82 protein-coding genes and 5 pseudogenes are annotated in these 85,534 nt (G+C 57.8%); 45 read left to right on the top strand and 42 right to left on the bottom strand.

What is annotated here, in order from left to right:
• Positions 1 to 148: 148 nt before the first annotated feature.
• The 6 genes and pseudogenes from FHW37_RS34360 to FHW37_RS31580 form a co-directional block, all read left to right on the top strand.
• A pseudogene (locus FHW37_RS34360) lies at positions 149 to 436 on the top strand (exodeoxyribonuclease III); the annotation flags it as partial.
• A 192-nt stretch (positions 437 to 628) separates the two neighbouring features.
• Positions 629 to 1,495 (top strand): TIGR02587 family membrane protein, encoded by an 867-nt coding sequence (locus tag FHW37_RS31600; RefSeq protein WP_246691030.1) that lies wholly within the window; start codon positions 629 to 631, stop codon positions 1,493 to 1,495.
• Between the two features lie 6 nt (positions 1,496 to 1,501).
• Entirely contained in the window at positions 1,502 to 1,912 is a 411-nt protein-coding gene (locus FHW37_RS31595; protein ID WP_145643529.1) for a hypothetical protein, read from the top strand.
• Between the two features lie 1,268 nt (positions 1,913 to 3,180).
• Complete coding sequence (locus FHW37_RS34740; protein ID WP_145643528.1) at positions 3,181 to 3,387, top strand: DUF982 domain-containing protein; 207 nt, start codon at positions 3,181 to 3,183, stop codon at positions 3,385 to 3,387.
• Positions 3,388 to 3,924: 537 nt separating this feature from the next.
• A complete protein-coding gene (locus FHW37_RS31585; protein ID WP_145643527.1) occupies positions 3,925 to 4,575 on the top strand; it encodes an alpha/beta family hydrolase in 651 nt (216 codons plus the stop codon).
• Between the two features lie 114 nt (positions 4,576 to 4,689).
• Entirely contained in the window at positions 4,690 to 5,238 is a 549-nt protein-coding gene (locus FHW37_RS31580) for a 3'-5' exonuclease (RefSeq protein ID WP_145643526.1), read from the top strand.
• 128 nt (positions 5,239 to 5,366) lie between these two features.
• On the opposite strand, the gene FHW37_RS31575 is transcribed toward FHW37_RS31580, so the two are convergent.
• From FHW37_RS31575 to FHW37_RS31560, 4 genes are all read right to left on the bottom strand, one after another.
• Positions 5,367 to 6,326: a D-2-hydroxyacid dehydrogenase family protein gene (locus tag FHW37_RS31575; RefSeq protein ID WP_145643525.1), complete on the bottom strand. Its 960-nt coding sequence runs from the start codon at positions 6,324 to 6,326 to the stop codon at positions 5,367 to 5,369.
• Positions 6,327 to 6,340: 14 nt separating this feature from the next.
• A complete protein-coding gene (locus tag FHW37_RS31570) occupies positions 6,341 to 7,363 on the bottom strand; it encodes an NADP-dependent oxidoreductase (RefSeq protein ID WP_145643524.1) in 1,023 nt (340 codons plus the stop codon).
• A gap of 172 nt (positions 7,364 to 7,535) precedes the next feature.
• Entirely contained in the window at positions 7,536 to 8,534 is a 999-nt protein-coding gene (locus tag FHW37_RS31565) for an Lnb N-terminal periplasmic domain-containing protein (protein ID WP_432442915.1), read from the bottom strand.
• Between the two features lie 135 nt (positions 8,535 to 8,669).
• Positions 8,670 to 9,770 carry an alpha/beta hydrolase gene (locus FHW37_RS31560; RefSeq protein ID WP_145643522.1) on the bottom strand — a complete coding sequence of 367 codons (1,101 nt, stop codon included), beginning with the start codon at positions 9,768 to 9,770 and terminating at the stop codon, positions 8,670 to 8,672.
• A 271-nt stretch (positions 9,771 to 10,041) separates the two neighbouring features.
• Here FHW37_RS31560 and FHW37_RS31555 point away from each other — a divergent pair, with 271 nt between their 5' ends.
• A complete protein-coding gene (locus tag FHW37_RS31555; protein ID WP_246691028.1) occupies positions 10,042 to 10,197 on the top strand; it encodes a hypothetical protein in 156 nt (51 codons plus the stop codon).
• A 141-nt stretch (positions 10,198 to 10,338) separates the two neighbouring features.
• On the opposite strand, the gene FHW37_RS31550 is transcribed toward FHW37_RS31555, so the two are convergent.
• A complete protein-coding gene (locus tag FHW37_RS31550) occupies positions 10,339 to 10,719 on the bottom strand; it encodes a response regulator (protein WP_145643520.1) in 381 nt (126 codons plus the stop codon).
• Between the two features lie 466 nt (positions 10,720 to 11,185).
• Between FHW37_RS31550 and FHW37_RS31545 the strand changes: the two genes are divergently transcribed.
• The 4 genes from FHW37_RS31545 (at position 11,186) to FHW37_RS31530 (ending at position 16,512) form a co-directional block, all read left to right on the top strand.
• Positions 11,186 to 12,262, top strand: a complete 1,077-nt coding sequence (locus FHW37_RS31545) for a catalase family protein (protein WP_145643519.1) — start codon at positions 11,186 to 11,188, stop codon at positions 12,260 to 12,262.
• Between the two features lie 78 nt (positions 12,263 to 12,340).
• Positions 12,341 to 14,644: an FdhF/YdeP family oxidoreductase gene (locus FHW37_RS31540; protein WP_145643518.1), complete on the top strand. Its 2,304-nt coding sequence runs from the start codon at positions 12,341 to 12,343 to the stop codon at positions 14,642 to 14,644.
• Complete coding sequence (locus tag FHW37_RS31535; protein WP_145643517.1) at positions 14,641 to 15,909, top strand: cation:proton antiporter; 1,269 nt, start codon at positions 14,641 to 14,643, stop codon at positions 15,907 to 15,909. The genes FHW37_RS31540 and FHW37_RS31535 overlap by 4 nt, the downstream gene beginning before the upstream one ends.
• 147 nt (positions 15,910 to 16,056) lie before the next feature.
• On the top strand, positions 16,057 to 16,512 hold the full coding sequence (locus FHW37_RS31530) for a GNAT family N-acetyltransferase (RefSeq protein ID WP_246691027.1): 456 nt from the start codon (positions 16,057 to 16,059) through the stop codon (positions 16,510 to 16,512).
• Between the two features lie 133 nt (positions 16,513 to 16,645).
• Here FHW37_RS31530 and FHW37_RS31525 read toward each other — a convergent pair whose 3' ends face one another.
• The 3 genes and pseudogenes from FHW37_RS31525 to FHW37_RS33840 form a co-directional block, all read right to left on the bottom strand.
• A complete protein-coding gene (locus tag FHW37_RS31525) occupies positions 16,646 to 17,251 on the bottom strand; it encodes a general stress protein (protein WP_145643516.1) in 606 nt (201 codons plus the stop codon).
• Positions 17,252 to 17,282: 31 nt separating this feature from the next.
• Positions 17,283 to 17,594, bottom strand: coding sequence for a PepSY domain-containing protein (locus tag FHW37_RS31520; RefSeq protein WP_145643515.1), 312 nt, complete (start codon positions 17,592 to 17,594; stop codon positions 17,283 to 17,285).
• Positions 17,595 to 17,734: 140 nt separating this feature from the next.
• Positions 17,735 to 18,055: pseudogene (locus FHW37_RS33840) on the bottom strand (hypothetical protein).
• A 215-nt stretch (positions 18,056 to 18,270) separates the two neighbouring features.
• Here FHW37_RS33840 and FHW37_RS31515 point away from each other — a divergent pair.
• Positions 18,271 to 19,179: a Ku protein gene (locus tag FHW37_RS31515; protein ID WP_145643538.1), complete on the top strand. Its 909-nt coding sequence runs from the start codon at positions 18,271 to 18,273 to the stop codon at positions 19,177 to 19,179.
• A gap of 12 nt (positions 19,180 to 19,191) precedes the next feature.
• Positions 19,192 to 20,004, top strand: a complete 813-nt coding sequence (locus tag FHW37_RS31510) for a Ku protein (RefSeq protein ID WP_145643514.1) — start codon at positions 19,192 to 19,194, stop codon at positions 20,002 to 20,004.
• 49 nt (positions 20,005 to 20,053) lie between these two features.
• Here FHW37_RS31510 and ligD read toward each other — a convergent pair whose 3' ends face one another.
• Both ligD and FHW37_RS31500 read right to left on the bottom strand, forming a co-directional pair.
• Complete coding sequence (gene ligD / locus FHW37_RS31505) at positions 20,054 to 22,693, bottom strand: DNA ligase D (RefSeq protein ID WP_145643513.1); 2,640 nt, start codon at positions 22,691 to 22,693, stop codon at positions 20,054 to 20,056.
• Positions 22,694 to 22,701: 8 nt separating this feature from the next.
• The gene (locus FHW37_RS31500) at positions 22,702 to 22,989 is read right to left on the bottom strand and encodes a hypothetical protein (RefSeq protein ID WP_145643512.1); all 288 of its coding nucleotides are present in this window, start codon (positions 22,987 to 22,989) and stop codon (positions 22,702 to 22,704) included.
• Between the two features lie 130 nt (positions 22,990 to 23,119).
• Between FHW37_RS31500 and FHW37_RS31495 the strand changes: the two genes are divergently transcribed.
• The gene (locus tag FHW37_RS31495; protein ID WP_145643511.1) at positions 23,120 to 23,491 is read left to right on the top strand and encodes a hypothetical protein; all 372 of its coding nucleotides are present in this window, start codon (positions 23,120 to 23,122) and stop codon (positions 23,489 to 23,491) included.
• Between the two features lie 694 nt (positions 23,492 to 24,185).
• The gene (locus FHW37_RS31490) at positions 24,186 to 24,815 is read left to right on the top strand and encodes a hypothetical protein (RefSeq protein WP_145643537.1); all 630 of its coding nucleotides are present in this window, start codon (positions 24,186 to 24,188) and stop codon (positions 24,813 to 24,815) included.
• 368 nt (positions 24,816 to 25,183) lie between these two features.
• On the opposite strand, the gene FHW37_RS31485 is transcribed toward FHW37_RS31490, so the two are convergent.
• The 7 genes and pseudogenes from FHW37_RS31485 to FHW37_RS31455 form a co-directional block, all read right to left on the bottom strand.
• Complete coding sequence (locus FHW37_RS31485) at positions 25,184 to 26,707, bottom strand: diguanylate cyclase (protein WP_145643510.1); 1,524 nt, start codon at positions 26,705 to 26,707, stop codon at positions 25,184 to 25,186.
• Between the two features lie 1,158 nt (positions 26,708 to 27,865).
• A pseudogene (locus tag FHW37_RS31480) lies at positions 27,866 to 28,354 on the bottom strand (IS66 family transposase); the annotation flags it as partial.
• Between the two features lie 37 nt (positions 28,355 to 28,391).
• On the bottom strand, positions 28,392 to 28,622 hold the full coding sequence (locus tag FHW37_RS31475) for a hypothetical protein (protein ID WP_145643509.1): 231 nt from the start codon (positions 28,620 to 28,622) through the stop codon (positions 28,392 to 28,394).
• A 377-nt stretch (positions 28,623 to 28,999) separates the two neighbouring features.
• Entirely contained in the window at positions 29,000 to 29,242 is a 243-nt protein-coding gene (locus tag FHW37_RS31470; protein ID WP_145643508.1) for a hypothetical protein, read from the bottom strand.
• Between the two features lie 399 nt (positions 29,243 to 29,641).
• Positions 29,642 to 30,079: a BA14K family protein gene (locus tag FHW37_RS31465; protein WP_145643507.1), complete on the bottom strand. Its 438-nt coding sequence runs from the start codon at positions 30,077 to 30,079 to the stop codon at positions 29,642 to 29,644.
• Positions 30,080 to 30,276: 197 nt separating this feature from the next.
• Positions 30,277 to 30,456, bottom strand: coding sequence for a hypothetical protein (locus tag FHW37_RS31460; protein ID WP_145643506.1), 180 nt, complete (start codon positions 30,454 to 30,456; stop codon positions 30,277 to 30,279).
• Positions 30,453 to 30,641: a hypothetical protein gene (locus FHW37_RS31455; RefSeq protein WP_145643505.1), complete on the bottom strand. Its 189-nt coding sequence runs from the start codon at positions 30,639 to 30,641 to the stop codon at positions 30,453 to 30,455. Before FHW37_RS31455 ends, FHW37_RS31460 begins: the two co-directional genes overlap by 4 nt.
• Positions 30,642 to 30,816: 175 nt before the next feature.
• Here FHW37_RS31455 and FHW37_RS31450 point away from each other — a divergent pair, with 175 nt between their 5' ends.
• Positions 30,817 to 31,335: a hypothetical protein gene (locus FHW37_RS31450; protein ID WP_145643504.1), complete on the top strand. Its 519-nt coding sequence runs from the start codon at positions 30,817 to 30,819 to the stop codon at positions 31,333 to 31,335.
• A 233-nt stretch (positions 31,336 to 31,568) separates the two neighbouring features.
• On the opposite strand, the gene FHW37_RS33835 is transcribed toward FHW37_RS31450, so the two are convergent.
• Both FHW37_RS33835 and FHW37_RS31445 read right to left on the bottom strand, forming a co-directional pair.
• Positions 31,569 to 31,736, bottom strand: a complete 168-nt coding sequence (locus FHW37_RS33835) for a hypothetical protein (RefSeq protein ID WP_186458498.1) — start codon at positions 31,734 to 31,736, stop codon at positions 31,569 to 31,571.
• A 281-nt stretch (positions 31,737 to 32,017) separates the two neighbouring features.
• The gene (locus tag FHW37_RS31445) at positions 32,018 to 32,500 is read right to left on the bottom strand and encodes a pyridoxamine 5'-phosphate oxidase family protein (RefSeq protein ID WP_145643503.1); all 483 of its coding nucleotides are present in this window, start codon (positions 32,498 to 32,500) and stop codon (positions 32,018 to 32,020) included.
• Between the two features lie 136 nt (positions 32,501 to 32,636).
• On the opposite strand from FHW37_RS31445, the gene FHW37_RS31440 reads away from it, so the two are divergent.
• Entirely contained in the window at positions 32,637 to 33,080 is a 444-nt protein-coding gene (locus tag FHW37_RS31440) for a PPC domain-containing DNA-binding protein (RefSeq protein WP_145643502.1), read from the top strand.
• A gap of 13 nt (positions 33,081 to 33,093) precedes the next feature.
• On the top strand, positions 33,094 to 33,876 hold the full coding sequence (xth, locus tag FHW37_RS31435; protein ID WP_145643501.1) for an exodeoxyribonuclease III: 783 nt from the start codon (positions 33,094 to 33,096) through the stop codon (positions 33,874 to 33,876).
• A gap of 534 nt (positions 33,877 to 34,410) precedes the next feature.
• Here the strand turns inward: xth and FHW37_RS31430 are convergent.
• On the bottom strand, positions 34,411 to 34,758 hold the full coding sequence (locus FHW37_RS31430) for a hypothetical protein (RefSeq protein WP_145643500.1): 348 nt from the start codon (positions 34,756 to 34,758) through the stop codon (positions 34,411 to 34,413).
• The gene (locus FHW37_RS31425) at positions 34,758 to 35,207 is read right to left on the bottom strand and encodes a DUF3597 domain-containing protein (protein ID WP_145643499.1); all 450 of its coding nucleotides are present in this window, start codon (positions 35,205 to 35,207) and stop codon (positions 34,758 to 34,760) included. The genes FHW37_RS31430 and FHW37_RS31425 overlap by 1 nt, the downstream gene beginning before the upstream one ends.
• A gap of 265 nt (positions 35,208 to 35,472) precedes the next feature.
• Between FHW37_RS31425 and FHW37_RS31420 the strand changes: the two genes are divergently transcribed.
• On the top strand, positions 35,473 to 35,658 hold the full coding sequence (locus FHW37_RS31420) for a hypothetical protein (protein ID WP_145643498.1): 186 nt from the start codon (positions 35,473 to 35,475) through the stop codon (positions 35,656 to 35,658).
• Positions 35,659 to 36,448: 790 nt separating this feature from the next.
• On the opposite strand, the gene msrA is transcribed toward FHW37_RS31420, so the two are convergent.
• The gene (msrA, locus tag FHW37_RS31415) at positions 36,449 to 36,958 is read right to left on the bottom strand and encodes a peptide-methionine (S)-S-oxide reductase MsrA (protein WP_145643497.1); all 510 of its coding nucleotides are present in this window, start codon (positions 36,956 to 36,958) and stop codon (positions 36,449 to 36,451) included.
• 205 nt (positions 36,959 to 37,163) lie between these two features.
• On the opposite strand from msrA, the gene FHW37_RS31410 reads away from it, so the two are divergent.
• Both FHW37_RS31410 and FHW37_RS31405 read left to right on the top strand, forming a co-directional pair.
• Positions 37,164 to 37,601 carry a DUF2231 domain-containing protein gene (locus tag FHW37_RS31410; protein WP_145643496.1) on the top strand — a complete coding sequence of 146 codons (438 nt, stop codon included), beginning with the start codon at positions 37,164 to 37,166 and terminating at the stop codon, positions 37,599 to 37,601.
• Positions 37,601 to 39,178, top strand: coding sequence for a PQQ-dependent sugar dehydrogenase (locus FHW37_RS31405; RefSeq protein ID WP_145643495.1), 1,578 nt, complete (start codon positions 37,601 to 37,603; stop codon positions 39,176 to 39,178). Before FHW37_RS31410 ends, FHW37_RS31405 begins: the two co-directional genes overlap by 1 nt.
• Before the next feature lie 242 nt (positions 39,179 to 39,420).
• On the opposite strand, the gene FHW37_RS31400 is transcribed toward FHW37_RS31405, so the two are convergent.
• On the bottom strand, positions 39,421 to 40,308 hold the full coding sequence (locus tag FHW37_RS31400; protein WP_145643494.1) for a hypothetical protein: 888 nt from the start codon (positions 40,306 to 40,308) through the stop codon (positions 39,421 to 39,423).
• Between the two features lie 680 nt (positions 40,309 to 40,988).
• Here FHW37_RS31400 and FHW37_RS31395 point away from each other — a divergent pair.
• The 3 genes from FHW37_RS31395 to FHW37_RS31380 all read left to right on the top strand — a co-directional run bounded on the left by FHW37_RS31395 (position 40,989) and on the right by FHW37_RS31380 (position 42,940).
• Positions 40,989 to 41,204, top strand: coding sequence for a hypothetical protein (locus FHW37_RS31395; protein ID WP_246691026.1), 216 nt, complete (start codon positions 40,989 to 40,991; stop codon positions 41,202 to 41,204).
• A gap of 887 nt (positions 41,205 to 42,091) precedes the next feature.
• Positions 42,092 to 42,370 (top strand): hypothetical protein, encoded by a 279-nt coding sequence (locus tag FHW37_RS31385; protein WP_145643492.1) that lies wholly within the window; start codon positions 42,092 to 42,094, stop codon positions 42,368 to 42,370.
• Positions 42,371 to 42,634: 264 nt separating this feature from the next.
• Positions 42,635 to 42,940 carry an ArsR/SmtB family transcription factor gene (locus tag FHW37_RS31380; RefSeq protein WP_145643491.1) on the top strand — a complete coding sequence of 102 codons (306 nt, stop codon included), beginning with the start codon at positions 42,635 to 42,637 and terminating at the stop codon, positions 42,938 to 42,940.
• A 37-nt stretch (positions 42,941 to 42,977) separates the two neighbouring features.
• Here FHW37_RS31380 and FHW37_RS31375 read toward each other — a convergent pair whose 3' ends face one another.
• The 4 genes from FHW37_RS31375 to paoA all read right to left on the bottom strand — a co-directional run bounded on the left by FHW37_RS31375 (position 42,978) and on the right by paoA (position 47,417).
• Entirely contained in the window at positions 42,978 to 43,454 is a 477-nt protein-coding gene (locus FHW37_RS31375) for an MgtC/SapB family protein (RefSeq protein ID WP_145643490.1), read from the bottom strand.
• A gap of 169 nt (positions 43,455 to 43,623) precedes the next feature.
• On the bottom strand, positions 43,624 to 45,828 hold the full coding sequence (paoC, locus tag FHW37_RS31370; RefSeq protein ID WP_145643489.1) for an aldehyde oxidoreductase molybdenum-binding subunit PaoC: 2,205 nt from the start codon (positions 45,826 to 45,828) through the stop codon (positions 43,624 to 43,626).
• A 3-nt stretch (positions 45,829 to 45,831) separates the two neighbouring features.
• Positions 45,832 to 46,782, bottom strand: coding sequence for an FAD binding domain-containing protein (locus tag FHW37_RS31365; protein ID WP_145643488.1), 951 nt, complete (start codon positions 46,780 to 46,782; stop codon positions 45,832 to 45,834).
• Positions 46,779 to 47,417 (bottom strand): aldehyde dehydrogenase iron-sulfur subunit PaoA, encoded by a 639-nt coding sequence (gene paoA / locus FHW37_RS31360; protein WP_145643535.1) that lies wholly within the window; start codon positions 47,415 to 47,417, stop codon positions 46,779 to 46,781. Before paoA ends, FHW37_RS31365 begins: the two co-directional genes overlap by 4 nt.
• A 414-nt stretch (positions 47,418 to 47,831) precedes the next feature.
• Here paoA and FHW37_RS33830 point away from each other — a divergent pair, with 414 nt between their 5' ends.
• Positions 47,832 to 48,026: a hypothetical protein gene (locus FHW37_RS33830; RefSeq protein ID WP_186458496.1), complete on the top strand. Its 195-nt coding sequence runs from the start codon at positions 47,832 to 47,834 to the stop codon at positions 48,024 to 48,026.
• Positions 48,027 to 48,203: 177 nt separating this feature from the next.
• A complete protein-coding gene (locus FHW37_RS31355) occupies positions 48,204 to 49,910 on the top strand; it encodes a glycoside hydrolase family 13 protein (protein ID WP_145643487.1) in 1,707 nt (568 codons plus the stop codon).
• A gap of 20 nt (positions 49,911 to 49,930) precedes the next feature.
• On the opposite strand, the gene FHW37_RS31350 is transcribed toward FHW37_RS31355, so the two are convergent.
• The 3 genes from FHW37_RS31350 to FHW37_RS31340 form a co-directional block, all read right to left on the bottom strand.
• On the bottom strand, positions 49,931 to 51,592 hold the full coding sequence (locus FHW37_RS31350; protein ID WP_145643486.1) for an alpha-amylase family protein: 1,662 nt from the start codon (positions 51,590 to 51,592) through the stop codon (positions 49,931 to 49,933).
• 303 nt (positions 51,593 to 51,895) lie between these two features.
• Positions 51,896 to 54,322 (bottom strand): membrane-bound PQQ-dependent dehydrogenase, glucose/quinate/shikimate family, encoded by a 2,427-nt coding sequence (locus FHW37_RS31345; protein ID WP_246691033.1) that lies wholly within the window; start codon positions 54,320 to 54,322, stop codon positions 51,896 to 51,898.
• Between the two features lie 233 nt (positions 54,323 to 54,555).
• Positions 54,556 to 55,287, bottom strand: coding sequence for an alpha/beta fold hydrolase (locus tag FHW37_RS31340; protein WP_246691025.1), 732 nt, complete (start codon positions 55,285 to 55,287; stop codon positions 54,556 to 54,558).
• A gap of 414 nt (positions 55,288 to 55,701) precedes the next feature.
• On the opposite strand from FHW37_RS31340, the gene FHW37_RS31335 reads away from it, so the two are divergent.
• The 6 genes from FHW37_RS31335 to FHW37_RS31315 all read left to right on the top strand — a co-directional run bounded on the left by FHW37_RS31335 (position 55,702) and on the right by FHW37_RS31315 (position 60,343).
• Positions 55,702 to 56,544 (top strand): alpha/beta fold hydrolase, encoded by an 843-nt coding sequence (locus FHW37_RS31335; protein ID WP_432442914.1) that lies wholly within the window; start codon positions 55,702 to 55,704, stop codon positions 56,542 to 56,544.
• A 151-nt stretch (positions 56,545 to 56,695) separates the two neighbouring features.
• Positions 56,696 to 57,715: an MBL fold metallo-hydrolase gene (locus tag FHW37_RS31330; RefSeq protein ID WP_145643483.1), complete on the top strand. Its 1,020-nt coding sequence runs from the start codon at positions 56,696 to 56,698 to the stop codon at positions 57,713 to 57,715.
• 273 nt (positions 57,716 to 57,988) lie between these two features.
• On the top strand, positions 57,989 to 58,336 hold the full coding sequence (locus FHW37_RS34355; protein WP_246691024.1) for a hypothetical protein: 348 nt from the start codon (positions 57,989 to 57,991) through the stop codon (positions 58,334 to 58,336).
• Complete coding sequence (locus FHW37_RS34350) at positions 58,233 to 58,550, top strand: helix-turn-helix transcriptional regulator (RefSeq protein WP_348642857.1); 318 nt, start codon at positions 58,233 to 58,235, stop codon at positions 58,548 to 58,550. Before FHW37_RS34355 ends, FHW37_RS34350 begins: the two co-directional genes overlap by 104 nt.
• A 92-nt stretch (positions 58,551 to 58,642) precedes the next feature.
• Positions 58,643 to 59,854, top strand: a complete 1,212-nt coding sequence (locus FHW37_RS31320; RefSeq protein ID WP_186458495.1) for an MFS transporter — start codon at positions 58,643 to 58,645, stop codon at positions 59,852 to 59,854.
• Positions 59,855 to 59,896: 42 nt separating this feature from the next.
• Positions 59,897 to 60,343 carry a response regulator gene (locus FHW37_RS31315; RefSeq protein WP_145643481.1) on the top strand — a complete coding sequence of 149 codons (447 nt, stop codon included), beginning with the start codon at positions 59,897 to 59,899 and terminating at the stop codon, positions 60,341 to 60,343.
• A gap of 71 nt (positions 60,344 to 60,414) precedes the next feature.
• Here FHW37_RS31315 and FHW37_RS31310 read toward each other — a convergent pair whose 3' ends face one another.
• Both FHW37_RS31310 and FHW37_RS31305 read right to left on the bottom strand, forming a co-directional pair.
• Positions 60,415 to 61,629: a sensor histidine kinase gene (locus FHW37_RS31310; protein WP_145643480.1), complete on the bottom strand. Its 1,215-nt coding sequence runs from the start codon at positions 61,627 to 61,629 to the stop codon at positions 60,415 to 60,417.
• Positions 61,629 to 62,471 carry an alpha/beta fold hydrolase gene (locus tag FHW37_RS31305; protein ID WP_246691023.1) on the bottom strand — a complete coding sequence of 281 codons (843 nt, stop codon included), beginning with the start codon at positions 62,469 to 62,471 and terminating at the stop codon, positions 61,629 to 61,631. The genes FHW37_RS31310 and FHW37_RS31305 overlap by 1 nt, the downstream gene beginning before the upstream one ends.
• A 534-nt stretch (positions 62,472 to 63,005) precedes the next feature.
• On the opposite strand from FHW37_RS31305, the gene FHW37_RS31300 reads away from it, so the two are divergent.
• The 5 genes and pseudogenes from FHW37_RS31300 to FHW37_RS31285 all read left to right on the top strand — a co-directional run bounded on the left by FHW37_RS31300 (position 63,006) and on the right by FHW37_RS31285 (position 69,382).
• A complete protein-coding gene (locus FHW37_RS31300; protein ID WP_145643479.1) occupies positions 63,006 to 66,437 on the top strand; it encodes a response regulator in 3,432 nt (1,143 codons plus the stop codon).
• A complete protein-coding gene (locus FHW37_RS31295) occupies positions 66,434 to 67,267 on the top strand; it encodes a CheR family methyltransferase (RefSeq protein ID WP_210249354.1) in 834 nt (277 codons plus the stop codon). The genes FHW37_RS31300 and FHW37_RS31295 overlap by 4 nt, the downstream gene beginning before the upstream one ends.
• Positions 67,264 to 67,833 carry a chemotaxis protein CheB gene (locus FHW37_RS31290; protein ID WP_145643477.1) on the top strand — a complete coding sequence of 190 codons (570 nt, stop codon included), beginning with the start codon at positions 67,264 to 67,266 and terminating at the stop codon, positions 67,831 to 67,833. Before FHW37_RS31295 ends, FHW37_RS31290 begins: the two co-directional genes overlap by 4 nt.
• A gap of 1 nt (position 67,834) precedes the next feature.
• Positions 67,835 to 68,128: pseudogene (locus FHW37_RS34345) on the top strand (response regulator); the annotation flags it as partial.
• 66 nt (positions 68,129 to 68,194) lie between these two features.
• Positions 68,195 to 69,382, top strand: coding sequence for a hybrid sensor histidine kinase/response regulator (locus tag FHW37_RS31285; RefSeq protein WP_246691031.1), 1,188 nt, complete (start codon positions 68,195 to 68,197; stop codon positions 69,380 to 69,382).
• Positions 69,383 to 69,448: 66 nt separating this feature from the next.
• Here the strand turns inward: FHW37_RS31285 and FHW37_RS31280 are convergent.
• Positions 69,449 to 69,676: pseudogene (locus FHW37_RS31280) on the bottom strand (SDR family oxidoreductase); the annotation flags it as partial.
• A 527-nt stretch (positions 69,677 to 70,203) separates the two neighbouring features.
• Between FHW37_RS31280 and FHW37_RS31275 the strand changes: the two are divergent.
• Positions 70,204 to 71,259 carry a porin gene (locus FHW37_RS31275; protein WP_145643475.1) on the top strand — a complete coding sequence of 352 codons (1,056 nt, stop codon included), beginning with the start codon at positions 70,204 to 70,206 and terminating at the stop codon, positions 71,257 to 71,259.
• 87 nt (positions 71,260 to 71,346) lie between these two features.
• Here FHW37_RS31275 and FHW37_RS31270 read toward each other — a convergent pair whose 3' ends face one another.
• The gene (locus FHW37_RS31270) at positions 71,347 to 71,979 is read right to left on the bottom strand and encodes a TetR family transcriptional regulator (protein ID WP_145643474.1); all 633 of its coding nucleotides are present in this window, start codon (positions 71,977 to 71,979) and stop codon (positions 71,347 to 71,349) included.
• A 461-nt stretch (positions 71,980 to 72,440) separates the two neighbouring features.
• Positions 72,441 to 72,677, bottom strand: coding sequence for a DUF6894 family protein (locus FHW37_RS31265; protein ID WP_145643473.1), 237 nt, complete (start codon positions 72,675 to 72,677; stop codon positions 72,441 to 72,443).
• Between the two features lie 135 nt (positions 72,678 to 72,812).
• On the opposite strand from FHW37_RS31265, the gene FHW37_RS31260 reads away from it, so the two are divergent.
• Entirely contained in the window at positions 72,813 to 73,550 is a 738-nt protein-coding gene (locus FHW37_RS31260) for a Crp/Fnr family transcriptional regulator (protein WP_145643472.1), read from the top strand.
• Positions 73,551 to 73,889: 339 nt separating this feature from the next.
• On the opposite strand, the gene FHW37_RS34630 is transcribed toward FHW37_RS31260, so the two are convergent.
• A complete protein-coding gene (locus FHW37_RS34630; protein ID WP_348642856.1) occupies positions 73,890 to 74,186 on the bottom strand; it encodes a sigma factor-like helix-turn-helix DNA-binding protein in 297 nt (98 codons plus the stop codon).
• On the bottom strand, positions 74,117 to 74,377 hold the full coding sequence (locus FHW37_RS34625) for a sigma factor (RefSeq protein ID WP_348642855.1): 261 nt from the start codon (positions 74,375 to 74,377) through the stop codon (positions 74,117 to 74,119). The genes FHW37_RS34630 and FHW37_RS34625 overlap by 70 nt, the downstream gene beginning before the upstream one ends.
• Positions 74,378 to 74,570: 193 nt before the next feature.
• On the opposite strand from FHW37_RS34625, the gene FHW37_RS31250 reads away from it, so the two are divergent.
• Positions 74,571 to 75,071 (top strand): ferritin-like domain-containing protein, encoded by a 501-nt coding sequence (locus FHW37_RS31250; RefSeq protein ID WP_145643471.1) that lies wholly within the window; start codon positions 74,571 to 74,573, stop codon positions 75,069 to 75,071.
• Between the two features lie 185 nt (positions 75,072 to 75,256).
• Here FHW37_RS31250 and FHW37_RS31245 read toward each other — a convergent pair whose 3' ends face one another.
• The 3 genes from FHW37_RS31245 to FHW37_RS31235 are packed head-to-tail and all read right to left on the bottom strand — an operon-like array spanning position 75,257 to position 79,381.
• Positions 75,257 to 76,327, bottom strand: coding sequence for a lipocalin-like domain-containing protein (locus tag FHW37_RS31245; RefSeq protein WP_145643470.1), 1,071 nt, complete (start codon positions 76,325 to 76,327; stop codon positions 75,257 to 75,259).
• Positions 76,317 to 78,725 (bottom strand): ABC transporter permease, encoded by a 2,409-nt coding sequence (locus FHW37_RS31240; protein ID WP_145643469.1) that lies wholly within the window; start codon positions 78,723 to 78,725, stop codon positions 76,317 to 76,319. Before FHW37_RS31240 ends, FHW37_RS31245 begins: the two co-directional genes overlap by 11 nt.
• The gene (locus tag FHW37_RS31235; RefSeq protein WP_145643468.1) at positions 78,722 to 79,381 is read right to left on the bottom strand and encodes an ABC transporter ATP-binding protein; all 660 of its coding nucleotides are present in this window, start codon (positions 79,379 to 79,381) and stop codon (positions 78,722 to 78,724) included. Before FHW37_RS31235 ends, FHW37_RS31240 begins: the two co-directional genes overlap by 4 nt.
• 154 nt (positions 79,382 to 79,535) lie before the next feature.
• Between FHW37_RS31235 and dinB the strand changes: the two genes are divergently transcribed.
• The 3 genes from dinB to FHW37_RS31220 all read left to right on the top strand — a co-directional run bounded on the left by dinB (position 79,536) and on the right by FHW37_RS31220 (position 82,272).
• Positions 79,536 to 80,624 (top strand): DNA polymerase IV, encoded by a 1,089-nt coding sequence (gene dinB / locus FHW37_RS31230; RefSeq protein ID WP_145643532.1) that lies wholly within the window; start codon positions 79,536 to 79,538, stop codon positions 80,622 to 80,624.
• A complete protein-coding gene (locus tag FHW37_RS31225; protein WP_246691022.1) occupies positions 80,572 to 81,402 on the top strand; it encodes an exonuclease domain-containing protein in 831 nt (276 codons plus the stop codon). Before dinB ends, FHW37_RS31225 begins: the two co-directional genes overlap by 53 nt.
• Before the next feature lie 75 nt (positions 81,403 to 81,477).
• Complete coding sequence (locus tag FHW37_RS31220; RefSeq protein WP_145643467.1) at positions 81,478 to 82,272, top strand: potassium channel family protein; 795 nt, start codon at positions 81,478 to 81,480, stop codon at positions 82,270 to 82,272.
• 472 nt (positions 82,273 to 82,744) lie between these two features.
• Here FHW37_RS31220 and FHW37_RS31215 read toward each other — a convergent pair whose 3' ends face one another.
• Positions 82,745 to 83,887, bottom strand: coding sequence for a helix-turn-helix transcriptional regulator (locus FHW37_RS31215; RefSeq protein ID WP_145643466.1), 1,143 nt, complete (start codon positions 83,885 to 83,887; stop codon positions 82,745 to 82,747).
• A 180-nt stretch (positions 83,888 to 84,067) separates the two neighbouring features.
• Between FHW37_RS31215 and FHW37_RS31210 the strand changes: the two genes are divergently transcribed.
• A complete protein-coding gene (locus tag FHW37_RS31210; protein WP_246691021.1) occupies positions 84,068 to 84,628 on the top strand; it encodes a hypothetical protein in 561 nt (186 codons plus the stop codon).
• 41 nt (positions 84,629 to 84,669) lie between these two features.
• Positions 84,670 to 84,942, top strand: coding sequence for a DUF4242 domain-containing protein (locus FHW37_RS31205; protein ID WP_145643465.1), 273 nt, complete (start codon positions 84,670 to 84,672; stop codon positions 84,940 to 84,942).
• A gap of 244 nt (positions 84,943 to 85,186) precedes the next feature.
• Here the strand turns inward: FHW37_RS31205 and FHW37_RS31200 are convergent.
• Positions 85,187 to 85,534, bottom strand: a 348-nt coding sequence (locus FHW37_RS31200) for an MFS transporter (RefSeq protein WP_145643464.1), incomplete at its 5' end; no start/stop codon positions are given.

Genomic DNA, 85,534 nt, shown 5'->3' with positions numbered 1-85,534 from the left:
TGACCTGCATAATCCCGGTGGCACAACCAGCCAGCCATCGTGATCAAAGCCGGAAAACTCCAGCTTCCGGCGGTCCAAGGTTCGGTCTCAGTGCATTGATACGACGGACTCTACCAAAATCTGGAGGAAGTTCAGGGGCTCAGGTCACCTTTTTCGGCCGGACGTCCGCAAAGCCTATTCTGACCTGCTCGAACAAGGATGGACGGACGCCATTCGTCACCTTCATCCAACTAAGCGCGTCTACACGTTCTGGAAATATTGGCGGAACAGCTTTGAACGCGATGCCGGACTGCGTATTGATCATTTCCTCCTGTCGCCTGCCATAAAGCCCTGGCTGAGGTCTGCCCGTGTCCGATGGAAACCACGCAGTTGGCCAAATACAAGCGACCATGCGCCCATGCTGATGGAGCTGGAAATCCCAAACCAGAATGATTGAATGAGCGCTGACCCGATCACAGAGGGAGGCTGAACGAGGCCATGTCGATGCTGATATCCATGACAGCCCTTTTTTCAGCAGCGCTCGCTCTGCTCAACCCTAGCCGCGCGTCGGCTGCAAGCGCCCTGGTCCTCAACGGCGTAGCCTCTATTTATGGTTGGTGGGAATTTTTCGCATAGAGGGAAGGCGGCATTGGCTATCGCGACAACGCGCCGGGATTTCGACAAAAGCAAGTTTTTCGCAGGGATTGCGCGCGGTATCGCCGGTGCCCTCCTCTTCGCTCTGCCCATGCTCATGACAATGGAGATGTGGGAATTGGGCGTTTACATGGACCGCAGCCGTCTCCTGCTCCTGCTTCTCGTCAACATCCCTCTGTTGATAATCCTCTCTGACAGGGTCGGTTTCGAAGAGACGTCGACGTGGCGGCAAGCTATCCGCGATGCAAGCATTGCCTACGCCTTGGGTATCGTATCCAGCACACTCATCCTGGTCGCGATGGGGGTCATCAAGCAGGACCAGTCAGCGCACGAAATTATCGGTATGATCGCGCTCCAGGCCGTCCCTGCGAGTATCGGTGCGATGTTGGGTCGAAGCCAGCTCGGCGGGCAGTCGGATGATGATGACGACAAAGATGACGATGATGACGACCCTGTCCATGAACGTGAGACAAGTTACGCCGGGGAGCTGTTCTTGATGGCGGTCGGTGCTCTGTTCCTCAACCTCAACGTCGCGCCCACAGAGGAAATGATCCTGCTTTCATACAAAATGACACCTTGGCACGCCCTGATCATCATCGCCGCATCGCTGGCTGTGATGCACAGCTTCGTTTATGCCTTGTCTTTCAAGGGGAGCCATGATCTCGCTGAGGGTACACCGAGTTGGCATGCCTTCGTCCGCTTCACCCTGCCCGGTTATTTGATCGCCGGTTTGATCAGCGCCTATTGCCTATGGACGTTCCACAGGACCGATGACATCGGCTCGACCCAAATTCTGATGGCAGTTGTCATTCTGAGTTTCCCCGGTGCCATCGGCGCGGCGGCAGCTCGACTGATCCTGTGAGGCGCAATGACCAAAGTTTCCAACGATAAAAACATCGAAAACAGCGACCCACACTGGATCGAATGGATCACAGGTGCGGTCTCAGCGGGCATCGTTCTCGCCGTCATTGTCTGGATTGGAAAGGACGGGTTCGTTGACCAAGATGCGTCGCCGAACCTTGAAGGGATCGTTTTGCAGACGGAAGAGCGCAGTGATGGCTTTCAGGTGTTGTTTGAAATCAAGAATGGCTCCAGCGCGACTGCTTCTCAGGTGAAAGTTCGAGGCGAGATGATAGAGAAGCAGTCGGTGCTGGAGAGCGTCGAGACGGTGTTGGACTATGTCCCGGGGCACTCAAAAGCTGCTGGGGGCCTGATATTCCAACAGAACCCGGATGGGAAACAGGTGACGGTCAGAGCGACGGCTTTCGACGAGCCCTAGTCAGGCCATCATTGTGTCGAGCCTCTCCATCACAGCACCCAATCCCGGAAATCTGACGAAGCTCGTCCGAGCTCTCGATTGGGTTCGGGTCACACTGGTAAGACAAGGTTGCATTGACTTTTTTGCTCTCAGCAAAAGAGCTCCCCTACGGTTAGCCATGCAGTTACGAGCCGGGCCGAGCGATCATTCCGAAGCGCATCTTAACCAACAATATATCAGAAACGGCCTCCCATTGTTGACTATTGTTAAGTGAACGCTAATGTTCAGTCGAGTGTTTTGCGTTCGAAGGACGACCTGCAATGGTAACGATTGATTGGTGGGCATCGCCCAGAGGTTTGCGCGTGATATTCGTGTCGAGCGCAGCAATCGCCTCCGTAATTGACTATATTCTCCTGACGAACCTGCTTACCTAAAACCGATATCGTTCGCGGGCCTTGGCGGCTCGATTTTTTGACCACTCTCGCTTTAAAATTTCGATGCTGACAAGGCGATCTGAGGGGATATGAAATCGTCACGGTAATCCGAAGTAGCCGGCACATCACGGGAAATTCAGTTCCTGACAGACGACCAGCCCTTTGATCATGACGATGACTCAGTTATGGTAAGTTTAGACGAACCACTCGTTCAGAGGCGATCCTGTTGCCACTCACGGCCGGATCGTCTCGCTCTTTGGAAGTACCCCCGGTTCATCTGTCGATGATCGCTTCCTTTGATCAAGGCAGGCTGAATCATTACGAACAGCCTGCCTCTCGTCATGACTGCGACCGTACGCTATCGAACATTGAATGTTCGCCCGTTGATCCGTAAATTCTTTACGGCAATGTTTATCGACATGGGCGTTGCCGACAGCGCTGATTGTTCTCCATTAGCATCAGCCTCAGGCAGACGAGTGTTGACACAACACAACGCTCGTCTGCCTCGATCAGCCAGGCTGATCCCCCAGATGCCAATCCCGGTCACAACGTGCATCCCGAATGGGTTCGCCTTTAATACTTGCACCGATTTCGAATTTTCAGACACCTCCACCCGAAATTTAAGAGGTTAGGAGTACCTGCGTCAATTTTGAGTACGGCAGGCAAGGCTATAGTCATGGGAAAACCTATCGAAACGAACGAGGATCTATACTTCAGGTCGTTGCTTCCGTTAAAAATTCTCACATTACCCGCCCTCGTCGGGCCAAGGGAGGCATTGGCTTCCCTTAGACCTGCCAAATAACAGACACATTGCTCACGGATTGTTTCGATGTGTAAACGTTGGGAGAAAATTCGATGTCAAATGAATGGTCTGAGCCAGTCCGCCTGAATGACGATGGTCTCATTATCACGATTACGACGACCGCGCAGGCGCGAACATTCCTTCAACACGTGAAACAGAGCACACGATGGAGGGAAGCACATGCCAAGTGCTCTGCTGCGGCTGCCGGCCATCTTGATCACGACGAAGCACGACGGGCTTTTGTGCAAGCAGCACACTGACACCTCCGAGCATTTGCGAGCGCTGCAAACAAAAAGCGGAAATGGATCAATCGTCGGTAGACAACACCGGTATAAGAGTCGAACGCACCAGAGATCACCCGCCCTGCCTCGCTTCATCGGCGCGGCTTTCCCGACGGGAGTTCAGTGAGGCAGCGCGGGTGCGCAGGCCTCGGGGCTAATCAGGTCCTGTGCGAAACGGACGAAGCAGAGCTTGGGACGTTGCGACCGCCCACATAGGCCCACCGGGACCCATCTCGCAAAATAAGGATCGGCCTCAGCTATGGCGATGCCGTTCACTCCTATGTCCATTCAACTTGCCCAGGGCAAGAATCTTGTAATGGTACCGAGAGATTGGTTGCGCGGTTCATGCGGCGTCGCACTTCTCCAATGTACGGTTTGTTCGTGACCCTGCCGTCTGAATGCGCCAGCCGCAGCATGACGATCGATATGGGGCGGATCCCGAACTGCAGCATTTCCGAGACGGTGCTTTCACCTCGATAAATGGCTGTTCCTCTAGCGCGCTCGAAAGGAGAAACCATGTCGCACGCCTATCTTTCTGATGGCCCCGCCGACGCCATCATCACGATAGTTCTTGCCCACGGTGCCGGCGGTCCCATGGACACGCCCTGGATGGAGGAAATGTCGGCCAAGCTGGTCCACCACGGACTTCGCGTCGTGCGTTTCGAATTCGACTACATGCGCCAGCGCCGCTCCGGCGGAAAGCGTGCTCCCCCACCGCGTGCAGATCGCCTGACGCTGGAGTACCTCGCCTTTATGGATGAGCTCGCACCTATCGGCAGCGTGATCATCGGCGGCAAGTCGATGGGTGGCCGGGTCGCCAGCATGATCGCCGACGAGCTATTCGGCGCCGGGCGCATTTCCGGTCTTCTATGTCTCGGATACCCGTTCCATCCGATCGGGAAACCTGAACAGCTTCGCACCACCCATCTTTCCGATATGACGACTTCGACTTTGATCTGTCAGGGAACGCGAGATGCGTTCGGATCCCAAGAGGAGGCGGCACGTTACGAACTGTCGAAAGAAATCGAGCTCTTCTGGTTGGAGGACGGCGATCATGATTTCAAACCACGTAAAGGTGTCTCGGGTCAAACAGCGGATCAGCATCTGTCGTCAGTCGCCTTACGCGTCGCGATGTGGAGTAAAAAGCTGTCCCAGGCGGCACCCTAGAGATGCACGGAGCCTCCACGAAGAATCCCCCGTTCGCAAGACCGGGGCGCAGCTGTCGGCAAATCGAACTTACGGGTTGTGGCTAGGTTCGACCCGGCTCCCTAGATATCCAGCATGATGGTATTTCTCGATTTCGAAGCGTCCTCGCTTAGCAAGCACAGCTATCCGATCGAGATCGCATGGGTTTTTGAGGATGGCCGTTCGCGTTCGATGCTCATAAAGCCCAAACCTGGCTGGAGCGACTGGGCTGAAGGTGCAGAGCGTGTGCATGGCATATCGCGAGCCTTGCTGGAGGCGGATGGCATCGCCATCGACCAGATTGTCATGGAAATGCTGGAGGAGCTTTCCGGCAACGACCTGCTCGCAAGCTCGCCATCCTGGGACGGAAAGTGGCTCAGCGTTCTGCTTCGTGCCGGCGGCGTTCCCCGTCATGCACTGAGATTGAGAAAATCGGACGATGCTTTCGTGGAAGCTGCCGCGCAGATTCTCTCTGGATACGGAGCCGAAATTGATATCGCTGGGCTTGTCGAGCAGGTCATCAGCTCTTCAGAACCGGCGGCCCCGGTCCATCGTGCGCTTCCGGATGCCATACTGGAGTTGGAACGCCTGCACCTCGTGCGGCAGGCCGCCCAAGCACGTCTCGCTTCGTTGACGACCCGCTAGGCCTTAGACCGCCTTCCGTTTGCCTCGTGTCACGCCGTGCATGGAGCCCCCTCTAACCGATCATAGGCGAGAACGACAATTCGACCGTTTAATCGCGGGATAGCCGAATTAGGAAACCGACGGGCCTGTCAGGCAGGTGACGACAGCACACGAACCGGACGTCCATCCAACCAGGCGATCAAGTTTGCGACCGTGTCCCGGTAAAAGATCCGATAGGATTGTTCGGTTACGAACCCTATATGCGGGGTCGCGATCACATTCGGCAGCGATCGAAAGCGGTGATCCGATGGAAGTGGCTCGACATCGAATACATCCAGCGCGGCGCCCGCTAAGGCTTGCGCTTCGAGCGCAGCAATCAACGCCGCTTCGTCGACGAGCGGACCTCGGGAGGTATTCACGAGCCAGGCCGTCGACTTCATCATTGCCAATTCCCGCCGGCCGATGAGGCCTTTCGTCCGCTCGGACAAAACGAGATGCAGTGTCACCCAGTCGGCGTTGCGAAGAAGCGTCTCTTTTTCAACCCGCCTGACGCCCGCGGCCTGTGCCACGTCTTCGGTCAGGTTCTGGCTCCATGCGATCACATCCATGCCGAAGGCATGGCCAACCTTTGCGATCTGCCGGCCGATCCTGCCCAGGCCGATGATGCCAAGCGTGCTTCCGGAAAGATCGCGTCCGACCGTGGTCTGCCAGCCGCCATTGTCAAAGGAGGTCACTTCAGTCGGAATGTGGCGCGCGGCAGCAAGGATGAGCGCCCACGTAAGCTCCGGAGCACCCGAGCCGTTCGCACCCGTTGCCGACACCGTGATGCCGAGGTCATGCGCCGCCGAAAGGTCGATCGAGGCGTTGCGCGCTCCGGTCGTGGCGATAAAGCGCAGGTTCGGCAGGCGTTCGAGAATCCGTCTGGGCAGTGGCGTCCGTTCGCGCATGACGCAGATGGCGTCGAACGGCAGGAGGCGGGCGATCAGGCGCTCCTCGTCATCGACATGGTCGTTGAAGACCGTGATTTCCGCACGGCCATTCAATCGCACCCAGTCTGCGCTCTCCAGTGCGACGTTCTGATAATCATCGAGAACTGCAATCTTCTTCATGCTGGAACCTTTTGTCAGACGACGCCATCGACCTTGACGATGAGCTTGCCGAAATTTTTGCCATTCAGCATACCGATAAACGCCTCCGGGGCGCTCTCCAGTCCATCGACGATGTCCTCGCGGTACCTGATCTCGCCTGCCGCGACCCGTGGGCCGATTTCGTCGAGAAAGTCGTTGAAATGGTCGGCTGCAAATTCGCTCTGGATGAACCCTCGAACAAGAAGGCTCCGTCTCAGAATGGCGGACATCATCGCCGGAAGGCGGTCGGCGTCCGAAGTGTCATGACCATTGTATTGCGCCACGAGGCCGCAGACGGGAACACGCGCAAACTGGTTCAGGAGCGGAAACACCGCGTCCCAGACATGGCCTCCGACATTTTCGAAATAAATATCGATCCCATTCGGCGCGGCGGCATGCAGATCGCTGGCGAAATCCCTCGAGCGATGATCGACCACGGCGTCGAAGCCGAGTTCGTCCTTGACGAAGGCACATTTATCCGGCCCCCCGGCAATCCCGACGGCCCTCGCCCCGACAAGCTTTGCCAGCTGTCCGACCATCGAACCGACCGGTCCAGAGGCCGCTGCGACCGCGACCGTCTCACCTTTCTTGGGTTTGCCGATGAACTTGAGACCGCTCCATGCCGTGAAACCCGGCATGCCAAGTACGCCGACCGCGGTCGTGATCGGTGCGCCATGCGTCTCAACCTTCCGCATCATGTCGCCACTGATGACTGCGCCTGTACACCATCCCGTTCGCCCGCGGACGATATCGCCCGGCGCAAAATCATTATGCCTTGACCTGACCACCTCGCAGATCGTTTCGCCTTCCATGATGCCGTCGACCGGTACCGGCGCAGCGTAGGACTTGGCCTCGCTCATGCGTCCGCGCATATAGGGGTCGAGCGAAAGATAAAGGACACGGACTGTGACATCACCCTCCTCTGCCTCTTGCAGCTCGACATCCTCAATCCGGAAATTTTCAGGCGTTGGTTCTGCCAGCGGCCGGCTTGCCAGCACGATGCGTTTGATCGTCGTCATAAGGGGCGGTCCTCATTCGTTGTTTACAGATATGGCTAGACCCGAAGAAATTCGAGTGGCGCTCTCGAAGTGACGAAATGAAAAGTGCGTACCCGGATAGAACAAAATCCTGGATGAGATCAGCAATAATTTCCCCCAAAATCGCGGATGAGAGAAAACCCCTGCTTCTCCGTCACCTGTTCGACTGCGATGGAACGCCCACTCGAATCGCATCCGAGAAACCTTCCGCCAATCCAAATTCCCCTGCGCGGGCATCAATGTGAGCGGCCTCCCGCAAACGCGACATCGGCAGACCGGTATCCAGCACGCCTCGCGCATAGACGTAATTTGGAACATAGCCATTGACGTAGAGCCGCCAATCGAAAGGGATCACATCCCCAAGCGCCCGCATCATCGACACGACGGCTGTCGTGCAGTTGGTCGTAATCGAATTATACCACCGCGGCGCGGCAGCAAGTTCGTTTGCGTCCTGCACATAGGCCAGCAACAGATCTCTGCCCACGGGAGGCGGCAAATTGGTGCGGAACAGCTGAACATCCTCTCCTCTGATATTCGACCGGACACCAATCACGTCTCGTTCTTCAGCCGCGATGATCACCAAGGGGTTGCTCTTGAAGAGATCGGCAATCGGGGAAAAAGCGCCTCCCCGACGACGACGCACTTCCACTGACCAGGCCAGATATTGACCATCTTTGAAACCGAAGCTCAAAATCATGTGGGCGATGTAAGGGCCGGACCAGTAGGACATGAACAGATCGACCGAAGCGAGCTGCCCCAAGTCGTATTCGCGCGTCTTCCATCCTTCCGTGAAGTCCGTATTGGAACGCCATTCGAAATCCCGGACGCCGTCAAGCGTCAGCCGATCGCCGTCGATACGGCCGGTGACCTGCCTGGCAACGTCGGGCGACCAATCCGCAGTCGCGGGGGGCGCCAGCGTTGACCACCACACGACGACCGAGGCGATGGCCACAGCAAGGACCAGTGCCGCAACATATGAGCGCCGGCGTAAGGTTATCGTCAGACAAGCCAGGCAAAGGGCCGCATAGGCAACGCAGATGAATAGCTTGCCCGGATCGAACAGTGGCAAGCGATACCAAAGCGCCAAGGTCGCCCATAGGCCCGCGAGCAAGGCTGAGGCTGCCGAGGAAACGACAATCAGAGTTCTGGCAATATGTCGCACTGGTGCGGCTCGTCTCTTTCCTGGATGTCGTGCCCGGTGGTGGTGCCGCGCCACCGTGAGTGACATCGGCTTCGCGGGTTAGATCTAAACCGATTGGCGGCTTGCCCGCCCTTGTTGCGCCTGTCCTTATTGCGTCAGTGCCGCACCTGTCAGGCGGAAAGGCGAGGAAATGACATCGCCTACCCCGTTGAGGACGAGTGCTCCTGCACCCGCCACCGGTCCGGACTGGTTTTTATTCGCCCTCTGGAGCTGAGGGTATGCCGCTGCAAAGGATACGAAACGATCATGGTTCGTGCCGGTGATCGATTTGAGGGACGAGATGTCGATAATCTGCAGGTTGTCACTCTGTGCAAGTTCCTGCACCCTTGGATCGTTTACGTCGAGAGCGCCGGCCGCGGTTGAACCGCTCAGGCGTTGGGAAAAAGCAAGCACTTTGTCGTCCTTCGCCGCCAGCACCACGACTGGCTTCTTCATCCGGCCGATTGTCCTGATGTCTCGTTGAAAAAGGTCGATATCGATGTCAGGCGCTGCCAGCACAACCTGCTCGATCATGTCGAGCTCGCGTTGCCTGCCGGCGATCTTGAGCTGCCTGAGCGTCTCAAGCGTCAGCAAACCGCCCATGCTGTGCGCCAGGACTGTCGTCTTCACCCCACCGCGACCAAGCGCATCAAGGACTGACGCCAGATCATCGCGGGCAAAAGCGACCGCATCGCGATCCGCCACATAGCCTACGAGATCGCCCTGCGAAGGCCAGTCGAAAAGGATTGACGTCTGCGACTGACCGGCGTCGACGCTCATCTGCACCAGCCTATAGAGAGCTTCCTGATATGTGTAATTGTATCCATGGATGAACATTCCCACCCCTGGTGCAACCGGGGATCGGGGTCCTATCTGCTGCGCCAGCTGGACAAACTCGCCGCTTGTCAAATCTCTGCTTCTGATGACGGCAAACGACTTCGAGGCGTCTGGCTTGTCGGTCGGCCACTCGATGTCTGTCGGCTTGTGAGTGGGGGGCACAGAAACTGTCACCAGACGATAATGCAGGCGCGCCGATTTTCCGGCCGAGAATCCGAGACCTTTCGGATCAGGATCCCGGTCGGTGGCAACAAGAACCGTGATCTCCTTTGCTCCTTTGGCGGGAGCGACAACAAGGAGCGTCCCGGGCCCAGGCCGGGCACAGCCTGTGACCAGGCATGCGACAAACAGGAAGGCGAGTATGCGACACATCAGATCACCGGAGTGGTAGCGCGAAATGAGCTTCGACAGGGCAGCTCGTGACGCTCAATTAGGGGCCGTGACCTAAACGTGGATATGCTTCGGCATCAAAACATCTCGAACTCGCCAAAAACGATGTCGGGCGTGTCCGTATTGCTACAGCGATTTTCGATGGAGGATTGACGGCGTTTCTCGAACCGGTATTCGATGAGGCATGAACAGATTTTCAGAGACCGAAACCGTCGTTCTTGAGCGCCTTCATGCCCTCAAGGCAGCGCCAGAGATGTCGATCAATCTTCTCGACATCAGCACGCCGATGCATGCCGCGGGATTCAGCCATGATGAGATCATGGCGGTGATCGGCGCGTTCGAACAGGAAAAACTCCTCGCTTGCGTACCAGGCAATCGGTTGCTCATCCTGAAAGAGATCCCGGTCTGAAGGCCAATCCCCTCGAGTTTCGTTGATGCGCGCTCAAGATCTTGTGCCGGCAGAAAAGCATTATGCGTTTCGTTAAAAGGCCGTAGCCCCGTTTCCGAACCTGGCATCCTGTCTCAAATGGGCGCATTCAGCGACTTCGACTTAGCCGGCCAGTCGTCGTCCCTCGAGCGACGTCATCTCGTCCAGCATCGCCGAGATCGCGTCCATTCCATAAGGCTTGGGGATGAAAACTGCCTCGCCCGGCAATTCGTCGGGACGCGGCCGATGCCTGCCAGAGGCAATGATGACCGGCACGTCCATACGCTGGTCCGAGATCATGCGAGCGAGATCAAAGCCGCTCAAGCCACCTGGCATGTCAACGTCTGTTATCACGGCGTCGATCTTCCGCTGGCCAAGAACTGCGATCGCTTCCAGGACGTTTCCCGCCTCGACGATCTCATAACCCTCATCTTCCAGGGTGTCGGCGAGCACCATCCGGATGAGCAATTCATCTTCGACAATCAGAACTGTACGCTGGTACATGGCAGTCTCCGCTCCGTGTTCACGAGTTGAACTCGCTCGTCCAGAATTTGATCGCCCCTCGGGTAAGAGTATTTGCCGACATATTTAATAAAATACGAATAGACCGATGTCCTTCAGTTGGACGGGTGGACGAAACGGATATCTGAAGATCGAGTCTCGAACCGGCCGAGTGCGAGACGAGCCGGGATCCGATCCGGAGGGATTGTCTGGTGCGCGGGACTGAGTTTGATGCTGCGCCCTGGCGTCCCATCGCCCTGCACCACGAGCACTTACAGGAAGAGTGGTCAGGATCGCGAAGGATCTGGTTCGCCTTTTGAGGGGATTTGGCTGGCAAAGCTCCCCAAGGGTTGGGGACTTGCATGCCCATAATGATTGTAGTGACGGGTTTTTGTCGAAGGCGGGCGTTTGGAGGAACTTCTGCTGGCTTCGGAGCTTTAGATCTCTCCCACCAGCAAGGAAGAGCCCCATGCCGACCAATCCGCCAGTCCTTTACACCCCGCAGGTCGAAAGTTTCGAAAATGACGAGCAGGAGACGATCTGCGAACTGAACGAGACGTTCGATATCATTCTCAACAAGACGGCAAAGGACTATGGCCACGCGGTGCGTTCGGTCCATGCGAAGGCGCATGGCATTCTTGAGGGCACGATGACTGTCAAAGGCGGGCTGCCGCCGGAACTTGCGCAAGGCCTCTTTGCGAACCCCGGCACCTACAAGATCTATATGCGCATCTCGACGAATGCCGGCGACATCCTTCCGGATGCGATCTCACTCCCCCGCGGTATCGCGCTCAAGGTCGTCGACGTGCCAGGCGAACGTCTACCGGACGCGGCCGGCACCACCCAGGACTTCGTGATGGTCAACGGCCCGGTTTTCCAGGCAAAGAACGCAAAGAAATTCTTGGGTAGCCTCAAGATGCTTGCCAAGACGACCGGCCGTATGGAAAGCACCAAGGAAGTCCTGTCCAGTGTGCTTCAGGGCGTGAACACGGCGCTCGAAGCCGTTGGGGTGTCGAGTTCAACCGTGCAAGCCATGGGAGGCGCTCCCGATTCCGATCCGCTCGGCGAGACCTATTACAGTGTGACGCCGTTCAGGTATGGCGACTATATCGCCAAGTTCAGCATCCGACCCGTCTCGAAGGACCTGACTGAATTGACGGGTAAGGAAATCGACACGAAGGATCAGCCGGACGCGATCCGCGCGACAGTGCAGGCAGAGATGCAGCACCTGACCGGCGAATGGGAATTCTGCGTTCAGCTCTGTCGTGATCTCGACAAACAGCCGGTCGAGGATCCCACCGCGCAGTGGAAGGAAGAGGATGCGCCTTTCGTCGCGGTCGCCACGCTGCGGGCGGAACCCCAGGACAGCTGGTCGGAGGAGAATGTGCAGAAGGTTGATGAAGAGATGCGTTTCAGCATCTGGACCGGACTTGCTGCCCACAAGCCCCTGGGCAACATCAACCGCGCCCGCAAAGCGACCTACGAACATTCATCCAGTTTCCGCGCGGGCTTCAACAGGTGTCCGATCCACGAACCGGCCGCCTGACAACCGGCCGACCATGAACAGCGGCGCGCCAGGTGCGCCGCATGCTTCTTTGACGGAAAAATATTGAGGGCGAAGACCATGGCCGACCAAATCCCGAACCCAGAAGCCGAGGGTCCGTCCGGTGGCTGGGGATCACTGAAGGGCATTGCCAGTATCTACGGTGAAAGCTGGCCGACGCCTGCGGCTCTCGAGACGCTTTCTCGACAGAACAAGCCCGGCGGTTTCATGTGCGTGTCCTGCGCATGGCCGAAACCCGTCAACTATCATCCCTTCGAGTTTTGCGAGAATGGCGCCAAGGCCACCCTGTGGGACCTGACATCGCATCGCTGCACGCCGGATTTCTGGAACGGTCACACCGTGTCGGAACTTCGAGATTGGAAGGACCACGACCTGGAAAAGACCGGGCGGCTGACGCATCCGCTTCTCTATAATGCAGGCACCGACCGATATGTCGAGGTGACCTGGGATGAGGCCTTCGAGGGGATTGCCAAGGTTCTGAACAGCCTCGAAAAGGAGAGTGTCGTCTTCTACTCGTCCGGCCATGCTGGTCTCGAAGCGTCCTATCTCTACGCCCTGCTCGCCCGGCTCTTTGGTAATAACAACCTGCCGCAGAGTTCAAACATGTGTCACGAAACGACGTCTGTCGGCCTCATGAAGGTCATCGGCTCCCCGGTCGGCACCGTTGTCTGGGAGGACCTCGAAAAGGCCGACGCCTTCTTCTTCTTTGGGCAAAATCCCGGATCGAACAGCCCGCGCTTTCTTCACCCTTTGCAAGAGGCAAAGAAACGCGGTGCAAGGGTCGTAACCTTCAATCCCATCCTCGAACAAGGCCTGATATCCTTCGTCAATCCGCAAAATCCCATCGATATGCTGACGGGACGAGAGACGCAGATTTCAGACCAGTATCATCAGGTGAAGGCCGGCGGAGACATCGCGGCGATCCTCGGCATCTGCAAACATGTGATCGAGGTTGACGATCTGGCGATCGTCGAAGGGCGCGAGCGCGTTCTCGACGTCGCCTTCATCGAAGAACACACGACCGGCTTTGATACGTTCATCGATATGGTGCGGGCTACAGCATGGTCCGCTATCGAGCATGAGAGTGGCCTGTCGGAAGCGGACCTTCGGCGGTCCGGCGACGTTTATATCGGCGCGAAGAATGTCATCGGTGTCTACGGCATGGGCCTTACCCAGCATAGCCAGGGCGCTTTGAATGTGGCCATGGTGGTCAATCTCCTCATGCTGCGCGGCAATATCGGGCGTGAGGGAGCAGGCTGTTGTCCGGTACGCGGTCACTCGAACGTTCAGGGGCAGCGCACGGTCGGCATCGCAGAAAAGACCAAGCTCATCCCGATGGAGAAGCTGACCGAACTGTTCGACTTCGACCCGCCAACGAAGGACGGAACGACAATCGTCGATGCGGTCAAGGGACTGATGGATGGAAGCATCAAGGCCTTTATCAGCCTCGGCGGCAATCTCTTGCGGGCCGTTCCCGACCAGAAGGAGATGGAGCGGGTCTGGGCCGCGCAGGATCTTGCGGTGATGGTCTCCACGAAGCTCAACCGCAGCCATTTGTTTCCGGCAAGGACCGCCTATATCCTTCCTTGCCTGTCGCGGGCCGAGATCGACACTCAAGCGACCGGCAATCAGTCGGTGACGACGGAGGACAGCTTCTCGCATATCAGCGGAAGCGTCGGAAGGCGAACCCCGGCATCGAAGGCGTTGAAGAGCGAGCTTGCAATCGTCGCGGGCATCGCCAAGGCGACGCTGGCCCCTTCTCCGAAGCTGAAATGGGACGAATGGACCGGCGATTATGGTCTCGTCCGCGAGCTGATCGAATACAGCTACCCGAAGGACTTCAAGGACTACAATGCCCGCCTATTCCAGCCGGGCGGCTTCTACCGTGGCAACAGTGCACACGAGCGTGTCTGGAAGACGCCAGAGCATAAGGCCGTGTTCACGACGCCAGATCGGCTCAATTCGCTCTCCTTCGCAGATGCGGATGGTCGCTTCAGGTTGATGACGATCCGCTCCAACGACCAGTTCAACACGACGATCTATGGTTATTCCGATCGATTTCGCGGTATCGAAGGTACACGTGATGTCGTGCTGATGTGCGAGGCCGACATCCTCGCTGCTGGCCTCGTGGAGGGCGACAGCGTCACGCTGGTCAGCGATTTCGAGGATGGTACGCGTCGTGAACTCGCCGGCCTGACGGTGAGACGGCACGCACTTCCGAGCGGCACGATCGCCGGCTACTACCCTGAATGCAACATACTGAACGCTATTGACCATCATGACGAACTGTCCAAAACGCCCGCCTGCAAAGCTATCCCGGTTCGGCTTGAAGCGGCGGGCGCTTCAGAAAGCAGGGCGGGGTGAACAGCTACGTCATCACCCTTTTCATCTTTGGTGTGGTCGTCCTGCTGACAGCCTGGTTGCCGATGGCACTGCGGCGGCTGCCGCTTTCACTGCCGATCTGTTGCGTTGGCATCGGCATGCTGTTGGCATGGTCGCCCTTTACACCCCTGCCCCACATGAATCCTCTCCAGAATGGTGGAATCGCCGAGCACCTGACGGAGTTCGTCGTCATTGTGGCGTTGATGGGCGCTGGCCTCAAGATCGATCGGCCGTTGGGGTTGCGGCAATGGGCAACGACCTGGCGTCTGCTTGGGATTGCCATGCCGATATCCATCGGCATCATCGCCTTGCTCGGCTGGAGCCTTCTTGGTCTGGGCGCTGCTTCAGCCCTTCTTCTGGGGGCAGCCCTTGCGCCAACCGATCCGGTGCTTGCTTCCGACATCCAGGTCGGCCCGCCACAAACAGGAGAGGAAGATGACATCCGCTTCGCTCTGACGTCAGAGGCTGGCCTCAACGACGGCCTCAGCTTTCCGTTCGTCCTGGCAGCAATTGCGATTGCCAACAAGGGTAACGATATTTCAGGCTGGATTGGACACTGGTTTTTCGTCGACGTGGCATGGAAACTGGTGGCAGGCGTCGGGATGGGATGGATTGTCGGTCAGATACTGGGCTATCTGACGTTCAAGGTTCCGCAGGTCGGCCGTATCGCCCGCACGGGAGACGGGCTGGCGGCGCTTGGTTTCACCTGCATCGCCTATGGGGCGACTGAACTCGTCCATGGGTACGGCTTCGTGGCTGTGTTCGTCACGGCCCTGACATTACGCAGCGTCGAGCGGGAAAGCGCCTATCACGGGCAGCTTCATGACTTTGGAGAGCAGATCGAGCGGCTGTTGACCATGGTTCTGCTTGTCTGCTTCGGATCTGTCCTTGCGGAAGGTACATTGCTTGCCCATGCCGATTGGCGCATCATTGCCGTGGCGATCATCGTGCTTGCCATTATCCGTCCACTTGCCGCCTGGACGAGTCTCATCGGCTGTCCTCGCCCGCAGGCGGAAAAGATCATCGTATCGGTCTTCGGCATTCGCGGTATCGGTTCCATCTACTATCTCGCCTACGCCTCCACTCGGGCAACCTTCGAGTCAGCCGAGGTCGTCTGGTCAACCGTGTTCATCATCATCCTGATGTCCATCATTCTGCATGGTATTGCGGTCACGCCGGTCATGCGATGGATCGACCGTGAGCGCGATGTCGATGCCACACGACCCCGCGTTGCAGCACGTCGATAGATCAAACCTCCCGCTTTCCGGATATGCCCCCTCGGCACTGGCTTTTCGAGGTCGAGATTGCATATCATCGGTTTTCCCGAGCTTCCGATATTGGTCGGCTTGCTTGGGCGATCAAAGGGAAAACGGATGCGGACGAGGACAGCAACCATGGCAGACGCGCTTGCAATGAGCGCAATGCTCGATCAGCTGGTCATGGCCGGAAGACGGACGGCTCGATCCGATGCTTTGTTCGTCAAGGACCACTATATCGACCACCCGGCCGGGATCTTATGCACTCTTGCCGAAGATGACGCAGGACGCCTGCTGGGCTTTCAATCACTGATCCGGTCGACAGAAGGCAATCCTTATGGGACCCCAACCGGCTGGGGAATAATCGGAACCCATGTATCGCCAAATGCTGCGCGATCGGGCATTGGGACAGGGCTGTTTGAGGTGACCCGCCGCGCTGCGCTCGATGCGGGCCTCGCGAAAATCGAGGCCTATATCGCAACCGACAACGCCGTCGCTCTCGCATATTACGAAAAAATGGGTTTCAAAACCTATCGGCGGACCGAGACCTCCGAGTGCAAGTGCTGGTCGGCGGGCGACGCCACCGGTGCGTAACAAGCCGCATCAGGTTTTCACATCTGGTCCGCAGGCCGATCCAGCATCCGGCCCGTAGCCCCCACATCCCCGGTAGGCGTAAAAAAGCCCCGCAGAGACTGCGAGGCGTATTTCTGGCTGCAACCGGAGCAGATCAAAGACGATACTGATCGCGTTCTGCAGCGATCTGTTCAGCGGTGTAAGGATCTGCCGTTTCGTCGAAACGGGTCCAGCCCTGTTCGGCATAGCTGGCACGACGGGCCGTGATGTCGACACGCGGCGAATTGCTGAGGATTGTTTCGGCAGATGCAAGATGGTCCTCTTCGACGCGCGCCGTCACGACAGAGCCGCCACGGCGAATGCTTTCCGCGTAGAAATTCGCGTCTTCCTCGGGCACGCCGGATTCGACCATAGCGCCAACGATCCCGCCGACCGCACCACCTGCAACCGCGCCCGCAACTGCACCAGCCGCCGTGGCGGCAAGCCAGCCGGCAGCGACAACCGGGCCAACGCCCGGAATGGCGAGCATGCCGAGTCCGGCAAGCAGGCCGCCTGCGCCGCCGGCAAGAGCGCCGATACCGGCGCCGGTACCGGCGCCTTCGCCTGCCCGGTTCCCCTGCCCTTCGACGTCCACATCACCATTCGCCTTGTTGGTAACGATGCTGATATCGTCAGACGACACGCCCGCGTCTTCAAGAGCTTTCACGGCCCTCTTCGCATCGTCGTAGCTGTCATAAAGTCCTGTGATCGTGGTCTTCATGGGAATTCCTCCGTTATCGTTTTTATATGTGTTACTTGGCAAGCGTCACATTACCCTGGAAGTCGAGGGAAACGTCGCCGGGCTTGCCATCCTTGGAAGCGGTGGCGCGCCACACGCCCTGATCGTCGAGCTTCAATCCGGCCACGTCCTTGTAGCCTGCCTCTTCGATGCGGGATTTCGCCTGAGCTTCGGTGAAACTGTTCTTGCCCGCCACCGGCGCCCCGGGATTGTGCTCGGTGTTGACCGCAGGCGTGGTCTGGGATGTGCTCGGAGTTCCGCTCTGGGCAAATGCTGCCGACGCGGCGAGGAACAGTCCGGCGGAAAGGATTGCTATTTTCTTCATTGGTGTTTCCTCCTGTTGGGTGAAACGGAAACACGCGGAAAACCTAGAAGTTCCAATGATTTATTTATGAGGGGCCGTGTTGCAATGCCCGCCTTTTGCACTATGGTGGCGACGTGCCATAGTCCGGAAGGTCGAAATCGTCACCACCAGATACGAACAGCTTGGTGGCAAGCTGTTTGATGCCGGGCGTATCGACGACGCGCAAAACTGCGCGCTGCACGGCGCCCCCCAGCATCGTCTGCGACTGCGTCACCGGCAAGCGGTGCGTCTTCGCGAATGATATCGTGATGCGCGGTGTCGTCACCCTAGGCTTTTGAGCCAGTCGTGTTCTCAAATTCGACCGAACGGATGAAAACGTCTGGCCTCGAAATCTTGAGCTGCTTCACGAGATGCTCGACCGCGAGGTCTGCTGCTTCACGCGTTTCGAAATTGGCGCGGATCGTGATGGTGCTGCCTGCCATAAATGGATCTCCTGCATGTGCGATCAGACCGAAACTCGCAACGCGTGCCATCGTTGCGTTTTTTTGGCTTTCGTTCTAGCCGGGCAGACGTTGCGGGAGGCTCCGTCTGCCAAATTTCGGTTCAACGCCTCCAAATCTTTGGAATTTGATTCGCTTCGAGCCGGAACGAATCGCCGCGCCGGATCTTGAATCGTGTCTCAGGGATCGGGAGGAAGCTGATGGCAGCGCATCGTGCACAGTGGAAAGGCGTCCTGAAGGTGGGCGAAGTGAGCTGCGGCGTAGCACTCCATACCGCTGCCTCGACCTCGGACCGGATCTCGTTCAACCTCATCAACACCGCGTCGGGCAATCGCCTAAACCGGGTCTTCATCGACAGCGAGACAGAAAAGCCCGTTGAGAGAGAAGAGCAGGTGAAGGGCTTCGAGCTCGAGAACGGCCACTATCTGTTGATCGATCCGGAAGAGATTGCAGCCACCATTCCAGAGAGTGACAAGACCCTGGACATCGATGCTTTCATCTCCTGCAGCAGCATAGACGACGTCTATTTCGACAAGCCGTACTACCTTATTCCGGACGAGGTATCGGACGAGACCTTCGCTCTCCTTCGTGAAGCCATGACGAAAGACAAAGTCGCCGCCATTGCCCATGCCGTCCTGTTTCGCCGTATGCGAACCGTCCTCATTCGCCCGCATGACAAGGGCATGATCGCCACGACGCTGCAATATGATTACGAGGTCCGGTCCGCAGAAAAGGCGTTCAAACGCGTGCCGAAGATGAAAATCGAAGGCGAGATGCTCGATCTTGCCAGGCACATCATCGCCACCAAGATGGGCAAATTCGATCCCGCCACCTTCGACGACCGTTATGAGGACGCGTTGGCCGATCTCGTGAAGGCGAAGATTGAGGGGAGAGCGGTCCCGAAACGCAAGAAGGTGACCGTGTCCAAACCGAACGACCTGCTGGCGGCTCTTCGCGAAAGCGCCGGAATGGCAAAGAAATCCGAAGGGAAAAACAAGCCGGCTGCAGCCAATACCGACACGGAAAATGGCAAGCAGTCCGGCACGCGCAAAACGGCTGCGAAGTCCGCCGCATCGAAGCCCGCTCAGCAGCGCAAGGCCGGATAAGGAGACGCGACAATGGCAATCGGTCCGTACTGGAAAGGCTATCTGAAAATGTCGCTCGTCACATGCCCCGTCGAGATGATGTCGGCGACGTCCGAAAGCGAGAAGGTCAGGTTCCACACGATCAACAAGGAAACCGGCAACCGTGTTATGTCGCAATATGTCGACTCGGTCACGGGCAAGCCGGTCCCGGATTCAAAACAGGGCAAAGGCTATGCACGCGGCGAAAACGATTTCGTCGCGCTGACCGAAGATGAGATCGACGCGGTTGCGCTCGATACCGTCAAGACGATTGATATCGGCCAGTTCGTGCCCGCGGATTCTATCCCCTGGATCTATCTCGAGAAACCGCACTACCTCGTGCCGGGCAACAAGGTCGGCGACGAGGCGTTCTCGGTGATGAGAGAGGCAATGAAGGCATCCGACGTTGTCGGTGTCGCAAAGCTCGTGATCGGCCGTCGAGAGCGCGCGGTTGTCCTGAAGCCACGGGACAATGGCATTATCCTCTGGACCTTGAGGTTCGGCGACGAGGTGCGGCCGCAAGACGAATATTTCAGTGAGATCGATGACAAGGTGGAAGAAGATGCCCTTCCAGCCGTGCGCAAGCTCATCAAGCAGAAGACAAAAACATGGTCACCAGAAATGGTGAGCGACCCCATCCAGGAAGCGCTGCTCGGGCTCATCGATGAAAAGAAAAACTCGATGAAACGCGGAAAGAAGCCAAAGTCGAAAAAGGACGAGGCTGCGCCCGCTTCGAACGTCGTCAATATCATGGATGCTCTGAGGAAAAGCCTCGAGCGGGATCAGGGTAAAAAGAAGGCGAGCTGAGGGTGGTCCTCGGTGGTCCTTGAGCTCTGCAGTGCGGACCTGTTTGGCGTCATCCCAGCTTCCGAATTGCCGCCGCAAGCGGACGCGCCGAACTGCCATAGTCCTTCCAGGCGCCGCTTTTTTTGATGAGTGCTGGCACGGTCTGCACCGTAAACCGCATGGGATCGAGCCCGGCCTTCACCTGTGTCCAGGTCAACGGCATGGAGACGGGTGCTCCGGGGCGCGCCCGCGGTGAAAGCGGGGCGACGGCCGTCGCCTTCCGGTCATTGCGCAGGTAGTCGAGAAAGATGCGGCCGTTTCGAAGCTTCTTCGCCATTTTGATAAGATAGAGGTCCGGTTTTTCCTCAGCCATCTGCTCGCAGACGCGCCGCGCAAAATCCTTCGCCTCCTCCCATCCGGGCGACTTTCCGCGCCCGGTCTTGAGGGGCACGACGACATGCAGTCCCTTGCCGCCGGTCGTCTTGCAAAATCCGACCAGTCCGAGCCCATCAAGCCTGTCGCGAAGGTTGCGGGCAGTGTCGATGACCGTAGTGAAATCGACGTCTGGCCCCGGATCGAGGTCGAAGACCAATCGACCCGGTATTTCGGGTTGCTCCGGCTCGCAGTTCCACGGATGGAGTTCAAGCGCACCCGCCTGGGCAAGGGCAACCAGTCCCTCGATACGATCTGCCTGTAGATAGGGTTTACTGTCTCCCGAGATCTCCACGAGTTCGAGGAGATTGGAGGTGCCAGGCATGGCATGGCGCTGGAAGAACTGCTCGTGACCGACGCCGTCCGGCGCCCTGACGACGGAACAGGGCCTGCCGCGGACATGCTCGATCAACCACCCGCCGACCGCTTGGAAATAGAGCGCGAGATCCTCCTTGGTGACGGGAGGATCGGTATCGTTCCATAGGACCTTATCCGGGTGAGAGATCAGGACGCCCATGACCTCAGCCTTCGCATTCTTTCGAGATGCCTTTGCTTTAGACACCCGGTTCAACTCCGACCTCGCGCTTTCCTTCGCGTCCGGCCTATCCTGATCGGGAGGCACAGGACGCTCCGTCGTCACGTCTTCCGCGGGCTTGTCTTCTCGCAGCCCCTTGAAGGCGCCCTGGCGAACCTGTCCATCTGCGGTCCAGCCCGCGAACTCGATCTCCGCCACCAGTTCAGGCTCGACCCAATGGATATCAGGAGTCTTTTTTGGCGCCCCAATGCCGGTAAACGGACTGTTTGCGCGCGCCAATGGTTCGAGTTTTCCCGTCAGCATTGCTGCCTTGTCAGCACCGAAACCGGTCCCGACCCGTCCGACATAGATGAAGTGACCATCGCGGTAGACGCCCGCCAGAAGCGACCGGAACCTGCCCTGATTGGTAGCATATCCGCCAATGACAACTTCATGGCCCGCACGGCATTTCGACTTCACCCAGCTATCGCTGCGTCCCGATTGATAGGGGGCATTTGCCTTCTTCGAAACGATGCCTTCAAGCGAGAGCCGGCAGGCGGATCGCAGGACCGCATCGCCTCCTGTTTCGAAATGATCGACATATCGGATGCTTTTCCCCGCTTCGGCAACTTGAAGAAGGCTCTCCAGTCTGGATTTCCGCTCAGTCAGCGGCTGCTTGCGAATGTCCTCCCCATCGTGGAAAAGCAAATCGAAAGCGAAGAAAACAAGGCTTTCCGTCTTGCCCTCCGACAAAGCGGCCTGGAGGCTCGCAAAGTCAGGTGCGCCGTTTTCGTCGAGCGCGCAGATCTCGCCGTCGATGATGGCATCTGGCAAGTGGCTGGCATCAGCTGCAATCTTCTTGAAGCGCTTCGTCCAGTCCAGGCCCTTGCGCGTCAGCAGGCGGATCCTGCCATCTTCGCAATGCATCTCGATCCGGTATCCGTCAAACTTGATCTCGTGCAGCCATCCGCGACCAAGCGGCGGGCGGTCCTGTGACTTGCAGAGCTGGGGCGGGATGAATTTTGGCATTGCGCCCTTCCCTTGCCGCGGGCTTTCGGCGGCTGTCTTCCGCTTTGTGGCCTGGCGTGCCTCCGCTGCCAGTCCATCGCTGCTATCCCACACGGCGTCGGCGGCAATGGCAGGTTCGCTCAGCATGAAGGGTCTTGGTCTGCGCCCCTTTCCGGACGCGATCGCCGGCATGTCGCGGCCCGAGGCCACGGATGTCGTCTCGCGTTTCAGGATCGCGTCACCCTTCTCGCCCATGGCATGCTCGTCATGGTGCTTGATCAGCAGCCAGTTTGTCCGTTTGCCGCCGTCTCGATCCGTCTTCATCCGTACCAGGACGAAGCTTCCCTTCAGGCGACTGCCGTCGAGGGTGAACTTCAGGTCGCCTTTCTTCAGCGCGTGTTCCGGAGAGAGAGCGCCTTCCGGCTCCCAGTAACCACGGTCCCAGAGCATGACGGTTCCACCGCCATATTCACCCTTTGGGATCGTGCCTTCAAAATCGCCGTAATCCAGAGGATGATCCTCGACCTCCACCGCGAGACGCTTATCGGCCGGGTCAAGCGAGGGTCCGCGGGTTACCGCCCAGGACTTGAACACACCGTCGAGTTCCAGCCGGAGATCATAATGCAGCCGTGTGGCGTCGTGTTTCTGGATCACGTATCGCAAGCGCTTCGAAGGCTGGATGGTCACAGCGCCTGATGGTTCTGTCGTCTTCCTGAAGTCGCGCTTGCCTCTATAGGTCGAAAGCTTTTCCGTCATGGCGCTGCTCAGGGACCGATGTCGAGGATGTCGTCCCGCAGCCCAGTGCGCGAGCGTTTGAATGCGCTCAGGAGCCCAGCCACAGTTTTCTTGCGTCCGAACTCGTCGATGACCGGCACGGGATCGGTCGCCATCGCTTCCAGAACCTCTGGAGCCGCACCATGGGCGGCGGCGTCGATAATGGCCTCGCGGGTTTCGATTTCTGCTCTCAGTCGAAGATAGAGGGCGTGGATGAGCGCTTCGTCGATTTCGAGCGCATTCTTCAACCGGTCGATTTCCGTCGTATGAGCATCCATGACACCATAAACCCTCTTGGGCGGGCGAAGTTCCGTCGGCCCGGGATTCCGGCCTGCCGATCGGTCTACGATCGAGGTTGACCGTCTTTCCTCCTGCCCCATCTCCGGTAGAATGGAGAGGAGAAGGCCTATGACCCGCGTGCTGCTCATCGGTATCCATCCCGATGCCGTCGACATAACCGATCCGTCCCTGCCTCGCGGGATCACCCACGAGAAGATCGCAGCCGGCATCGAACAGACGATGGCTGACATGCGCAGCCGAGGATGGGAAGCGGGCTTCTGCTCGCTCCGTCCGGAGACCGCGCAGGCCGATGTTGTTGCTTCGCTTGCGAGTGCGTGGGACTGTATCGTGATCGGCGGTGGGATCCGCATTCCCCCACCAAACCTGATACTCTTTGAGATGATCCTGAACACGATCATTCGCACGGCCCCAGGAACGCCTGTCGCGTTCAACACCAGCCCGGAAAACAGTGCCGACGCCGCTGCTCGCTGGCTCCGGTAATCCAGTCGATGGGTCCATTCGAAACGCTCGCACAATTCGTTTATGACTGCGTGAACCGGAGCAGAGCCCGACCGGCGCTTCGAATCTGGATCGAGCGCATTGCGATCGTGATCATAACCGCCCTCGTCGTGATGGCATTCTTTCGCCCATTCGGTTGAGCCTATGCATCGCTCGCGCCAGAAAATGCGCGGAATGGAACGAAAACCCTGGAAATACCGTTGCTTTGACGAACAATCATCTGGTGTCGTTTATGTCCACGGTCGCAAAATTCGCTTCAATCGCTTTCTTCGGCTCGGTTTTCCTGGGATCTTTCCAGGCACCAGCCTACGCTTTGCGGATGCCGGAGGAGGCCGGGACACAGGCGAGCCGACAGCAAGCTGTTTCAGCTTATGCCGGAGACGTCCAGGAGGCGACAGCCACTGAGGCATCGGTCCTTACACCGGATGAGGTTAGGCACATCAAATGGTGCGCGGCCCGCTACACAATGAAATACGATGCCGTCAGCGACACCTATGCTGGAGCCGGCGGCGGGCGGCTTCGGTGCATGTCGCCTCGTTGATCAGCGGCGCCGCTGCAAAGTCATTTCGTACCTTCGTACTTTTGCAGGCCTCATCGTTTGTTTCACGCCGGTAGGTGGAGCAGAATGCTCCTGAGACGCGTTGAAGAGGATCGTGGAACATCCCATCTAAAACGCATGCCGAACAAACAAAAAACAGAGATAGAGCTTCTGAAAACATGGGCGCTCCCAACGGCAGCGACGCTGGGCTCAGCCGTGCGTGCGAAAGGCATTCTGCAGGAAATTCAGGCGCGGCTCTCCGCGTCATCGAAAAAGTCCGTCATCCTCGAAGGCACAGAGGTTACGCTGGTCATGCCTGCAAGGGAGAAGGCCGCCTTCAATGCCGCCGCGGCCGTCATCGCCAGAACGGTGGCGGAGGCCGACACCCTTCCGGTGATCCCGCGCGAAATTCAGGATATCCTCACCATCAAGACCAGTGAACGGCATCGTTGGCTTGCCGACGGGCGTCTGCCCAGTGCCGGAACGAGGACTGTTCGTCTGGCCGGGCGCGCCCGGAAAATCACATTTCATGTCTTTGATCCGAAGGTCGTTGAGGACCTGCTTGATCGCGGAGCCGTGGACGAGTGGCGAGAAGAGGATGCGGAGGCCAAAGCCGAAAAACGGCGTCGGGCCGCCTATCAGGCGAAGCTGACGCGATCCTTGAAAAAAGCAGGCAAGCAAAAGAAGGCCGCTCGAGAGAAAACCGAGGACCCGGACGCAAAGCTTGCTGGTTGGGATGCGTTCGATCTCGACGGGCTGCTGCGATAATGAAAGCCTGATGACGGTTTTGAAGAACGACACGAGGGATGCCTGAAGCGGAACGTACCGGACGGGCGCAGTCGGTCCCGGCTTCTGCTGCCGCGGCGCTTTGCTAAGCCTCCTGCGGCTGCGGCCAATCCGACCGGAACGTGTCGAGAATTCCCGAAATCACGCCCTTGCGGTCGCCTCTATGCTGATTTCTCCGATGCTCTTCATCGTTTTTGCTTGCGAGCATTTGTCTCCCCACCGACAATTTCCCGAAGATATGATGGGGTGGGACTGACGGGTCGGGCTTTTTCGACCGCTCCGCGTTGTGCACCATAAATCCAGATGTCAGCGGTAAATCGCTTCAAGGGTGGCGATGCGACATCGTCTTTTCATCCGTTCGCGTTCATCCCTCCCAAATTCGAGAGAGCGTATTGTCGTACGCAATTTCGGCCGCTTGCCTTTGCTTCGTACAGGGCGTGATCGGCCTGCTGGACGAGCTCAGCCTCGAGATCGAAGTCAGCCGTGGAGGTGGCGACACCGACGCTGACAGTCACAATGGCATCTGGGGCAACGGGATGCAAAACCCCAAGAGAACGCACATTCGCAATAAGGAGCGTCGCCATTGCCATAGCTTGTCCTGCGCCGACACCCGGCAAAATGACCGCTAGCTCCTCGCCGCCGTAGCGTGCTGTTGTTGCATTCGGCATGGAGGAAAATACGTCGCAAACCGTCTGGGCAATCGCCCGCAGGCAGTTATCGCCTGCCCGGTGTCCGTAGGCGTCGTTGAACGACTTGAAGAAGTCGACGTCGATCATCAGCAGGCTCACTTGAAGGTTGCCTCTTCCCGCCTGTTCACCTGCAAGCTTGAGCTGCTCTTCGAACAGTCGCCGGTTTGCAAGGCCCGTCAAGGGATCCGTGGTAGCCAGTTTCGAAAGCTGTTCGTTGAGCACCGTAAGTTGGGCATCATGCTCGATTTTCGTCGTCACGTCGCAATAGAGCACGGCAGTTCCATGATCGTCGGTCGGGCGCTGGCGGGCCGAGATCCAGCGACCATCACCAAGGCGAAACAGGCGGTCAGCAGGCTTTCCCAGATCTCCCACGATCCTTTTCGCAACCGCATGACGTTCCTCTTCCGGCGCCGCCTCCTCACCACGTTCCCAGGCGGTCATCAGGATGGAAATCAGCGGAGTTCCGTGAACGCGGACATCTGCTGTCGCTGGAAATATCTCGTGGTAGCGACTGTTGTGGAAGGCGAGCCGACCCTCTTTGTCATAGATCGCCAGCCCATCGGCCATGTTCTCGACGGCATCTGTAAGTCGACGCTGCGCCAGATTGAGGTCGCGTTCAAGGCGGTACTCATGGATCAGCGCGGCGCCGGCGAGAATGGTCGTCAGCGCAATGACCAAGGCAAGTGGACCGCTTGTCTCGCTGGTGATCTTGGCCCACATCACCATCGGAAAGCGATAATAAAAGCCCGCGACCCCGCTTAACGCAGCCATGGGTGCCAGGAGCAGCAGGGCCCGGAATTTTGCGATATCACGTCGGAAGAGATATCTGATCCCGAGGCCGCCAAGCGTTGCGGCAAGGATGATCGGAATTGCCGTCTCGATACCTTGGCCGCCGAGGGAGAGCCGCTTGACGAGGGAAACGACCAAGGGAAGTGCCGCACCCCATGGGCCGCCAAAATATCCGGCAATCGCAAGCAGCGTGTAACGTGAATCGAGAAAGACACCCGGTATGAACTCGAACGGGAAGCTCATTGTGGCGAAGACGCCAGCAGCCATGAGTAGGCCAAATGCTGCCTTTTGAAATCGCGCGCTGAAGCGATCCACAGACTTTCGCGCAAGTGCCCAGATGACCGTCGTTATTGCGACGATTGCAAGGTTTGGAAGAAGTTGAGCCCACAAGTTCATACGATTATCCGCCTCTTCCCGAGTTTTTGCATGAATGCGTAAAAGTATTGGTAAAGGTGAGGGAAAAATTGGAATCACGGCTTCTTGCGTTACGTGGTTAGCGCCGATTTCAGTCGCGTCTATTTCGGCGCTGGTGGGGGCCCTGTATTTCCCTGGTTCTTGGTTTTGCCCGTCAACGTCGACTAAAAGGTTGGCGCGCGACTGCCAGCCCGCCAGCTTCGCGGTTCGTTCGGGCCATAGGCAAGCCGGTCCACACGAATTCTTCTGGACGTCATTGCGCCTGTGATGTGCGTTCTATTGCTTGCGATCGTGCTGGCAGTCAGGCCGCGCTCGATGTTCTGCCGCCGTAGCGCTCGGGATCTGGTGGAATTGGCCGGAGGAAGGTAAAGTGAGAAGAAAATCCCGTTTGCGCATCAAGACGCTTCGGCGGCTCGCTCGGCTCGGTTCTTATCACTCAGGAATGTCAAAGCCTGCCCCCTTCACGAGGCTCTAAGGTGGACGGGTCCGATGAGCGCCTTTGTCAATGGAGGGGGTTATCGTCATGCGCTGCCTTTATTGCGTAAGGCTGCAGCACCGAGGTCCGTGCTCGACGGGCGAGAGAATGCGTGATTGACTCACTATCTCGTTGCGTTTTCTATTGACCCAAAACAATACATGTTTACATTACCGTAATACTTCCTTTTAGAAGTGTGCCTAGCCCTCAAGACCCGGCCCTCAGCCGGGTTTTGTTGTTTTGCGATCCCGTTCGGTCTCGTGCGGCGCTCCAGCCATCGGGAACGTATCAGGCCAGATTGATGAGAATCTATATTGCGACAATAAGCATCGTTTTGCGCGGAAAGCCTAACATATAGTCTTTTGATGATTTTTTATACACTTCGATGTGGGCGGATTAAAGCATGCCTCTGTAATTCTGCGACGGACATATGTGTTTAATTTCCAAATAAAGATCTCATGACCGAATAAAAATTCAAATTTTCAGCGTTTTTATCGACGGCAATTGCCTATCGTCAATTATGTAGGCTTGCCTATTCTGGACTCCTCTTCCTCTTCATGCATATTTACCTTTTGCTAATCATGGCTATGGAGAGGGACTTCCAGATGAAGCTTAAATATCTTGCGCTGGCCGTAGCGATGGCGTTCTCGACGCCCGCGCTCGCAGCGTGACAGCTTTGCCCGCTCGGTTTGAAGCCAGACCTGCAGATCATCGACGAGCGGCAGACTTTCGTTGTGACGACGTTCCAGGCGTTGATCGGCGTCAAACCCGTTGATCTCCCGCTCGATATCAAACAGGTCATCGATCCGTTTGACGGCTTCGAGCGCCATAGGCGAGATCGGAGCGGCGTTCATTCCACGCTTGGCGTTTGCGGCGATGTCGGCGAGCAGGAAAAATTTGCGCCGCGAGTGTGCCCAACAAAACGCCTGCCTTAGCGGATTTGGATCGCGATCAGCCTTGAACAGCGGATTATAGCCGCCATAAGCGTCCGCCTGCAGAATGCCGGTGAAGGTCTTCAAGTGGCGCTCTGGATGCTCCTGCCGTCGATCTCGCGAGGCATAGTAAATTGCGGCCGGCGGTGAGGTGCCTGCGAAGGGCCGATCGTCCCGGACATAGGTCCAGATGCGGCCCGTATCGGTCTTTCCCTTCGCCAGTCCTCTGCTGTCGATGCCCAAGCGGCAATTTCGCTGTTCAAAGAGTGCTGGTCTGGCCGCGCTGACGTAACCGCTTGCGTTCCTGCTCCTGCTCGTGGACCAGCCGAAGATAGCGGCTTCGCAATTCTCCAGTCTCCATTTCGCCTGCTATCCATTGCTCGACCCATTCCAAAAAGAGCGGGTCGTCTTCGAATTTCAGGCCGGCATTTGATGCCTTGGTGCGGATGCGGTCAAAAATGGCACGGCGATCATCGGCAGTATGGCTCATGGCCGCGTGATATAGCTTATTCGCTCTCGATTGCTTATCCAGACATCGCCTTCAACAGACTTTTTCCGTCGGAAGTGAGGAGGCTTAGTCATCGCGCTATTTCAGGCGGCGCGAATATCTCAGCGATGCTGTCGCGCCAAAAAAGGCCCGATCGGTTTTCAAAAGTTCACGCGACTGCCCCGTCGAAAGCCGCTGATAACCCATCCAGGTCGGCCTTTGCTCCGGGCGAAAGGCGTAGCTCTTAGCTAACCGCGCTGCCCAACACGCGCTGACGAACCATTGCGGCACCTGAAAAGCTATGCCGGCGCGTTTCGAAGTGTCAGCAGCACTGGAGTAAAGCAAGATCTTTGTTCCATTGCCCGGTCGCAGGCCTGTCCCTAGGCCATCGCCGGCTGCGGCTTCTTTAGGCGTTGAACCATGGCCGAGTGCTGCGCCAGAAGGTAGGCTGGAATATCGCCGCCGCACGCGCTTTCCAGGACCTCAATACGATAACCGGCGGCGACGGCTTGCGCTCGGATGATGCCTCCCAACATCGCAAATTCGGCCGCGTCACTGCTTTCCAGTTCATTGAAACGGTGTTCGTAGATCCGGTCTTCCAGCCAATCGTCGATAATCATCATGGTCGCTCTCTCCTGTCTGGACCACTTAATGTCTGGAGAGCGAACTGGTTGCAAAGGGAATAAAATAGACCGGTTTTCGTGCCGATCTCTCGCTTGACGATCTCGGTTCCTGGCCAAGGCCGCAGACCACCTACGTCACCCAAGAAGCGACCACGACGAACCAGGAACAAGGATTGGTCAGCACGGGCTCTCATGGACGCGCATGCCTGGCATCTGTTTCATTCAGCGATGGATCGCTTTTCGCATGTGCCAACGTCCTCATGCTTTTTCTATCGTGGACAAAGCTCGGGCAGCGATCTCTCCAGGCAACCAAACGGGGTCGGGCGATTTTCACCGCCGACCCCGTCTTACTCATCTGATGCCAGAAACACGCCCCTGCGACCTAAGGTGTATCACACCTTAATTATAGGGCGAGTTGCACTGCGCCCGCACGCCGGCGCGCGGCACGTATGTGTTGTCGGAAGCGCGATAGGTCCGATAATGCGACGAACACCAGCTGACATGCGAGCCACCGGATGCACGCGGCTGGCTGGCAAGAGCCCCGCCGATGATCGCGCCGGCAGCCAGCCCGCCGAGGACGGCGCCTGCGCGCGAGCCGTGATGATGGCGGCCGTTATAATAACGTCCATGACGTCCGTCGTGACGTCTCCAGTTACGATGGTTGCCATTCCAGTGACGTCGCTCACGACGGTCGTTGCGAAACTGCACCTGTTCGACATTGGACACGTGGGGTGTCGATATGCTGGAAATCGGCATTGCCGATGCGCCAGTGAAGGATGTCAACGCCACAACAGCAGAGATCGAAAGCGCGCAAAGCGCTTTTGTAAGCCGGATCATAAAATTCTCCTTTTGTAATAAGCCATAAACACTTGAAACAGCTCGAGGTTCCAGCCTGCAACACTCGTGATCGAGAGATGCGAGGGCTCAGGCAACAGTGATAGCGATGGTAGGTCGTCAGCCAGGCCGCCCCGTTGCGATATGAAAACCAACGCAAACGATCACGGTATGCCTGCATCAATCCAAGAATTGATCTTTTACCTGATTTTGGAGCCCAGCCGGGCATTCATCAGCAACTCCTGCCGTGTCGCAAATGACCCGAGCAGCGTGATCAATCGCAGCTGTTCGTCGCTCTTCAGCTTGTTCTTCAGTGCGAAATCTGTGACGCGGACGACTTCCCGAAGCCCGTGCTGATCGGCGGCTTTTTCGTATTTCATCGGGCCACCGACCTGAAGCCGGCATTCCAGGCCTCGTGCGCGAACGCATTGTCACCGAATTTATAGGGGTTTTCGGACGCTTTCCGCCGGCCTTTCAGGGCGCTTAAATGGCCTTCATTGAAATAAATTGGATTGTGAGGAAAGAGGCGGCTGCTGTCCGCATGTTGCAACGTTTCGTCTGTCATCAATACCCCATCGATCTTGCGGGGCTTAAACTCTCGGAACGCTTTTGAGTTCCGGGGGCGTGACAGCTAAAAATGACAAAGGTCAAATAGGGCATCGCGGTGCCGGATGACGTTGGCTACCGTCTTAGGTCACTCGATCCCACACTCGCTGCGATCTGTCATCTCTCGAGGCGAAATGACCGCGTTCGGTCATCCCATGAACCTTCCGGATGTTGGCTCCGTCATTGCGACAACAGACGACACCTCGAACGCCGGTGGAAATCGAAATGCCCTCCACTGTCGAGCGGAGGGCATTCCGGTCAAGCAGAAAGGTCAGCAGCCGCTGGCGCTGCCCGATTTGCCGGCGCTGGCATCGGCGCCATTCGTCGTCGTGCCGGCGGTTGGTGAGGCCGCCGATCCATTGCCCGTCGAGCAAGCCGGATCGGACTTGTTGCTGGAGCCGGTTGCATTGGAGGAGCCGCCATTGGCATTGCCCGAATTGCCGGAAGAAGCGCCGCCAGTATTCGACGTTCCGTTACCGGCAGAGGAACTTCCGCTCGACGACCCGGAATCGCCGGAGCTATTTCCGCCGGCGGAACCACCGGTCTGGGCGAGAGCGCTTGTTGCCATGCCGATCGTCAGCAGGCCGACCGCGAGTAATTTCTTCATTTTGGATGTTTCCTTTTTCTCCCTACAGAAAAGCAAACAAAGCTGAAGAGAAAAAGTTCGATAAAAATCACGGCGGGGGTTCTGTTGTGATGCGTGGCTCCTCGCAACCGAACAGTTCACCCAAGCGCATCTGTCGTGACAAACCGGAGTGATCTGCGCCGCAGACGTCAGCGACGCTGCGAAACATGATAGATGCCGCATATACCATGATCAGATGTCCACCAATGTCGGGCTGTCGGCAGATCCGCTTATCTGGCTTTGAGTAAAGGTCTTTTCGCGTCAGGCCTTCGCGATCCCGAAACCCGCAATTGCGAAATAAATCGCAAACATGATGATCGCAAAACAGGCAAGGGCAATCACAAATCCCTTGCCCATCTGAGCTCTTTTGCGTTTCTCGCTCGGGCGGTCACGTTGCGGGCTAACCCCGATTGGATTGTTGTCGGTCATTTTGGTCCTCCATGTCAGGAGGATTAACCGGTGATCGTCGTCGAAGTTCCTCCAGGTATCACGCATGCGTCAAACGAACCCAGTTTTATTTCGGGAAAAGCGTGTTTGCGCAGGGCTTTGATTGCTTCTTTTGGACAGCCTGCGTTATGCACCCGATTGCAGACTCCTGTCCTTATCGTCGCGGTCCTTGCCGAGAAGGTCAGCCTCTCACCCAGCAAATGGCGGCGAAGCAAGGCCGCCGCCATCACGTATTCCCGAACGTCGATAAGGAGCGTGACCGTTTACATCTGCACCTTGGCACTGTCGCCCATATCCGGGCGCGAGCTGCTCACTGCGGCTGCCGCCATCTTGATATAGCTGATCACCGTACCGGGACTGTCCCAGTATTCTGCAAACGAAGGCGTGATCTTCAAGACACGGATGGAGGGGTCGTCGGCACTGTCCCACCACGCCTTGGCTGGCGTTGCCCATAACTCTTTGATCTTCTCGCGATCATTGAGGATCTCCGCCGTGCCCGAAAGCGAGACATATTTCTGGCCCCTGGAATCTGCGAATGCCAGGCAGACTTCCGGTCGCCTGGCAATCTCCTCGTCCTTGTGGCTTGCGACATCGGTCAGAAAATAGACCGCATTTTCTATGCGTTCTGCATAAGCCGACATCGGTCTTGCCCGCAGGTCGTCGCCTGACTGTGTGGTCAACATGCAAAATCCGATCTTGTCGACCAGTTCCCACACCTTGGTGATATCGTCTTCGCTGTCTGCCATTTTTAAACTCCTCGGGTTTGCGCCGAGTGAACGAGAAAGAACTGGCATCGTTCCGCACTCTGGCCGTCCGGAACCTGATGATCTGCCCGGAGTTGTTGAGCCGTGCGGCAAAGCCGGAAAACGCGCGGAGACAAATATGAAGAGCAAGGATCTTGGCGACACCAACCCCTGGAGCGAGCGAAACTGGATCTTGGTTCTCGACGAAGGCGAAGACGCTTTCGATGCGATTTCGCGGTTTGCGGAAGAAAAGCAGATCAGCGGTGCGTCGCTGACAGCGATCGGCGCCTTCAGTACAGCGACGCTGGGTTTCTTCGATTTCGCGACGAAAAAATACAAGGAGATACCGGTCGACCGGCAGACCGAGGTGCTGAGCGCGATCGGCGACGTGGCGACGGGAGATGATGGGAAGGCCAGCCTTCATATGCATGTCGTCCTTGGGCTTGAGGATGGTTCGACCAGGGGTGGGCACTTCATGAAAGGCACTGTTCATCCGACGCTGGAAGTTATCATTCGTGAAAGCGCGGTCGGTTTCCGCCGCCGCAAGCGCGACGATCTTGGCATCGCCCTGATCGATCTTTGATACGGCTGCCTGGATGAAAATTGCCACGTATAACGTCAACGGCGTTCGAGGCCGGCTCGACATTCTTCTGCGGTGGCTGAAGGACGACAGACCGGATGTCGTTTGCCTGCAGGAACTGAAGACAGAGGCTTTTCCGAAAAAGGAGATCGAACGCGCGGGTTATGGCTGCGTCTGGCAGGGGCAGAAATCCTGGAACGGCGTCGCGCTCCTGACCCGCGGGATGGAGCCAATCCTGACACGGACAGGCTTGCCGGGAAACCCGGACGACAGCGATTCCCGATATATCGAAGCGGTTGCCGACGGAATACTTGTCGGCTGCCTTTATCTCCCAAACGGCAATCCCGCACCCGGCCCGAAATTCGACAGCAAACTTTCCTGGTTTCATCGCCTTCAGAACTATTCAGCTGAACTGCTCGCGCTGGACATCCCGGTCGTCCTCGCAGGGGACTATAACGTGATCCCGACCGAGACGGACGTCTACAAACCCGAACGATGGCAGGGCGACGCTTTGTTCCGGCCGGAGGTCCGGACAGCCTATGCCGAGCTTGTTGCGCAAGGATGGACGGACGCCGTGCGTCATCTGCATCCCGACGAGCGCATCTACACATTCTGGAAATACTGGAGGAGTTCGTTCGAGCGCGATGCTGGTCTTCGCATCGACCATTTGCTGGTTTCTCCTACTGTCTCTCCCTGGTTGCGATCTGCCACCGTGCGGCGAAAGCCGCGCAGTTGGGGCCATACGAGTGATCATGCTCCGGTCATGATCGATATCGAGGTTCCGTCCATGGTCGACTGATCACTTGCTGGAGACAGTGGATGTCGGATTCTATCACTCGGTCTCGAACCCTGTGGTCGCGGATTTGATTTTACCGGCCGAAAGACGCGCCCAATCTTTGCACGAATCAGCCCATCCAGATTGCAGATCTTCCTTGCGCGCCCCCACTTCACGAGCGTTGCAAACCGGCCCAAACTCGACCGGGCTGCCTAATCGCCCAAAAGTCGGCGCGACGTCTCATGCTGCCCATCCGGGAACCCATCCACTAGCGCCAGCGCATCTGTGGACGCGCAGGGGAGCGATTTTCCTTCTTCAGCTGATCGTGGTCGAACCTCGGAGCCCTCGAGAGGTCATCCTTGGTGGTATCGACATAGGCTTTCGAGTTGCCATTATCATCGGCCAATTGGAGTAAAGCCGGGCAATGACGCCATAGCTTGTGCCAACGCCGAGAGAGCGGCCAACGCTTACAGTGTCGCCGAAGACAGACTTTCCGTTACCGACGGCGATATCGGAAATCTGAGCGATATCGTCGTTCTGCGTATTGTCGATATTGACCTAGACGAGTCTCGAAGCGACGAGGTCGGTATCCTTGATCTCCACATCTTTGAGAGGCGTCGTCGCCGCTTTGCCCATGGAAATACCCGGCCCGACGATCGTCGCGTCTGCGCCGGTTACGGAACCCTGCGGCGCAGTCGATATGGGCTGTTGAGAAATAGCGACGCCTGTGAGATGAACCAGCGAAACTGCAGCAGCGATAAATTTCGTCGTGGAGACCTTCTGATAGACGTATGACCACGGCATGTTCGTGAGCCTCGGTAACGGCTTGATCTTCCAGAATTTTTTGTGTCGGACACAAAAAAGGCGGCCGTTGCGCCGCCCTTTTCGCAATGACGTCGACAGCATCAATCCAGAAGTTCAGCCGGGACTTTGCCGCCATTTTCGGAGAGCTTTTTCAACAGCGCCCTGTGCAGCCATGTGTTCATGGCAGCGGAACCATCCTTGTCGCCGGTATAGCCGAGTTCCTCGGCGAGTTCCTTCCGCTCCGCCAGGCTCGCATCCATGCCCAAGGCCTTCATCAGGTCGACAATCGAGTGTTTCCAGTCCAGTTTCTGCCCACTACGCTTGACCGCGGCGTCCAGGCTTGACGCCACATCAACCGGCGAAGTCGTTGTCGGTGTGCCGGCTGCCGATGACGCGGCCCGGTCGGTGCCTCCAACCGGCGGAGCTGTTGTGGCAGCCGGTTCCGGCATGGAGGCCGGAGCGGGTGATGGTTCAGTCGCTGAGGGAGAGGCCGGCGCGGCATGCGCCTCACCGCCGAAGATTGCGTCTTTGATTTTGCTGAAAATGCTCATGGTCTGGTTCCTCGTTTGATAACACCGGGTACCAACACTTTGAGATGCTTGTCTGTTCCGGCCCGGCTCGGCGAAACCGGTCCTGCCCGGGGCGAGGCGACAAGCGATATTAATTCCGCTAGGATTGCGACCAATGTTTTGTACGGTTTCGTACGAACGCCTTCCCGCCGTTGCTGCGCTTGCCCCTGGCCCTTACGATCGATGGGAACCCAGGAGAGACCGCCGAGGAGAGATCGCCCAGAAGGGAACGCCCAGGAGGGAAGGAATGAGTGAGCGCCCTATCTACACCACCGAGCAGCTCAATCGGCTTGCGACGGCCTGGCGCTTGGTGTGTTTCCAGCGGAATGTCAAACGCGACAGCAAGCAAGCCGAGATGTTCGCCACCATTCTTGTGACCGAGTTTTCCGGTGATGAGAGCGAACAGGCTATGGTGAAGAGATTTACGCATTAAGTTCCAGGGGAAGGCGGCCGGGACATGCTCATGCTGTTTCGGCCGCTTCGTCTGGAACTTTTCAGGGATGCGCGGGTTACTCATGTGTCGCGAGGGTTGCCCCCGTCCCCCCACAAGAGTTCCCCCACTCTTCTCCCTCGCGACGTTTCCCACGCGCTTGATATGAAACATCTGAAACCTGCCACGATTTGAGGGATATCTTGATCGTTGCGGACGACGGGTACTGACAGGACATGCCGCCTTCACTCGAGGCAGAAACCGACCCTGCTTCGGGCGAAGACTTTCATGGTCGGGTTGCGTGGGACGTAACGAAGCGAGCAACCCCTTGTTGTCGGTTGCCACGATACAGGACTACGCGTTGCCGATACCATTTCCACAAGACCGGGAAGTCACTCGGTCGATGGCCGAACAGGCCCGACGCGGCCGGTTGGATCACGCCGAGGGTTGAAAGCGCTTTTCTCTAATGTCCAATAAGAACAATGGTTTACATCGGTGGTCAGCTGACCACCGAAAAAATCGGAAACCGCCGGCCCGTGCAAAAACATGCTCGCCTTTGCTGGCGACGAGCACGGCGGTCATCCCGTCTCGGTCGCCGTATACGCCCTGGCCTTCAGCAACGCTGATCACCGGCAAGCGCTGGGCATGCCAAGCGGTGGTCTCGTTCAGGGGTCAACAGTCCGCCGATTGAACGATGCAATTTTATCGGGGCGCCGAATCCGACAATGTCCATCGGTGCGATCGGCACACCGCACTGATGGCCGATCACGGACCGCGTCACTCGCGCGGGTTATTACGCCACCGCCTGACGCTTGGGCAGGCGCCAGTTCGGTCGGGGGAAATGGCAGGTATAACCGTCGGGATAACGTTCCAGATAATCCTGATGTTCGGGCTCGGCGTCCCAGAAATCGCCGGCAGCCGTCACCTCGGTTACAACCTTGCCCGGCCAGAGACCCGAGGCATCCACATCTGCAATGGTGTCCTCCGCTAACCGTTTCTGGTCCTCGCTGGTATAGTAGATTGCCGAACGATAGCTCGGGCCGAGATCGTTGCCCTGACGGTTTACAGTGCTCGGATCGTGAATCTGGAAGAAAAATTCCAGGAGATCGCGGTAAGCAATTTTCGCTGGATCAAAGATGATCTCGATCGCTTCTGCGTGACTTCCATGGTTGCGATAGGTGGCATTCGCCACATCACCGCCAGTATAGCCAACCTTCGTGCCGACAACACCCGGCATGCGCCGGATCAGATCCTGCATGCCCCAGAAACAACCGCCTGCCAGAACTGCGCGCTCGGTCTTCATGGAAAAACTCCCTTTCTCATGGTCATAGCAATATGGGTATCGGGATCGCTGACGACAAATGCTTGCGCCTACGGACCAACCCAATCATTTCGCCAATCATTGCGATTGTCGGATTTTCTGACACCTCTGTAAAAGCGAGGAAGGGAACCAAATCCTGCCCCTGGGGTTGAACGCGATCATAGGCTCTTGATCCCGGAGCGTACCCATGACCGTTTTCTCTTCTTCCCAGAACGACGCGGCGGCCTATCCCCTTCAATCGTTGTTCATCCCCTTTCCCTTCGTGTGCTTCACGCTCGCTTTCCTGACGGACATCGCCTTCTGGCAAAGCGCCAATATTATGTGGCAGAACTTTTCCGCCTGGCTCCTGTTCGCTGGGCTTGTATTCGGGGCAATCGGATTGATTGCCGCACTCCTGGATCTTGTTCGGCCCCGGACACGACCGCTGCGTCCGGCATTCCCGTCGGCACTGCTGTTTTTGGTCATTTTGGTAACCGCATTGGCCAATAGCCTCGTTCATGCGGGTGATGGATGGACGGCTGTGGTGCCTTACGGTCTCGCACTTTCTGCAATAACCTTCATCCTTTCCGTTTTCACCGTAGCGATTTCTGCCCGCAGATACGCTCGCCTCGCCTGGAGGGTCTGATGAAAACATTCCCCATTTTCGGTATCGCCGTTCTGTCGGCATCAATCGGCTCGGGCCTACAAGCGCAGGCGCAGACCGGCGACTTCGATCCGTCGCAGCAAGTCGGGCCCAATCCGGTGCTGCCGGATCCGGCGCCGCCACTCCTGCCCGATCTCAAGGTTGCAAAGGTGATTGGCTGGAAAGATGGCGAGCTCCCGCAGGTTCCAGACGGGCTCGCCGTTTCCGCTTATGCGAAAGATCTTGCGAACCCGCGAACGGTTCATACCCTGCCGAATGGCGACGTTCTCGTCGTGCAGTCACGTGGGCCTGCACCCGAGCCCACATCGCGTCCGAAGGATCTTATCCGTGGATGGATCATGTCGATTGCTCATGGCGATGGGAACAGTAAACCGAAGGAGAGCAACAAGATCACAATCCTGCGCGACAAGAACCGGGACGGCAAGGTTGATGAGCAGCATGATCTGCTCGACAAGCTTGACTCTCCTTTCGGTGTCGCCTGGATAGACAATACGCTTTATGTCGCTTCGACATCTGCGATCCTCGCCTATCCTTATCAGCTCGGGCAAAACGAGATCACTGGGCAGCCAAAGGTGCTGACGCCTTTGCCCGGCGGCCCGATCGACCATCACTGGACAAAGGACCTGGCCCTCAGCCCGGATGGAAAGCTGCTCTACGTGTCGGTCGGCTCGAATTCGAACATCACGGAAAACGGTCTCGAGGCCGAGAAGGGGCGGGCCGCGATATGGCAGGTCGACCGGATGACGGGAGCGGCCCGGGTATTCGCCTCCGGCCTGCGCAACCCGAACGGTCTGGCTTTTAACCCCGAAACAGGCGACCTTTGGGCTGTGGTCAACGAACGTGACGAGCTCGGTCCCAATCTCGTGCCCGACTATATGACGTCGATAAAGGAGGGCGCATTTTACGGATGGCCGTGGAGCTATTACGGTGACCATGTCGATGTCCGTGTTCATCCGCCACGCCCCGACATGGTCGCGCGGGCGATCCCGCCCGATTATGCACTGTCCAGCCATGTTGCCGCGCTCGGCCTGATATTCTCGAAAAACTCGGCCATGCCCACACCTTACGCGAACGGCGCCTTCATTGGAGAGCATGGAAGCTGGAACCGTAAGAGTTTCAACGGTTATAAAGTCGTCTATGTGCCGTTCGAAAACGGAAAGCCTTCAGGCAAGGCACAGGACGTTGTGACGGGCTTCCTTCAAGGAGATCAGGCCCGCGGCAGGCCGGTTGGCGTTGGCATGGATGGGACCGGAGCACTGCTTGTCGCAGACGATGCCGGGAACATGGTTTGGCGTGTCGCTCCTGCCGATGGCAAGGTGACACCAGAGCCGGTTGGAACAGATCAGATCTCTGTTGGAAACCAGGCCGCGAATGATGCGAAGACGGGCCGGGTATTGGCTAGGGGTGATAATGTCGACACGGCCGGCACAAAGGCGACACTGGCCATGACACCATCAGTCTCTGCAGATGAGCGGCTGAAAGGCCAGGAACCGCTTTCCGGGACGCCACCGAGATTGCAGCCGTCACAAACCGAAATCGCGCCAGCCACCAATCCTTGAGGGGTCGGGCGTCGCTGCTTCCTAACACTGCTTAGCCACAGACCAAACGTTGCGACGTCTGGTCTGCGGAACCTATTTTTTGTTTGCCTCACCGTGAAAAGCCATTCCGGCCTATTCCCTTTTGGCCGCGCTGATCTCTTTGAGGGATTGAAGGAGGCGACTTTATCACGCGCCTGCTGACACAAAAGAAAGCGCGGGGGCCAAAGTTCGGCCCCCGCGCTTCTGATTGACCAGGGTTACTGTCAGCCTCTCAAGGCTTCCTCGTCGCGCTGACGACCACCGAGAGCACCCGCGACCGATGCAATGAACGCACCGACAAGAAGGGAAAGGGAGCCTAGGATAGCGGTGGTCGCTGCGGATTTCCTGGCCGCATCGGCCTTCTGCTGGGCAGCAAGCTTTGCATCATCGACTGCCTTGAGAACTTCATCGACGCGTGCCTTGGCCTGTTCCGGCGTCAGACCGGCCCGAGATGCCACCAAGGCATTGAGGTAGGTTCGATCTTCGTCGGAAAGGCTTCCCTTGGCAGCCGCATTGACGAGAATTCTCGAGACTTCCGCGGTGGCAGCTGCGTCACTTGCCTGCGCTTTTGCACGAAGGTCCTGGGGACGTAGCAGCGCATCCGTGAAGTACGCTGTCGGTCCGGTAGCCGTCCCACCATCTGCATTCGTCGCAGCAGCCCCAGCAACAGCAGCTGTCGAGGCCGTCGACGCCAGCGCCTGAACGCCGCCGCCGAGGAGTGAGGTGAAGGCCGAGCCAGCAAGGCCTGCAATGACCACCGTGGCAAGAGCCCAGCTCAGAAAGCCATGAGCGGTATCGCGGAAGAAGTCCTCATCCGAATGGACGCCTGCCCATTTGGTGCGAAGCCGACCGCTCAGGTAACCGCCAAGGGCCGATGACAGCCATTGGACCACGACGAACCAGATTGCCGCCGTAACGCTGACGGCCGTGAACGAGGCGCCTTCACCACCCCAGGGCGACACCATGGTCAGACCAAGGCCGGAGCCCAGCAAGAGCAGGATGATGGTCACACCGGAAGCCGCTATCGCGCCTCCGATGACCGGTCCCCATGCCAAGGCCGGCGCGGAAGACTCAACTCCGACGTCGGAGACGCCTGTGTTATAGAGCGACATGGTATCCTCCTATCGCAGGAACAGAACGAGAAGGATAACGATCGGTAGCGGAATACCGAGCATCCAGAGTAATAGCCCACGACCCATGATGTGACCTCCTGATTTTCTTGGCAAAAACACGCCTCTGTGAAGGTACGAGAAACAAAGTTGATGGCTCTCGGTTCCATAGGTCACGGCAAAAATATGGCATGCGTCAGTGCGGGCTCGGCAGTCTCAAAAATTTGCAGTAAATTGTCGGCCTTGGAGATGTGTGCTGCCTGGCCTCTCGGCCAAGTGGAAGCATGTGCATGCCCGCTGGAATGACCACGGCTTATGTCTTCGCTCGCTCCCGACGCAATCAGCATGAACAAACCTGTCGAGACAGATTGCACAAGATGCCCAAACCGGTCCGATAATCCTAAAACAGCATAGGCGCGGAGCCGCAGCCTGTATGGCACTGCGCTGCCATGCGTGACTGAGGACCGCGGTCAGCTCACCTCGCCCAAATTGCCGCTGTGACTTAAAATCAAAGCTCAGGAGTGCCTGTGCGTAGGCAATCACCTCAAATTCAGCGATCACCCTTAGAAACATTTGCCAAGCCCGGGAGTTAACGACGCTGAGGCGGAGTGCAGAAAAGCTCGTCCTCGAGCTCTCCGGAGACACGGAGCCGTGCGATGAGCCCGGCAAGAGGAGTAATCGTGATGAATATCGAAACAGACGCCTTCAAGCTCGCCCAGGAATATCTCGCACTTGGCGGCAAACGCCTGTCCAAGATCGATGATAACATCGTCAGCACGCGACAGTGGGACGACGAGCCCCGCGAGGCGAAAAGGTTCTGGGACGAGCACGTCTCCACTCTGCCGGAAAAGAAAAGGATCGAGGTGGAAACCCATCTTCCATCCATCAACGACCGATAGGAAAGATCTCCCTGGTGGGAGACGCAAAGAGCGGTACTACCGTCCTCGACACCCGGTCACGACATCAAGATGCGCCATCGTCATTTTCAGAATTCAGGTCCTCTGGACGGATACCCTCGTCCTTGATCAAAGACGCGGCACTGTCCGTCGCTCAAATTCAACCGCTGTGATCTGCCGACCATGTCTGGGAATATTCGGAGGAGCGCTGCGCAGCCTTGGCTTCGCGCCAATGCCGTGCATGCCGGCCTTCCGGGCGTCCTTCGTCCTCTAATCGGCACATGCATCCTCGCGAATTTTATCCTGACCCGACATTTTGGCTCCGTTGATCATGTTGCTGCGGCCAGCCCTGACCTCTGACGGAAACGCAAACGCCCTGCGCAACGCGGAATTCCTCTGCGACGAGGCAAATAGCTTCGCCGACACGCGCCCTATGGAATTGGCCGGCAGTTCAAGCCCGATTTCTATTGGTCACAAGACTTGAATGAACCTCCAGTATCGCGAACCGTTTTCTCGCAAAGGAGATCGAAGACAATGGCTGATGATAACCAGATCGACTACTCGCCTGCGGATCTATGTGAGCGCTATGCCCTCGAGCTTGGAGAAGCTCAGAGGCTGATTACGAGCTTCGGTGGCAACCGAGGAGAACTCGACTTGCTGCTCGGGGCTCACGACAGGGTAGTGTCACTCATGCACGCCGGCTCCTGATCGCATGATCTTTTCAATCACGGCTGTACCTAGACGAATGTGGGTGGCCATATCCGCTGATGTGACCCGAGAAAATGTGTCCCGCTATGACACAGTTGCATAGCACTCCGCTAATATAAGATGTTCTTCATATGAATGACGTGCTGTATAGGTGACTGCTCCCACCCATACAGGAAATTGCAGTGTTCCCAGGAATGTCAGCAGATGAAGGCACGCGTCTCTTCGAACGAATCGGCGCGACCGCGATAGCAAACCAGGCCATATTGAAGTGCACTGTCGCGGGTGTCCCTCTGACCGTCGACAATGTCATTCTGTTCGTCGGTGATTTTGTCGATCCCGAACAGCCGGCTACGTTGGGGCTCATCGAACGCATCAACAGCGCAATCGAAGAGGTTATTGACTGTCGAGGTCTGATTTCTCGCCTTTCCTCCATCGCGCCTGATGCGGCCAATGACGACTAGCGCTGCCCGGAATCCTGGCTGCTCCCGATCGGAATGGCGGATGGATGGATGCCGACCGATCTTTGTCGACCCAATCCGGGTATTTTCGAGCGCATCGGCGCTCTCGAACCAATGTCTGCCCAGCGCGCTGCAGCCGCGTGCAGTCTGGTGCGCACGGCGTCAATATCCTCAACTTAAGAATTGAAAACATTAGTAATATAGTATAATAATTAGAGCATTATGATCACCACCAGATATCTTCCTTCTTGCGATCAAGGCTGACCAATGAACAATCTCGATTTCGATGCCGCGGCGGATCTCGTCGGCTTGCTGGCGCATGATCGCCGGCTCATTGTTCTCCAGCTCCTGATGCAGCGAGAGTGGGACGTCAACAGCTTGGCAAAAGCAGTCGATCTGAGCCAGTCGGCGCTGTCGCAGCATCTCAAGAAGATGCGCGACCTGAACGTCGTGAAGGTGCGTCGTGACAGGCAGACCTCGTTTTATTCCTGTGAAGACCCGGGCGTTGCAAAGGTGCTTTCGGTCCTTGAGGATATATTCCTTGATGACGAGACATTGACGTCTGCGGCCTGATATTCTCGCCGGAGGGTCGTCCAGGCTTTCGGTTGCATCAGGGTCTGTCGCTGACATCTCGTGAACGGCTTTTTTCATCGCTTGGTTTGAAGCTGGTCATGATCCGCAAAGTTGCGAATGTCGCAATCGAGAGAACAATTGCGGTATCATAAGCGCCAAGCCCGACTGCAGCCCCGATGGCGCCAGTCGCCCAGATGCTTGCCGCGGTTGCCGTGCCGCGCGTGCTCATTTTGCCGACGAGAATTGCGCCGCCTCCGATAAAACCGACACCGTTTATCAGGCCTTCGACAACCCGGGCGGTCGCCTCCGCATTCCCCTGTGTCACGGTTTCCGCCGCCTGTATGAAGCCACAGGCGGCAATTGCCACCAACGGAAATGTCCGAAGTCCGGCGCTCCGCTCGTTGTTCTCGCGATCCCAGCCGATCGGCAACGCGAGCAGATAGGAGATCAGCAATGCTGCGAAATGAGGAAAAATGTTAAAGTCGATACCCGTCGATGCCAGCCAGCCGATCACGTGCGCTCCTTTTCAAGGTCATGACGCGATAGATGGAGAGGAACACGAGTACGGCAAGGCGACGATCCAAGCACGCACGACTGACCTGCGGGAAGGGCAGACATACGGACGGCAGCGGGGCTTTTTTCGCCGAAGCGAAGGCGGTTGCGCTGCAACCGCCTTCCGATGCTCATGCGACTTCCGGCAGGCCACCGATTACCTTGTCCAGGGTGATCGGATAATGCCGAACCCGGACGCCGGTCGCATTGTAGATCGCGTTGGCGATCGCCGCCGAGACGCCACACAAACCGAGCTCGCCAATGCCCTTGGCCTTCATCGGTGATGACATCGGATCGGTCTCATCCATGAAGATCACGTCCTGATGCGGGATATCGGCATGAACAGGCACTTCGTAACCCGCCAGATCATGATTGACGAAGAAGCCGTGGCGCGTATCGACGGCTAATTCTTCCGACAATGCGAGCCCGGCGCCCATCGTCATCGCACCGATGACCTGGCTGCGGGCCGTGATCGGGTTGATGATCCGGCCGGCCGCACAGACGGCGAGCATCCGGCGGATGCGCGTCTCGCCCGTTGCAGCATCGACTCCCACTTCCACGAAATGGCCGCTGAATGTCGATTGCTGATGCGTGTCGGTGAGATCGCCCCATTCCATCGTGTCTTCGCCAACCAGGCCATCGGAGCCGGCCGCTTCCGCCAACGCGACAGATCGGTTGCCCGATCGCACCTGCCCGTTTTCAAAGACGACGTCGTTGGAATTGAAGCCGAGTTTCTTTGCCACGGCCTCACGCAGCTTGATGCAGGCCGCGTAGACGCCGGACGTTGCCGAATTGGCACCAAACTGACCGCCCGAGCCGGCCGAGACGGGAAAGCGCGAATCGCCGAGATGCACCCCGACCTTTTCGACGGTAACGCCCATCATTTCGGCGGCGGTCTGAGCAATGATTGTGTAGCTCCCCGTCCCGATATCCGTCATGTCGGTTTCGACGGTGACGACACCATCGCCTGCCAGTCGAACCCGTGCCCCGGACGGCATCACGAGATTGTTGCGGAAACCTGCCGCGACACCCAGGCCGACCAGCCAGTTGCCCTCACGTCGTAAGCCCGGTTGCTTTCGCTCGCTCCACCCGAAGCGCTCTGCGCCGAGTTTGAGGCAACCAATAAGATTGCGATGCGAGAACGGACGCTCCGGATTTTCCGGATCAACCTGGGTATCGTTGACGATGCGGAATTCGATCGGATCGATGCCGAGCTTTTCGGCCATTTCATCAATGGCGATCTCCAGCGCCATCAGGCCTGGCGCCTCGCCCGGCGCCCGCATCGCATTGCCTTCCGGTAGATTGAGCTCGGCCAATCTCATCGCCGTCATGCGGTTTTCGCCGGCATAGAGAAGCCGCGTCTGCATTGCGGCAGTCTCCAGCCCGCCCCCCGGCAAGTCACCCGACCAGCTTTCATGCCCAATCGCCGTGATTTTACCATCCCTTTGGGCGCCGATGCGGATGCGCTGGATCGTTGCCGGCCGATGCGTCGTGTTGTTGGCAATGAAAGGCCGTGGCAAGGCGACCTTGACCGGCCGTCCGGCAGCCTTTGCTGCGAGCGCCGCCAGGACCGCGTCCGATCGGAGAAACAGTTTTCCGCCAAAGCCGCCGCCGATGAAGGGTGACATGAGATGGATCTTTTCCTTTTCCATGCCCAATGTCGCGGCAAGGTCCGAGCGCCACCAATCGATCATCTGGCTGGAGGTCCAGACAGTCAGCTCGTCATCATCCCAGGCGGCGATCGATGCATGCGGTTCCATCATCGCATGCGACTGGTCCGGCGTCGTGTAGGTTCCGTCAAACGAGACGGCTGCCGATTTGAATGCACCATCGAAGTCGCCGACAGCACTGTCCGGCGGAGCGCCACCGGCGTCTTTCGGCTTGACCGCGCTTCCCTTGGCTGCGGCCAGATCGAAGGCTGCGCTCTCTTCCTGATAGTCTACCTGGATCAGGCTCGCGGCAGCACGCGCCTGTTCAAAGGTTTCAGCCACGACGACAGCGATCGCCTGATGGTAATGCTCTATCTTGTCACCGCCGAAAAGCTTGGCCGTATTGAGCTTTCCCTTGCCAAGGTCGCCAACGGAGAGCGTCGTGACAACGGACAAGACCCCGGGGGATTTTTGGACTGCGGCCACATCCATCGATTTGATCCGGCCCTTGGCAATCGCCGAGCCAAGCGGATAGCCATAGGCATAACGCATGTTCGGGTCATGCCATTCATAGGCATACATGGCCCGTCCGGTCGTCTTCAGTTCCCCATCGATACGGTGGATCGGCTGGCCGACGACCTTGAGGTTGTCGATGGGATTGGTTTTGGCTGGTGTCTCGAACTTCATGGCTCAACCCCTTGCTTCGAGGATCACGGCGCCGAGCGTGCGCTCGACGAGATCGACCTTGAACTTGTTCTGCTCTGTCGTGCGGGCATCGGCGAGAAGCGCCGCACTTGCAGCCTTCGCTCCTTTCGGCAATTCGGCGTCCGCCGCATCGAGACGCCATGGCTTATGTGCCACGCCTCCCACGGAAATCCGCCCTGTGCCATCGGGTTGAATCACGGCGCCGATAGAAACCAGCGCGAAGGCATAAGAGGCGCGGTCACGGACTTTCCGATAGATATGCCTGCCACCGATCGGTGGCGGCAGGACCACAGCTGTGATGAACTCGCCCGACTTGAGCTCGGTTTCGATATGGGGTGTGTCGCCTGGCAGCCGATGAAAATCCGCCATCCCAATCGACCGCCTGGTTCCGTCCGGCTTGACGGTTTCGACCGCAGCGTCGAGCGCCCGCATGGCGACCGCCATATCGCTTGGATGGGTAGCAATGCAGGCATCACTGACACCGACGACGCCGAGTTGGCGGCTGATACCACCCAATGCGGAACATCCGCTTCCCGGCCGCCGCTTGTTGCAGGGCTGATTGGTATCATAGAAATAAGGACAGCGTGTTCGCTGCATCAGATTCCCTGCTGTGGTGGCCTTGTTGCGAAGCTGGCCCGAGGCGCCGGCGACCAAGGCCCGCGACAGCACACCATAGTCGCGGCGGATTGTTTCATGTGCAGCAAGGTCTGTGTTTCTAACGAGGGCGCCGATACGCAGCCCCCCTTCGGGCGTCGCTTCGATCCTGTCGAGGCCAAGGCCGTTGACGTCGATCAGGTGGCTCGGTGTCTCGATCTCCAGTTTCATCAGATCGAGAAGGTTTGTACCACCGGCGATGAATTTTGCTTCGGGATTTGACGCTGCGGCGCCTGCCGCGGCTTCGACCGAGGCGGCACGCTCATAGGTGAAGGCTCTCATGCGCGTGCCCCCGCAGCTTCGACAATTGCCTCGACAATGTTCGAATAGGCGCCGCAACGACAGATATTGCCGCTCATGCGCTCACGGATTTCCGCTTGCGAAATCGTTGCCTGTTCGGTGAGGCTGCCTGTGACGTGGCTCGGGATGTTTGCTCTGATCTCCTCCAGCACCGCCACGGAGGAACAGATTTGCCCGGGGGTACAGTATCCACATTGGAAGCCGTCATGCTTGACGAATGCCGCCTGCATCGGATGCAGGTTCCCGGGTTGTCCAAGCCCCTCGATCGTCGTGACCTCGTCGCCATCGTGCATGACGGCCAATGTCAGGCACGAATTGATGCGCCGGCCATCGACCATCACCGTACAGGCGCCGCACTGGCCATGATCGCAGCCCTTCTTCGTCCCGGTCAGATGGAGATGCTCGCGAAGCGCGTCGAGGAGCGTGGTTCGGTTGTCGATATCGAGGTCACGGCTTTCGCCGTTGACCTTCAAGGAAATCGTAGAAGTGTAATGCATTGATCTATCCGCAAACTGTGCTGCCGCAACACCAGGCGCGGCTCCTGTCATGGCAACTGTCGCGGCAGACGAGATAAGCAAGTCCCGCCTGGAGATTTCGGGCTGGTTCGTGGACGGCATCTTCTTCTCCGTATCCTGATGATAAGGCGTTGATGCATCCCGGCGCAGAGCCGGCATACCGAAGAAACCGAGTTAGAGCAGCGTGGACATTCGATTAGGGTGGCACCATTCATAGGTGCTATCGTTTCAAATCATGAATTCGGCATATACGCGCTCTCGTAAAGGCGCACCGATATTCTCAATGAAGCGCGCAGACCCAGCTGCAATTTCTAGCGCACGGGCATTCTCGTCGACCTGCCATCCTTTGCCAATGCCGGACTATCCCGCTTGCGCGGAACGTCAGGGTTTGGGACCCGGGGACGCTGCGCAATGTCGGCGTGAGAATGATGAGCTTCTGCGGGCGGCCTTACGAGTGGAAAGTGTGGAACCTTGTTGCGGGAGAGGATGTTGACTGTTCAAACCAGGGAGGCAGACATGTTGGAATTTCTACCAATGATCGGATTGGCGTTGGTTCTGGTCATCGCAATAGGATCGCTTGGCGTCTGGGTTCTGACGCATCGTGGAAGACCTTCAACGGATCAGCGACCACCTGAACAGCCGACCCGCGAATGGCTCAAGCGCGAAGCGGAAAACGGCAAGAAGTTTCGGGCATCGCGCCGTGCTCCCTGAATGGCTCTCATCCTGAGAGGCGGTCTGCGATTTACCTCGCAGGATAAGCCTTTTGGAAGACGGAGATACGAGCGTCTGCAGGATTGCCCGGAAATCGACAAGGCTTTTTAACCTTCCGCTTCTTCACAGCGTTTGCGCCGAATATCCCAGGCAGGGGATGCCAGGAGTGTATGTCCGATGGTTCAAGACGGTCTATTGCGGCCCGGTGTTGCTGCCGGGGCGTCCTCACCAGATACGAGATGGTGGCATTCCGCCGTCATTTATCAGGTTTATCCGCGCAGCTTCCATGATTCAAACGGTGACGGAATAGGCGACATTCCGGGCATCACGTCCAAACTCGACTATCTCAAGCAGCTTGGGATCGACGTGATCTGGCTGTCCCCAATCTGCAGATCCCCGATGGACGACAACGGCTACGACATATCGGACTATCAGGACGTTGCGCCCGAATTCGGCACGTTAGACGATTTCGACCGGCTTGTTTCTGATGCGAAGGACAGGGGGATCGGCATCATGCTCGATCTCGTTGTCAATCACACGTCCGACGAACATCCCTGGTTCGTCCAATCCCGCAGCGGTTCCAACAATCAGTTCCGGGATTTCTATATCTGGCGCAGGCCGGCGCCGGATGGCGGTCCTCCCAACGGCCTGCAGTCCTCTTTCGGCGGTTCGGCATGGACCTTCGATGAGGTTACCCAGGAATATTACCTGCATCTGTTTTCGCAACGCCAGCCGGATCTCAATTGGGAAAACCCGAAAGTTCGCGCGGAAATCTACAGGATGATGAACTGGTGGCTGGCGCGCGGGATCGTCGGTTTTCGAATGGACGTGATCGATTATATCGGCAAACAGGTCGATCAGGAAATCGTCACCGACGGTCCCCATCTTCACGAGTATCTGCAGGAAATGAGCGCCAACACCTTCGGCCAGCGCGATATCGTAACCGTCGGCGAGGCCTGGAGTGCCACGCCTGCGTCTGCCCTGCTCTATTCCGGTCACGATCGCCGAGAGCTTTCGATGGTTTTCCAGTTCGAGCATGTGACCCGTCAATGGGACGACGTCTTCGGCAAATGGCGGCCCAAGCCTTTCGATCTGGTCGAACTGAAGGCAGTGTTCGGAAAATGGCAGCTTGCCTTGGCCCATGATGGCTGGAACTCGCTGTTCTGGGGCAATCACGATCTTCCCCGCGCGGTCTCGCGTTATGGCGACGCGAAAGGTTACCGCGTCCAATCGGCCAAGATGCTTGCGACTGTTCTTCATCTCCTCAAGGGCACGCCCTTCATTTACCAGGGCGAAGAGATCGGCATGACCAACATTCCGTTCTCATCCATCGAACAATATCGGGATATCGAGACGCTCAACATGCATCGCCTGCATCTTCAAGCGGGGCATTCTTCTGAAGAGTTTATTCAGGGCGCAAATCAGAGCGGCCGCGACAATGCCCGCACCCCGATGCAATGGACCGCGGGACCGCATGGCGGGTTTTCGACCGCGGTGCCGTGGATCGAGGTGAACGAGAATTTCGAGACCATCAATGCCGAAAATGCCATGAAAGACGATGGCTCTATCTGGAACCACTATCGGACGCTGATCGATCTGCGGAAAAGACACGCGGTGATCGTCTATGGCGACTATCAATCCTGGTTCGATCAGCATCCGGATGTCTATGTCTACGTCCGAACCTTAGGCAGAGAACGCATTGTCGTCGTGGCAAGTTTCAGTTCGCAGGAAATCACGCTCGACCTTCCCGCCGAACTTGCCCTCAACGGTATCGCACTGGTGTCGAATTATGCTCCGGTCGAAACAGTGGAGCGACATATGACGCTGAAACCCTTCGAGGCTTTTGCCGTGCTGGTAACGGATGGCCCGACGTCTCGCTCGTAAAGTCTCGGTACACGCCGGCGTCAAACCTCGCTGCGTTTCAAAAGATAGTCGAGCCCCCCTGCCCGGTACCAGCGATAGCCGTAGGGCTCGAGAACCATATGATGCAGGCCGCCCTCATCGGCTCGACTGTCGCTGCCATCCGCAATGTCGATCAGCAAATGTCCGTCATCGCCAATGCCCGCGTCAAAGGTGATTTCGACCGGTTTGTCGTGGAAATTATGGATGATGATCACCGCATTGTTGCGCCAGTCATATCGCATCACAAGAACGCCTTGATCTCCACAATCCAGAACTTCGAAAGCCCCCCAACCAATCTCCGGCGCCTCCTTGCGCATGCGGATCATTCGCTCCGTCCAGTTCAGCATGGATTGAGGATCGCGCCGCTGGAAGGCGACATTGACATGCTCGAAGCCGTAGGGGCCCTTCTCGATCACCGGCAGGACCGGCTTGTCACCTTTGGTAAATCCGCCCTGCGGCTCATCCGACCATTGCATCGGCGTGCGTGCACAATTGCGCTCGGGTAGCGAAAGATCGTCACCCATACCGATCTCGTCTCCATAACGAAGAACCGGTGTTCCGGGCAGGGAATACATCAGACTGTAGGCGAGCTTCAGGCGCCGTTCATCGCCACCCAGCATCGGCGCGAGCCTCCGACGGATGCCACGATCGTAGAGCTGCATTGTCTTGTCCGGTGCGAAGGCATCGAAAACCTGCTGCCGCTGCTTTTCGTTGAGCCTTCCGAGGTCAAGTTCGTCGTGATTGCGCAGGAAAACGCCCCATTGCCCGGTATGCGGACGCTCCCGCGTATCTTGCATTGCCTTTGCCAACGGCCGCGTATCGGCACTCGCCATCGCGTAAAACAGCGACTGATTGACGTGGAAGTTGAACATCATCTGCATGCGCTCGCCGTCGTCACCGAAATATTGCAGGTTCTGTTTTGGCACGACATTGGCTTCAGCGAGGATGATGCTGTCACCCTTTCGCCATTGCAGGAACTCGCGAAAGGTCCTGAGCATGTCGAACTGCTCTTTCGGCACCTTCACGTCGGCCCCCTTTTCGGCGATGACGAAAGGCACCGCATCCATCCGGAAGCCTGAAACGCCGAGCTGCAACCAGAACCCCATGATTTTCAGGATCTCTGCCTGAACATGGGGGTTTTCTGTGTTGAGGTCCGGCTGAAAATCGTAGAAGCGGTGGAAATAATATTCCCCCGATTGCCGATCCCGTGTCCAGGTCGTCTTCTGGACACCCGGAAAGACCATGCCTTCATCCGCATTGGCAGGCTTTTTGTCGGACCATACATACCAGTCGCGATAGCGCGAATTCTTGTCTGAGCAAGCCTGCTTGAACCAGGGATGCTGGTCGGACGTATGATTGACCACCAGGTCGATCAGAACACGAATCCCGCGCTGTTTTGCGCCATGGGTGAATTCGACAAAATCACCAAGTGTCCCATAACGCGGATCGACATTGTAATAATCGGACACGTCATAACCGTCATCACGACCGGGCGAGGTCTGGAACGGCATCAACCAGATCGCATTGATCCCGAGCCCGGCAAGATAATCGAGCCTTCGCTGCAGGCCCTGAAAGTCTCCGACCCCATCGCCGTTCGAATCCATGAACGTTTCAACCGAAAGGCAATAGACGACGGCGTTCTTATACCAAAGGTCATTGATCAAGGCAGGGCTCCTGCTTGGTTTCCAAGCATGGCCAAGTGTGGGATCGGGAGAAAGGTTCCCAACGAACGTGCAAATTAGCGCGACCCCCTCGCCACCTTTTTGGTGCGCGCATTTTCGGTATTTGCAATATTTTCCGGAATGAAGCCGCCAAGGTGCAGATAACCGGAATCCTCCCTGATCGGCTCGATGGACTGGCCGATCGGGCGCCAGATGTGACGGCAGGACGTCACGCGTTGCTTGGAAGTTTGCAGAAAAAGCGCGCCATGTGCGGCGCGCTTCTCCACCTTGTCGAATTGCGAACGCTCAGTTCAGCGTATAGGCAATCACGGAATCGCCAGGCGTCGTGCCGAGCGATCCATGGCCACCGGCAGCGACGACGATGTATTGCTTGCCGTCCTTGCCGCGATAGGTCATCGGCGTTGCCTGGCCACCGGCCGGAAGCGCCATCTTCCAAAGCACTTCACCGGTCTGCATGTCATAGCCGCGGATCGCGTCGTCAAGGGCAGCAGCCGTAAACGCCACGCCGCCGGCGGTCGTCAGCGTGCCACCATGGGCGAGCATGCCCATTTCGAACGGGATCGGGAACTTCACGCCGGCAAATTTCTGGCCGGCGACGGTTCCGTTGCGGTATTTCCAGGCGGTCTTGCCGGTCGTCAGGTCGACGCCGACGCGAACACCCCAGGCAGGTGCATTGCACGGTGCAGCGAGTGCAGAGCGGAAATGCTGGATCGACACGGCATAGGGACCGCCGAGGTTTTCGTTGCCGGGCTTGGATTCGCCGCCCGAATTGTCCCCGCCGAACACGCGCTTGTTGAGGTCGCCTGCCGGACGCGGGTAGAGCTGGTAGAGATAAGCCAGATATTGCGGTGTGCCGATCAGCCACTTGTTGACCGGATCGACCGCGATCGAACCCCAGTTGAACACGCCGATATTGCCCGGCCATACGAGCGAGCCGGTGGTGGTCGGCGGCGTCCAGGGGTTTCCGTCGTAACGATACTGATTATAGGTCGTGCGGCACGCCATCTGGTCGAACGGCGTCGCACCCCACATGTCGGCTTCGCGCAGCGCCGCCGGCGTGAAGTTGAGCGACGACATCGGCTGCGTCGGCGACAGCTTTTCGCCGGCAATGTCGGTATTGGTCTTCACCGGCACCTCACTGATCGGCAGGATCGGCTGGCCGTTGGTCCGGTCAAGAACCCACAGATTGCCGATCTTGGTCGGGATGATGATTGCCGGCGTATCGACGCCGTTTTTCGGCAGGTTCAAAAGAACCGGCTGCGAAGGGTTGTCGCGGTCCCAGAGATCGTGATGCGAGGTCTGGAATTTCCACTTCAGATGGCCAGTCCTCAGGTCGAGAGCGACGAGCGCATCGACAAAGGCCTCCTGCTCGGGCGTGCGCGAAATACCAACCTGGTCAGGTGAGGCGTTGCCAAACGGGATATAGGCGAGACCAAGCTTCTCATCGGCGGCAAACTGCGTCCAGGCGACGACCGAGTTCGGCTCGTAATGCTGGCCGGGGGCAAGCGGTGCCGTGTCGTTCGGCTTGCTGGCGTCGAACTTCCAGACGATCTTGCCGGTCCGCACGTCAAACGCCCGGATGACGCCCGACGGATTGTTTTCATAGTAATTGTCGGCAATCGCGCTGCCGAGGATGATGAGATCCTTGGTCACCAGCGGCGCGGATGTCTGCTGGTAGGTGGCGCGGTTGGTATCGATCATGCCTTCCATCAGGTCGACATAACCGTCGGTACCGAATGTCTTGCATAGGGCGCCGGTATCGGCGTTAAGCGCGAACAGGCGAGCATCAACCGTCGAGGCAAGAATGCGGCGCGGGCACTCGGCAACCGCTGCAGCTTCTGCTGCCTGCTGATCGGGCGTGCTGTCGGCAGGCGCGGCATAGGCCGTCGAATCATTCCACGACACGCCACGGCATGTCTGGTGCTGATAGAACGGATCGCGTTTCATCATCGGATCGAACGACCAGCGGACCTTGCCGGTTTCCGGCTCGAGCGACTGGATGACATTGTGCGGCGTGCAGAAATAGAGACCGCCATCAACTTTGATCGGCGTCGCCTCGAACGTGTATTCGGACGAATCCTGATCGGCCTTGCGCAGGTCGCCGGTATGATGTTCCCAGGCGACCTTGAGGCCCTTGACGTTGGCGACATTAACGTCCGTCAGGGCCGAGTAACGCTGGCCGAGATTGGTACCGCCATAGGCGGTCCAGTCGTCGGTAGGATAAGGCGTGCCGCTCGGATCGGTCGCGGCATCCGCGGAAGCCGTCTTGGCCAGTTTGCCGGTGATCGACAACGGATCGTAGAACCAGGCGATGATGCCGAGAACTGCGATAACAGCGACAACGGCACGAAGGGCAAAGACGCCATTGCCGAGGCCCGGCGCCCAAAGCTTATTCGGTCGGTCACGCAGGCTGTTGGTGACGAAGGGCAGGCTGAGCAGCAGGCCGAGGAAGATGACCAGAGCGCCGCGCGGAATCCACTGCCACTTGTCGAACCCGACTTCGTAGAGCGTCCATATGAATGTGACGGCAAGCGTTAAAGAATAAACCAATAGACCAGTCTGGCGCCGCCCAATCAGCAGCCCGCCAGAAACCAAGAGGCCGAGCCCCATAAAAACATAAAATGGAGAACCACCAGCCTGAGCCAGCTTTACTCCATACCAGAGAATAGCCAGACCAAGCAGAGCGGTGATAAACCCTCCGATACGAGACATCATAACGATGTCCTCCTTCTTCCGTGGTTGAAGATGTCGAACGTCCCAGAATAGGGTGTGACAGGAGGCCGCGGCCCCGATATCCGGCCTATTCCTGATAAATCTTGAGTTCCACAATCCAGAAGTTGTTTTATGACCCCGTGATCTATGTATTTCACGCCACCGATGCACAGAAGATCGGCTTTCAAAAGGGAACCAAGCACCCTTGAGGATTGCGCGACGGCATCCTTGATTTAGGTTGGTTGCTTGAGCCGCAAGACCGTCGATTCTACCGCGTCACGAATGACTGCGGCAATCTGCTGCGGCTGGGAAAGCAGGGATAGATGGCTCGCATCAAGCTCTGTGATCTTTGCGTCCAAGCGACTGGCAAGCTCTCTCTGCAATTCGACACTGACGACACGATCGCTCGTCGATACCACATACCAGTTTGGCTTTGCCCTCCAGGCTGCCTTGGTGATCTTGTCACCGAATGTCCCCTTTGCCAGAGGTGTCTGGACGACAGACAAGACCCTGTTTTCCTTCTCAGGGAGATCCTGGCCTACATCGTTGATCCAGCCGTCGACACCCATTCGCAGGAAGCCGTCACCATCATCGACGATGTGAGACAATCCGGGTGGCGGTGTGTAGGAAGCGACGAGGTCCCCGACCGACTGACCTTGCGATGGCGGCAAGGCTGCAACGAAAACCAGCGCCTTCACCTTTGGGTCGTTCCCGGCCTCTGTGATCACGGCGCCACCCCAGCTATGACCAACAAGAACGATGGGGCCCTCGATCCCATTCAGAATGCGCCGGGTCGCGGCAACATCATGCGAAAGAGACGTTGTCGGGTTTTGAACCGCAACGACTGGGATATCGTTGTCAAGGAGAAACGGGATGACCCGCCGCCAACTCGAACCATCCGCCCAAGCACCATGGACGAGCACGACTGTGGGTTTTGCAACAACTGAACTGGTCATCGAGGTCATCTCCATCAAGCGCTTTGAGTGACGCGACGATGAAATGGTACCGATGGCAGGTCTTGGCGGATCTGCTGTAGACTTGTCGTTTCAGACTTTTCCGTCGTGACTGGTCACGGAAAATGCGCCGCGGAAAATCGCTGCACCACACCAATATTACATATTTCCCGCTCTCGAGCCGCGTTTTGTCCAAAGCAGCGACCGATCTTACAATCGAGAGCCATCAGCATCTCCTAAATATGGCTCACTGCAGTCGAGCAGATGCCAAGCCAGCCGGGAGGGCCGCACATGAAGAACGATCTCGAATTTCCTATTCCGCGCCGCCACGCGCTGATCGGAGGCGCTGCGCTCTTCGCCGTTATGGCGCTGCCAGGTTCCGCTTTATCTCAAACCAACTCGAAAACCGCGAAAGGAAACGTTCGGATGACCGAGAGCTTCGTCAAGACCAAGGACGGCGTAGAGATCTTCTTCAAGGACTGGGGTCCGAAGGATGCGCAGCCGATCATGTTCCACCACGGCTGGCCGTTGTCTTCGGACGATTGGGACGCACAGATGCTGTTCTTCCTGGCAAACGGCTATCGTGTCATCGCCCATGACCGCCGTGGCCATGGGCGCTCCCAGCAGGTCAGCGACGGTCATGACATGGACCATTACGCTGCCGACGCATCTGCCGTTGTCGAACATCTGAACCTGAAGAATGCCGTCCATATCGGCCACTCGACCGGCGGCGGCGAAGTCGCCCGTTATGTCGCAAAGTTCGGCCAGCCGCAGGGCCGCGTCGCCAAGGCGGTTCTCGTTTCAGCCGTTCCGCCACTGATGCTGAAGACGGCTTCCAATCCCGGCGGTCTGCCGATGGAAGTCTTTGACGGCATCCGCCAGGGCGTCGCCGCAAACCGCGCGCAGCTGTTCATCGATTTCCCGGCAGGTCCGTTCTACGGCTTCAACCGCCCGGACGCGAAAGTTTATCCCGGCGTGATTCAGAATTGGTGGCGGCAGGGCATGATGGGCAGCGCCAAGGCCCATTATGACGGCATCAAAGCCTTCTCCGAAACCGACCAGACGGAAGACCTGAAGAAGATCACCGTTCCGGTTCTGGTCATGCATGGCGACGACGACCAGGTCGTGCCGATCGACGATGCAGGCCGTCTGTCCGTCAAGCTCGTCAAGAACGGTACGCTCAAGGTCTATCCGGGTTACCCGCACGGCATGCTGACTACGCATGCGGATGTCATCAACCCCGACCTTCTCGCCTTCATCAAATCGTAGTCCAATCAAGGCTTGCCGCTTTCACCCGAGCGGCAAGCCGACTGATTTTCGCACCCTACATCGAGCCGAAAGCCGGAAAAATATGCATGGGTAGCCTCATGTCATACGCAACCGGCGGAGTGCAGTATCAAGCAATAGCAAGGATTTTACGATGGTTGGTCGTTCAAGCGTGATATTCGGCAGTTTGGGCATTGCCACATTGATGGCGATTTTTGCACCCGCGGCGAATGCTGCTGCTCCGATGGCTGGCGGCCAGGCGCCAGGATTTTACCGGATGATGCTGGGGCGTTTCGAGGTCACATCCCTGTCGGATGGGACGCATCCTTTCCCGGTTCACACCGTCCTGACGAAGAACAGGGATGAGGCAGGCAGCCAGTTCGTGCCACTGGACCAGGTTGCGCCGGGTGAGGCCGATGCCCTTCTGGCAGAAAGCCGGCTAACCGTTCCGGTGGAAGGCTCTATCAACGCCTTTCTCATCAACACAGGATCCAAACTCGTCCTGATCGATGCGGGCGCCGGAACGCTTTACGGCGATTGCTGCGGCAAGCTCATCGACAATCTTCGCGCTGCCGGATATGCGCCCGAACAAGTCGACGATATCTATCTGACGCACCTGCACGCCGATCACGTTGGTGGCATTGCGCCCGGCGGAAAGATGGCTTTTTCCAATGCGACCATCCATGTCAGTGACGCAGATGCCAGCTATTGGCTGGATCCCGAGCAGGAAAAGAAGGCGCCTAAACTGTTGACCTCAATGTTCGAGGGCGACAAGGCCTCGGTGAAGCCCTATGTGGAGGCTGGCCGTTTCAAGCCGTTCAAAAGCGGTGAGCAGCTCGTCGCGGGCATCACGGCAATTCCCGGTGCAGGACACACGCCCGGTCATAGTTTCTACATGGTCGAGAGCGACGGGCAGCGGCTTCTCTTATGGGGAGATGTCGTGCACGTTGCGCCGGTACAGTTTGCCGATCCCGATGTGACACTGGCCTATGACAGCGACCCTGGCATGGCGAAAAAGGAACGGATAGAGGTATTTTCCAAGGCGGCCACCGAGAACTACTGGATTGGAGCCGCGCACATTTCTTTCCCTGGAATTGGCCATGTCTCGGCGCGCGATGGTCATTTCCAATGGGTTCCGACGAATTACGACGCCCAACCGACGAGCCCAAAATAATAGCAATCGGTTCGGCGGCGAAGCTCGGTGCGACGTCGACAATGTCCGACCTCATCTTCGCCCGCGCCATGACCAGGCGCGGGCATTTCCGTTGGTACAAATCACGCCAACTGTCATGCCCGAATCCGAGAGCATATTTTTATACTGCCGACCATTATCCGTACGTATATTCCCTTAGGTCTGATGGGTGCCAAACTGGGCTGGATGAACGATATGTGGTCAGATCCAATCCCTGCATGATCCAACTCCAAGAAAAGATCAAAGGAGATGGGCATGGCAAGCAGCACGGTAGTTTCATCGGTCGAGGCATTCGAATTCGACCTCACCTCCTCATCTTGTGAGATCTCTCGTTTGCTCATGAGCGCCATTGATTGTGTCGACTATGATCGGATGGTGGCGGTCGACTTTATCAGAAAGGCGTCGCTATTGCTGAAGGCGATGGCAGGACGTGAGAGAGGTGCCAGCAAGCAGGGCGGGCTCGCGCCTTGGCAGATAAAGCGCGTTGAGCAGATGATCGATATCCGAGACGATTTCTCTGGACGAGCTGGCCCGGACGATCAGGCTGAGCACGAGTTATTTTTCAACCGCCTTCAAGGTCAGCTTCGGAATGTCCCCTCATAACTATATCCTTTCTCGGCGTATCGGGCACGCGAAGCTCCGTATGATAGAGAGCGATGCCCCCTTGTGTGAGATTGCGCTCGATTGCGGCTTGGCCGACCAGGCCCATCTCTGCCGAGTATTCCGACGCATCACCGGGACGACCCCGAGTTCATGGCGGCGTCTTGCAGCACATCCTGATGCGAGCGATGCGGCTTCACTGCGCAGCGCCGCCTGATATGTCAGCCTGGCCGAACCGCCGGGACCACGCAAATCAAATGCCGGAGCATGCTGGATATTCTGGCTGAGCAGCCCCCCCGAGGATATGAAATGACACGGAAAGTGTTTGGCCAGAAGGCCAGCTTTATCACCGCCGCAGGCGTCGTGGCGCATACGATCTGGACCAGTGCCGCTCCGGCACTGACCTACCCGCTTTATGCGCAGAGCTGGCAGCTGACGACATTCGAGACGACGGCGATTTTCGCCATCTATCCGGTTTTCGTCGTTTCCATGCTCGTCGTGTTCGGCAACATATCCGACTATATCGGGCGCCGCGAGGCTATGCTGATCGGCCTGTTTGCCTCGATGCTGGGGAGCGCCCTGTTCGCCGTAGCGCCCGATGTGACCTGGGTCTTTATCGGCCGCGCTTTGATGGGGATCGGCGTCGGCATCTCCGCAGGCCCATCAGCTGCAGCCGTTGTCGAATTCAGCGCCGCCGGCCGGGCCAATCAGGCCGGGGGAGTGTTGGCTGGAGCTCAGGCATTTGGGATGGCAGGAGCGGCCCTGGTTGGCGGTGCGCTGATCGAATATGCTCCATTGCCGACACGCTTGAATTTCATCGTTCTGACGGCACTGCTTGTTGTTCTAACGATCGCAACTTGGTTCTTGCCAAACCGATCGGCATCCCGCCCCGCTGGTGCCTGGCGTCCTAAAGTTCCGTCGCTGCCAAATGGGCTTCTTCCGACATTTGCCGCCGCAACCGCCAGCGTGACGGCGTCTTACGTGCTTGGCGCAATGACCCTGTCTTTGGGCGCCCAGGTTGCCAAGGAAATCGTCGCCTCGTCGAATTCGCTCGTCAACGGCGGCACGATCGCCCTCTTCGCACTCTTTTCAGGGCTGGCAGCGATTCTGGCAAGAAGCCAGCCTCCCAATCGGGTGATGCTTGCCGGCGCCGGCAGCGCGATCGTTTCGTCTGCATTGCTTGCCGTCGCGGCATCATGGCATTCGCTGCCTCTCTATACCGTGGCACAAATCTTTAGCGGTGTGGCCTATAGCCTGCTTCTGTTATCGGGACTGTCACTCATCAACGCTGCGGCACCGGTGACCCATCGCGGTGCCACACTCTCTGCGCTGTTTCTCGTCGCCTATCTTGCCCAGGCGGTCGCCGCCCTGTCTCTCGGCAGGGTCGCCACTTCGATCACTCTTGCCACGGCTGTGGATGTCGGCGCCGGTGTCGTCGTGACCCTGGCAATTCTAGCTCTCATTCTTGATGCCATCCGGAAAACGGCCCATGTGAGAAAGACAGGGAACAAAAGCCGCTGACGCAACACAAACGGCTATCCACTCAACCAGCCATACGTATGGATGATTGAAGTAGGCCTGTTTGTTCTGCAGTCTGTCTGCACGGCATCGGTTCACGATGCAGCGAGGAATGCTCGGGCAATGGTTGAGAAGTGCCTCATTGGAATTGTTGATGACGATATCGACCTGCCGATCGCGTTGAGCAGCCTTTTGCGTTCGCTCGGCTACCGTTCCGAGTGCTTTTCCTCAGCGGCCACGCTCCTCAGCCGGGGGAGCCTTCAGGATTTCTGCTGCATTATAAGCGATGTGCATATGCCGGCCATGACGGGTCTCGAACTTTCCAGACGTCTTGGGGACATTGAAGCAGGCATTCCGATCATCCTGATGACAGGAAGGATGGAAACCGGTCTTGAGGAAAAGGCCTATGCCAGCGGCGCTAAAGCCTTCCTGACGAAGCCCTTCGATTTTGAAAAGCTTTCGGCAACGCTCGAAGAAGCCTTGGTCAGGTAAGCTCGAGCACCATGCATCTTTTAGCCAACCGGCAACAACAACTCACGCTTCGGCCATGAATAACGGTCTCCTCATTGCGTGATCGCCTCCGTCTCCCTTTGCGAAAGGCGGAGCCGGAAACTGAAGCGCGCGCCAAGATGAGGGGACGATTGCAGCTCGATCGTGCTGTCATGGGCTTCGATGATCGACCGGCAGATGGCAAGCCCCATTCCCACCCCTGTTGCCTTGGTTGTATAAAAGCTTTGAAACAGTTTCTCGCGAACGGAAGGATCGACGCCTGGACCGCTATCTTCAACTTCGATGACGGCATTCAGGGATTTTTCTATCCAGGTTCTGATCAAAAGGGTCCGGTTCCACGCTTGGCCATCGGACATTGCCTGAGCGGCATTCAATGCAAGATTGACCAGAACCTGTAGGATTTGGGTGCGATCAGCCAGCACGTCGGGCATGTCTGGCGCCAATTCGAGACGCAGCGTTACCTGGCGCCTGGCAAGTTCAGGCCGCAGGATGATCACAGCTTCTTCAATCAAAGTGTCAAGGGAAATAGGTCCCTGCTCCGGCTTGCCGTGACGGGCGAGACCACGCATGGCCGAAATGATATCCGCAGCGCGCTTGCCGTTGCTGACGATGCGCTGAAGGATTGCTCCGACCTCGGCAAGATCGGGTTCTTCCCGGTTCAGCCATCGCAGTCCGGCCTCAGCATTGGTGACGATCGAGCCGAGTGGCTGATTGACCTCATGACCGATCGATGCCGTCATCTCACCAAGCAGCGTGATACGGGCAGCATGCGCCAACTCGCTCTGCAAGTTTTCGCGCACCTCTTCACTCATCATGCGCGCACTGAAATTCGCCAGGCCGACGCAGATCTCCTTTCCCGCTTCATCCTGCGGGTTCTTCCAGATATTAAAAAGAAGGTGCATTTCGCTACCGCTCGGCGAACGAACCTGCGCCTCAAACGCGATCTGATCGGAACTGCGGAAAAACCTGATCATTCCATCAACAAATGCCCGACGGCTTTCCTCGTGGAGAGCCGGGCCAAGCGACGAATGCGTGTCTTCCATACCCCCAAGCAGTTCGCGCGCAACCTGGTTGGCATATGCGACCGGTGTGGAATTATAGAGGGCGCATACCGTGTTCTGATCCATTTTGCGGACATCTGGAAGCGCCCCTGCCGCTCCCAGTTCGTCAATCATCGCCTTTGTCCGATCAGCATTCAAAACCACGATGCCAAATGGCATCGCGGCATAGGCCGGATCAAAGCGCGCAGAAGGATTATCTTTTTGCATCACTGCCGAAGGAAGCTGAGAATATCGCTGTTCAACCTGTCCTTATGCGTGAAAAGCAAGCCATGCGGCGCATTCTCATAGACTTTCAGGACCGCGCCCGGCAGCAATTCCGCCGCCTGCTTGGCGGTGGCCTTGAACGGAACGAAGGCATCGTCCTCGCCGTGGATGATCATTACAGGAATGTTGAGGCCGCGGATATCCGGCCGATAGTCGGTCATCGCGCATGCGGTGACGGCGTCATGCGACGCCTTGAGAGAAGATTGCATTGCAATCTGATGCAGCTGGATCAAGCTTCCTTCGCTCACGGCCGCACCCTCGCGGTCCGCTCCGAAAAATAACCGCGCAAATCCGCGAATGAACTCAGCACGGTCTGCTTTCAGACCGGCTCGGACCCCGTCGAAAACAGCCTCCGGCACCCCATTCGGATAATCCTCACTCCAACCGAGCTTCGGGGTTGTTGCGCCGATCAGAATGACGCGGCTGACACGCCCCGTGCCATGCCGGCCAATATACCTGGCTATTTCGCCGCCACCCATTGCGTAACCGACGAGTGTGACGTCCTGCAGGTCCAGCGTTTCGATCAGCTCGGAAAGGTCGTCCGAAAACGTATCATGATCATAACCATGCCAAGGCTGGTCTGACCGCCCAAAACCCCGCCGATCGTGGGCAATCACCCGGTACCCTTCTTCGGCCAGATACATCATCTGGTTTTCCCACATGTCGGAGCTGAGTGGCCAACCGTGGCTGAAAACAATCGCCGGCCCGGTACCCCAATCTTTGTAATAAAGGCGCGTGTCATCCCTTAGTGTCAGTATAGGCATCGCAACCTCATTATCAGGCAATTTTCATCAAAGCGAAACGCTAGCATCGATGCGCTAACGGAGCTATGGCGATTTCTTGCATAGCAATAATTAAGTCGAGAAAAGCTTCTCTTCGTTCAACTCTCAATACTTTTGTTCAAAATCACGCTGAGGTTTCGCGAGCACATAAGGCTCTTCCTGTTTTGACCGGCCGCGCGATTGTCACAGGTGGTCAACAATGAAATTTTTTGTACGGGTCTTGGAACCAGATTGATCGTCGCGCGTTTGTGGGCTCGACGAAATCTAAGTCTCGAACGAATGGCATGCGTGAATGTTGCAGCTCGGCCCGGCATACGGGAGAATTTCCCGTCAGCCATCCCGGCCGCCTGCGGCCGCAACACATTGTGCAACGGTCTCAAGCCAGCGCCCCTGTGCAGATGTCTGCATCTGTGGATTTCCGGTCGGAAACGCCATAGAAGTCGCAAACAGCTCAGCGCGCTGCCGTGACAGGGCAGCGTTAGGCGAGCTGGCGACGTCTCCTCACCAAATTCCTTCTAATCTTTCGGTACGTTCACGATGAAATCTGCTGTTCTCGCGCCTTCCCGGCGAACGATTGGCCTCGACCCGGCCGTGGCTTTAAGCCTTTTGGGCGCGCTGGCATTTTTCGTCATAAGCGCAGCGGTTTCCTGGTACAATGTTCAGACATTGCGTTCCAACAACGAACGTGTGGTGCACAGCCATGAAGTGATCGTCGCTCTTTCCGATCTATTGTCCAATATCCAGGATGCGGAGACCGGCCAGCGTGGCTTTCTGCTGACCAATAGCGAGCGATATCTCGAACCTTACAATGCGGCAGTCAGTGCCATTCCGCGACGGATCGAAACCATCGCCGGCATGATCAGTGACAACCTTTCCCAGCAACAGCGGCTGGCAAATCTCAAAGCCCGCGTCGATGGAAAGCTGGCCGAACTCCGCGAAACGATCGAGCTGCGCAGAACACAAGGCGCAGACGCGGCACTCGCTATTGTCAATTCAGACCGCGGCAAGGTCGAGATGGATGCCGTGCGATCATTGTTGACCGCAATGCGGCAGGAAGAAACCCGCCTGCGGATGCAGCGCCTCGCAGAGATGGACAATGCCTACACGACCGCATTCGCGAGCAGTATTCTTGCCGGCCTGCTCGGCATCCTGCTGACGTTGGCGATCGGTGTTCTGATGCGACAGGCAACGCTTGCCCGGCGCAAGCAGGACTGGCTGCAATCCGGCGAAATGGGGCTTAACGGCGCTGTTACCGGCGACAAACGGACCGAAGAGCTCGGTGACAGCATTCTGCAATTTCTTGCCGGATATACCGGCGCGGTTGCCGGTGCAATTTTCGTCAAGGACGAAGACGATTTCCTGCGCGCCGCCACCTATGGCGTTCCCGACGGTGCAAGCGTGCCGGATCGCTTCAAACCAAGGGAGGGCCTTCTGGGTCAGGCGGTAACCGGCGCAAAACCGATCCTCGTGGATGGCGTTCCGGATGGGTACCTGGCATTCGGCTCCGCGCTCGGCCGCGACAAGCCGCGACATCTGATGATCTCGCCCGGAAGCGTCGACGGTGCGGTAAATTCGGTTATCGAACTTGGCTTCCTGCATTCGATCGACGCAACGGTCATGATCCTTCTCGAGCAGGCCTCGACCTCGATCGCGACTGCCATTCGCTCTGCAAAATACCGAAGCGACCTTCAGAACCTGCTGCGCGAGACGCAGCGACAATCCGAGGAACTGCAAGTTCAAGGCGAGGAATTGCGCGTTTCCAACGAGGAACTTGAAGAACAGGGCCGAGCGCTCAAGGAATCGCAGGCGCGCCTTGAGCAGCAGCAGGTCGAACTTGAACAGACCAATTCGCAACTCGAAGAGCAAGCCCAGCAGCTGGAAGGCCAACGAGACGATCTCGAACGCGTCAATGCCTCCGTGCAGCTCAAGGCCCGTGAACTGGAACAGGCCAGCCAATATAAGTCCGACTTTCTTGCCAACATGTCACACGAGTTGCGCACGCCGCTCAATTCGTCGCTTATTCTGGCCAAGCTTCTCGCCGACAATCCGGACGACAATCTCACTGCCGAGCAGGTCAAATATGCCCAGACGATCCAGTCTTCCGGCAATGATCTCCTCAATTTGATCAACGATATTCTCGACCTGTCGAAGATCGAGGCCGGTCATGTCGACATTCGGCCGGAACAGGTTTCTCTCGAGAGACTGGTGAGTGGCCTCAAACAACTCTTCGATCCCATCTCGAAATCAAAAGGCCTCGGCTTCGAGATCGACATCGCACCCGAGGTGCCGGCCATTATCGAGACGGATCCGCAACGCCTCGAACAGGTTCTAAAGAACCTCCTGTCGAACGCCTTTAAGTTCACCGAGAAAGGCAAGATTACCCTAAGCCTGCGCAGCACTGGCGACGGGCAGCTCGCGCTGGCGGTAACGGACACGGGCATCGGCATTGCGGAGGACCAGCAACGCAGCATTTTCGAAGCCTTCCATCAGGCCGATAGCACGATCAGCCGCCGCTTCGGGGGAACCGGCCTCGGACTTTCCATCTCCAGGGAGCTCATACGCTTGCTCGGCGGTGCAATACATCTGACGAGCCGGCACAATCACGGCAGCACCTTCACGGTCATCGTTCCTGTCTCCTACGATCCTTCGAGGGTCGTTTCGCGTGACATTCGACTGGCAAACACCGTGGCGGTACCACAGCCGATCGTCGAGGAGGTGCGATCGCCCCAACCCGAGCGCCATCGGATCGTCGAGGACGACCGGGCATTGCCGGATGACGGCAAACGCAGCCTGCTGGTGATTGAGGATGACGACACGTTTTCCGCAATTCTTCGCGACCTTGCACGGGAAATGGGCTTCCGGGCCCTCGTCGCCGGAACGGCGCATCACGCGCTGGAGCTTGCCAAGCAACACATGCCGAGCGCCATTGTTCTCGATATAGGATTGCCGGATCAGTCAGGGCTTTCCGTGCTCGACAGGCTAAAGACCGACGTGCGTACCCGCCACATCCCGATCCACATCGTTTCCGCGGACGATTATGCCGAGACCGCGCTTTCGCTCGGCGCGGTTGGCTACATGATGAAGCCTGTGCAGCGTGAGCAGCTCGTCGAGGTCCTGCAGAAGCTGGAAGCGAAGCTCACACAGGGTGTTCGTCGCGTCCTGATCGTCGAGGACAATGAAATCCAGCGCGAAGCAGTCGCGAAACTGCTGACATCGCATGACGTGGAAACGGTGAGCGCCGGTACGGCCGCCGAGTGCCTCTCGCTTCTGAAACAACAGACCTTCGATTGCATGGTGCTCGACCTGACGCTGCCAGACGCGACAGGCTATTCGCTTCTCGAAACGATCAGCGCCGATGACAGCCATTCGTTCCCACCCGTTATCATATACACGGGCCGTGTCCTGTCGGCGGACGAGGAGCAGCGGCTGCGCCGTTTCTCGAAGTCGATCATCATCAAGGGCGCCAAGTCACCGGAAAGGCTGCTCGACGAAGTGTCGCTTTTCCTGCATCAGGTAGTCGCCGATCTGCCGGATGAGCAGCAGAAGATGATCCGCAAGGCACGCAACAGGGACGCACTGCTGGAAGGTCGTCGAATCCTGATCGTCGAGGACGACGTACGCAACGTCTACGCCTTGACGAACATCCTCGAGCCGCGCGGCGCTGTCATCGAGATCGCGCGCAACGGTCAGGAAGCGCTCGACAAACTTGCGCAGTCCCGCAGCGACGCTGCAAAGACGATAGACCTCGTTTTGATGGACGTGATGATGCCGGTCATGGACGGATTGACGGCAACACGCACGATCCGACGCGACCCCGACTGGAAAAAACTGCCGATCATCACATTGACAGCCAAGGCCATGCCCGATGATCAGCAGCGCTGCATCGAGGCCGGTGCCAACGACTACATGGCAAAACCTCTCGACGTCGAGAAACTGCTGTCGCTGGTCCGAGTATGGATACCGCGATGATCGAGACATTCGAAAAGATCGAGGATATCGAGATCCGGCTGCTGCTGGAGGCGCTTTACGTCCGCTATCACTACGATTTCCGCAACTATGCGATGGGATCGATCAAACGGCGCCTACGTCAGGCACGCGAACAGATGGGTTTTGCGACGATCTCGGCGTTGCAGGAACGCGTTCTGCACGACGAGACCATGTTGCCCCGGCTGCTCGACTATCTCACGGTCCAGGTGAGCGAGATGTTTCGCGATCCGAGCTATTTTCGTGCCATCCGCGAAAAAGTCGTACCACATCTGAAAACCTACCCGTCTCTCAAGGTCTGGATCGCGGGCTGCAGCTGCGGCGAGGAGGTCTATTCTCTCGCAATCCTGTTTCGCGAGGAAGGGTTGGAAGATCGGACGATTTTTTATGCCACCGATATCAACCAGGATGCTCTGCGCGCCGCCGAAGCCGGTGTCTACGATCTCGATCGCATTCAGCTTTTTACAGAAAATCACCGCAAGTCTGGCGGCAAGTCATCACTATCCGATTATTATCACGCCAGTTATGGCCGTGTCTCATTCGACCGGTCGCTGCGGGAGCGTGTCGTCTTTTCCGACCATAGTCTCGTCACCGACGCAGTATTCGGCGAAATGCACCTGATTTCCTGCCGCAACGTCATGATCTATTTCGACAGACCCCTGCAGGACCGCGCAGTTGGCCTGTTCAGCGATTCACTGGCGCGCAAAGGCTTTTTTGGTATCGGCTCGAAGGAAAGCCTGCGCTTTTCCGCCCATGCCGAGGAATTCAAGGAATTCGTCCGCGAGGAAAAAATCTATCAGAGGCTCGGCAAATGACCCCCGCTTCCCCGCGAGCCATCGTGATCGGAGCCTCCGCAGGTGCGTTGGAAGCGCTCTCTGTCATCCTCCCGTCATTGCCGCATGATTTCCGCTCGCCGATCATTATCGTCGTGCATATCCCACCCGACAAGCGTAGCGTTCTGGCAGAACTTTTCCGCGCCAAATGCAAAATCCAGGTCATCGAGGTCGAAGACAAGGAGCCGTTGCGTCCGGCGACTGCTTATTTTGCGCCGCCCGATTACCACCTGCTGATCGAGGACAGGGAAACCCTGGGGCTCACCTGCGAGGAGCCCGTCCTGTTTTCCAGGCCGTCGATCGATGTGATGTTCGAGAGTGCTGCCGACATCTATGGTCGCGATGTCACGGCTGTTCTTTTGACCGGTGCCAATCAGGATGGCGCCAAGGGTCTTCTCGCGATTGCGGAGGCGGGCGGAGAGGTGATCTTGCAAGACCCTGGCGGAGCCTTTGCTGCCGCGATGCCCGAAGCGGGGCTTAAACTTTGCCCCGATGCAACCGTCATGTCGCTCGATGGCATATCCGAACATTTGAGGAGGATCGGCTGAAATGGGCCAGGTTTCGTTTCTTTTGGTCGACGACCTTGAAGAAAATCTCATCTCGCTCGAAGCCTTGCTTCGCCGTGAGGGTCTCAATCTGCTCAAGGCCCGGTCAGGAGACCAGGCGTTGGAACTGCTTTTGCAGCATGACGTTGCGCTCGCCCTGATCGACGTGCAGATGCCGGGGCTGAACGGTTTCGAGCTGGCAGAACTGATGCGCGGCAATGAGCGTACGCGCCGCGTGCCAATCATCTTCGTAACCGCGGGCAACACGACGGATAGCCGGTGGCGGTTTCAGGGTTACGAGGCCGGCGCCGTCGATTTCATTCAAAAACCTATCGAGGCAGACGTTTTACGCAGCAAGGCGGAAGTGTTTTTCGAGCTTTACCGCCAGCGGCAACAGATCGCGGCGCAGCGAGATGAGCTGCAGCTTCAGGCAGAGGCGCTTCGTGATGCCGATCGTCGCAAGGACGAGTTTCTCGCAACGCTTGCGCATGAGTTGCGCACGCCTCTCGCTCCGCTGCGAAATGGCCTGGATATACTCCAGCGCAATCCGAATAGTGAAAATGCCGGTGACCTTCGCAACATGATGGATCGGCAATTGGTCCATCTGGTTCGATTGATCGACGACCTTCTCGACGTTTCACGGGTCAGCAAGGGCAAGATCGAGCTCAGGAAGGAGATTTTGAGGATCGACGAGATCATCAGGTCGGCAGCGGAATCGAGCCGCCCGTTGATAGACGGAGGCAATCACAGGCTGACGATCGACATGCCCGCCGATGTTCTTTGGGTCGAAGGTGACCAGGTTCGCCTGTCCCAGGCGCTCTCCAACCTTTTGAACAATGCCGCGAAATATACGCCGGCCGGTGGGCAAATCGGGCTCTTTGCGAAATCGGATGGGCATCACGTCGTCATTCGTGTCACGGACAACGGGGTTGGTATTCCGGAAGGAATGCAAGCCGAAGTGTTCCAACTTTTCTCACAGATCGACGATCACAAACAACGTTCCCAAGGTGGCCTGGGTATCGGGCTCGCTCTCGTCAGACAGCTTGTCGAAATGCATGGCGGTTCTGTTGACGCCTACAGCGCCGGACCTGGGACCGGAAGCCGGTTCACGATCAGGCTTCCCCTGGCGGCTGCCCCACCGGTGTCAGACACAGTGGCACCTCAAAGACTGGAAGTCCCGAACAACCGCTCGCTGCGGGTGCTCGTGGTTGATGACAACCCGATCATTGCCGACACGCTGGGCATGATGCTTGAGGATATCGGGCACGAGTTCGAGGCGGTGCACGATGGTCGAATGGCTTTGGACGCCGCACGACATTATCATCCCGATGTCATCCTCCTCGATATCGGCCTGCCTGGTATGAATGGTTATGAAGTGTGCAAGGCAATTCGCGGCGAGGCCGAATTTCAGGATACGCCGATCATCGCCCAGACCGGCTGGGGCCAGGATCGCGACAAGGAACTGGCAACCGAGGCAGGGTTTAATTTTCATCTGACCAAGCCGGTCCCGCTCGAGCAGCTGCAAAAGGTATTCGCGACCCTTTCGCCTTGAGTTAAAGAACGATCGGCAGCGCAACGCCGATATGGCGTTGCAGGCGCCGTCGCAAAAAGCGCCTTCTTATGGGCACGGCGAGAGGGGCGCGACCGCTTTCGGATCGGCCAGCTGCACATAAATGGAAGCCAGCTCGGCAGGTTTGCTAGGAAGCCCCATCGGCGTGTCACCGCCGAAACCTTCAAGCTTTTCCATTGTGGCGCCGCCTGCGATCTGTAGAGTCGTCCAGACCGGACCGGGCGCGACCCCGTTGGCGCGGCTGCCCCTGGGACCAAGCTGCTTGGCCATCGACTTGGTGTCTTCTGCCAATTTGGTTCAGCCCCTCAACGCGATCGAGACATGCGCTTCGGACTTTCGACCACGCGGGCCGTTTGAGATGAAAATTGCTATTTACAAACAATCGGATTGTATAATAGCTGTTCTTGCCCGGACGCATCCGCTCCTCCCCGGAAAGGATGACGCACGGCGCGGAAGGGCGATAACCACACGCTCTTGATGTGGAACCTCCAGTCTCCATGTCGGCCGCCCAGCCAGATCTATGGGCGGCCCCCATGCCTTGCCTCTGAAAGGCTCGGGGCAGAAATCACGACATGTGCGCCCTGACCATTATACATACATTCGGATTGTGCGTAAAAAGCAACATGTCGCAGCCAAATGCCGAGCGGCCGCCTCGTTTTCGACTGTTTTCGATTTTGCTTCGGAACGAGACGCAATAGGTCTTTTGCAGGAGCGCGGCCACGAGGCCTCATCCTGATTCTAGGGGTATCCCGTGGCTGCGCTAAGTGCGGAAACGGGTTGTGGACATGAATTGGAGATCACGAATGAACATTAAGAGCCTCCTTCTTGGCTCGGCTGCGGCTCTCGCAGCTGTTTCCGGCGCTCAGGCTGCTGACGCAATCGTCGCTGCTGAGCCGGAACCGATGGAATACGTTCGCGTCTGTGACGCGTTCGGCACCGGCTACTTCTACATCCCGGGCACCGAAACCTGCCTGAAGGTTGGCGGCCGCGTTCGGTTCGACGCTCAGTATGGCAATGTTTATGCCAATAATGCGGACGGCACCTATACCAACACCCGCGCTGAACTGTACCTTTCGTCGGCTTCCGACACCGAATTCGGTGCTCTGAAGACCAACATCACGGCACGTTTCGACTACAACCCGCGTTACGACGTATCGACGCTCGATGGCAACAACACCCGTACGCGTCTGATGGTTGCGACCATCGAACTCGGTGGCTTCACCGTCGGTCTGCAGGATTCGCTCTATGAATCCTTCATCAACTACGCTGGTAACGTCATCAACGACGACGTCGTCAACTACGGCCCGTCGGAAGTTAACCAGATCGCTTACACCTACAAGGCTGGCAACGGCTTCTCGGCTTTCGTAGCTGTTGAAGACGACGGCCAGATCGAAAGCGACGGCGGCAAGGCCAGCGATTGGCCGAACGTAGCCGGCGGTGTTAAGTTCGACAACGGCACCTTCCTCGCTGGCGTAACCGCTGGTTACGACGAATCGGCTGAAGAAGGCGCCATCAAGGCTCGCCTTCAGGGCAAGTTCGGCGCGTTCTCGGCCTTCGTCATGGGCGGCTGGAACACCGACGGCGACACGTCCAACTCCTACGCTCCGTCTTCGAACGGCATCGGTTGGGGTGACTGGGCTCTGTGGGGCGGCGCTGGCTACAAGTTCTCGGACAAGGTTGCTGCCAACTTCCAGGTTGCCTACACCGACAACAAGACCCTCGCAGTTACCGGCAACGTCCAGTGGACCCCGGTTTCTGGCTTCCTGATCCAGCCGGAAGTTTCCTACACGAGCTGGGATCACGCCGGTCTGGATGACGACGCCTGGGAAGGCATCGTTCGCTTCCAGCGCACGTTCTAATCCTGACCCAAGGATTTGCGGAAGGGCCCGGCGCAAGCCGGGCCTTTTCTCCGTCGAGGAATCAAATCGAACTGAAGGGCACTCAGATCACGATGGGTTCACCGGATTTGTCAGCAGATCTGGCTTCGTCCGCCAGGAGCTGAGAAGCGCATCAATGACTTCGGTCCCATGGGAAACGAGATCAAGGTCGCTCTCGATATAGGCCCAGTCCTGCACGAGGCCACGCATCGTGGCGTTCAGCGCCGAAGACGCCGAAGATGGCGTCCAGGGCGGCCGAAGTTCCCCGCCGACAGCTGCGTCGATGATACGGGCGAACGACCTGCACATGTCCGACTGAAAGCAGGTGTTCTGCTGTTCCCCAGATAGGTTCAGTTCAAGCAGAAGCATCACCCGCAACATGCCGCGCTTGTGGACATTTCCACCCAACTCACTGAACAGGCAAATCACCGCCTCTCTCAACAGATCAAGCGTCGGCTGGACCGTGCCTTGATCGATCCGGTCAGCCAAGGCCACGAATTCCGCTCGGGTCTGCTCACGAATGGCAAAGAGAAGGCCGATCTTGTTCTTGAAATGCCAGGCCACGGCGCCGCGCGTCACGTTACTTGCGGCCGCAATGTCATCGAGTGTCACGGCTTCATATCCGTTTTCGATAAACAGGCGCTCGGCGGATTGCAGGATCTCGGCGCGCGTTTTGGCCGCCTCTTCCTTCGTTCTTCTCATTCTATTCCCCTTTTTCGCGGAGGATAGCGGAACAAAACGAAGCTGGAAATGGTGCTGTCACAGATCGAACAACTCAGGGCTACTCCGTCGGTTGATCAGTGCAGTGCAAAGTGAACGCGTTTCTCATCTCGTCTGCTCAACGCAAGAGTCGAACCCCGTCCGAGGTCAGCAGGTAGATGCGGAGATTGGCGACGCAATATCCGCATTTGTGCGGCGATTACGCGTGTTGTTCTTTGCACGAAGTCTCGTCTTTTGAGCCATTTCCAGAAACGCCGGTTCGCTGATGCGAATGGCATCTCTTTGAGGACTGATGGACGGCATTGTCAGCGACCGTCAAAATGCGGTGGGTGGAAATTTCTGCCGGGTTTACCGTCGCGCATTTTATGATCTCTGAAGGGATCATAAAATGCGAAAGCCAAATCTTCCGGCAGCTGACCAAGCCGTTTGTCGGCCGCCGGTCCTTATTCAATCCGCAGCACAGATTTCAGGGGCAGCCTCTCGACGATGGTTCCCGTATCGTCGGTGATCTCGAAGACCTGGCCATCGATCACCTCGCCCTGCCTCACTTTCACAGCCAGGATCTCGCGAGCTGCCACCACCGCCTCCTCGTGGGCTGCCTGCTGGTCCGAGCACTCCGTGCCGTCCGGATCCTCCTGATATCGTGCCCCGTCCCGAATGTGGAAATAGAACCGCGTCATCTTTCACTCCTGGCTTATTCTTCCCCTAAGTCCGGTGATGCAGGATCGTTCCGAAAGACATGAAGTTGATTGATGGTGTGAACCAAACGGGCGTTCACCCATTAGCCTTGAAGCCGAGGACAAAGGACCATTTGGATGCATGTTGCGCCCCCGACCGATAACAAGCTTCTCGCAATCCTTGCGGCTGAAAATCTCGCGCAGGTGATTCCGCAGCTGGAGCATATTGATTTGCCACGCGGCATCTGGCTTGGCGAATATGGCAAACCGATCGAGCACGTTTACTTTCTGACCGACGGCATCGGTTCAGCATTGCTGACCTCGCCGGAAGGTCACAAGGCCGAAGCGGGCGTCTTTGGATGCGACGGCTACATACCCTCGTCCGCCGTCTCCGGGGTCGAATACAATATCTATGACATCAGGATGCAGATTGAAGGCAGCGGATATAGGGTGCCTTACGAACAGTTCCGGCAGCTGATGGAATCGTCGCGCGGCTTTTCCAAAGTGATGATCCGCGCCATTGAGGCCTTTTCGGTCCAGCTGGGCTATACCGCTCTATCGAACGCGGTTCACGATACCAATGTACGTTTGGCGCGCTGGTTGCTGATGTGCCACGATCGCGTCAAAGGCGATGAACTTCCCCTCACCCACGACTTCATCGCGATGATGCTCGCGGTGCGGCGGCCCAGTGTGACCACGGCGCTGCACGTGCTTGAAGGAAACAGGTTCATCTATGCCGAGCGAGGGCGGATCACGATGCGTGATCGGGAGGCGCTGGAAGAGTTTGCCAGCGATGCCTATGGGCGGCCTGAGGCAGAGTGGCGCCGCCTTATGGCCGATTTCTCAGGCAAGGAGCTTCAGATTTCGAAGGGTTGAGCCGTTGTGGGGTGCGTCCTAGACCTCGTCGGTTCGGGATCGTCGGTCTTGATGGGACGCTCAGCCCGATTGGGCAATCGGGACGGATCATGATATCGCCTCCGAATACGCTACAGGTGGAGGGCTGCCGGACATCGTCGATCTCATAAAGCTTGTAAATGTCCACGTCGCCGACCAGACACATTGTGCGCCATGACGTGATCTGCCGGTAGCGCCTTGGCTTCAGTAAATTCCGGCGCGCGACGGTTATGATCCGTGCGTGCGGAAGGGTGCAAGCCACCATAGAGATCTCGCCGCGACATGGCGGAGCCGGTCTATGTTTCCAGCCGCGATCGTGCACTAGCTGTCAAGGCGGCGGCTCAGTTCGAAACGGGCACGGTTGACGCGGCTCTTGATTGTGCCGATAGGACAATGGCAGCGATCAGCAGCGTCCTCGTAGCTGATCCCCTCGATTGCTATCATGTGCAGCGCTTGGCGATAGAGCGGCGTTAAGGCCAAAAAAGCCCGTTCGAGTTCCTGGGCTCTCCATGCCCATTCCTGTCCGGCGGCAACAGGCATCATAACCATCATCTCGTCGCTGATACCGACATGCTCGCGGCGACTTTTGGCATAACGCGTGTAATACGTGTTGCGCATGATGGTGAACAGCCAGCTTTTAAGGCGTGTCCCTTCTTCGGACCTGTCGAGATTGGAAATGCCTTGATCAAGGTGTCCTGCACCAGATCGTCGCTATCATAGCGCGACTTGTAGAACCGCCGCGCGAAATGATGAAGGGCAGGAATATATGCCAGCAGCTCGGCCTCTACAGCCGGTTTGGTCGTGTGCATCGTGGTTCTCCTGCTTTGGCAACACAATGGGTGGAACTGCCAGCAGTTCCCCGGATTTCGCGTTTCCAAGAGGAGGGTACGGTAACGCACCAAGACCGGCCTTTGTCACAAAGCGTACCAACCTACAGGACGGGGAACCGCACTCTACAGCTTTCGTTATGCGGCCAGACGAAACGCCACACAGGAGTAAGTTATGGCTGAGAAAACCCTCAATGACCTCTTTCTGGATACGCTCAAGGACATTTACTTCGCCGAAAAGCAGGTGCTGAAGGCCCTGCCGAAGATGGCGCGCGCCGCCCAGTCCGAGGAGGGCAAGCAGGCCTTCCTGACCCATCGTGACCAGACGGAGGGTCAGATCGAACGTCTGCAGCAGGTTTTCGAGCTCATCGGCAAGCCCGCGCGGGGCAAGACCTGTGAAGCAATCCAGGGCATTATTGCCGAAGCTGAAGAGATCATGGATGAATTCAAGGGCACCGTCGCGCTTGATGCCGGTCTCATCTCGTCCGCACAGGCGGTCGAGCATTACGAGATCGCGCGCTACGGCACCTTGAAGAGCTGGGCCAAACAGCTGGGCCTCACCGAAGCCGCAGAGCTTTTCGACGCGACATTGCAGGAAGAGCTCGAGACAGATCAGCTGCTCACCAAGCTCGGCGAAAGCTCGGCCAATCCCAAGGGCTCCAAGAAAGCCGCGTAATCATTTCTTCAAGAGCGATCCAGGCCGCCACCTCTTTGATGGTGGCCTCTTTCAAATTTGAGATAGACTGTTCTGCATCTCCAATTCATCGTGCACTTGACGGGCATCTCCGACGATATCAACGCATGAATCGAGATGCTCTTCCCAAACACGATACGAGATTGCCTACGGACGTCGGCGGCTCGTCAGTAACCGGTCATCTCCAGATATCCTACTCCAGCCGTCGTCCCTTGGAAAGAAAGCGGCCCTTCCCAGTAGGGCGTCGATGTCTTCATCCAGGCTTGATCGTTGAGTGGCTTTGTCCTGACATCCAGTCCCTTGTCCGGGATCCTTACCCTCCATTCGACGGGGATTGACTTACCCTCGACATGCGCCTCGCGCAGGGGTTCCAAGATGACATCTTTCGACGGCAGGGGCGTGGATTTGCCGTCTGCGGAAATCCAGTTGGCGGAGATGAAATCGCCAGCGCCATCGCGCAGTCGGAACGCCATGACCTTTTCGCCGGATGCAAGATGCAGCGAAAACCAGTCCCAGCCGACCTGGCTTGCGGCAAGCGGTTGGGATGACCATTCCCGATCGAGCCAGGCTTTGCCGGTGACCTTAATCTGACTCCCGTCGAGCGTGACCGTGCCATGCACCTCGTAGAACGGCTGCGAATAATAATAACTGGCCTGTCCTTGAGCCGACTTGACCGAATAGCCACGGTCGCCCTGCAGAACCAGCGGCCCCTGCGCGTCGAGCATGATCTCGTAATCGAAATTCTCGCCGCTGGCACGAAGTTCGATTTCATCCAGCTGGTCACCACTGGCGCCGGAAACAGCTTTCATCTGCCAATCGTCGATCCAGGCTTCGAACGGATCGATGATGACACCTGCCTGGCCTACCCCACCTCGGCCGAGCCGTTCCGCGACATAGTGCCGGTCGGCGGTCGTCACGGCAGCGTGCCCGATCCAGATCTGCGGATTGGACCAGTTCCGGCCTTCACCCGGTGCCAGCGCGGAACGAAACAGCGTCCACTGCACCCCGAGCGGGCGGCCATCCGCCGTCTGAAGGTTTGCAGTGACATACCACCATTCGATCCGGAAATCGTCGTGCGGACCGTGGTCCAGCGGGAAGACTAACTCGCGTCCTCGTTCCGGGACGGAAAAATTCTGCGCGTCGGAGCCCAGACCAGCAAAACCCTGGGCATGGGCGCGTCCTGGATCGCCGGCGGCCAGCAATGCCAGGACAATGGCGATGACCTTTCTAACGCTCATTGGCGAAAACCCTCAAGAGGTCGGCGGGATTGACGATTGCGAGCCGGCGCACGGGAATGAAAACCGATGCGAGCGCAGCAAGCAGCGCAACCGCGGCAAGCCGCAACCAGTCGGCGGGAAAGATCATCATGGGAAGTCTCCAGCCGAAAGCCTCGACATTGACGATCGCCAACAACACCCAGGCAAGCGCCAACCCAACAGGGATCGCAACCAGAAATGTCGCCAGCCAGAGTGCCAGCGTCCGCACCACCTCCAGAACCGCCAGGTCGCGGCGCCGCACGCCCATGGCCCAGACCGGCGCCAGTTGCGGCAGGCGGGAGCCGGAAAGGGTCAAGAGACTGGTAAACATTGCAAAACCCGCTACGGCGAGGGTGAGCACGTTGAGCGCGCCCGTGACGGCGAACGTCTGTTCGAAAACCGCCTGCGACCGCCGCTTGAGCGAAGCCTGCTCGATGATGTTGCTGTCGGGTAATCCGAACGCCTCGGCGATCTCGCGTTTCAGTGCGGGCGCAGCCGAGGGATCGACACGAATGCCGTAGCGAAGCTTGGCAATCGTGGGGTAGCGTCGCACCAGTGCATCCAGCCCGACGATCACCTGACCCTTCGGATTGCCGTAATCGGAATAAACGCCAGCGACCTTGACTGCCCATCCTTCCGGCAGAGTGATCGTCTGCCCGGTCCGGATATGTCGGCTGCGCCAAAGCTGCTCGTTGACCAGAGCGCCCTCACCCTTTTCGACCTGACCCCATACATCCGGCGTGCCCATGAGAAGCGGCCAGTGATCCCGGTATGTCCGATCGTCAGCGACGCCGAAGATCTGCATCTGCTCACCGAGGACCTTGCCCTCCGTATTCCAGATCGGCAGGACGGCGTTTGAATGCTGTGGAAGCCATTCCCGCAGGCGCGCCGCCTCGGCCTCGCTGCGCGCTGTGATATAAAGCTCGGCCGCCAGGCGCTGATCAAGCCAGCCGAGAAAGGTCAGGCGAAAGCTGGATACCATGGTCCCGACGCCGACGTTTGCCGCCAGGGCCAGCAGGAGCGCCATCAGCGCCAATGACAGGCCGGGCAATTGCAGCCGCGTATCGGCCCAGAACCACACGGTCATAGCCTTGCGCGACCGGCTTTCAGCAAGCTGTAGCGCGCCCGACAAAAAGGCGGGAAGCAGCAGCGCGGCGCCAAGCAACAAGGAACCCAGAACGGCAAATCCGGACAACAGGCCGGAGCCGCCGAATGCAAGAGCAGCCGCGACCATGAGCAGGGCCACGCCCAGCAGCGATTGAAGCCGCAATGCCATCGCGGATGCGCGAGCCCAGGCCCGCGGTTGAGCGGCGGCAAGGATCGGCATATGCCGAACCTGCCACAGGCTCTGGACGGACGATAGCATCGTGCCGGCCAGTGCCATGGCCATCCCCGCCAGCCACCATTCAGGGCGCAGGGACAGGCTGCCGGGCACGCTCGCACCATAAAGGCCTGAGAGTGTCGCGGCGACGCCAGGCAGCAGTGCCGAAGCAAGAAAATAACCGATCACCACGCCGAAAAGGCCAGCGATGAAGGCAAAAAGCAAGGTCTCGGCGATCAGCATGGCCGTCAAAGATCGCAGCGAAATACCGACAGATCGGAGCGTCCTGAACGTCGCGCGGCGCTGCTCGAAGGAAAGGCCGGTTGCCGAATAGACGATGAACAGGCCGACCACGAAGGCAAGAAAACCGAAGGCCGTCAGGTTGAGATGAAAGCTGTCGGTGAGCCGGGCCATGTCCGGTCTGTCGCCCGCCGATTGCAACGCAAGTTCGGGAGCGACGTCTGCAAGCGCCGGCAAACCCGGTCGCTGGGAGGGCCCGATGACGATCCTGCTCAATGCTCCCCCTTTCTCAAGGAGCCGGTCGGCGACGCTGATATCGGTAAAGGCCGCGTCGTCGGGAATATCGCCGGAAACCTTCACCGGCACCGACGTCAGGTCCTTCAGACGTGCGGCGGTCGCCGGTGAAACGACAAGCAGTCCTTGGCCGCCGATGAAGGTCACCACATCGGGCGAACTGGACATGGCGATAGCTCTCCCTTCGGTGGGCATTGTCAGCGGATCGATACCGATCAGCCTGATCCGCGCCGGTCCGAAACGATAGTCGCCTTCAATGACCGGCGATACGTTCCAGCCGGCGCGTCGGAGCTTGGCGAAAACGGTGATCGGGATGGGGTTTCCGTCTCTGGCCAGAAGTTGCGCAAGACCGTTCTGCTCCAGGATCGAGGCCGCCCGCGTGTAACTTGCTCTCGCTTCGGCATTGATCGCCTGGACACCCGACCAGAGCGCAGTGGCAAGCGCGATGCCGAGGATCAGGGTGGCGAGTTGCAGCGGCCTGTGCCGCCAATGGGATAGAAGCGCCGCAAAGGCCACCCGGTTCACGCAACAATCCTTCCGCCACGCAGCAAGACCTTGCGGTCCAGCTTGTCCGCCAGCCGCGTCGAATGCGTCACCAGAAGAAGGGCGCAGCCGGCGTTTTGGGTCAGTGACAGCATCAGGTCGAGGACGGCATCTGCGGTCGTTTCGTCGAGATTGCCTGTCGGCTCGTCGGCCAGAACGAGCGGCGGACGCGCTGCCAGCGTTCGGCCGATGGCAACCCGTTGCTGCTGTCCACCCGAAAGCTGTTCCGGATAACGCCTCAGCAATGGTTCAAGGCCGAGCCGGTCGATCAGTTCGCGCTCCCATTCGAGGTCGAAACGATCGGCAAGCCTGGCGTGAAACGAGATATTCGCAGCCACATCGAGCGAAGGTATGAGGTTGAACTGCTGAAAGACAAGCCCAACCTCGCTTCGGCGGTAACGGGCGCGACCATTGTCGTCCAGTGTTCCAACGTCACGACCATTCATGAAGATCGCCCCCGTATCGGGGCGGTCCAGGCCACCGGCCAGGTGAAGGAGGGTACTCTTTCCGCTTCCGGATTCACCCGTGAGCGCAACACTTTCCGCCGGCATCAGGTCGAGATCCACCCCTTTCAGGACCTGAACAGGACCTTCCGCGGACTGGTAGGACTTTGTGATCTTGGAAAGAGACAGAAGCATCGCTGTTTTTGTCGCATCGCGCCGCTGCCTATTCAAGCCACAGTACTTCAAGGAGAAACAGGGCGCAGTTTCAAACCCGATCGAAAGCTGTTATGTTCTTGTTTCGTTTCCACCGCCGTCTGGCGATGGTTTTAGGTTTTCTGCGGTGAATGACATGATCCCAGCCTCGGTCCGCAAGATTATCCATGTCGATATGGATGCTTTTTATGCTTCCGTCGAGCAGCGCGACAACCCGGAACTGCGCGGCAAGCCGGTCGCGGTCGGAGGAGAAGGACCGCGAGGGGTGTTGACCACGGCCAGCTACGAGGCCCGGAAGTTCGGGATACATTCTGCAATGCCGTCGGTGACAGCCGCCCGCAAATGTCCCGATCTGATCTTCGTGCGGCCGCGCTTTGATGTCTATAAGGCAGTCTCGCAGCAAATTCGCGAGATCTTCGCCGAATATGCGACATTGATCGAGCCACTATCCCTCGACGAGGCCTATCTCGACGTGACCGAGAATTTGAAAGGCATGGAGATCGCAACCGAGATTGCGCTCGAGATCCGGGCGAGGATCAAGAGTGTGACGGGGCTCAACGCTTCAGCCGGCATTTCCTACAACAAGTTTCTCGCCAAGATGGCGAGCGACTTGAACAAGCCCAATGGTCAGGCGGTGATTACGCCGAAACACGGCCCGGCCTTTGTCGAGGCGTTGCCCGTCAAGAAGTTCCATGGCGTCGGGCCGGCAACCGCCGAGCGGATGAAGAGGCACGGGATCGAAACCGGGGCCGATCTCAAGTCCAGATCGCTGCAATTCCTGACCGAACATTTCGGGAAATCGGGGCCTTATTTCTACGGAATTGCCCGTGGTATCGATGAGCGCCAGGTGAGAGCAGACCGGATCCGCAAATCGGTGGGCGCCGAAGATACATATATGAGGGACATTGATGACCTTCAGCTTGCAACGGCGGAGCTGCGGCCACTTGCTGAAAAGGTTTGGCGACATTGCACGACCCATGGCATCAGCGGCAAGACTGTCACCGTCAAGGTGAAGTATTCGGACTTTACCCAGGCGACCCGAAGCCGTACCGGCGTACAGCCGTGTTCCGGCGTGTCCGACATCCTTGACGCCGCCGACGCACTTCTCGCAACCGTCTATCCGTTCAAGCGGCCGGTCCGGTTGCTTGGCGTAACGTTATCCTCTTTGAGCAATGCCGGCGCTGAAATCGACGAGGAACAACCTCAGCTCGGTTTCGATTTATGACCCCATGATACCCGAGAAAAATGCTGACCGTGCCTTTGGCCGGGTTCGCGTCATCGACCTGGAAACTGCCGGCAATGCAGCAACCGATGTTTGCGAGATCGGCTGGCAGGATGTGATCCTTGGACCGGATGGGCACTGGGATGTCAACGACGAACGCGGTGCGCTGTTCGTCAATCCGGGCCGATCGATCTCGCCCGAGACGATGGCCATACATCACATTCTGGATGAACAGGTTTCAGAAGCTCCCTATTGGAAAGACATCGCGCCGACGGTCTTGCAACCCTTCGGCAGGATCGACGCCCTTGCGGCTCACCGTGCGGCTTTCGAGCAACGATATTGCACGCCCCGACTGACAGGTGGCCTGTCCTGGATCTGTACGTGGAAATGTGCCTTGCGGATCTGGCCGGACTTGCCACGCTTTTCCAACCAGATGCTGCGCTACCAGCGCATGCCAGACGGGCTCATCCATGAAATCGGCCTGCCGGCGCACCGGGCCATGCCGGACGCTTATGTCACGGCCCATCATCTGCGCGATCTTTTGAACGCGGCATCGCTTGAACAGCTTCTATCGTGGAGCGCCGAGCCCGGTCTCCTGCCCCGTGTACCATCCGGACCGGATCGAGGAAAAAGCTGGCATCGCCTGAGCACGGAGCGGTTGACTGAATTTCTTGCGGACCGGGATATCGATATCCGTTACAGCGCTCAAACCGCACTGGACAAGCGAAGCGGCGTGCACCCGCAAGAGGCTGTAGCGCCGAGGCAAGGGACTTTGTTGTAAACCACGGCCCTCATTGATCATGGTTGCATGCACGCTCTGCCTTGACGGTTTCATCATGCGAACCATCTCGTTATCATGCCGATATGGAACAGCAATCAACAGGCCGACCGAACAACGCTCCGGGAGGGTGTTCGCAGCCTCGAACGGTCGACCAGTCGCAAAGCCTTCCTGACCCAGACAGTCTTCGCGATCATCGATCTTGCAATTCTCGCATTCTTTCTGGCGGGGCCTTACTTCCGATCCAGCCCGTCTTATCTCATCATCGACTATACGATTGCCGTCTGGATCGCCTTCGAGCTTGCCATTCGCGCCATGGCAGCACCATCATTGCGCAGCTGGATCACAAGGGTGATGACCTGGCTCGACATCTTCCTGCTCGTGACCCTTCTTTTTCCCGAGGTTTTGTTCAATTTCGCCTTCCTGCGCGTGATGCGACTTTGGGCCATCGGCCAGAGCCCGCTCTTACGGGAAGGATTGCGGCGAGCAGGCTGTGTCGCCTACCTCGATGTCGTCCGCGCCGTGTTGAACTTCCTCGTTTTCCTTTTCCTCGTCACCGGCTTCGTCTACACGACCTTTTTTTACAGCCGCCCCGGCATCGAAGGTTTCGTCGATGCGCTTTACTTTACGGTCGCGACCGTCACGACGACCGGGTTCGGGGACATCACCCTCCCCGGCACGATCGGCAAGCTGACCTCAGTCATTACGATGATCATCGGTATTTCGCTGTTCGTGCGCCTGGCTCAGTCGATTGTGCGCCCCAATAAGGTGACGTTCCCCTGTCATCGATGCGGGTTGCAAAGGCATGATGCCGACGCCGTGCATTGCAAGGCTTGTGGCGAGGTCCTGAATATTCCCGATGATGGGGCGTAGGACCCGAGACGAAGAGCGATGGCTCACGGTCTGGGCGGACAGGATTGGCCCGGTGACGCCGCCACTACGGGTTCTTGATCCCGCGCGAGATTGAACTTACGGGAAGCGCAGTTGACCTGACCTCGATGGGGCACTCCAGGCACCTGGCTGAAAAATCCAATAGCGCCATCAGCTCTTGTTTAAAAAAGGCGAGTCTCGTTTAAATAACCGTCGCGCTCAGTTAAGCGCACTTAATTAACGACGCAAAAATTCAGCGCATAAACGGAGACTCAAAGGATGCCGGCCGTGCGACAATGGGCGTCCACCGCGCGCTCTTCATGTCCTTAGGAAAGGCGTTCCTATTCCTGCTCGCCCTTAGAATTGATCCAAGGAGGGACGGAATGCGCATGGCAAAGCGGCTTTTGAACGTAGCTTTGCACAGCAGGTACTGTGAAGTGCTCTACACGTTCCGTTCCGGCAATCTGGCTCGATATCACCGTTCATCAGGTCGTCGAACCGGCGGGCTCAGGTCCCGCACCAGCTGTTGCAGGCTTCGCTGATCCACCGTTCTCGTCTTGTCGTAGATCGCGCCCAGCTGCGATTTCACCGTTCCATCCGCAACGCCCTGCGCCGCGGCAATTTCGGCGCGGCTGAGGCCTTCGGAAACATAACCGACAACCCGCCGTTCGGCCGGGGTCAGCGCAAACAGCGCCGCCACAGCCTCGACTGCGGATTGAATGACTGTGCCGGCGGCGGCAACGAAGATCGCGGCAGCGGCGCGGCTTTCATAACCGCCGCTGCCATTTCGCCGCTTCAGCGGTAGGACATGGGCAACGGCCGGTCTTTCGCTGGAGCCGAGCGGCACGTCGATACCTGCGGCGCCGATCCTGATCTCGTCGCGGGCGCCAAGCGTCACGGCATTGGTCAGCGCATTACCGGCATAATCATGAATGCAGGAAAGTTTTCCGGCGATTGCCCGCACTACTTTCTGCTCCCGCAGCCGCGCTTCGGCCGCCTCGTTGGCAAAAAGGATCGCCATGTCGTCGGCGACGATAAACACCGCATGCTCCAGCGCGTGGATGACGTCGCGCAGGATGGCGCTTTCGGCGCGCTCCATCTCCAGCATGTCATGGATGGTGACAGCGCGGCGAATATGCGGTCCGAGCAGTCCGACCGTGTTGAATATGCGCGGATCCGATGGCTGGTAGCGGACGGAGATATTGATCGTGCCGACGCGGAACGGACGTTTGAGGATCGCCATGTCGATCGAGTTCTGGACGCCGTATCGCGTGTGAAAATTGCGATAGAGGTCGCCGTTCTTCCAGACGGCCTCGCCATCGGCGCCGTAAAGCTGGAACATGCGCTCCAGCGTATCCGGTTCGTCGATCTCCATACGATGCAGGAGATGGAAGAAGGGCACATCCTTGGCATGTTGCATCAGGGTGCGGATGGCGTCTGGATCGTCGCAGGCGATCTGGGCAAGGCTTGCCGAACGGGTGCGTGTGTCGAAAACGGCAATCGTCGTCAGAAAACCGTTCACCTGCCGGTTGATCAGCGACAGGGCAGTCGGCCACGACGCCTCGCTGGCGACGCAATCGTAAATTGCCCCGATCATCTCAGACAATTGCCGGTCCATGTCCATGATCCTGCCTCAGCCGTTCAGGCGCGGTCAATCGCTGCCGTCAAAAATGCTGATACAGGATCGGAAAATTGTCTCATCCCCCGTGCGGGAGATGTGTGGTCGTTGGCTTGGCGTCAAAAACGCCGCTGCCGGGACAAGGGCTCCGGCGGACTACAGCAAAGAGGATGAACGATAATGACACTGATAAAAGCGTCACTCGCGACGCTTCTCATTCTAGGTGTATTGCCGGGTTTGGCGGCCGCGGGCGGCGGCACGTTGCCGGAAAAGGTGCGGATGGCAAACAGCCGGTTCAAGGACGTCAATGCGGCCGTGAAGGAAGGTTATGCGCCGATCCCGTGCACGAGCGGTATCGATGGCGGCGCGATGGGCATCCATTACGTCAATCCCGAGCTGATCAAGGACGAGGCCATTGATCTCGCGCGGCCGGAAGCCGTCATGTACGAGCCTGACGACAGCGGCAAGATGAAGCTGGTGGCAGTGGAGTATATCACCACCAAAGGGCCGGCGAACCTTGAAGGTCAGCTTTTCAGCCTGACCGGCGCGCCCAACCGCTATGGGCTGCCGGCCTTCTACGAATTGCATGTCTGGGCCTGGAAAGACAATCCGAAAGGGCCGTTTGCCGACATGAACCCCACTGTGAGTTGCCGGCATGCACATGCGCAAGTCGAGACCCCGTCGCAAGATCGGCTGCAGAAGCAGGCCCGTCTGACCACCATCGTCAGCCACGCCCAGTAAGGGCGTGCACCACACCACACCTAAATGAAAGGAGAACCGACATGCCTCAATTCGTCGTCGAACGAAACATTCCAGGCCTTGGCAAGATGGACAAGGAAACCCTCAAGGCGATTTCTGCCAAGTCGAACGCCGTCGTCGCCGGTCTCGGCGAACCCTATAGCTGGATCACCAGCTATGTGACGGGCGACAAGATGTATTGCGTCCACGAGGCCGAAAGCGCCGAAACGGTCTACCGCCACGCCAGGGAGGGCGGCTTCCCGGCGGACCGCGTGACGGAGATCACCACGCTGATTGGCCCGCATACGGGCCGTTGAGCGTGATCACGGCGGTGTGGGAGAACCCACGCCGCCGTGTGCTCGCCGACATCCCCTGCCGCCGCACTGTCGGGTCCTGCTCAAACCATTCCGATTTGGCATCAATGCTGCGACATCGTCCAGTCTGGAGCAAAGTCAGACAACCAGAATCTGGCGAGGATGCACCTGATGCTCCCACAAAATTGGACCCGATTGTCTGGTGTCGCGAGCATGGAATCTGCCGCAGGGCTTTTCCCTTTCGGCTTCAGGCTGTCGCGGGAGGCGCATCGGGGGTTAACTCCTGCTCCAGCTCTTCCTCGAGTTTTTCAAGCGACTTGCCACGCGTCTCCGGTACGAAGCGAACGACAAACAGCAGCGAGAGCATGTTGATGACGCAGAAGATGTAGAAAGTCGAATTGCCGACCGATGCCATTATCACGGGGAAGAGGAACGCGACGGCTGCATTGAACAGCCACTGCGCTGACACGGCAATACCGACGATCATGCCGCGAAGCCGTTGCGGGAAGAGTTCCGACATCATCAGCCAATATGTCGTCGACACCATGCTCTGGAAACAGAAAAGAAATGCCAGGATGATCGCCAGCGCCGTGTA

This window comes from Neorhizobium alkalisoli (assembly GCF_007829835.1).
Classification (GTDB): domain Bacteria; phylum Pseudomonadota; class Alphaproteobacteria; order Rhizobiales; family Rhizobiaceae; genus Neorhizobium.
The sequence above is the reverse complement of the archived record's forward strand: the minus strand, read 5'-3'. Positions and strand labels throughout refer to the sequence as shown.

What these genes read in the sequence shown, in the direction of transcription:
- FHW37_RS31595 (WP_145643529.1), top strand. Translation starts at nt 1,502, where the DNA reads ATGACCAAAGTTTCCAACGATAAAAACATCGAAAACAGCGACCCACAC.
- FHW37_RS34740 (WP_145643528.1), top strand. Translation starts at nt 3,181, where the DNA reads ATGTCAAATGAATGGTCTGAGCCAGTCCGCCTGAATGACGATGGTCTC.
- FHW37_RS31585 (WP_145643527.1), top strand. Translation starts at nt 3,925, where the DNA reads ATGTCGCACGCCTATCTTTCTGATGGCCCCGCCGACGCCATCATCACG.
- FHW37_RS31580 (WP_145643526.1), top strand. Translation starts at nt 4,690, where the DNA reads ATGATGGTATTTCTCGATTTCGAAGCGTCCTCGCTTAGCAAGCACAGC.
- FHW37_RS31575 (WP_145643525.1), bottom strand. Translation starts at nt 6,326, where the DNA reads ATGAAGAAGATTGCAGTTCTCGATGATTATCAGAACGTCGCACTGGAG.
- FHW37_RS31570 (WP_145643524.1), bottom strand. Translation starts at nt 7,363, where the DNA reads ATGACGACGATCAAACGCATCGTGCTGGCAAGCCGGCCGCTGGCAGAA.
- FHW37_RS31560 (WP_145643522.1), bottom strand. Translation starts at nt 9,770, where the DNA reads ATGTGTCGCATACTCGCCTTCCTGTTTGTCGCATGCCTGGTCACAGGC.
- FHW37_RS31555 (WP_246691028.1), top strand. Translation starts at nt 10,042, where the DNA reads ATGTCGATCAATCTTCTCGACATCAGCACGCCGATGCATGCCGCGGGA.
- FHW37_RS31550 (WP_145643520.1), bottom strand. Translation starts at nt 10,719, where the DNA reads ATGTACCAGCGTACAGTTCTGATTGTCGAAGATGAATTGCTCATCCGG.
- FHW37_RS31545 (WP_145643519.1), top strand. Translation starts at nt 11,186, where the DNA reads ATGCCGACCAATCCGCCAGTCCTTTACACCCCGCAGGTCGAAAGTTTC.
- FHW37_RS31540 (WP_145643518.1), top strand. Translation starts at nt 12,341, where the DNA reads ATGGCCGACCAAATCCCGAACCCAGAAGCCGAGGGTCCGTCCGGTGGC.
- FHW37_RS31530 (WP_246691027.1), top strand. Translation starts at nt 16,057, where the DNA reads ATGGCAGACGCGCTTGCAATGAGCGCAATGCTCGATCAGCTGGTCATG.
- FHW37_RS31525 (WP_145643516.1), bottom strand. Translation starts at nt 17,251, where the DNA reads ATGAAGACCACGATCACAGGACTTTATGACAGCTACGACGATGCGAAG.
- FHW37_RS31520 (WP_145643515.1), bottom strand. Translation starts at nt 17,594, where the DNA reads ATGAAGAAAATAGCAATCCTTTCCGCCGGACTGTTCCTCGCCGCGTCG.
- FHW37_RS31510 (WP_145643514.1), top strand. Translation starts at nt 19,192, where the DNA reads ATGGCAATCGGTCCGTACTGGAAAGGCTATCTGAAAATGTCGCTCGTC.
- ligD (WP_145643513.1), bottom strand. Translation starts at nt 22,693, where the DNA reads ATGACGGAAAAGCTTTCGACCTATAGAGGCAAGCGCGACTTCAGGAAG.
- FHW37_RS31500 (WP_145643512.1), bottom strand. Translation starts at nt 22,989, where the DNA reads ATGGATGCTCATACGACGGAAATCGACCGGTTGAAGAATGCGCTCGAA.
- FHW37_RS31495 (WP_145643511.1), top strand. Translation starts at nt 23,120, where the DNA reads ATGACCCGCGTGCTGCTCATCGGTATCCATCCCGATGCCGTCGACATA.
- FHW37_RS31490 (WP_145643537.1), top strand. Translation starts at nt 24,186, where the DNA reads ATGCCGAACAAACAAAAAACAGAGATAGAGCTTCTGAAAACATGGGCG.
- FHW37_RS31485 (WP_145643510.1), bottom strand. Translation starts at nt 26,707, where the DNA reads ATGAACTTGTGGGCTCAACTTCTTCCAAACCTTGCAATCGTCGCAATA.
- FHW37_RS31475 (WP_145643509.1), bottom strand. Translation starts at nt 28,622, where the DNA reads ATGAGCCATACTGCCGATGATCGCCGTGCCATTTTTGACCGCATCCGC.
- FHW37_RS31470 (WP_145643508.1), bottom strand. Translation starts at nt 29,242, where the DNA reads ATGATGATTATCGACGATTGGCTGGAAGACCGGATCTACGAACACCGT.
- FHW37_RS31465 (WP_145643507.1), bottom strand. Translation starts at nt 30,079, where the DNA reads ATGATCCGGCTTACAAAAGCGCTTTGCGCGCTTTCGATCTCTGCTGTT.
- FHW37_RS31460 (WP_145643506.1), bottom strand. Translation starts at nt 30,456, where the DNA reads ATGAAATACGAAAAAGCCGCCGATCAGCACGGGCTTCGGGAAGTCGTC.
- FHW37_RS31455 (WP_145643505.1), bottom strand. Translation starts at nt 30,641, where the DNA reads ATGACAGACGAAACGTTGCAACATGCGGACAGCAGCCGCCTCTTTCCT.
- FHW37_RS31450 (WP_145643504.1), top strand. Translation starts at nt 30,817, where the DNA reads ATGACCGCGTTCGGTCATCCCATGAACCTTCCGGATGTTGGCTCCGTC.
- FHW37_RS33835 (WP_186458498.1), bottom strand. Translation starts at nt 31,736, where the DNA reads ATGACCGACAACAATCCAATCGGGGTTAGCCCGCAACGTGACCGCCCG.
- FHW37_RS31445 (WP_145643503.1), bottom strand. Translation starts at nt 32,500, where the DNA reads ATGGCAGACAGCGAAGACGATATCACCAAGGTGTGGGAACTGGTCGAC.
- FHW37_RS31440 (WP_145643502.1), top strand. Translation starts at nt 32,637, where the DNA reads ATGAAGAGCAAGGATCTTGGCGACACCAACCCCTGGAGCGAGCGAAAC.
- xth (WP_145643501.1), top strand. Translation starts at nt 33,094, where the DNA reads ATGAAAATTGCCACGTATAACGTCAACGGCGTTCGAGGCCGGCTCGAC.
- FHW37_RS31430 (WP_145643500.1), bottom strand. Translation starts at nt 34,758, where the DNA reads ATGCTGTCGACGTCATTGCGAAAAGGGCGGCGCAACGGCCGCCTTTTT.
- FHW37_RS31425 (WP_145643499.1), bottom strand. Translation starts at nt 35,207, where the DNA reads ATGAGCATTTTCAGCAAAATCAAAGACGCAATCTTCGGCGGTGAGGCG.
- FHW37_RS31420 (WP_145643498.1), top strand. Translation starts at nt 35,473, where the DNA reads ATGAGTGAGCGCCCTATCTACACCACCGAGCAGCTCAATCGGCTTGCG.
- msrA (WP_145643497.1), bottom strand. Translation starts at nt 36,958, where the DNA reads ATGAAGACCGAGCGCGCAGTTCTGGCAGGCGGTTGTTTCTGGGGCATG.
- FHW37_RS31410 (WP_145643496.1), top strand. Translation starts at nt 37,164, where the DNA reads ATGACCGTTTTCTCTTCTTCCCAGAACGACGCGGCGGCCTATCCCCTT.
- FHW37_RS31405 (WP_145643495.1), top strand. Translation starts at nt 37,601, where the DNA reads ATGAAAACATTCCCCATTTTCGGTATCGCCGTTCTGTCGGCATCAATC.
- FHW37_RS31400 (WP_145643494.1), bottom strand. Translation starts at nt 40,308, where the DNA reads ATGTCGCTCTATAACACAGGCGTCTCCGACGTCGGAGTTGAGTCTTCC.
- FHW37_RS31395 (WP_246691026.1), top strand. Translation starts at nt 40,989, where the DNA reads ATGAATATCGAAACAGACGCCTTCAAGCTCGCCCAGGAATATCTCGCA.
- FHW37_RS31380 (WP_145643491.1), top strand. Translation starts at nt 42,635, where the DNA reads ATGAACAATCTCGATTTCGATGCCGCGGCGGATCTCGTCGGCTTGCTG.
- paoC (WP_145643489.1), bottom strand. Translation starts at nt 45,828, where the DNA reads ATGAAGTTCGAGACACCAGCCAAAACCAATCCCATCGACAACCTCAAG.
- FHW37_RS31365 (WP_145643488.1), bottom strand. Translation starts at nt 46,782, where the DNA reads ATGAGAGCCTTCACCTATGAGCGTGCCGCCTCGGTCGAAGCCGCGGCA.
- paoA (WP_145643535.1), bottom strand. Translation starts at nt 47,417, where the DNA reads ATGCCGTCCACGAACCAGCCCGAAATCTCCAGGCGGGACTTGCTTATC.
- FHW37_RS33830 (WP_186458496.1), top strand. Translation starts at nt 47,832, where the DNA reads ATGTTGGAATTTCTACCAATGATCGGATTGGCGTTGGTTCTGGTCATC.
- FHW37_RS31355 (WP_145643487.1), top strand. Translation starts at nt 48,204, where the DNA reads ATGGTTCAAGACGGTCTATTGCGGCCCGGTGTTGCTGCCGGGGCGTCC.
- FHW37_RS31345 (WP_246691033.1), bottom strand. Translation starts at nt 54,322, where the DNA reads ATGTCTCGTATCGGAGGGTTTATCACCGCTCTGCTTGGTCTGGCTATT.
- FHW37_RS31340 (WP_246691025.1), bottom strand. Translation starts at nt 55,287, where the DNA reads ATGACCTCGATGACCAGTTCAGTTGTTGCAAAACCCACAGTCGTGCTC.
- FHW37_RS31335 (WP_432442914.1), top strand. Translation starts at nt 55,702, where the DNA reads ATGACCGAGAGCTTCGTCAAGACCAAGGACGGCGTAGAGATCTTCTTC.
- FHW37_RS31330 (WP_145643483.1), top strand. Translation starts at nt 56,696, where the DNA reads ATGGTTGGTCGTTCAAGCGTGATATTCGGCAGTTTGGGCATTGCCACA.
- FHW37_RS34355 (WP_246691024.1), top strand. Translation starts at nt 57,989, where the DNA reads ATGGCAAGCAGCACGGTAGTTTCATCGGTCGAGGCATTCGAATTCGAC.
- FHW37_RS31320 (WP_186458495.1), top strand. Translation starts at nt 58,643, where the DNA reads ATGACACGGAAAGTGTTTGGCCAGAAGGCCAGCTTTATCACCGCCGCA.
- FHW37_RS31315 (WP_145643481.1), top strand. Translation starts at nt 59,897, where the DNA reads ATGATTGAAGTAGGCCTGTTTGTTCTGCAGTCTGTCTGCACGGCATCG.
- FHW37_RS31310 (WP_145643480.1), bottom strand. Translation starts at nt 61,629, where the DNA reads ATGCAAAAAGATAATCCTTCTGCGCGCTTTGATCCGGCCTATGCCGCG.
- FHW37_RS31300 (WP_145643479.1), top strand. Translation starts at nt 63,006, where the DNA reads ATGAAATCTGCTGTTCTCGCGCCTTCCCGGCGAACGATTGGCCTCGAC.
- FHW37_RS31295 (WP_210249354.1), top strand. Translation starts at nt 66,434, where the DNA reads ATGATCGAGACATTCGAAAAGATCGAGGATATCGAGATCCGGCTGCTG.
- FHW37_RS31290 (WP_145643477.1), top strand. Translation starts at nt 67,264, where the DNA reads ATGACCCCCGCTTCCCCGCGAGCCATCGTGATCGGAGCCTCCGCAGGT.
- FHW37_RS31275 (WP_145643475.1), top strand. Translation starts at nt 70,204, where the DNA reads ATGAACATTAAGAGCCTCCTTCTTGGCTCGGCTGCGGCTCTCGCAGCT.
- FHW37_RS31270 (WP_145643474.1), bottom strand. Translation starts at nt 71,979, where the DNA reads ATGAGAAGAACGAAGGAAGAGGCGGCCAAAACGCGCGCCGAGATCCTG.
- FHW37_RS31265 (WP_145643473.1), bottom strand. Translation starts at nt 72,677, where the DNA reads ATGACGCGGTTCTATTTCCACATTCGGGACGGGGCACGATATCAGGAG.
- FHW37_RS31260 (WP_145643472.1), top strand. Translation starts at nt 72,813, where the DNA reads ATGCATGTTGCGCCCCCGACCGATAACAAGCTTCTCGCAATCCTTGCG.
- FHW37_RS34630 (WP_348642856.1), bottom strand. Translation starts at nt 74,186, where the DNA reads ATGCGCAACACGTATTACACGCGTTATGCCAAAAGTCGCCGCGAGCAT.
- FHW37_RS34625 (WP_348642855.1), bottom strand. Translation starts at nt 74,377, where the DNA reads ATGCACACGACCAAACCGGCTGTAGAGGCCGAGCTGCTGGCATATATT.
- FHW37_RS31250 (WP_145643471.1), top strand. Translation starts at nt 74,571, where the DNA reads ATGGCTGAGAAAACCCTCAATGACCTCTTTCTGGATACGCTCAAGGAC.
- FHW37_RS31245 (WP_145643470.1), bottom strand. Translation starts at nt 76,327, where the DNA reads ATGAGCGTTAGAAAGGTCATCGCCATTGTCCTGGCATTGCTGGCCGCC.
- FHW37_RS31235 (WP_145643468.1), bottom strand. Translation starts at nt 79,381, where the DNA reads ATGCTTCTGTCTCTTTCCAAGATCACAAAGTCCTACCAGTCCGCGGAA.
- dinB (WP_145643532.1), top strand. Translation starts at nt 79,536, where the DNA reads ATGATCCCAGCCTCGGTCCGCAAGATTATCCATGTCGATATGGATGCT.
- FHW37_RS31225 (WP_246691022.1), top strand. Translation starts at nt 80,572, where the DNA reads ATGCCGGCGCTGAAATCGACGAGGAACAACCTCAGCTCGGTTTCGATT.
- FHW37_RS31220 (WP_145643467.1), top strand. Translation starts at nt 81,478, where the DNA reads ATGCCGATATGGAACAGCAATCAACAGGCCGACCGAACAACGCTCCGG.
- FHW37_RS31215 (WP_145643466.1), bottom strand. Translation starts at nt 83,887, where the DNA reads ATGGACCGGCAATTGTCTGAGATGATCGGGGCAATTTACGATTGCGTC.
- FHW37_RS31210 (WP_246691021.1), top strand. Translation starts at nt 84,068, where the DNA reads ATGACACTGATAAAAGCGTCACTCGCGACGCTTCTCATTCTAGGTGTA.
- FHW37_RS31205 (WP_145643465.1), top strand. Translation starts at nt 84,670, where the DNA reads ATGCCTCAATTCGTCGTCGAACGAAACATTCCAGGCCTTGGCAAGATG.